At 71.3% G+C, this 114,195-nt stretch carries 103 protein-coding genes, 1 tRNA gene and 1 riboswitch (2 of these 105 cut by a window edge); of the genes, 40 read left to right on the plus strand and 64 right to left on the minus strand.

What is annotated here, in order from left to right:
* The 3 genes in view from dnaJ to dnaK are tightly spaced (at most 29 nt apart) and all read right to left on the minus strand, a layout consistent with a single transcriptional unit that may run on beyond the window.
* Positions 1-916: the 5' portion of a molecular chaperone DnaJ gene (gene dnaJ / locus BJ975_RS13530; RefSeq protein ID WP_179426787.1), read on the minus strand. It extends 191 nt beyond the left edge of the window; 916 of the gene's 1,107 nt are visible here — the first part of the coding sequence; it begins with the start codon at positions 914-916; the stop codon falls past the left edge of the window.
* 29 nt (positions 917-945) lie between these two features.
* Positions 946-1,518: a nucleotide exchange factor GrpE gene (locus tag BJ975_RS13535; protein WP_179426789.1), complete on the minus strand. Its 573-nt coding sequence runs from the start codon at positions 1,516-1,518 to the stop codon at positions 946-948.
* A complete protein-coding gene (gene dnaK / locus BJ975_RS13540; protein ID WP_179426798.1) occupies positions 1,515-3,353 on the minus strand; it encodes a molecular chaperone DnaK in 1,839 nt (612 codons plus the stop codon). The genes BJ975_RS13535 and dnaK overlap by 4 nt, the downstream gene beginning before the upstream one ends.
* A 178-nt stretch (positions 3,354-3,531) precedes the next feature.
* Here dnaK and BJ975_RS13545 point away from each other — a divergent pair, with 178 nt between their 5' ends.
* From BJ975_RS13545 to BJ975_RS13575, 7 genes are all read left to right on the plus strand, one after another.
* Entirely contained in the window at positions 3,532-4,728 is a 1,197-nt protein-coding gene (locus BJ975_RS13545) for a sensor histidine kinase (protein ID WP_179426800.1), read from the plus strand.
* Positions 4,725-5,393: a response regulator transcription factor gene (locus BJ975_RS13550; protein ID WP_317628270.1), complete on the plus strand. Its 669-nt coding sequence runs from the start codon at positions 4,725-4,727 to the stop codon at positions 5,391-5,393. The genes BJ975_RS13545 and BJ975_RS13550 overlap by 4 nt, the downstream gene beginning before the upstream one ends.
* Positions 5,394-5,486: 93 nt before the next feature.
* On the plus strand, positions 5,487-6,263 hold the full coding sequence (locus tag BJ975_RS13555) for an ABC transporter ATP-binding protein (RefSeq protein WP_179426804.1): 777 nt from the start codon (positions 5,487-5,489) through the stop codon (positions 6,261-6,263).
* Complete coding sequence (locus BJ975_RS13560) at positions 6,260-8,683, plus strand: ABC transporter permease (protein WP_179426806.1); 2,424 nt, start codon at positions 6,260-6,262, stop codon at positions 8,681-8,683. The genes BJ975_RS13555 and BJ975_RS13560 overlap by 4 nt, the downstream gene beginning before the upstream one ends.
* A 134-nt stretch (positions 8,684-8,817) precedes the next feature.
* Entirely contained in the window at positions 8,818-9,396 is a 579-nt protein-coding gene (locus BJ975_RS13565) for a TetR/AcrR family transcriptional regulator (RefSeq protein ID WP_179426808.1), read from the plus strand.
* Complete coding sequence (locus BJ975_RS13570; protein ID WP_179426810.1) at positions 9,393-10,808, plus strand: flavin-containing monooxygenase; 1,416 nt, start codon at positions 9,393-9,395, stop codon at positions 10,806-10,808. The genes BJ975_RS13565 and BJ975_RS13570 overlap by 4 nt, the downstream gene beginning before the upstream one ends.
* Before the next feature lie 51 nt (positions 10,809-10,859).
* Positions 10,860-11,306, plus strand: coding sequence for a DUF3817 domain-containing protein (locus tag BJ975_RS13575; protein ID WP_179426812.1), 447 nt, complete (start codon positions 10,860-10,862; stop codon positions 11,304-11,306).
* 77 nt (positions 11,307-11,383) lie between these two features.
* Here the strand turns inward: BJ975_RS13575 and BJ975_RS13580 are convergent, their stop codons facing one another.
* Positions 11,384-12,823 (minus strand): NCS2 family permease, encoded by a 1,440-nt coding sequence (locus BJ975_RS13580; RefSeq protein ID WP_179426814.1) that lies wholly within the window; start codon positions 12,821-12,823, stop codon positions 11,384-11,386.
* Positions 12,824-12,945: 122 nt separating this feature from the next.
* Here BJ975_RS13580 and BJ975_RS13585 point away from each other — a divergent pair, with 122 nt between their 5' ends.
* Positions 12,946-13,893 carry an FKBP-type peptidyl-prolyl cis-trans isomerase gene (locus BJ975_RS13585; protein WP_179426816.1) on the plus strand — a complete coding sequence of 316 codons (948 nt, stop codon included), beginning with the start codon at positions 12,946-12,948 and terminating at the stop codon, positions 13,891-13,893.
* Between the two features lie 3 nt (positions 13,894-13,896).
* On the opposite strand, the gene BJ975_RS13590 is transcribed toward BJ975_RS13585, so the two are convergent.
* Together BJ975_RS13590 and BJ975_RS13595 are read right to left on the minus strand one after the other, a co-directional pair.
* Positions 13,897-14,502, minus strand: a complete 606-nt coding sequence (locus BJ975_RS13590) for a DinB family protein (RefSeq protein WP_179426818.1) — start codon at positions 14,500-14,502, stop codon at positions 13,897-13,899.
* Positions 14,499-15,068: a TIGR03086 family metal-binding protein gene (locus BJ975_RS13595; RefSeq protein WP_179426820.1), complete on the minus strand. Its 570-nt coding sequence runs from the start codon at positions 15,066-15,068 to the stop codon at positions 14,499-14,501. Before BJ975_RS13595 ends, BJ975_RS13590 begins: the two co-directional genes overlap by 4 nt.
* Before the next feature lie 110 nt (positions 15,069-15,178).
* Between BJ975_RS13595 and BJ975_RS13600 the strand changes: the two genes are divergently transcribed.
* Positions 15,179-16,561, plus strand: a complete 1,383-nt coding sequence (locus BJ975_RS13600) for an amidase (RefSeq protein WP_179426822.1) — start codon at positions 15,179-15,181, stop codon at positions 16,559-16,561.
* 28 nt (positions 16,562-16,589) lie between these two features.
* Here the strand turns inward: BJ975_RS13600 and map are convergent, their stop codons facing one another.
* The 5 genes from map to BJ975_RS13625 are packed head-to-tail and all read right to left on the minus strand — an operon-like array spanning position 16,590 to position 21,783.
* Positions 16,590-17,360 (minus strand): type I methionyl aminopeptidase, encoded by a 771-nt coding sequence (gene map / locus BJ975_RS13605; RefSeq protein WP_179426824.1) that lies wholly within the window; start codon positions 17,358-17,360, stop codon positions 16,590-16,592.
* Between the two features lie 22 nt (positions 17,361-17,382).
* Positions 17,383-19,263: a hypothetical protein gene (locus tag BJ975_RS13610; protein WP_179426826.1), complete on the minus strand. Its 1,881-nt coding sequence runs from the start codon at positions 19,261-19,263 to the stop codon at positions 17,383-17,385.
* A gap of 52 nt (positions 19,264-19,315) precedes the next feature.
* A complete protein-coding gene (locus tag BJ975_RS13615; RefSeq protein ID WP_179426828.1) occupies positions 19,316-20,104 on the minus strand; it encodes an SDR family oxidoreductase in 789 nt (262 codons plus the stop codon).
* The gene (locus BJ975_RS13620; protein ID WP_179426830.1) at positions 20,101-21,321 is read right to left on the minus strand and encodes an acyl-CoA dehydrogenase family protein; all 1,221 of its coding nucleotides are present in this window, start codon (positions 21,319-21,321) and stop codon (positions 20,101-20,103) included. Before BJ975_RS13620 ends, BJ975_RS13615 begins: the two co-directional genes overlap by 4 nt.
* 3 nt (positions 21,322-21,324) lie before the next feature.
* A complete protein-coding gene (locus tag BJ975_RS13625; RefSeq protein ID WP_179426832.1) occupies positions 21,325-21,783 on the minus strand; it encodes a MaoC family dehydratase in 459 nt (152 codons plus the stop codon).
* Between the two features lie 145 nt (positions 21,784-21,928).
* Here BJ975_RS13625 and BJ975_RS13630 point away from each other — a divergent pair, with 145 nt between their 5' ends.
* Positions 21,929-22,642: a class E sortase gene (locus BJ975_RS13630; protein ID WP_179426834.1), complete on the plus strand. Its 714-nt coding sequence runs from the start codon at positions 21,929-21,931 to the stop codon at positions 22,640-22,642.
* Between the two features lie 86 nt (positions 22,643-22,728).
* On the opposite strand, the gene BJ975_RS13635 is transcribed toward BJ975_RS13630, so the two are convergent.
* From BJ975_RS13635 to BJ975_RS17310, 16 genes are all read right to left on the minus strand, one after another.
* Positions 22,729-23,226: a hypothetical protein gene (locus BJ975_RS13635; RefSeq protein WP_179426836.1), complete on the minus strand. Its 498-nt coding sequence runs from the start codon at positions 23,224-23,226 to the stop codon at positions 22,729-22,731.
* A complete protein-coding gene (locus BJ975_RS13640) occupies positions 23,223-23,756 on the minus strand; it encodes a hypothetical protein (protein ID WP_179426838.1) in 534 nt (177 codons plus the stop codon). The genes BJ975_RS13635 and BJ975_RS13640 overlap by 4 nt, the downstream gene beginning before the upstream one ends.
* Positions 23,753-25,027 carry an MCE family protein gene (locus BJ975_RS13645; RefSeq protein ID WP_179426840.1) on the minus strand — a complete coding sequence of 425 codons (1,275 nt, stop codon included), beginning with the start codon at positions 25,025-25,027 and terminating at the stop codon, positions 23,753-23,755. The genes BJ975_RS13640 and BJ975_RS13645 overlap by 4 nt, the downstream gene beginning before the upstream one ends.
* A complete protein-coding gene (locus tag BJ975_RS13650; protein ID WP_179426842.1) occupies positions 25,024-26,130 on the minus strand; it encodes an MCE family protein in 1,107 nt (368 codons plus the stop codon). The genes BJ975_RS13645 and BJ975_RS13650 overlap by 4 nt, the downstream gene beginning before the upstream one ends.
* On the minus strand, positions 26,130-27,338 hold the full coding sequence (locus BJ975_RS13655) for an MCE family protein (protein ID WP_179426844.1): 1,209 nt from the start codon (positions 27,336-27,338) through the stop codon (positions 26,130-26,132). The genes BJ975_RS13650 and BJ975_RS13655 overlap by 1 nt, the downstream gene beginning before the upstream one ends.
* Positions 27,339-27,340: 2 nt before the next feature.
* Entirely contained in the window at positions 27,341-28,330 is a 990-nt protein-coding gene (locus BJ975_RS13660; RefSeq protein WP_179426846.1) for an MCE family protein, read from the minus strand.
* Entirely contained in the window at positions 28,321-29,406 is a 1,086-nt protein-coding gene (locus BJ975_RS13665) for an MCE family protein (protein WP_179426848.1), read from the minus strand. Before BJ975_RS13665 ends, BJ975_RS13660 begins: the two co-directional genes overlap by 10 nt.
* Positions 29,406-30,716 (minus strand): MCE family protein, encoded by a 1,311-nt coding sequence (locus BJ975_RS13670; RefSeq protein ID WP_179426850.1) that lies wholly within the window; start codon positions 30,714-30,716, stop codon positions 29,406-29,408. Before BJ975_RS13670 ends, BJ975_RS13665 begins: the two co-directional genes overlap by 1 nt.
* Entirely contained in the window at positions 30,716-31,543 is an 828-nt protein-coding gene (locus BJ975_RS13675) for an MlaE family ABC transporter permease (RefSeq protein ID WP_179426852.1), read from the minus strand. Before BJ975_RS13675 ends, BJ975_RS13670 begins: the two co-directional genes overlap by 1 nt.
* A gap of 1 nt (position 31,544) precedes the next feature.
* Entirely contained in the window at positions 31,545-32,324 is a 780-nt protein-coding gene (locus BJ975_RS13680; RefSeq protein WP_179426854.1) for an MlaE family ABC transporter permease, read from the minus strand.
* The gene (locus BJ975_RS13685; protein ID WP_179426856.1) at positions 32,321-33,301 is read right to left on the minus strand and encodes an ABC transporter ATP-binding protein; all 981 of its coding nucleotides are present in this window, start codon (positions 33,299-33,301) and stop codon (positions 32,321-32,323) included. Before BJ975_RS13685 ends, BJ975_RS13680 begins: the two co-directional genes overlap by 4 nt.
* Positions 33,302-33,359: 58 nt before the next feature.
* Positions 33,360-34,349 carry a DUF6801 domain-containing protein gene (locus BJ975_RS13690; protein ID WP_179426858.1) on the minus strand — a complete coding sequence of 330 codons (990 nt, stop codon included), beginning with the start codon at positions 34,347-34,349 and terminating at the stop codon, positions 33,360-33,362.
* Positions 34,350-34,466: 117 nt separating this feature from the next.
* On the minus strand, positions 34,467-35,141 hold the full coding sequence (locus BJ975_RS13695; protein WP_179426860.1) for an energy-coupling factor transporter transmembrane component T family protein: 675 nt from the start codon (positions 35,139-35,141) through the stop codon (positions 34,467-34,469).
* Positions 35,138-36,487, minus strand: coding sequence for an ABC transporter ATP-binding protein (locus BJ975_RS17170; RefSeq protein WP_179426868.1), 1,350 nt, complete (start codon positions 36,485-36,487; stop codon positions 35,138-35,140). Before BJ975_RS17170 ends, BJ975_RS13695 begins: the two co-directional genes overlap by 4 nt.
* A gap of 3 nt (positions 36,488-36,490) precedes the next feature.
* Positions 36,491-37,090, minus strand: coding sequence for an ECF transporter S component (locus tag BJ975_RS13705; protein WP_179426870.1), 600 nt, complete (start codon positions 37,088-37,090; stop codon positions 36,491-36,493).
* A riboswitch (TPP riboswitch) is annotated at positions 37,080-37,189 on the minus strand. It overlaps the preceding gene by 11 nt.
* Positions 37,190-37,263: 74 nt before the next feature.
* Positions 37,264-39,150, minus strand: coding sequence for a DUF6801 domain-containing protein (locus tag BJ975_RS17310; protein ID WP_179426872.1), 1,887 nt, complete (start codon positions 39,148-39,150; stop codon positions 37,264-37,266).
* Between the two features lie 145 nt (positions 39,151-39,295).
* On the opposite strand from BJ975_RS17310, the gene BJ975_RS13715 reads away from it, so the two are divergent.
* The 3 genes from BJ975_RS13715 (at position 39,296) to BJ975_RS13725 (ending at position 44,364) form a co-directional block, all read left to right on the plus strand.
* Entirely contained in the window at positions 39,296-39,841 is a 546-nt protein-coding gene (locus BJ975_RS13715) for a DUF4916 domain-containing protein (protein WP_179426874.1), read from the plus strand.
* Between the two features lie 13 nt (positions 39,842-39,854).
* Complete coding sequence (locus tag BJ975_RS13720; RefSeq protein WP_218845939.1) at positions 39,855-41,021, plus strand: MFS transporter; 1,167 nt, start codon at positions 39,855-39,857, stop codon at positions 41,019-41,021.
* 94 nt (positions 41,022-41,115) lie between these two features.
* Positions 41,116-44,364 carry a heterodisulfide reductase-related iron-sulfur binding cluster gene (locus BJ975_RS13725; RefSeq protein WP_179426876.1) on the plus strand — a complete coding sequence of 1,083 codons (3,249 nt, stop codon included), beginning with the start codon at positions 41,116-41,118 and terminating at the stop codon, positions 44,362-44,364.
* A gap of 62 nt (positions 44,365-44,426) precedes the next feature.
* Here the strand turns inward: BJ975_RS13725 and BJ975_RS13730 are convergent, their stop codons facing one another.
* From BJ975_RS13730 to BJ975_RS13750, 5 genes are all read right to left on the minus strand, one after another.
* Complete coding sequence (locus tag BJ975_RS13730) at positions 44,427-44,894, minus strand: GNAT family N-acetyltransferase (protein WP_179426878.1); 468 nt, start codon at positions 44,892-44,894, stop codon at positions 44,427-44,429.
* A 20-nt stretch (positions 44,895-44,914) separates the two neighbouring features.
* Positions 44,915-45,784, minus strand: coding sequence for a carbohydrate kinase family protein (locus BJ975_RS13735; protein ID WP_179426880.1), 870 nt, complete (start codon positions 45,782-45,784; stop codon positions 44,915-44,917).
* Positions 45,781-46,686 carry a pseudouridine-5'-phosphate glycosidase gene (locus BJ975_RS13740; RefSeq protein WP_179426882.1) on the minus strand — a complete coding sequence of 302 codons (906 nt, stop codon included), beginning with the start codon at positions 46,684-46,686 and terminating at the stop codon, positions 45,781-45,783. The genes BJ975_RS13735 and BJ975_RS13740 overlap by 4 nt, the downstream gene beginning before the upstream one ends.
* A 9-nt stretch (positions 46,687-46,695) precedes the next feature.
* Positions 46,696-47,895: a dipeptidase gene (locus BJ975_RS13745; protein ID WP_317628268.1), complete on the minus strand. Its 1,200-nt coding sequence runs from the start codon at positions 47,893-47,895 to the stop codon at positions 46,696-46,698.
* A 94-nt stretch (positions 47,896-47,989) separates the two neighbouring features.
* A complete protein-coding gene (locus tag BJ975_RS13750; protein ID WP_179426884.1) occupies positions 47,990-49,828 on the minus strand; it encodes a flavin-containing monooxygenase in 1,839 nt (612 codons plus the stop codon).
* 145 nt (positions 49,829-49,973) lie between these two features.
* On the opposite strand from BJ975_RS13750, the gene BJ975_RS13755 reads away from it, so the two are divergent.
* Positions 49,974-51,161, plus strand: coding sequence for a GAF domain-containing protein (locus BJ975_RS13755; protein ID WP_179426893.1), 1,188 nt, complete (start codon positions 49,974-49,976; stop codon positions 51,159-51,161).
* Between the two features lie 91 nt (positions 51,162-51,252).
* Here the strand turns inward: BJ975_RS13755 and BJ975_RS13760 are convergent, their stop codons facing one another.
* From BJ975_RS13760 to dcd, 4 genes are all read right to left on the minus strand, one after another.
* On the minus strand, positions 51,253-51,741 hold the full coding sequence (locus tag BJ975_RS13760) for a hypothetical protein (protein WP_179426895.1): 489 nt from the start codon (positions 51,739-51,741) through the stop codon (positions 51,253-51,255).
* 13 nt (positions 51,742-51,754) lie between these two features.
* On the minus strand, positions 51,755-53,851 hold the full coding sequence (locus tag BJ975_RS13765) for an Ig-like domain repeat protein (RefSeq protein WP_179426897.1): 2,097 nt from the start codon (positions 53,849-53,851) through the stop codon (positions 51,755-51,757).
* Positions 53,852-53,988: 137 nt separating this feature from the next.
* Positions 53,989-54,798 (minus strand): HAD family hydrolase, encoded by an 810-nt coding sequence (locus tag BJ975_RS13770; protein WP_179426899.1) that lies wholly within the window; start codon positions 54,796-54,798, stop codon positions 53,989-53,991.
* Between the two features lie 4 nt (positions 54,799-54,802).
* Entirely contained in the window at positions 54,803-55,381 is a 579-nt protein-coding gene (gene dcd / locus BJ975_RS13775; protein ID WP_179426901.1) for a dCTP deaminase, read from the minus strand.
* Positions 55,382-55,486: 105 nt separating this feature from the next.
* Between dcd and BJ975_RS13780 the strand changes: the two genes are divergently transcribed.
* The gene (locus BJ975_RS13780; RefSeq protein WP_179426903.1) at positions 55,487-55,906 is read left to right on the plus strand and encodes a universal stress protein; all 420 of its coding nucleotides are present in this window, start codon (positions 55,487-55,489) and stop codon (positions 55,904-55,906) included.
* 88 nt (positions 55,907-55,994) lie between these two features.
* Here the strand turns inward: BJ975_RS13780 and BJ975_RS13785 are convergent, their stop codons facing one another.
* The 4 genes from BJ975_RS13785 to BJ975_RS13800 form a co-directional block, all read right to left on the minus strand.
* On the minus strand, positions 55,995-57,020 hold the full coding sequence (locus tag BJ975_RS13785) for a 5'-nucleotidase (RefSeq protein ID WP_223302991.1): 1,026 nt from the start codon (positions 57,018-57,020) through the stop codon (positions 55,995-55,997).
* 400 nt (positions 57,021-57,420) lie between these two features.
* Positions 57,421-58,089, minus strand: a complete 669-nt coding sequence (locus BJ975_RS13790) for a RusA family crossover junction endodeoxyribonuclease (protein WP_179426905.1) — start codon at positions 58,087-58,089, stop codon at positions 57,421-57,423.
* A 371-nt stretch (positions 58,090-58,460) separates the two neighbouring features.
* Positions 58,461-58,534 (minus strand) — tRNA-Gly (locus BJ975_RS13795).
* 78 nt (positions 58,535-58,612) lie between these two features.
* Complete coding sequence (locus tag BJ975_RS13800) at positions 58,613-59,503, minus strand: alpha/beta fold hydrolase (RefSeq protein ID WP_179426907.1); 891 nt, start codon at positions 59,501-59,503, stop codon at positions 58,613-58,615.
* Between the two features lie 23 nt (positions 59,504-59,526).
* Between BJ975_RS13800 and BJ975_RS13805 the strand changes: the two genes are divergently transcribed.
* Genes BJ975_RS13805 through BJ975_RS13815 form a run of 3 tightly spaced genes read left to right on the plus strand, consistent with a single transcriptional unit; the run spans position 59,527 to position 62,353 of the window.
* Positions 59,527-60,279: an enoyl-CoA hydratase gene (locus tag BJ975_RS13805; RefSeq protein ID WP_179426909.1), complete on the plus strand. Its 753-nt coding sequence runs from the start codon at positions 59,527-59,529 to the stop codon at positions 60,277-60,279.
* 43 nt (positions 60,280-60,322) lie between these two features.
* A complete protein-coding gene (locus BJ975_RS13810; protein WP_179426911.1) occupies positions 60,323-61,603 on the plus strand; it encodes a uracil-xanthine permease family protein in 1,281 nt (426 codons plus the stop codon).
* Positions 61,604-61,621: 18 nt separating this feature from the next.
* On the plus strand, positions 61,622-62,353 hold the full coding sequence (locus BJ975_RS13815; protein WP_179426913.1) for a sulfite exporter TauE/SafE family protein: 732 nt from the start codon (positions 61,622-61,624) through the stop codon (positions 62,351-62,353).
* 3 nt (positions 62,354-62,356) lie between these two features.
* On the opposite strand, the gene BJ975_RS13820 is transcribed toward BJ975_RS13815, so the two are convergent.
* Together BJ975_RS13820 and BJ975_RS13825 are read right to left on the minus strand one after the other, a co-directional pair.
* Complete coding sequence (locus tag BJ975_RS13820) at positions 62,357-63,373, minus strand: calcium-binding protein (RefSeq protein WP_179426915.1); 1,017 nt, start codon at positions 63,371-63,373, stop codon at positions 62,357-62,359.
* A 90-nt stretch (positions 63,374-63,463) separates the two neighbouring features.
* Positions 63,464-64,384 (minus strand): LysR family transcriptional regulator, encoded by a 921-nt coding sequence (locus BJ975_RS13825; RefSeq protein WP_179426917.1) that lies wholly within the window; start codon positions 64,382-64,384, stop codon positions 63,464-63,466.
* 363 nt (positions 64,385-64,747) lie between these two features.
* On the opposite strand from BJ975_RS13825, the gene BJ975_RS13830 reads away from it, so the two are divergent.
* The 5 genes from BJ975_RS13830 to BJ975_RS13850 all read left to right on the plus strand — a co-directional run bounded on the left by BJ975_RS13830 (position 64,748) and on the right by BJ975_RS13850 (position 69,741).
* The gene (locus BJ975_RS13830; RefSeq protein ID WP_179426919.1) at positions 64,748-66,616 is read left to right on the plus strand and encodes an acyl-CoA dehydrogenase; all 1,869 of its coding nucleotides are present in this window, start codon (positions 64,748-64,750) and stop codon (positions 66,614-66,616) included.
* Between the two features lie 147 nt (positions 66,617-66,763).
* Positions 66,764-67,273 (plus strand): hypothetical protein, encoded by a 510-nt coding sequence (locus BJ975_RS13835; protein WP_179426921.1) that lies wholly within the window; start codon positions 66,764-66,766, stop codon positions 67,271-67,273.
* Positions 67,266-68,033 (plus strand): maleylpyruvate isomerase family mycothiol-dependent enzyme, encoded by a 768-nt coding sequence (locus BJ975_RS13840; RefSeq protein ID WP_179426923.1) that lies wholly within the window; start codon positions 67,266-67,268, stop codon positions 68,031-68,033. The genes BJ975_RS13835 and BJ975_RS13840 overlap by 8 nt, the downstream gene beginning before the upstream one ends.
* Positions 68,033-68,818 carry a cysteine peptidase family C39 domain-containing protein gene (locus tag BJ975_RS13845; RefSeq protein WP_179426925.1) on the plus strand — a complete coding sequence of 262 codons (786 nt, stop codon included), beginning with the start codon at positions 68,033-68,035 and terminating at the stop codon, positions 68,816-68,818. Before BJ975_RS13840 ends, BJ975_RS13845 begins: the two co-directional genes overlap by 1 nt.
* 29 nt (positions 68,819-68,847) lie before the next feature.
* A complete protein-coding gene (locus BJ975_RS13850; RefSeq protein ID WP_179426927.1) occupies positions 68,848-69,741 on the plus strand; it encodes an oxidoreductase in 894 nt (297 codons plus the stop codon).
* Between the two features lie 88 nt (positions 69,742-69,829).
* On the opposite strand, the gene BJ975_RS13855 is transcribed toward BJ975_RS13850, so the two are convergent.
* The 5 genes from BJ975_RS13855 to hisC all read right to left on the minus strand — a co-directional run bounded on the left by BJ975_RS13855 (position 69,830) and on the right by hisC (position 75,676).
* Positions 69,830-71,101: an MFS transporter gene (locus BJ975_RS13855; RefSeq protein WP_179426929.1), complete on the minus strand. Its 1,272-nt coding sequence runs from the start codon at positions 71,099-71,101 to the stop codon at positions 69,830-69,832.
* 86 nt (positions 71,102-71,187) lie between these two features.
* Complete coding sequence (locus tag BJ975_RS13860; protein WP_179426931.1) at positions 71,188-72,414, minus strand: dihydrolipoamide acetyltransferase family protein; 1,227 nt, start codon at positions 72,412-72,414, stop codon at positions 71,188-71,190.
* Positions 72,414-73,373 (minus strand): alpha-ketoacid dehydrogenase subunit beta, encoded by a 960-nt coding sequence (locus BJ975_RS13865; RefSeq protein ID WP_179426933.1) that lies wholly within the window; start codon positions 73,371-73,373, stop codon positions 72,414-72,416. The genes BJ975_RS13860 and BJ975_RS13865 overlap by 1 nt, the downstream gene beginning before the upstream one ends.
* Positions 73,364-74,398 (minus strand): pyruvate dehydrogenase (acetyl-transferring) E1 component subunit alpha, encoded by a 1,035-nt coding sequence (gene pdhA / locus BJ975_RS13870; RefSeq protein ID WP_179426935.1) that lies wholly within the window; start codon positions 74,396-74,398, stop codon positions 73,364-73,366. The genes BJ975_RS13865 and pdhA overlap by 10 nt, the downstream gene beginning before the upstream one ends.
* A gap of 228 nt (positions 74,399-74,626) precedes the next feature.
* Positions 74,627-75,676 (minus strand): histidinol-phosphate transaminase, encoded by a 1,050-nt coding sequence (hisC, locus tag BJ975_RS13875; RefSeq protein WP_179426937.1) that lies wholly within the window; start codon positions 75,674-75,676, stop codon positions 74,627-74,629.
* A gap of 63 nt (positions 75,677-75,739) precedes the next feature.
* Between hisC and BJ975_RS13880 the strand changes: the two genes are divergently transcribed.
* From BJ975_RS13880 to BJ975_RS13915, 8 genes are all read left to right on the plus strand, one after another.
* On the plus strand, positions 75,740-76,696 hold the full coding sequence (locus BJ975_RS13880) for an EamA family transporter (RefSeq protein WP_179426939.1): 957 nt from the start codon (positions 75,740-75,742) through the stop codon (positions 76,694-76,696).
* Positions 76,697-76,706: 10 nt separating this feature from the next.
* Positions 76,707-77,084: a phage holin family protein gene (locus tag BJ975_RS13885; RefSeq protein ID WP_179426941.1), complete on the plus strand. Its 378-nt coding sequence runs from the start codon at positions 76,707-76,709 to the stop codon at positions 77,082-77,084.
* Complete coding sequence (locus BJ975_RS13890; RefSeq protein WP_179426943.1) at positions 77,084-77,563, plus strand: low molecular weight protein-tyrosine-phosphatase; 480 nt, start codon at positions 77,084-77,086, stop codon at positions 77,561-77,563. Before BJ975_RS13885 ends, BJ975_RS13890 begins: the two co-directional genes overlap by 1 nt.
* Positions 77,560-78,093, plus strand: coding sequence for a GNAT family N-acetyltransferase (locus tag BJ975_RS13895; RefSeq protein WP_317628267.1), 534 nt, complete (start codon positions 77,560-77,562; stop codon positions 78,091-78,093). The genes BJ975_RS13890 and BJ975_RS13895 overlap by 4 nt, the downstream gene beginning before the upstream one ends.
* Positions 78,094-78,137: 44 nt before the next feature.
* Complete coding sequence (locus BJ975_RS13900) at positions 78,138-79,007, plus strand: fructosamine kinase family protein (protein WP_179426945.1); 870 nt, start codon at positions 78,138-78,140, stop codon at positions 79,005-79,007.
* A gap of 4 nt (positions 79,008-79,011) precedes the next feature.
* Positions 79,012-79,704 carry a response regulator transcription factor gene (locus tag BJ975_RS13905; protein WP_179426947.1) on the plus strand — a complete coding sequence of 231 codons (693 nt, stop codon included), beginning with the start codon at positions 79,012-79,014 and terminating at the stop codon, positions 79,702-79,704.
* Positions 79,701-81,104 (plus strand): sensor histidine kinase, encoded by a 1,404-nt coding sequence (locus BJ975_RS13910; RefSeq protein WP_269304792.1) that lies wholly within the window; start codon positions 79,701-79,703, stop codon positions 81,102-81,104. The genes BJ975_RS13905 and BJ975_RS13910 overlap by 4 nt, the downstream gene beginning before the upstream one ends.
* Positions 81,105-81,281: 177 nt before the next feature.
* Complete coding sequence (locus BJ975_RS13915; protein WP_223302989.1) at positions 81,282-82,742, plus strand: S1C family serine protease; 1,461 nt, start codon at positions 81,282-81,284, stop codon at positions 82,740-82,742.
* Between the two features lie 3 nt (positions 82,743-82,745).
* On the opposite strand, the gene BJ975_RS13920 is transcribed toward BJ975_RS13915, so the two are convergent.
* The 4 genes from BJ975_RS13920 to BJ975_RS13935 form a co-directional block, all read right to left on the minus strand.
* Positions 82,746-84,617: an anthranilate synthase family protein gene (locus tag BJ975_RS13920; RefSeq protein WP_179426949.1), complete on the minus strand. Its 1,872-nt coding sequence runs from the start codon at positions 84,615-84,617 to the stop codon at positions 82,746-82,748.
* A gap of 180 nt (positions 84,618-84,797) precedes the next feature.
* On the minus strand, positions 84,798-86,312 hold the full coding sequence (locus BJ975_RS16850) for a metallophosphoesterase family protein (RefSeq protein ID WP_179426951.1): 1,515 nt from the start codon (positions 86,310-86,312) through the stop codon (positions 84,798-84,800).
* Complete coding sequence (locus BJ975_RS13930; RefSeq protein WP_179426953.1) at positions 86,309-88,396, minus strand: HelD family protein; 2,088 nt, start codon at positions 88,394-88,396, stop codon at positions 86,309-86,311. The genes BJ975_RS16850 and BJ975_RS13930 overlap by 4 nt, the downstream gene beginning before the upstream one ends.
* A gap of 225 nt (positions 88,397-88,621) precedes the next feature.
* The gene (locus BJ975_RS13935; protein WP_179426955.1) at positions 88,622-91,489 is read right to left on the minus strand and encodes a hypothetical protein; all 2,868 of its coding nucleotides are present in this window, start codon (positions 91,487-91,489) and stop codon (positions 88,622-88,624) included.
* A 190-nt stretch (positions 91,490-91,679) separates the two neighbouring features.
* Here BJ975_RS13935 and BJ975_RS13940 point away from each other — a divergent pair, with 190 nt between their 5' ends.
* Positions 91,680-92,477, plus strand: coding sequence for a hypothetical protein (locus BJ975_RS13940; protein WP_179426957.1), 798 nt, complete (start codon positions 91,680-91,682; stop codon positions 92,475-92,477).
* Positions 92,478-92,532: 55 nt separating this feature from the next.
* Here the strand turns inward: BJ975_RS13940 and BJ975_RS13945 are convergent, their stop codons facing one another.
* The 7 genes from BJ975_RS13945 to BJ975_RS13975 all read right to left on the minus strand — a co-directional run bounded on the left by BJ975_RS13945 (position 92,533) and on the right by BJ975_RS13975 (position 102,033).
* The gene (locus tag BJ975_RS13945; RefSeq protein WP_179426961.1) at positions 92,533-93,279 is read right to left on the minus strand and encodes an enoyl-CoA hydratase-related protein; all 747 of its coding nucleotides are present in this window, start codon (positions 93,277-93,279) and stop codon (positions 92,533-92,535) included.
* A gap of 31 nt (positions 93,280-93,310) precedes the next feature.
* On the minus strand, positions 93,311-94,474 hold the full coding sequence (locus BJ975_RS13950; RefSeq protein ID WP_179426963.1) for an acyl-CoA dehydrogenase family protein: 1,164 nt from the start codon (positions 94,472-94,474) through the stop codon (positions 93,311-93,313).
* Positions 94,471-96,381: an ATP-binding protein gene (locus BJ975_RS13955; RefSeq protein WP_218845941.1), complete on the minus strand. Its 1,911-nt coding sequence runs from the start codon at positions 96,379-96,381 to the stop codon at positions 94,471-94,473. The genes BJ975_RS13950 and BJ975_RS13955 overlap by 4 nt, the downstream gene beginning before the upstream one ends.
* 79 nt (positions 96,382-96,460) lie before the next feature.
* The gene (locus BJ975_RS13960) at positions 96,461-98,059 is read right to left on the minus strand and encodes an acyl-CoA carboxylase subunit beta (RefSeq protein WP_179426966.1); all 1,599 of its coding nucleotides are present in this window, start codon (positions 98,057-98,059) and stop codon (positions 96,461-96,463) included.
* Complete coding sequence (locus BJ975_RS13965; protein WP_179426968.1) at positions 98,056-99,150, minus strand: winged helix DNA-binding domain-containing protein; 1,095 nt, start codon at positions 99,148-99,150, stop codon at positions 98,056-98,058. The genes BJ975_RS13960 and BJ975_RS13965 overlap by 4 nt, the downstream gene beginning before the upstream one ends.
* Position 99,151: 1 nt before the next feature.
* Positions 99,152-100,303: an acyl-CoA dehydrogenase family protein gene (locus BJ975_RS13970; RefSeq protein WP_179426970.1), complete on the minus strand. Its 1,152-nt coding sequence runs from the start codon at positions 100,301-100,303 to the stop codon at positions 99,152-99,154.
* Positions 100,300-102,033: an acyclic terpene utilization AtuA family protein gene (locus BJ975_RS13975; RefSeq protein ID WP_317628264.1), complete on the minus strand. Its 1,734-nt coding sequence runs from the start codon at positions 102,031-102,033 to the stop codon at positions 100,300-100,302. Before BJ975_RS13975 ends, BJ975_RS13970 begins: the two co-directional genes overlap by 4 nt.
* Before the next feature lie 111 nt (positions 102,034-102,144).
* Here BJ975_RS13975 and BJ975_RS13980 point away from each other — a divergent pair, with 111 nt between their 5' ends.
* Both BJ975_RS13980 and BJ975_RS13985 read left to right on the plus strand, forming a co-directional pair.
* On the plus strand, positions 102,145-102,537 hold the full coding sequence (locus BJ975_RS13980) for a universal stress protein (RefSeq protein ID WP_179426974.1): 393 nt from the start codon (positions 102,145-102,147) through the stop codon (positions 102,535-102,537).
* 111 nt (positions 102,538-102,648) lie between these two features.
* Positions 102,649-103,029 (plus strand): hypothetical protein, encoded by a 381-nt coding sequence (locus tag BJ975_RS13985; RefSeq protein ID WP_179426976.1) that lies wholly within the window; start codon positions 102,649-102,651, stop codon positions 103,027-103,029.
* Position 103,030: 1 nt separating this feature from the next.
* Here the strand turns inward: BJ975_RS13985 and BJ975_RS13990 are convergent, their stop codons facing one another.
* From BJ975_RS13990 to BJ975_RS14015, 6 genes are read right to left on the minus strand one after another with little or no spacing between them, the layout of a single operon-like run.
* Positions 103,031-104,497, minus strand: coding sequence for an NAD-dependent succinate-semialdehyde dehydrogenase (locus tag BJ975_RS13990; RefSeq protein WP_179426978.1), 1,467 nt, complete (start codon positions 104,495-104,497; stop codon positions 103,031-103,033).
* Positions 104,498-104,499: 2 nt separating this feature from the next.
* On the minus strand, positions 104,500-105,612 hold the full coding sequence (locus BJ975_RS13995; RefSeq protein WP_179426980.1) for an alcohol dehydrogenase catalytic domain-containing protein: 1,113 nt from the start codon (positions 105,610-105,612) through the stop codon (positions 104,500-104,502).
* Positions 105,613-105,640: 28 nt separating this feature from the next.
* Entirely contained in the window at positions 105,641-106,405 is a 765-nt protein-coding gene (locus BJ975_RS14000; protein ID WP_179426982.1) for an enoyl-CoA hydratase/isomerase family protein, read from the minus strand.
* Positions 106,402-107,454, minus strand: a complete 1,053-nt coding sequence (locus tag BJ975_RS14005) for an acyl-CoA dehydrogenase family protein (RefSeq protein WP_179426983.1) — start codon at positions 107,452-107,454, stop codon at positions 106,402-106,404. The genes BJ975_RS14000 and BJ975_RS14005 overlap by 4 nt, the downstream gene beginning before the upstream one ends.
* Positions 107,451-108,581, minus strand: a complete 1,131-nt coding sequence (locus tag BJ975_RS14010) for an acyl-CoA dehydrogenase family protein (protein WP_179426986.1) — start codon at positions 108,579-108,581, stop codon at positions 107,451-107,453. Before BJ975_RS14010 ends, BJ975_RS14005 begins: the two co-directional genes overlap by 4 nt.
* Positions 108,578-109,822: a CaiB/BaiF CoA transferase family protein gene (locus tag BJ975_RS14015; protein WP_325064617.1), complete on the minus strand. Its 1,245-nt coding sequence runs from the start codon at positions 109,820-109,822 to the stop codon at positions 108,578-108,580. The genes BJ975_RS14010 and BJ975_RS14015 overlap by 4 nt, the downstream gene beginning before the upstream one ends.
* Positions 109,823-109,887: 65 nt before the next feature.
* Between BJ975_RS14015 and BJ975_RS14020 the strand changes: the two genes are divergently transcribed.
* The 6 genes from BJ975_RS14020 to BJ975_RS14045 form a co-directional block, all read left to right on the plus strand.
* On the plus strand, positions 109,888-110,271 hold the full coding sequence (locus BJ975_RS14020) for a Zn-ribbon domain-containing OB-fold protein (protein WP_179426996.1): 384 nt from the start codon (positions 109,888-109,890) through the stop codon (positions 110,269-110,271).
* A complete protein-coding gene (locus BJ975_RS14025) occupies positions 110,268-111,437 on the plus strand; it encodes an acetyl-CoA acetyltransferase (protein WP_179426998.1) in 1,170 nt (389 codons plus the stop codon). Before BJ975_RS14020 ends, BJ975_RS14025 begins: the two co-directional genes overlap by 4 nt.
* 44 nt (positions 111,438-111,481) lie before the next feature.
* Positions 111,482-112,237, plus strand: coding sequence for an SDR family NAD(P)-dependent oxidoreductase (locus BJ975_RS14030; protein WP_179427000.1), 756 nt, complete (start codon positions 111,482-111,484; stop codon positions 112,235-112,237).
* 176 nt (positions 112,238-112,413) lie between these two features.
* Entirely contained in the window at positions 112,414-112,722 is a 309-nt protein-coding gene (locus BJ975_RS14035; protein ID WP_179427002.1) for a HigA family addiction module antitoxin, read from the plus strand.
* A gap of 62 nt (positions 112,723-112,784) precedes the next feature.
* Entirely contained in the window at positions 112,785-114,011 is a 1,227-nt protein-coding gene (locus tag BJ975_RS14040) for a Fic family protein (RefSeq protein WP_179427004.1), read from the plus strand.
* Between the two features lie 133 nt (positions 114,012-114,144).
* A protein-coding gene (locus BJ975_RS14045; protein ID WP_179427006.1) for a hypothetical protein crosses the window boundary here: on the plus strand, positions 114,145-114,195 show its 5' portion. Its footprint extends 249 nt past the window's final position; the window shows 51 of its 300 coding nt (coding positions 1-51); it begins with the start codon at positions 114,145-114,147; the stop codon falls past the right edge of the window.

Here is a 114,195-nt window from a genome sequence, read left to right on the forward strand (position 1 = left end):
TGACCGGTGGACCGTCGATCGTGGGAGCGCTGACCTCGCCGCCGAGCACCGCGTCGTCGAACGACAGCGGCACCGTGACCGTGAGGTCGTCGCCCTTGCGCCCGAAGCGCTCGTCACCCTCGACGTGGACCACGAGGAAGAGGTCGCCGGCGGGTGCGCCGGTGTCGCCCTTCGCGCCCTTGCCGCGGATCTTGATTCGCTGGCCGTCCTTGACGCCCGCGGGCACCTTGACGTTGATCGTGCGGCTCGACGGCGCGCGGCCCGAGCCCGCGCACACCTCGCACGGGTGCTCCACGATGAGCCCGCGACCGCGGCACTGGCGGCACGGCTCGGTCATCGCGAACACGCCACCCGAGGCGCTGGTCTGCATGCCGCTGCCCTGGCAGTTGCCGCACACCTTCGGCACGGTTCCGGGCTTGGCCCCGGTGCCGTGGCACATCGAGCAGGGCTCGTCGCTGGTGAGCCGCAGCGGGATCGTGGCGCCCTCCACCGCCTGGCGGAAGGTGATCGTGGCCTCGGTCTCGAGGTCGTCGCCCCGGCGCGGCTGCGCCTGGCGGCGCCGTCCGCCGCGAGCCCCGCCGCCGCCGAAGATGCCGCCCAGGATGTCGCCGAGGTCGAAGTCGACGCCCCCGCCGTACGAGCCGCCCCCGGGCGGCGGGAAGCCACCCTTGAACTGCCCGAACAGCGAGCGCTGCTCGTCGTACTGCTTGCGCTTCTCGGCGTTCCCGACGACCCCGTACGCCTCCGAGATCGCCTTGAAGCGCTCCTCGGCCTGGGCGTTGCCGGGGTTGGAGTCGGGGTGGTGGTCCCGCGCCAGCTTGCGGTACGCCTTCTTGATCTCGTCGGCCGAGGCATCCTTCTTGACGCCCAGGACCGCGTAGAAGTCCTTCGACGCCCAGTCAGTCGGTGCGCTCATTCACCCCTCCTCCCTCGTCGTGCTCTCGTTCAGTCCTCGGTAGTCGGCTGCTCGGTGGCCGCCGCGGCGGCACCCGGGTCGACGACCCCCACCACGGCGGGCCGCAGGACGCGGTCGCCGACGCGGTAGCCGGTGCGCATGACCTGCGCGATGCTCTGCACCTCGACCTCGGGGTCCTCGCCCGCGTGGAAGACGGCCTCGTGCAGGTTCGGGTCGAACGGCTCGCCGACCGCCCCGAACGACTCGAGGTCGAACTTGCCCAGGGCACCACGCAGCTGGTCGGCGACGGCCCTGAAGCCGCCCGTCAGCTCGCCGTGCTCCTCGGCGCGACCGAGGTCGTCGAGCACGGTCAGCAGCTCGGCCAGGACCTTCTGCTTGCCGGTCTCGACCGCGCGGACGCGGTCGTCCTCGACGCGGCGCTTGTAGTTGATGAACTCTGCCTGCTTGCGCTGGAGGTCGTTCGTGAGCTCGGCGACCTTCGCCTCGAGGTCGGCGACGGCGTCGGGCGCGGGCTGCGTCTCGGCGGCCGGCTCCGTCTCGGCGCCGCCGACGGGCGCCTCCCCTTCAGGGGAGGTCGCCTCGTCGAACGGCTGCTCGGTCACTTCTGCTCACCCTCGTCGTCGACGATCTCGGCCTCGACGACGTCCTCGTCGTCGGCCGGCGCATCGCCCGCGGGGGCACCCTCGGCGCCCGCCTCGGCCGCCGCGGCGGCGTACATGGCCTCGCCCATCTTCGAGCTGGAGGTGCCCAGCTTCGCGACGGCGGCCTGGATGGCGTCGGTGTCGTCGCCCTCGAGGGCGGACTTCAGCGAGTCGACGTCGGCCTGGACCTCGGTCTTCACGTCGTCGCCGACCTTGTCGCCGTTCTCGGCCAGGAACTTCTCGGTCGAGTGGACCAGCGTCTCGGCCTGGTTGCGGACCTCGACCGACTCGCGGCGCTTGCGGTCCTCCTCGGCGTACTGCTCGGCGTCCTTGACCATCTTGTCGATGTCGTCCTTCGACAGCGCGGAGCCGCCGGTGATCGTCATCGACTGCTCCTTGCCGGTGCCGCGGTCCTTCGCCGAGACGTTCACGATGCCGTTGGCGTCGATGTCGAAGGTGACCTCGATCTGCGGCACGCCACGCGGCGCCGGCGGCAGGCCGGTGAGCTCGAACGTGGCCAGCAGCTGGTTGCCGGCGGCCATCTCGCGCTCGCCCTGGTAGACCTGGATCGCCACGGACGGCTGGTTGTCGTCGGCCGTGGTGAAGACCTCGGACCGCTTGGTCGGGATCGTGGTGTTGCGCTCGATGAGCTTGGTCATCACGCCGCCCTTGGTCTCGATGCCCAGCGACAGCGGGGTCACGTCGAGCAGCAGGACGTCCTTGACCTCGCCCTTGAGCACGCCGGCCTGGAGGCTGGCGCCGATCGCGACGACCTCGTCGGGGTTGACGCCCTTGTTGGGCTCCTTGCCACCGGTGAGGGTCTTCACGAGCTCGGACACGGCCGGCATGCGGGTGGAGCCACCCACGAGCACGACGTGGTCGATGTCGTTCACCGTGACGCCGGCGTCCTTGATCACGTTCTGGAACGGCTTCTTGGTGCGCTCGAGCAGGTCGGCGGTGATCTTCTCGAACTCGGCGCGGGTCAGCGTCTCGTCGAGGAAGACGGGGTTGCCGTCGACGACCGTGATGTAGGGCAGGTTGATCGACGTCGAGGACGAGCTGGAGAGCTCGATCTTCGCGCGCTCGGCGGCCTCGCGGATGCGCGGCATCGCCATCTTGTCCTTGGTCAGGTCGACGCCGGTGGACGCCTTGAACTTGTTGACGAGCCAGTCGACGACCGCGTTGTCCCAGTCGTCGCCGCCGAGGTGGTTGTCACCGCTGGTCGCCTTCACCTCGATGACGCCGTCGCCGATCTCCAGCAGGGACACGTCGAACGTGCCGCCGCCGAGGTCGAAGACGAGGATCGTCTGGTCGTCGCCCTTGTCGAGGCCGTACGCGAGCGCGGCCGCGGTGGGCTCGTTGATGATGCGGCTGACGTTGAGGCCCGCGATCTCGCCGGCCTCCTTCGTGGCCTGGCGCTGGTGGTCGTTGAAGTACGCCGGCACGGTGATGACCGCGTCGGTGACCGGCTCGCCCAGGTAGGCCTCGGCGTCGCGCTTGAGCTTCTGCAGCACGAACGCGCTGATCTGCTGGGGGTTGAACGTCTTGCCGTCGATCTCCACCGACCAGTCCGTGCCCATGTGGCGCTTGACCGAGCGGATGGTGCGGTCGACGTTCGTGACGCCCTGACGCTTGGCGACCTCGCCGGTCAGGACCTCACCGTCCTTCGCGAACGCGACGACGGACGGGGTGGTGCGAGCGCCTTCGGCGTTCGCGATGACGGTGGGCTCTCCACCTTCGAGCACGGCCACGACGGAGTTCGTCGTGCCGAGGTCGATGCCGACTGCACGGGCCATGGTTCCTCCTGGATTCGCAGATGATCTGTCTGGTGAGCTCTGCCTTGAAGACTGTGGGTCAAAAGACTTGAGTCATACGTTATCAACTTCGTTCAAGGCCCCGGCATTCCCCCCGGGGCCCGCAAGACCAGACCCTGGTCTGACGAATGGATCACACCGCGCGCCTAGGCTCTGCCTCATGGACGAGATCGCGCCCGCGCCCGGGCGACCGTGGCGCCTGGGTCCGCGCGCGACCCGCCTGTTCGACGTCGCGCTGGCCTCGGCGCTCGTCCTGGCGTCCTTCCCGATGAGCGTGCTCGCGACCGGCCAGAACGCATGGGCGCTCGGTCTGTCCCTGCTCCAGACGGTCCCGCTGTACTGGCGGCGCAGCCGTCCCGTGACCGTGTTCGTCGCGGTCGCCGGTGCGAGCGTGCTGCAGGCGGGGACCTACGACCTGCCCGTCTGGGGTCAGGTGGCCTTCCCGGTCGCGCTGTACTCGCTCGCCCGGTTCGGGTCGGCGACGGCGGGACGCATCGGCCTGCTCGTGGGGCTCTGCGGCGCCGCGGTGGCCTCGTGGGTGTGGACCTCCGCCCAGTTCGCCGCCTATCCCCCGGGCCTGGACTACATCGACTACGACATGGGTCTGCGCGACCTGTCGCCGTACTTCTTCCTCATCACCGCGATCGTGCTGGCCGCGTGGGCGCTCGGCAGCCAGGCGCGCATCCGCCGGGCGTACGAGGCCAACCTCGTGGCGCAGGGCCGCCAGCTCGCCGCGGAGGCCGAGCAGCGCGCCGTGCTGGCCGCCGCCGAGGAGCGCACGCGGATCGCCCGCGAGATGCACGACGTCGTCGCGCACGGACTCTCCGTGGTGATCGTGCAGGCCGACGGTGCGCGGTACGCGGCGCAGAAGGACCCGCAGGTGGCGGTGGAGACGCTGGCCACGGTGGCGTCGGTGGGTCGCGACGCCCTCACCGAGATGCGTCGCCTGCTCGGCCTGCTGCGCGGCACCGAGGACCCCGCGCTCGCCCCGCAGCCGCGCCTGGAGGACATCCCGTCGCTCGTCACCGCCGACGACCGGGTCGACCTCCACCTGCCCGATCCGATGCCGCAGGTGCCCGACGGCGTCGCCCTCACGGCCTACCGGCTCGTGCAGGAGTCGCTCACCAACGTCCGCAAGCACGCGGGCCCACAGGCGCGCGCCACGGTGCGGCTCGCGGCCGGCGCGGGCGGCCTCGACGTCGAGGTGGTCGACGACGGCCGCGGCGGGGCGAACGACGGCACCGGCGGTCTCGGCCTGCTCGGCATGCGCGAGCGCGTGGAGGTCCACGACGGCACCCTCGAGGTCGGGCCCGCGCCCGGTGGCGGATGGGCCGTGCGTGCGAGGATCCCCACGTGACCGCCCCGATCCGCGTCGCCCTCGTGGACGACCAGCAGATGGTGCGCGCGGGCTTCCGGATGCTGGTCGACAGCCAGGACGACCTCATGGTCGTGGGCGAGGCCGGCGACGGCGAGGAGGCGCTGCGGCTGCTGGCCGAGGTCGAGGCCGACGTCGTGCTCATGGACGTGCGCATGCCGCGGCTCGACGGCGTCGAGGCCACGCGGCGGCTCGCGCCCGGCGACGAGGGTCCGCGCGTCATCGTGCTCACCACGTTCGACCTCGACGAGTACGCATTCGCGGCGCTCCGGGCGGGCGCCTCGGCGTTCCTGCTGAAGGACGCCGCGCCACCCGACCTCCTGGCCGCGATCCGCGCCGTGCACGCCGGCGACGCCGTGGTGGCACCCTCCACCACCCGCCGCCTGCTCGACCACTTCCTCGCCGCACCCACCGCGCCTCGTGCGTCCGGTGCCGCCGCCGACCGGCGCCTGGAGTCGGTCACCGAGCGCGAGCGTGAGGTCCTCGGCCTCATCGCGCGCGGCCTCAGCAACCCCGAGATCGCGGCCGACCTCGTCGTCTCGGAGGCCACCGTGAAGACGCACGTGAGCCGGCTGCTGGCCAAGACGGGCTCGCGCGACCGCGTGCACCTCGTGCTGCTGGCCTTCGAGGCCGGCCTCGTCGACTGACCGTGCGGGGTCTCCCGTCATACCGTGGGCGGACGCCGAAGATCCGCCCCTGAGGCGACGACCGGGAGGGCCTGCGAAAAATAGCGTCGGGGCATGACTTCGACCTCCTTCTCCGGCACCGCGTCGCAGCGCGGCGTCCTGCCCGCCGCCTCCGTTCGCGGCCTCACCAAGACCTACGGCCACGGCGACACCACCGTGCACGCGCTGCGCTCGGTCGACCTCGACCTCCCGCCCGGCCGCTTCACCGCGATCATGGGCCCGTCCGGCTCGGGCAAGTCGACGCTGATGCACTGCCTCGCCGGCCTCGACCGCCCCACCGAGGGCACCGTCTCGATCGCGGGCACCGAGCTGACGACCCTCGACGACGACCGGCTCACCCACTTCCGCCGCGACCACCTCGGCTTCGTGTTCCAGGCGTTCAACCTGCTGCCGATGCTGACCGCGCGGCAGAACATCATGCTGCCGTTCGAGCTGGCCGGCCGCCGCCTCGAGCCCGGCACGGCCGAGCGCATCGATCAGGTCATCGACGTGCTCGGGCTGCGCGACCGGCTGGACCACCGTCCCGGAGAGCTCTCCGGCGGCCAGCAGCAGCGCGTCGCGATCGCCCGAGCCCTCGCCGCGGACGCCGACGTCGTGTTCGCCGACGAGCCCACCGGCAACCTCGACAGCACGGCGTCGTCCGAGGTGCTGGCCTACCTGCGCCGCAGCGTGATCGAGCTCGGCCACACGGTCGTCATGGTCACGCACGAGCTCGACGCCGCGGCGTACGCCGACGACGTGGTCGTGCTGGCCGACGGACGCGTCCGCGCCCACCTGGTCACGCCGACCCGCGACGCCATCGCGCGCGCCCTCGAGGGCGGTGCCCGATGAGGACCGTCCTGCTCGCCTCGCTGCGCACCCACACGCGCCGCTACGTCTCGGCGCTCGTGGCCGTGTCGATCGCGGTGGCGTTCGTCGTGGTCATCGACGCGATCGGCTCGGGCGCGCGCAGCGGCGTCGCCGCCAGCGTCGAGGCCGCCTACCCGGCGGCCGACCTCGTCGTCGGCGAGGAGTACGGCGTCGCCGAGGCCGACCCCGCGAAGGCGCTCGAGGTCGCGGAGCGGCGCGGCGACCGCGCGACCGTGATCGCCTCCCTCTGGACCACCGTCGCCGGGCCGGACGGCTCGCTGGGCGACGACGTCCAGGTCGGCACCGTGTCCACCGAGCCCGACCTGCGCTCGCAGGACGTCGCCCGGGGTCGCGCCCCGACCGGCGACGGCGAGGCGCTCGTCGCCGAGGACACCGCGAAGACGCACGACCTGAAGATCGGCGACCTCCTCACGGTCGGTGTCGGGAACGACGCGACCGACGTCGCCATCGTCGGCCTCACGCGGGCCTCCTCCTACCTCGACGCGGACGTCGACATCACGTGGCCCGCGATGGCGGGTCTCGGCATGGCCATCCCCGATGCGGTCGCGTACGACGTGCGCGACGGCGACGTGGCGGGCGCGACCGAGGCGCTGACCGCCGCGGTCGACTCGACCGTGCAGACCCGCGACGAGTACGTGGCCGCCCGCATCGTCATGCTCAACCAGGGCGTCGACGTGCTGTCGTACCTGCTGCTGCTCTTCGCGGCGGTCGCCGGCTTCGTCGCCGTGCTCGTCATCGCGAACACCTTCACGATCCTGTTCGCCCAGCGCAGTCGCGACTTCGCCCTGCTGCGCTGCGTCGGCGCGACCGGCCGGCAGGTGCTGCGGTCGGTGCGGGTGGAGGCCTTCGTCCTGGCCCTCGCCGGCGGTGTCGCCGGCGTGGTGACCGGTGTCGTCCTGGGCCGCGGGCTGGGCTGGGTGATCCGCGCGTGGGCCGGTGAGGCGGCGTTCGGTCCGGTCTCGCACTCCCCCGTCTGGCTGGGCGCCGCCTTCATCGGCGGCGTGCTGGCCACGGTCGTCGCCGCCTGGTGGCCCACCCGCTCGGTCGTGCGCGTCAGCCCGCTTGCGGCCCTGCGGCCCTCGGGTGAGGTCACCGCGCGCACCGCTGCGGGGCGCGTCCGGATCGCGCTGGGCCTCGTCGCCGTGGCGGCCGGCTGCGCCGCCCTGGCCCTGGCGATCGCGTCGGGCAACATGGTGCCGCTCATCCTCGGCGGCATGACCTCCTTCGTCGGCGTGCTGCTGCTCGGACCGCTGATCGTGCCCGCGCTGCTGCGCCTGCTCGGCCGGGTCGGCCGCACGGGCGGCCCGCTGCGCGTCGCGTCGGCGAACGCCGTGCGGAACCCACGACGCAGCGCCGCCACCACGGCGTCGCTGCTCGTCGGCGTCACCCTCGCGACGGCGATCCTCTCGGGCATGGCGAGCGCCCGCCAGGCGGTCACGGCCGAGATGGACGGCGAGTACCCGGTGGACATCGCGCTGAGCGGGACCCTCCCGGTCGACGCGGTGCGCTCGGTGGGCCAGGTCGACGGCGTCGACGAGGTCCGTGCCGTGGACGGGGCCGAGGTCGCCTCGAGCGCCGGCCGGCTCACGATCATCGCCCCCTCGGCCGACGACCGAGAGGTCACCCGCGACCGCGAGGCCACCCGCGTGGCCGACGACGAGATCCTCCTGCCGACCGTGGTGGCGCAGGACTTCGCCGAGGGCATCCCCGACGAGCTCACCCTGCGCACCCGCGAGGGCGAGGTCACCCTGGCGACGCAGCTCGTCGGGTCGAAGTGGGGTCGCGCCGCGATCGTGCCCCCCGCGGTCCTGGCGCAGCTGACGACGGACGCGGAGCCTCGCGTGCTGTGGGTCCTGGCGGACGACGGCGCCGACGCCGAGGAGCTCGGTGGCACCCTCGGCGCCCTCACCCGCGGAGGCGACGTGCAGGTCGACAACAACCTGGAGGACCAGCAGTGGGTCGCGCAGCAGCTCGACGTGCTGGTGTGGGCGGTGCTGGGCCTGCTCGGCGTGGGCATCCTCATCGCGCTCGTCGGCATCGCGAACACCGTGGGCCTGTCGATCCTCGAGCGCTCGCGCGAGCACGCCCTGATGCGTGCGCTCGGCCTCACCCGCCGCGGCCTGCGCCGGATGCTGGCCGCCGAGGGCATGCTGCTGTCGGTCGTGGCGGCGCTGCTGGGCACCGTGCTGGGCGTGACCTACGCGTGGTTCGGGGTCGAGACCATCGTGGTGCCGGTGTTGGGGTCGGGCGGCCTCGTCATCCCGTGGATCCAGCTCGGTGTCGTGCTGGTCGTGGCGGCGCTGGCCGGTCTGGCGGCCTCCACGCTGCCGGCCCGCCGCGGCGCCCGGGTCACCCCGGCCGAGGGCCTCACCCTCGACTGACCACGTCCGCCACTCCCGCCCTTCGGCGAGTGGCGCGGAACGGCCCGCCACTCGCCGAGTGGCGGGCGTTCCTGCGCCACTCGCGGTCACGCGGAGGGTATTGACGGGCCGTCAATAGCGTGGACACTGATCCCATGCCGACCCCCACGGCCCGCACCCGGCTCGCCCCCGACTCCCGGCGCCGATCGATCCTCGACGCCGCCGCGATCCTCTACGCCGAGCGTCCCTACGACCAGGTCTCGACCACCGAGCTGGCGCGCTCGGCCGGCGTGACCCGCGGCCTCGTGCACCACTACTTCGGCAGCAGGCGCGCCGTGTTCCTGGCCGTCATGCGCGAGTCGGTGATGATGCCGGAGGCCGCGCTGCCCGACCTCTCCGACCTGCCACTGGCCGAGCGGGTGAGCCGCACGATCGACTGGATCCTCGACGCCGCGGGCACCTACGGACAGGCGTGGGTCGCGGCATCGGGGGCGGCGAACCTGCACGGCCCCTCCGACGTCCAGGCGATCGTCGACGAGGCCGACGACCGGGCCGCCCGGCTCGTCCTCGACGCCCTCGCACTGGCCGACGACCCGGTCCTGCGCGCGCGACTGCGTCCCGTCGCCGCCTACGTCAAGGCGCTGTGCCGGGAGTGGCTCGAGCACGGCACCCTCTCCCGCGAGGACGTCCACGCCGACGTGTGCGCCGCGGTGCTGAAGGTCGTCGCTCCATGACGTCGATCGGGATCATCGGCACCGGCTTCGGCGGCATCGCGACCGCCGTCGAGCTGCTCACCCACGGCTACGACGACGTGCGGCTGTGGGAGCGAGCCGACGACCTGGGCGGCGTGTGGCGCGACAACACCTACCCCGGCTCGGGCTGCGACGTGCCCGCCCCGCTCTACTCCTTCTCCTTCGCACCGAGCGACCGCTGGACCCGCCGCTATCCCACGCAGACGGAGATCCTGGCGTACCTGCACCGGGTCGCCGGCCGCTACGGCATCACGCCGCGGTGCCGGTTCGGCGTCCGCGTCGTGGCCGCGCGGTGGCACGACGACCGATGGGAGGTCACGTTCGGCGACGGCACGACCGAGTCGGTCGACGTCCTCGTCAGCGCCGTCGGTCAGCTGTCCGAGCCGAGCGCGCCCGACGTCGCGGGCTGGGAGTCGTTCGCCGGCCCCGTGCTGCACGCGGGCTCGTGGGATGCCTCCGTCGACCTCGCAGGCCGGCGCGTCGCCGTCGTCGGCACCGGCGCCTCGGCGATCCAGCTGGTGCCCCGACTGGCCGAGGTCGCGAGCGAGCTCGTCGTGCTGCAGAGGTCCGCCCAGCACGTGCTGCCGAAGCTCGACGGCGCGTACCCGGCCTGGTACCGCGACCTCGCCGCGCGGGAGCGTCGTCCGATCGACTGGATCACCCAGCAGTTCTCGCGCGGGCTCGACCCGTCCTCGGCGGTGGCGCGGCTGATCGACCGGATCGCCTCCACCCACCGGCGCGTGCAGGTGCGCGACCCCGGGCTGCGCCGCGACCTCACGCCGCGGCACCAGGTCGGCTGCAAGCGGATCCTGTTCTCCAACGACTACTACCCGGCGCTCACGCGCGAGCACGTCCGCCTCGTCCCGCACGAGATGACCGAGGTCCGCCCCGACGCCGTCCGCACCGCCGACGGCACGTGGCACGCGGTCGACGCGATCTGCTTCGCCACCGGCTTCGACACGCAGGAGTTCCTGCGCGGCATCGAGGTCACCGGCCCGGGCGGCGACCTGCACGAGGTCTGGTCGGGCGGCGCCCGCGCCCACCTCGGCATCCACGTGCCGGGCTTCCCGAACCTCTTCCTGGCCTACGGACCGAACACGAACCTCGGCGGCGGCTCGATCATCACGATGCTCGAGGCGCAGGCCCGTCACGTCCGCGCGGTCCTCGACCGGGCGCGTGACCGCGGCGCGAGCCGGGTGGAGGCGCGACCCGAGGCCGAGCAGCGCTGGGACGACCGGGTGCAGCACGAGCTCGCCCACTCGGCGTGGGCGTCCTGCACGAGCTGGTACCGGCACCCCGAGACCGGCCGGATCACCTCGAACTGGCCCGGCGGCACGCACGCCTACGAGCGGGTCGTGGAGCACGTCCGCGACGACGACTTCGCCTGGGCGTGAGGGCCCTCACCCGGCGGCGATCTCCTTGATCCGGCCCGGGACAATGGGGCCATGTCCCCCCGCCGCCTGTTCCGCACCGTCGCCGTCGCCGAGGCCGTCACCTGGGCCCTGCTGCTGACGGGCATGTTCCTCAAGTACGTCACCGAGACGACCGAGCTGGGGGTGCGGATCGGCGGCATGGTGCACGGCGTCGTGTTCGTGGCGTACGTGGTCACCGCCGTCGTCGTCGCGATCGACGCGCAGTGGAGCCTGAAGCGCACGGCGCTGGGCCTGCTGGCCGCGATCCCGCCGTTCTTCACGATCTGGTTCGACCTCGCCAGCGAGCGTCAGGGCGCGCTGCCCGAGCGCTGGCGCCTCGCCACCTCCGAGCCCACGGGCGCGCTCGACCGCCTCGTCGCGTGGCTCGTGCGCAAGCCCCTCCAGGGCCTGGCCGTCGGCGTCGTCGCCGTGGCCGCCCTCACCGGCGCCGCCCTCCTGGTCGGCCCGCCCACCAGTTGACGTCCCCGGAAACGACGAAGGATGATGCATTCGGCCCCGCTGAGGGGCCCAAATGCATCATCCTTCGTCGTTCCGGCTCAGGTGAGCGCGCGCGTGATCGGGTCGATCGCGAAGTAGATGACGAACAGCACGGCGATGATCCACAGCAGGACGTGGACCTCGCGGATCTTGCCCATCACGACCTTCAGCACGACGTAGGCCAGGAAGCCCGCGCCGATGCCGGCGGTGATCGAGTACGTGAACGGCATGAACGCGATCGTCAGGAAGGCCGGGATCGCGATCTCGGGATCCTTCCAGTCGATCTCGGTCACCTGGGTCATCATCAGGAAGCCCACCAGCACGAGCGCGGCCACGGCGGCCTCGTTCGGGATGACCTGCACGATCGGCGTGAAGATCGTCGCGAGCAGGAAGCACAGACCGGTGATCACGCTGGCCAGGCCCGTGCGGGCGCCGTCGGCCACGCCGGCCGTGGACTCCACGTAGGACGTGTTGCTCGAGATGCCCGCGGCGCCGCCGACCGCGGCTGCGACCGAGTCGACGATGAGGATGCGCTGCGAGCCCTCGGGCGCGCCGTCCTCGTCGTTCAGGCCGGCCTCGGCGCCGACGGCCGTCATGGTGCCCATCGTGTCGAAGAAGTCGGCGAGCATGAGCGTGAACACCAGCAGCACGGCCGCGACGACGCCCACGCGCTCGAACGAGCCGAGCAGGTTGAACGAGCCGAGCAGCGACAGGTCGGGCTTCTCGACGATGTCCTTCGGGAAGGCCGGGACGTTGAGGTTCCAGCCCTTCGACGTCGGGTCGCCGTTCGAGCCCGGGGTGTCGGTGATGGCCTGCACGATGATCGCGAGCACCGTGGTGGCGGCGATGCCGATGAGGATCGCGCCGGGCACGCGGCGCGTGTGCAGGCTGATCATCAGCAGCAGGCCGATGCAGAACACCAGCACGGGCCAGCCCGAGAGCTCGCCGCCGATGCCCATGCCGATGGGCGGCGCGGCGTTGCCGGTGGCGCGCACGAAGCCCGCGTCGATGAGGCCGATCAGCGTCAGGAACAGGCCGATGCCCACCGCGATGGCGGTCTTGAGCTGGCCCGGGACGGCGTCGAACACGGCCTTGCGGAAGCCGGTGAGCACGAGGACCAGGATCACGATGCCCTCGAGCACGACCAGGCCCATGGCATCGGCCCACGTCATCTGCGACGCCACCGAGAACGCGACGAACGCGTTGAGGCCCAGTCCGGTCGCCAGCGCGATCGGGAAGTTGGCCACGACGCCCATGAGGATCGTGAGGACGCCGGCGACGAGCGCGGTGCAGGCCGCGATGGTCGCGAAGCCCGAGCCCGGCTCGGACCCGCCGCCGAGGAAGTTCCCGTCCACGTCGGCGACGCCGCTGAGGATGATGGGGTTGAGGACGATGATGTAGGCCATCGTCAAGAAGGTCACGACACCGCCGCGAACCTCCTGGCCGATCGATGAGCCACGCTGAGAGACCTTGAAGAAGCGGTCGATGGAAGTCACCACGGACCGCCATTCTGCCAAGCGTCCGTAGGGCTGGGCACGGCGGGCTCTTCGCGGGCTCTCAGGAAACGGACAGGTACGCTCGGCAGACTGGCCCGGCGAGCCTCTCCGACGAAATGAGAACCATGCGGAACCTGAAGACCCTGCCCGCCGTCCTGCTGCTGTCCGCGGTGACCCTCGCGGCCTGCGGCTCCGGCGACGACGACGAGAAGTCGAGCCAGGAGAACTGCACCGACTACTCCTCCGGCGCCACGAGCGACGCCGTGAAGGTCTCGGGCGAGTTCGGCGAGACGGGCCCGAAGGCGACGTTCACCGCCCCGCTCACCGCGAAGGCCGACGAGCTGCAGCGCACCGTGGTCGACGACGGCAAGGGCGACGACACCGCCGAGGGCGACCAGGTCGAGGCGATCATCAGCGTCTTCAACGGCCGCACCGGCAAGCAGGCCCTCAGCGAGGCCGCCACGCTGACGGTCGGCGACGAGAACACCTTCGAGGCGTTCCGTGCCGGCATCGAGTGCGTCCCCACCGGCTCGCGCGTCGTCACGTCGGTGCTGGCGTCCGACGTCTACGGCGCCGAGGGCTACGCCGACCTCGACATCAAGGCCACCGACTCGCTGATCATCGTCACCGACGTCGTCGACGTCCGCGAGGAGGTCAAGGCCAAGGCGTGGGAGAAGGACGTCCCCGAGGTCTCCCTGAAGGGCGACGAGCCCACCGTCACGCTGCCGAAGACCGATCCGCCGAAGGACGTGCTCTACAAGGTCCTCGAGAAGGGCGACGGCGACACCGTCAAGGCGGGCGACTCCATCACCGTCAACTACCAGGGCCGCACCTGGGAGGACGACGGCAAGATCTTCCAGCAGACGTTCGGCAAGGACGGCCAGCCCGCGCAGCTGTCCACCGACCAGGTCGTCCAGGGCTTCAAGGCCGGCGTCGTGGGCCGCAAGGTCGGCGACACCGTGCTGATCACCATCCCGGCCGAGTACGGCTACGGCACCGAGGCCTCCGAGGGCAACGAGCTCGGCGGCAAGACGCTGCTGTTCGTCGTCGAGATCGTCTCGATCGACTCCTGACCGTCAGAACGTGCCCTCGGGCGCGGTGACCGTGCGACCGGCGTCGCGGTGGACCTCCGCCGCGGCGCCGATCCGCTCCAGCAGGGCCGACCACCACGCCTCGTCCCGCTCGGTGCGGGCCTCGTCCCACGTGTCGCCCTGCCCGTCGATCCCCTCGCGCAGGATCTCGAGGTGGCCGGCGTGCTGTGCGGTCTCCGAGACGAGGTGCACGAGCAGCCGCTCGAAGGTCGTCGACGGCTCGGACCACCACGGCACGGTGACCGGAGCGTCGGGCGCGAGCGCGGCCGCGGCCCGCTCGGTGTGCTCGCCCACGGCCACGTAGAGGTCGATGACGTCCTGCGCCGACTCGTCCGCGGTCAGCCAGAGGTCGGAGTTGTCCTCCTCCCCCGTCGTGGTCTCCCACGGCGTGCCGAGGTCGCTGGGGAAGCCGGCGCACGACGCGACGTACTCCAGCTCGACGATCGCCAGGTGCTTGACCAGGCCCAGCAGGTTCGTGCCCGTGGGCGTCAGCGGCCGGCGGGCGTCGTACTCGTCCACCCCGTGCACGGCCCGCAGCACCGCACGGTGGCCGCGCCGCAGGTACTCGAGGCTGATCGCGTTGGCGGTCACCGGGCCGACCGCCACTGGGGATCGCGGCCGAGGAAGCCCATCAGTCGCGTCACCCCGTCGCTGTCGGGCGGCACGGGAACCGCCGGTCCGTACTGGCCCGAGTCGCGCAGGATCTGCTCGTGCAGGCTCATCCCCTGCAGCAGGTGCTCGCACTCCTGCGCGTCGAGGCCCGACGGGACGCCGGCCGACTCGGCCAGGTCCCACGTGTGCATGAGCACGTCGGTCGTGTAGAGCCGGTCGACGACGCCGCCGAGCGGCTCGGTGCCCAGGTGCGGGTGCGTGAAGTCCGCCTCCGCGGCGTCCGACGCGAGCAGCTGCTGGATCTCGGCCGCGTGCGCCCGCCAGGTGCCGGCGGGGTCGTCCCCGTCGACCGGACGGCTCAGGTCGACGCCGCCGGAGGCGAGGAAGCCCTGCGACCACGTCACGAGGTGCTCGACGACGTCGCGTGCGCGCCACTCGGGCACGGGCGTCGGCGCGTCCCAGTCGTCCACCTGCTCGACGACGGCGGTGAAGCCCTCCACGATGCGCGCATGACGCTCGGCGAGGGGCTGCGAGGGTGCGGACACGGGTCCTCCTGCGGTGGGCGGCACGGGGCTCCAGTCGACCGGCCGAACCCCGGCGGCGTCAAGGGTGGGCGCCGCTTGTCGATCGCCGGCGAACACGAGACGGTGGCACGGTGACCGCACTGCACGACCTCGACGCCCACGACCTCGCCGCGACCATCGCCTCGGGCGAGGTCTCGTGCGTCGAGGTCACCCGCCACTTCCTCGAACGGGCCCAGGACGACCACCTCGGCGCCTTCGTGACCCTCACCCCCGAGCGCGCGCTGGCCCGCGCGGCCGCGCTCGACGCCCTCGAGGAGCGCCCGCCGTTCGCGGGCGTGCCGACGGCCTTCAAGGACCTGACGGCGACCGAGGGCGTCCGCACGACGATGGGGTCGCGGCTCATGGCCGACCAGGTGCCCGACCACTCCGCCGACCTCGTCGGCCTCGTCGAGGACGCCGGCTTCGTCAGCCTGGGCAAGACGAACACCCCGGAGTTCGGCCTGAGCTCGTACACCGACAACGACGTCGTCGGTCCGACCGGCACGCCCGCGGACCCGTCGCGGAACGCGGGCGGCTCGAGCGGTGGCGCGGCCGCGGCGGTCGGTGCGCGGCTGCTCCCGCTCGCGCCCGGCAGCGACGGCGGCGGCTCGATCCGGATCCCCGCGTCGTGCTGCGGGATCCTCGGCTTCAAGCCGTCGCGCGGGCGTGTGGGCGCCGGCCCCGACTCCCCCACGTGGAACGGGCTGGCCACCGACGGCGTCCTGGCCCGCTCGGTGCGCGACGTGGCCGCCGTGCTCGACCTCCTCGCCCGGCCGATGCCCGGCTCGTCCCGGGTGTGGCCCGCACCGGCCGTGCCGTTCGCGGAAGAGGTCCGACGCGAGACCGGCCGGCTGCGCATCGCGACCTGGACCGACCCCTACCTCGACTTCGCCGAGCCCTCCCCCGGCTCGGTCGCCGCCGTCGCCGCGGCGCGCGAGGCACTCGCCTCGCTCGGGCACGAGGTCGTGGAGATCGCGAACCCCTGGCCCGCCGAGCTGGAGCCGCAGTTCAACGTGGTCTGGTCCGCCGGGATGGCGTCCGTGCCGCTGCCGCCCGAGGCGATCGGCAGCCTGCGTCCGACGACGCGGTACTGGTACGAGCGGGGCGGCCAGGCCTCAGCGCCCGCGCTGGCCGCCGCGATGGGCTTCCTCGAGCTGACGACCGCGCGGGTCAACGCCGCACTGGCCTCGTTCGACCTGTTCCTCACGCCCACGCTGGCCCTGCCGCCGCAGCCGCACGCGTGGTTCACCGAGTCGGGCGACCCGGCCGAGGACCACCGGCGCGAGCTGCTCTTCACGCCCTACACGGCGCTGATGAACATGAGCGGCCAGCCCGCCGCGAGCGTGCCCGGCTTCGCGCACGAGGGCCTCCCGGTAGGCGTGATGCTCGCCGGGCACGTCGGCGCCGACGCGCTCGTCCTCCGCGCGTCCCGAGATTTGCTCCAGAATCGACGTTTCAACCCGCTTGAAAGGTAGGAATTGGAGCAGATCTCGCGAAGGGCGGTCAGCCGCGGGCGGTCATGACGATCGGGTCGCCGTCGGTGATCGCGATGGTGTGCTCGCTGTGGGCGCCGCGGGAGCCGTCGACGCTGCGGATGGTCCAGCCGTCCTCGTCCATGCGGATCTCGTCGGTGGCCGCCAGCAGCCACGGCTCGATCGCGATGACGAGGCCCGGCTTGAGCGGGAAGCCTCGACCGGCGGTGCCGTCGTTCGAGATGTGGGGGTCGCCGTGCATCGTGCGGCCGACGCCGTGCCCGCCGAACTGGGTGTTGACCGAGTAGCCGTACTCGCGCGCGGTCTCGCCGATGGTCGCGCTGATGTCACCGATCTTGTTGCCGGGACGGGCGACCTCGATGGCACGGGCCAGGGCGACCTCGGTGGCCTCGATCAGGCGCAGGTCCTCGTCGCGCGGCGTGCCCACCACGACGCTGAGTGCCGAGTCGCACACCCAGCCGTCGACGCTCACCGCGAAGTCGAAGCTGACCAGGTCGCCGTCGCGCAGCCTGTACTTGTGCGGCAGGCCGTGCAGCACCGCGTCGTTGACGCTCGTGCACAGCACCTTGCCGAACGGGCCGCGCCCGAACGAGGGCGCGTAGTCGATGTAGCAGGACTCGGCGCCGCGGTCCTTGATCATCCGGTGCGCGAGGGCGTCGAGCTCGATCAGGTCGACGCCGACGTCGGCCGTCTCGGCCAGGGTCGTCAGGACCTCGGCGACGAAGCGGCCGGCGGGCCGCATGTCGTCGAGTTGAGTGGGGCTCAGGAGCTCGATCGCCATGCGGCCAGCCTACGGAGTCGCGTCAGCGGCGGACCTTCAAGGTGGCCGTGTACGTGCCCGAGAGGACGCCCGGGCCGACGAGGCCGCCGCGACGCTCGGACGCGCCCTTGGACTTGCCGACCTTCCAGGCCCAGCCGGCGGCGACCACACCGCGGTCGGCCGGGATCAGCGCGTCGAGCTGCGCCACGAGCTCGGAGAAGCTCGAGGGGCCATCCTCCTCGTCGTCGAAGCCGGGGCACCAGATCTCGCCGTCCTCGTCGATCTCGCAGTCGTCCATCGACGGCTGCGCGAGCGCGGAGTAGGCGATCTTGGCGCGACCCTTGGCGTTCTTGCCGATCACGAACTTCTTCGCGGGGCCGGTGCGCGTGCCCTGGGGGCGGCCGTTCACGTACTCGCGGTAGACGGGGCGCACGGTGACGCCGCGGCCGGCCTTGACGCTGCTGCCGTGCGCCTTGACCCACTTCCCGCCGACCCAGCGCTGCGCGCCGGCGAAGCGGTAGTCCACGGCCTTCGCGCTGCGCAGCGTGAGGTGCGAGGTGATGCGGGTGATCGTGACGTCGGCGAGGTCGGTGCCCAGCAGGGTCGCGACGTCGCTGCCGACGCTGCCGGCCAGCTGGTCGCCGAGCTCGCCGCGGTCGGCGTAGACCTGCACGTTGGCGACGCTGCCCGTGCGACCGCCGCGCAGGCGGTAGTCGATGCGCCACACGTGACGCGCGGTGCCGATCCCGAGGTTGTCGAGCGTGTCGACGGCGGCGTACGCGGGCGCGTAGCCGGCGGCGAAGGCCGCGAGGTCGGGGTTGACGACCGTGCCGCCGTACGTGCCGATGCGCTGGCCGGAGGGGTTGTAGACGTGGGTCGTGACCGGGAAGCCCTTGATGACGCCGAGCTCGCCGCGGATCGCCGCGTAGCCGTCGTGCGTGATCGTGCCGATCTGCTGGCCGACCCGCGAGACCTGCTTGTACGAGCCGACCAGGCCGGTCGAGGAGGGGACGATGAGCGCCGTGTCGGCGTTGTGGATCGACAGCGAGGTCTCGCCGGCGAAGTCCATCGGGTGACCGAACGCCCACACGGTGTTGCCGCAGATCGCGGTCACGGTGCCGACGCCGCCGGAGAACAGGTCGCCGGTGGAGTAGCCCACGGCGATGTTGCCGCCGGGCACGAGCGGCTCGGCGATGCGCGAGGGCGACGCGACCGAGGCGAATCCGCCGGCTCGGGCCGAGCGAGCGGCGGCCGACGAGCCCGGAACGCGCGCCAGGGTGCGGTTGGCCAGGGCGTTGGTCTTGGTGCCGCCCGCGACGACCTTGCGGGTCTTCAGCAGCGGGAGGGTCTCTCCGGCGAGGCGCTTCTCGGTGGCCCGCGAGGCGCCCGCGAGCGAGGACCGCGTGATGGACACGCGCGACGGGGCGAGGCGGTCGACGCCCGACTTCTTCATGAAGTCGGCGGGGGTGACGCCCGCGATCGGGAGGTTGTCGGCGTTGAGGCCGTACGCGACGGCGCCGATCAGGCGCCCGTCCTGCGCGTAGACGGGCGAGCCCGACATGCCCGACCAGATGCCCGCCGCGGGATTGCCGGTGTCGATGCCGGCGCCCGAGAGCTCGAACAGCAGCATGTCGACGCCCTGGCCGAGCGCGTCCTCGAGGTGACCGACGTACTCGCCGGTGAACTCGACGGGCTGCGTGCCCTTGACGACCGTGAGGCCGGTCACCGGCTCGCCCTCGGCGAACGCGGTGGCCTCGTCCTGCGTGACCATCGGCTGGCTGCCGTCGGAGCAGAAGGCCGCGGGCGCCGCGACGGCGGGCGTGGCGGGGGCGACCAGCGCGGTCGCGGCCACGCCGCTGAGCGCGGCGGCGGACAGCCAGCGCAGGATGGGACGGTTCATCGAGTACCCCCGAGAGTCGGACATGAGTCACCGGATCGTATCGGGTGAGAGCCGACTCCCGGGGGTGATACGAGAATCAGCCTCCGAGCGACGTCCGGAATCGCTGCATGCCCGACAGCCAGTGATCGGTGTCCTGCGCCTTGCGGGCGTACATCGTGCCGACCGACTCGTGCGGCAGCGCGAGGAAGCGGCCCTCGTCGATCGCCTCGAGCAGCACCCGCGCGGCCTCCTGCGGCGCGAGCGTCTCGCCGGCGGCCGCGACCGACCCGTGGGCCAGTCGCGCGTCGGGCTCGGTGGCGGTCTCGCCCGCCTCGGCCATCGGCGTCGCGACCCCCATGGGGCACAGCGCGGCCACCTGGACGCCTCGGTCGCCGTAGGTCGCGGCGAGCCACTCCGCGAAGCCCACCGCGGCGCGCTTGGACACCGAGTAGGTCGGCGAGCCCAGCTGGGTCAGCAGGCCCGCGGCGGACGCGGTGACCGCGAAGACGCCGGGCGACTCCACGCTCCACCGCGGCACGAGAGCCCGAGCGGCGCGCACGTGTGCCATGACGTTGACGTCGAGCGACAGCGACCAGTCGAACTCGTCGGCGTCGAGGCCGAAGCCTCGGAAGATGCCCGCGTTGGCGACGAAGACGTCGACCCCGCCGAGCTCGGCGTCGGCCTGCTCGATGAGGGCCGCGACGCCCGCCTCGGAGGCGACGTCACCGGCGAACCACGGCTGCCCGAGGCGCTCTCCGGCCTCGGCGACGCGCTGCTCGTCGAGGTCGGCCAGGAGCACGCGGTCGCCGCGCTCGACGAGCGCCTCCGCGATCGCCAGGCCGATGCCGCCCGCAGCACCGGTGACGACACACCTGCGCGCGCTCATCGGACACCCTGACGCTTGAGCTCGGCCTTGGCGAGCGAGTTCTTGTGGACCTCGTCCGGACCGTCGGCGAACCGCAGCGTGCGGATGCCGGCGTACATCTCGGCCAGCGGGAAGTCCTGGCTCAGACCGCCGCCACCGTGCGTCTGGATCGCCTTGTCGAGGATCCACTGCACCGTGCGGGGCGTGGCGATCTTGATCGCCTGGATCTCGGTGTGGGCGCCCTTGTTGCCCACCGTGTCCATCAGCCAGGCGGTCTTGAGCACCAGCAGGCGCAGCTGCTCGAGGCGCACGCGCGACTCGGCGATCCAGTCGCGGATGACGCCCTGGTCGGCCAGCGGCTTGCCGAACGCGGTGCGGTCCTGCGCGCGCTGGCACATGAGCTCGATCGCGCGCTCGGCGATGCCGATCGACCGCATGCAGTGGTGGATGCGGCCGGGCCCGAGGCGCGCCTGGGCGATCGCGAAGCCGTCGCCCTCGCCCGCGATGAGGTTCGTCACCGGGACGCGCACGTCGGTGAACCGCAGCTCGGCGTGGCCGCCGTGGTCGCGGTCGTGGTAGCCGAACACGTGCATCCCGCGCACGATCTCGAGGCCGGGGGTGTCCCGCGGCACGAGGATCTGCGACTGCTGGCGGTGCCGTGCCGCCGTGGGATCGGTCTTGCCCATGACGATGAAGACCTTGGCGTTCGGGTTCATCGCCCCGGTGATCCACCACTTGCGGCCGTTGATGACGTACTCGTCGCCGTCGCGCACGATCGAGGTCTCGATGTTCGTCGCGTCGCTCGAGGCCACGTCGGGCTCGGTCATCGCGAACGCCGAGCGGATCTCGCCGGCCAGCAGCGGCTCGAGCCACTGCTTCTTCTGCTCCTCGGTGCCGAACTCGTTCAGCACCTCCATGTTGCCGGTGTCCGGCGCGGCGCAGTTCGTCGCCGGCGGGGCCAGCTGGATGCTGCGGCCCTGGATCTCGGCCAGCGGGGCGTACTGCAGGTTGGTCAGGCCTGCGCCGCCCTCACCGGGCAGGAACAGGTTCCACAGGCCCCGCTTCTTCGCCTCCGTCTTGAGGTCCTCGACGACCGGCGGGATCGACCAGTCGTCGTTCCGGTAGTTGGCCTCGATCTGCTCGTGCGCGAGCGGCTCGGCCGGGTGGACGACCTCGTCCATGAAGGACTGCATCTGCGCGATGAGGTCCTGGGTCCTCTCGTCGAAGGCGAAGTGCATGGCTCAGGCCTCGGCCATCACGTAGACGACCTCGGCGATGCACGCCGGCTTCTCGACGCCCTCGATCTCGACGACGACGCTGACGATGGCCTGCGTGCCGATCTTGATGTCCTGCGTCTCCTTGAGGGTGGCCGTGGCGCGCACCTTGGAGTCGACCGGCACGGGGTGCGGGAAGCGCACCTTGTTCGCGCCGTAGTTGACGCCCATGACGACGCTCTTGACCGAGTAGATCTGCTCGGTGAACACCGGCAGCAGGCTCAGGGTGAGGTAGCCGTGGGCGATCGGCTTGCCGAACGGGCCCTTCGCGGCGGCGTCGGGATCGACGTGGATCCACTGGTGGTCGCCGGTGGCGTCGGCGAAGAGGTTGATCTTGTCCTGGGTCACGGTGACCCACTCGCTGGTGCCCAGCTCCTGGCCGGCGGCGGCCTTGAAGTCGGCGAGGGTCTCGAACTCACGGGTCATCGGGGTCTCCTGGATCACTAAGCGCTTGCTTAGTCAGCACCGTATCGTGCGTCCTCGGTCACGGGCAATGGGACCGGCGACCTCGCGCGTCCGGGTTCCGGCGACTCGATTGTCCGGTGGCCGCCCAGGTGTGACACTCAGTTGCATGAACGCCCCCGCCGGCCCGCCGCGCCGCGAGCGCCCCGAACTGCGGCCGACCCCGCAGCTGCGGCCGCTGCGACTCGTGGCGAGCGTGCTGACGGTCGTCCTCGTCGTGGGCCTGGGCTGGGCCGCCTGGACCTACATCGGCACCAACGTCGTCGCGAAGCAGCGCCAGGGCGACATGGCCGTGGCACTGGCCGACGACTGGAAGGGCAACCGCAAGGGCGACGCCACCCGCGACGAGATCCGCATGGGGCAGGTGTTCGCGGTGCTGCGCGTGCCGCGCCTGGGCGAGGACTTCGAGGTCCCCGTGGTCGCCGGCATCGACGACACCGCGCTGACCTCGGGCGTGGGCTGGTTCACCGACACGCAGCGGCCCGGCCAGCCGGGCAACTTCGCCGTGGCCGGCCACCGCGTGACGAACGGCCAGCCGTTCAAGGACTTCCCCGACCTGCGCGCCGGCGACCTGGTCGAGGTCGAGACCCGCACGCACGTCTACACCTACGAGCTGCGCAACTCCGGCACGGACACGATCGTCGACTTCACCGACATCTGGGTCGTCCAGCCCGTGCCCGAGGAGGCCAGGGAGTCGAGGACCCAGAAGTCCCGGGCCCGCCCCTCCGAGTCACTGCTGACCCTCACGACGTGCTCGGAGATCTTCCACACCGACGACCGCTCGGTGGTCTTCGGCGAGCTGGTCAGGACCGAGCACGTCTGACCCGCGCGCGTCCCGAGATGTGCTCCATTTTCCACGTCTCAGGTGGGCTGAAACGTAGAAGAAGGAGCACATCTCGGGGCAGGCGGTCAGCTGGTGGTGAGGTCGTCGACGAGCCAGTCGCCGTCGACCTTCTTCATGGAGATCACGACCGAGAGGGCCGCGGGCGAGCCGGGCTTGCCGGCGATCGTGCGGTTCTGGTCGACGAACGCGAGCAGGCGCACCTTCGAGGTCGAGCACTCCTGCCCGCACTCGAGCGCCGCGATCGTGCGGACCGTCGCGATGACGTCGATCTGGCGCTGCTGGGCGGTGGAGACCAGTTGCGGCGTCAGCTCGGAGTACTGGTCGGCGAACGACTCGGTCATCACCTCGGTGGCCTCGTCGAGGTCGTCGGCTATCGACGCGTGGCGGTAGCCGAGCATCCGCGGGATGGCGTCGGTGGCCGCGGCCGCGGCGTCGTCGCGGGCGTCCTGCTGGTCCTGCGCCGAGGCCTCGGCGCGCTGCACGACGAGGACGGACACGAGGGCGAACACCACGGCCACGACGGCGAGGGCGACCAGCACGGCGCGACGGGACGGGCGGGTCATCGGCCCTCCTCCTGCGACTCGGGCGCCTCGGTGGGCGCGGTCTCGACCGCGACGTTGGCGAAGTTGTCGACGAGCCACGTGTCGCCCTCGCGGACGAGCGAGACGCGCCAGCGCAAACGTGGCTGGCCGTACTGCACGCTCTCGGGCGCGGTGGTGACCGTGATGGCGGCCAGCGCCTCGGCGCTGTCCCCGTCGATGCTGTCGATCGCGACCTGCTCGACCTTGCCCTTCGAGACGATCTTCGTGTCGGCGAACCGCGACAGCAGGTCCTGCGTGGAGAGCTCGAACTGCTCGGCGAGGTCGTCGGTGAGCAGCGGCGTGACCTTCTCGACGTAGGGGTCGAGGTCGGCCACGTCGTAGGTGTTGATCGAGGTCGCGAACCGCTCGGTGGCGGCGCGGACGTCCTGGCGCGCGGCCGTGTCGGCCGACGCCGGGACCTGCGGACCCCGCGCCAGCAGCCAGGCACCCGCCGCCACGGCGACGAGAGCCACCACCACGAGGGCCGCCGTCACGAGGCGACCGCGACTCACCGGGCGACCGCCGGACCGAGCATCATCCACTTCCAGGACTCCTCACCGAGATCGAGGGCCTGCGGGATCGTCGCGGCCTCGTCGTTCGACGCGAGCGTCCGCGTCGCCACATCGTACGTGCCGAGCACCGTGCCGGCGCCGGATTCCGAGGAGGACGAGGACGACGTGGCGCCCCCTCCCCCGGACTTGCCGCCGCGCGGCGTGGCCTTCGAGCACGTCCACGAGCGGTTCCACTTCTCGACCGTGCGGTCGTAGGGCGTGCGCTGGCGGGCGTCGGGCTTGTAGCCCGGCAGGCAGGGCTCGTTCGCGGGCTGCAGCGACAGGCTCAGCCGGGCCGCGTACTGGCCCGTGCGCGAGTCCTTCGTGATGATCGAGTACGCGCTCTCGATGCCGTACGGCGCGATCACCAGCACGCCGCGGACTCCGTCGAGCCGGGTGGCCACGACCTTGTTCACGGTGATGGCGTCGTCGAGCAGCGCGGCGATGTCGTCGGCGTTCTCGTCGATCAGGGCGCGCAGGGACTTCGCCGCCGGTGCGCCGGAGTCGATCACGGTGCGCAGGTCGGCGTCGGAGCTGCGCACGGCCGTGGTGAGCCGGCTCAGGTTCCGCGCGAACGCCCGGATGTCGCTCTGGGAGTCCACCTGCGTGCGCAGCACGGTGTTGGAGCTGCGGATCAGCGCCGCGGTGACCTCGTACTTCTGGTCGGCCTCGGTGATGAACGAGCTGGACGTGTCGATGATCGTGCTGAGGTCCTGCGAGGAGCCCTCGAACGCCGTGCCGAGCTCGGTGATGACCGTGCTGAGGTCGTCGGCGTCCACCGAGGACAGCAGCGCGCTGACGTTCGTGAGCAGGGTGCGGGTGTCGATCGGCACCTGCGTGCGCTCGCGCGCGATCACGTCGTCGGCCTCGAGGAAGGGGCCTCGGTCGGTGCGCGGCTGGAAGTCGAGGAACTGCTCGCCGACGGCCGAGCGGTTGGCCACGACGACGTCGGAGTCAGCGGGGATCTCGGGCGCGTCGCCGTCGATCCGGACCTCGACCTTCACGCCGTCGCCGTCGAGCCACATGTCGGTGACCCGACCGACGCTCACGCCCCGATAGGTGACGTCGGCGGTCGTGAAGATGCCGCCGGACTCGGCCATCTGCACCGTGACCTTGTAGCCGCTGCCGAACAGGCGGTCGACGTGCGCGTAGTTCGCGCCGATGTAGGTCATCAGCACGAGGGTGCCGGCGAGGAAGAGCGCGAGCTGCACGCGGACCTTGCGGGTGATCACGGCGCCACCACCGACTTCGCCAGCACGCCCGACACGTCGTCCTCGCGCAGGGCTTCCTTCAGCGCCTGCCGCTCGGCGTCGGTCATCAGCCCGACCGTGGTCGAGAAGTCGGTGTTGAAGTCCAGCGACACGTTGAGGAAGTCGCCCATCTGGTACTTCTTCGCCTCCTGCGGCGTCTCACCGAGCAGCGAGTCCGGGAACGGGAAGGTGGGCAGCACCTCGAGCGAGGTGATGAGCGCGTCGCCGGCCGAGCCGAGGTTGTCCAGGATCGGCGCGAGCGCGCGCAGGTCGGCCGTGACCGCGGTCTTGCTCTTGACGATCACGTCCGTTCCCACGGCGCCGAGCTCGGACAGCGCGTCGAGCATCTTGACGAGGTTGGCCCGCTGCTGGTTGACCGTGGTGAGCGCGGCCGGCAGGTCGTCGAGTGCGGCGTCGATCGCCTGCTTCTGCTCGTTCGTGCTCTTCGCGAGCCGGTCGATCTGCTCGATCGCGGCCACGATGTCCTCGCGCGAGTCGTCGGCGACCTCGAGGAACTCGTCGAGTCGACGCACCAAGGTGCGCATGTCCGACTCGCGGCCCTTGAACGCGGTGCCCAGCTCGCGGCTGATGACCTGGGCCTTGCCGAGCGCTCCGCCGTTGAGCACGAGCGAGACCGACGCCAGCACGGCCTCGATCTCGGGCGCGTTGCCGGTGCGCGCCAGCGGGATCAGGTCGCCGTCGCCGAGGCGTCCGACCTCGCCGCCACCCTCCTCCGGGGGCGCGAGGGACACGAACTTCTCGCCGAGGATCGAGGTCTGGCGGATCGACGCGACGGCCTGGTCGGGCAGCACGACGTCTCCGTTGACCTTGACCGTGACCTTCGCCTTCCAGCCGTCGAGCTCGACCTTCGTGACGCGGCCGACGGACACGTCGTTGACCTTGACGGCGCTCTGCGGGACGAGGTCGAGCACGTCGGCGAACTCGATCGTGACCGAGTAGGGATCGTCGCCGAGGTCGGCTCCACCCGGGAGCGGCAGGTCGCCGACGCTGGAGACGCAGCCCGAGACGAGGGCCAGCGACCCCACGACGCCCACGAGGGCGACCCGGGTCCGGATCGTGCGCATCACGCCACCCCCATCAGGTAGGAGAGGGACTCCTCGGTGGAGGAGCCGGCCGGCGGGGCCTGGGCCGCGGGGGCGGCGTCGGCATCGCTGCCGGTCGCCTTCGCCTGGTCGGCGAGGAAGCCGACGAGCTGGCCCACGGCGTCGCAGGCCTCCTTGTACTTGGCGTCCTCCTGCGTGCTCAGGGAGCAGTAGGCCGACACGTAGAAGCTCTCGGTGAGGACGGTCATCCCGCGCGAGGTGGAGCCCTTGATCGAGCCGCGGGCGTCGAGGGTGCCCGTGGTGGGGTTGTAGGCCATCGCGAGGTTCGACAGCGCCTTCGGGCCCTGGTCGAGGATCTTCGCCAGGTCCTTGCGCTGCTCGGCGAGGTTCTTCGTGACGTCGCTGAGCCCGGAGACGTTGCGGCGCAGGACGCTGCGGTTCTCCTCCACGTAGCCCTGGACCTGCTGCAGGGCCCCGGCCAGCTCGCGCACGGCGAGCTGGAGGTCGTCGCCCTCGGCGGCCAGGATGCCCGAGACGTCCTCGAGGCTGGAGTTGAAGCGGCGCACGCTGGAGTCGTTGGCCTCGAGCGCGGAGACGAACCGCTCGATCTGCTCGATCGAGGTGAAGAACTCGTCCTTCGTGCCGTCGACCGTGGTGCCCAGCTTCGCCAGCGCCTCGATGCTCTCGCGGATCTCGGCACCCTTGCCGTCGAGACTGTCGGCCGTGCTGGAGACGAGCTCGCTGACGGCGCCGTCCTCGTTCAGCCCGTCGGGGCCGAGCGTGGTGGCGACGTCGTCCAGCGCGGCGAACGTCTCGTCGAGCTCGGTGGGCGTGCCCGTGCGCGACTGGTCGAGGTGCGAGCCGTCGCGCAGCGTGGGGCCGCCGGTGTAGGCCGGCGCCAGCTGGACGAAGCGGTCGCCGACCACCGACGGCGACACGATGAGCGCCTTCGCGTCGGCGGGGACGTCGTACGCGGCGTCCCACGAGATCAGCGCCCGCACGGTCTGGCCGCGCGGCGTGATCTTCTCGACCGTGCCCACGTCGACGCCCAGGATGCGCACCTTCGAGCCTTCGTAGAGCGACACCGTGCGGTCGAAGTCGACCGTGACCGTGTTCGTGCCCGATCGCGTCACCGCGGCGACGGCGGCCGCGCCGACCAGGACCAGGCACAGCAGGGCCGCGCCGATGGCGACGGCGGGGCGGGAGAGACTCCGGAGACGCTCGCTCATGCTCACAGCCCTCCCGGCACGCCGAGGATGCTCAGCAGGTTGTAGATGTACGAGTCCAGCCACGGGCCGCTCGAGCCGTTGTTGGCGACCATCGCGTAGTAGGCCGGCAGCTGGTCGATCGCGGCGTCGATGTTCTTCTCGTTCTTCCTCAGGACGTCGACCACCCCGGCCAGGCGCGTGAGCGCGGGCTTGAGATCCCCGCGGGTGTCGGTGACGAGCGTCTCGATCTCGTTGGACATGCGCGTCACGTTGACCAGCACGGCGTGGATCGCGTCGCGGCGGCTGCTCAGGGCGTCGAACAGCACCGAGCCGTCCTCGAAGAGCTTGACGAACTCCGTGTTCCGGTCGGCCAGCACCGCCGAGATGCCGTCGACGTTCTTCAGCAGCGTCTCGAGCTCCTCGTCGCGCTTGGCCAGCGTGTTCGACAGGGCCGTGACGCCGGTGACGGCGCTGCGGAACTCCTCGGGCGTCTTGGACGCGACGTCGTTGATGGTCTCGAGCGCCTGCGCCAGCTGCTCCTGGTCGACCTCCTGCGTGGTCTCGGTGAGGCCCGAGAACGCCTGGACGATGTCGTAGGGAGCCTTCGTGCGCGAGGCCGGGATGACGGCGCCCTTCGCGAGGGTGCCGGAGCCGTCGGGCTCGAGGCTGACGTACATCGTGCCGAGCAGCGACTTGATGCGGATCGAGGCGCCGGTCTGCGTGCCGAGCCGGTCGCGGTCGGACTTCACCCGGAAGACGACGCACACCTTGTCGCCGTGCAGCTGCAGGTCGGAGACCTCGCCGACGCGCACGCCGGCGAGGCGGACGTCGTCGCCCTTCTTGAGGCCGCCGACCTCGGTGAACTCCGCGGCGTACTTCGCGCCGCCGCCGACGATGGGCAGGCTCGCGGCCTGGCTGGCGCCGAACAGCATCGCGGCGATGATGGCCAGCGAGATCGCGCCCACGACCACGGGGTTGCGCTCGCGGATCGGCTTCATGTCCTTCAGCGGCATCGACTCACCCCTGCTCCGGTCACGGTGACGCGCTTCGTGGTCTTGAACGGACGCGCCTGCTCCCATCCCGGCACACCGTTCAACGACGGCACCTTCCCGTTGACCCCGATGTCGCAGACGAAGAAGTTGAAGAACGAGCCGTACTGGCCCGTGCGGCCGATCCGGTCGATCTTGATCGGCAGGATCTGCAGCGTGCGGTCGAGATCGCGCCGCGCCTGCTTCGTGCCGATCTTCGAGGTGAGCTGGCGCAGCTCCTTGATGTCGGCGGTGATCGCGGGGCCCGTGTCCTCGAGCAGGCCGGCCGTCTCGCCGGTGAGCACCGAGATGTCGTCGAGCGAGCCGGTGAGCACGTCGCGGTCGTCCTTCAGGCCGGTGATGAGCTGCTGGAGGGTGGAGATCGCCGAGGACAGCTCGGTGTCGCGCTCGTTGAACGAAGTCAGCACGACCGTGAGGTTCTCGATGACCGAGCCGATGAGCTCGTCGCGGTCGGCGAGGGTCTGGGTCAGCGAGGCGGTGTGCGACAGCAGCGACTCGACGGTGCCGCTCTCGCCCTGGAACACCTGGATCAGCTCGTAGGCGAGCTGGTTGGTGTCCTCCGGCGACAGCGCCTCGAACAGGGGCTTGAAGCCGCCGAACAGGTCGGTCAGGTCGAGCGCCGGCGTGGTGCGGTCGAGCCCGATCGTCTCGCCCTCCTTCAGTCGTCCGGGCGCCCCGTCGGCGCCCTCGCTGAGGGAGATGTAGCGCTGACCGATCATGTTGCGGTAGCGCAGCGTGGCTTGGGTGGACTGCGTCAGGTCGATGTCGGAGTCGACGCTGAAGGTGACCTCGGCGCTGGTGCCGGAGTGCACCTTCACCTCCGAGACGTTGCCGACGCGCACGCCCGCGATGCGCACGTCGTCGCCCTTCACGAGGCTCGTCACGTCGCTGAACACCGCCTTGTAGGTGACCGTGCGCTCGAACGACGTGTTGCCGATGACGGCGACGAGCAGCGCGGTCATCAGGCCGGTGATGACCAGGAAGGCCATGAGCTTCGCGAACGCGGAGGCCGTCTGGCGGTCCATGCCGGTGCGGGCCATCAGAGCGTCACCTCCGCTCCACGCAGGACGGGACCGAACAGCGGCCGGGCCACGTCGGGAACGTCAGTGGGGTCGACGCCGAGGGCCGTGGCGACGATCGCGTCGATCTGCTCGGCCTCGGCGTCGGTGCCGGCCGGGCTGGCCACCGAGGGCGCGACGAGCGGCGAGCGCTTGCCGAGGTCGCCGCCGATGCCGAACTGCTGCAGCAGGGTGTCGCTCATGCCGGGCGCGGGGCGCTTCGCCGTGTAGGCGGTGCGCGGCAGCGTGGCGCAGCTGGGCGCGAGCGCTCCGGACTTCCCGGCCGTGGGCAGCTCGTAGGCGTCGTCGGCGTCGTAGTCACGCGAGGAGCGCGGGGCGAACTCGATCGACGCGTGCGCCCGGTGGTTGCGGAACGCCCCGTCGATCGCGGGCTTGAGACGGTCGATGCCCTTGAGGACGCACTCGAGCGTGGGCGAGTACTGCGCCAGCAGCTCGAGCGTGGGCCGGGAGTCGCGCGAGAGCGTGATGAAGTCGTCGCCCGAGCGCTGGGCCAGCTTCTCGGCCGAGGTCGCGAACGCGGCGGTCTCGACGAAGAGGGTCTGGAGCTGGGCCCGACGTGCGGTGAGCGTGTTGCCGGTGACCACCGCGTTGCGCAGCGTGGTGCCGATCTCGGGCATGACGTCGGCGTAGGTCTTCGCGGTGTCGCCGAGCAGCGTGACGTCCTCGACGAACTTCGGCGCCAGCGGCGTGATCTTCTGCAGGTAGCCCGACAGCGTCTCGAGGGTCTGGCCGACCTTCTCGCCCTGGCCCGACAGCGCGTCGGACAGCGCCGTGAGGACGTAGGAGAGGTCCTCGGGGTTGAGCGCCGTCAGCAGCGGGTCGAGGTCGGCCAGCAGGGTCTCGACCTCGGACGGCAGCGCGGCCTGGGTGATCTCGTCGCCGGCCTGGATCGGGGTGCCGGCCGACTGCGCCACGGGCTGGAGGTCGATGAACTTCTCGCCGAACAGGGTCTTGGGCACGACGAACGCCTGGACGTCGGACGGGATGACCTGCTGCTGGTCGGCGTCGAGGCGCAGGTGGATGACGGCCTGGCCCTCCTCGGAGGTGATCTCGTCGACGCGGCCGACGATCACGCCGCGCAGCTTCACGTCGGCGTTCGGGTTGAGCTGCAGGCCGACGCCGTTGCTGCGGATCAGGACGGGGATGTCGGAGGAGAACGCCTTCGTGAACACCGCGTACGTCAGCAGCACCGAACCGACGATGAGCGCGACCATGGCGACGCCCAGGCTGCGGACGACGGCGGGGCGGTCGAGGGTGGACACGCGCGCCATCAGCCGGCCAGCCTGACGGTCGTGGTGGTGCCCCAGATGGCCATCGACATCATGAGGTCGGCGACGTTGATGACGACGATCGACGTGCGCACCGCGCGACCCACGGCCACGCCGACGCCCACCGGGCCGCCGCTGGCGTAGTAGCCGTAGTAGCAGTGGATGAGGATCACCAGCACGGCGAACACGAGCACCTTGAAGAACGACCAGAGGACGTCCTCGGGTGGCAGGAACAGGTCGAAGTAGTGGTCGTACGTGCCACTGCTCTGCCCGTAGATCGCCGTGATCGTCAGCCGCGTGGCGAGGTAGGACGACATCAGGCCCACCATGTAGAGCGGGATGATCGCGATCATGCCGGCCAGCACGCGCGTGGTGACCAGGTACGGCAATGACGGGATCGCCATGACCTCGAGTGCGTCGACCTCCTCGGAGATCCGCATCGCGCCGAGCTGGGCCGTGAACCCGCAGCCGACCGTGGCGGCCAGCGCGATGCCGGCCACGAGCGGCGCGATCTCGCGGGTGTTGAAGTAGGCCGAGAAGAAGCCCGCGAACGCGCTGGTGCCCAGCTGCTCGAGAGCGCTGTGGCCCTGCATGCCGACCTCGACGCCGGTGAAGAACGACATCGTGAAGATGACGCCGACGGTGCCGCCGATGACGGCGAGCGAGCCGCGCCCGAACGTGACCTCGGACAGCAGCCGCAGGATCTCGCGCGGGTACCGCGTGATGACGCGCGGCATCCACGCGATCGTGCGCAGGTAGAACGCGAGCTGCAGGCCGAGGTCGTCGAGGATCCCCAGGGGGCGGCGCACGGCGGTCGTCAGGCTGGCCACGTCACAACGCCTTCGCCGGGACGAGCTGGAAGTACAGGGCGCTCATCACGAAGTTCGCCAGGAAGAGCAGCAGGAAGGTGATGACGACCGACTCCATGACCGCTTGGCCGACACCCTGCGGGCCGCCGTCGGCGTGCATGCCCATGTAGGTGGAGACGATCGCGGCGATGAGGCCGAAGACGAGCGCCTTCGCCATGCCCTGGTAGAGGTCGGGCGTCTGCGCGAGCGCGGTGAACGACGCGAGGTAGGCGCCGGGGGTGCCGCCCTGCATCATCACGTTGAAGATGTAGCCGCCCAGCACGCCGACCACGCTGACCAGCCCGTTGAGGAAGACCGCGACGAGCATGCAGGCCAGCACGCGCGGCACGACGAGACGCTGGATCGGGTCGATGCCCAGCACCATCATCGCGTCGAGCTCCTCGCGGATCTTGCGCGCGCCGAGGTCGGCCGCGATGGCCGAGCCGCCGGCGCCGGCCACGAGCAGCGCGGTCGCGATCGGCGCGGCCTCGCGCAGCACCGCGAGCACCGCGGCCGAGCCGACGAACGACTGCGCGCCGAACTGCTGGACGAGGCTGCCGGTCTGCAGCGCCACGACGGCGCCGAACGGGATCGCCACGAGCGCGATCGGGATGATCGTGACCGACGCGATGAACCACGCCTGCTGGATGAACTCGCGCAGCTGGAACGGACGCTGGAAGACGGCGAGCAGCACGTCGGCGCCGAACGCGAAGAGCCGGCCCGCGGTGGCCAACGGCGCGGTGACGCGCTCGCCGAGGCTCATCGGGCACCGCCGATCGACTGGGGCGACGGCGCCGAGAAGCCCGAGCCGTCGTTCAGGAAGGAGCCCGGCGGGGGCACGACGCCGTGGGCCGCGCACCATGCGCCCGGCTCGGCCTGGGTGGCGCGGGGGCGGCCGTCGGACGGGAACAGCTGCAGCGGGATCGGCGGCAGCGGCGGCAGGGTGCTGTGGTCCTCGGCCGCGAGCTCGTCGGCGTCCTTCTCCTCGCTCATGCCGATCGGGCCGACCGTCTGGGCGTTGAGGAACTGGCGCACGGCCGGCTCCTCGCTGGAGAGCAGCATCTCGCGCGGGCCGAACATCGACAGGTGCCGGTGGTAGAGCAGGCCGATGTTGTCGGGCACGGTGCGCGCGGTGTTGATGTCGTGCGTGACGATGAGGAAGGTGGCCTCGGTCTGGGCGTTCAGGTCGACCATCAGCTGGTTGATGAAGGCGGTGCGGACCGGGTCGAGGCCCGAGTCGGGCTCGTCGAACAGGATGATCTCGGGCTCGAGCACGAGCGCGCGGGCGAGACCGGCGCGCTTGCGCATGCCGCCGGAGATCTCGCCGGGCAGCTTCGTCTCGGCACCGACCAGGCCGACCATCGACATCTTCTCCATGACGATGTCGCGGATCTCGGTCTCGTTCTTGCGGGTGTGCTCGCGCAGCGGGAAGGCCACGTTGTCGAACAGGGTCATCGAGCCGAACATCGCGCCGTCCTGGAACAGCACGCCGAACAGCTTGCGGATCTCGTAGAGGTCGCGCTCGCTGCACGTGGCGAGGTCGGTGCCCTCGATGAGGATGTGGCCCTCGTCGGGCTTGATGAGGCCGATCAGGGCCTTGAGGAAGACGGACTTGCCCGTGCCCGAGGGGCCCAGCATCACGCTGATCTGCCCGGCGGGCAGCGTCAGCGAGACGTCGCGCCAGATCGTCTGGCTGCCGAAGGCCTTGGTCAGCCCTTCGACGCGAACTTCGACACCCATCTGGGCTCCTTCACAGGGGGACGGAACCCGCGGGGCGGGTACCTGGAGGAACTGGTGGTCAGCGGCCGGTGCGCCGCAGCCTCACAGCGAGGCCGATCCGCAGCGCCACCAGTACGGCGAGCGCGGCGCCCAGGAGCGGACCGAACGAGGAGCCGGTGGCCGGCAGCGCCTTGGTCTCGGCCGAGGCGGAGGCGACCGCGGCATCGTCGCCGGACCCGTTCTCGTCGAATGCGTAGTCGTCGTCGACGGCGGTCTCCTCGTCGGGGGTGACGGGCTCGATGACCTCGGGGTCCTCGCCGTCGCCGGTTCCACCACCGCCGCCGCCACCGCCACCGCCGTCATCCTCGGCGGGCGGGAGCGGGCACTCGACCGCGGTGCAGCCGGCGCCGATCGGGATCGTGCCGATCACCCGGGCCGCGGCGTTGTCGCTCTGGCGGACGCACTTGAGCTCGGCCTCCGAGACCGAGCCGAGCACCGGCGGGTCCATGACCGAGTCGAGGAAGAAGGTCTTGGGCATCTGGACGTAGATGAGGCCGTTCTCGGCCGTCGACGGCACGTCGATCGCGGCGACCGTGCCCGCGGCCGGGATCGTGAGCTCGGCGCCCGTCCGGATCTGCACCCAGTCGGCCTGGAGTCCGCTGACGGGCTCGTTGCGGGTCTCGAGGACCTCGCCGCCCGGGGCCACGGCCTGCAGGACGACGTCGGAGCGCGAGGTGCCGCGCACCCGGCGGACCTCCATCTTCGTGTAGAGGTGGTCGACCAGGTCACGCGAGAGGATCAGGCTCAGCGTGGTGTCGGTGGCGGGCACCGTCGCCCCCGCCTGGACGCTGTCCGGAAGGTCGGTCTCGGCGGTCACGTAGAACTGGTAGTGACCCTCGAGCGTGGAGTTGATGATCGGGTTGGTGGCCTGGCACTCGTAGCCCACGCGCTCGACGCCGGCGGGAGCCGCGCTGGCCGCCGGGGCGAGCTGGGTGACGCCTGCGCCCACGAGCGCCGTCGCGATCGCGAACCGAAGTCCTCGACGTGCAGCTGCGGCGCTCTGGCGCATGGGCTCTCCTCGCTTCAGGTCCACGGTCGTGGGTGTAAACGCCCGTTATGCGGGCAGTGCCGACGACTGTAACCTGAAGTTGCACTGTGACGCAAGACACCTTTCAACGGTGGTGCGTCAGAGGCCCATGAGACGCATCCCCGCCGGCACGAGAGCTAGGATCACGGCTCCGACGAGGACGCCGACATCGGCACGGGACCACGTGGCGGCCTCGGCCCACGTGCGACGGTGCGCGGTCGCGAAGCCGCGCGCGTCCATCGCGATCGACGTGCGCGTCGCCTCGCGGATCGTGTGCACGAGCAGCGCGAACGCCATCGACCACGGCCGCACCTTGAGCCCCCGGGCCCGGCGCGTCCGCTCCAGGTCGTGCCACGTGCGCCACGAGCCGCTGACCCGCTGGAGCGCCGCCGACAGGGCGGCGGCGAAGCGCCCCGGCACCTTGAGGCTCTGGGCCAGGTAGTCCCCCAGCCGCGCGACGTCGACGTAGCCCACCGCCACCGCTCCGGGCCACGCCAGCACGAACGTGCGCAGGCCGGCGACGAGGGCGACCTCGGCGTCGCGACCGCCCAGCAGCCACGTGGACCAAGCGACGCTCGCCATCGGGATCAGCACGAGCAGCAGGCAGACTGCCGGGTACTTCCACGACGGCACCGTGAGGACCGCGGCGAGCACCCAGAGCGACACCGCGACGACCGCGATCGGCAGCGTGCGGATCGCGGGCGAGCCGAGGGCAGCCGCGACGCCGATCCCGATCAGGACCAGCGGGTTGAGGCGCGTGAGCAGGCCGGTCACGCCACCACCTCCCCGGCGCGCAGCAGGACCTCGCGGTCGCGCGGCAGGTCGGGGTCGTGGGTGGCGACCGCGACCGTCACGCCGTGGCGCGCGGCCGAGCCGAGCCAGCCGGCCACGAGCGCCCAGGCGTCGCGGTCCTGGCCCACCGTGGGCTCGTCGGCGAGCAGCAGTCCGGGACGGTGCGCCGCGGAGGCGGCCAGTGCCAGCCTGCGCTGCTCGCCGCCTGAGAGCCGGTAGGGGTGGTCGTCGCCGCGCCCGGCGAGGCCGACGGCCTCCAGCAGCGCCTCGACGTCGACCGCGCGGCCGAGCGCGCGCGGCGTGGCCTCCAGCTCGTCGCGGACCGTGGTGGCGACGAAGCCGAGCTCGGGGTCCTGGGGACACCAGCCCAGCCCGCGCGGCGCGTCGACGACCCCCGAGACCGGCTCGATGAGACCGCCCAGGACCAGCAGAGCCGTGGACTTCCCGGCGCCGCTCGGCCCGACGAGCGCGGTGAGGGTAGCCGGCTCGAGCGCGAGCGTCAGCCCCGAGACCGCGCGCGTACGCTCCGAGCCACGCAGGCCCCGGGTCACCTGGTCGACGACGAGGTCGGTGACGCGCACGTGCGCAGGCTCCACCGGAGCCAGCAGCTCGCCGGGGACCTCCAGGGGAACGGGGGCGGGGCGCCCGGGCATCCACAGCGCGTCCGGCACGGCCGCGGTGCGGAACTGCGCGACCGAGCCGTCGAAGACCAGGCGACCGGCGTCCAGCACGACCACGCGGTCGACGTGGTCGAGCCACGGCTCGAAGCGGTGCTCGACCACCACGAGCGAGCGGTCGCCGACGACCGCCAGGACGGCGTCGCGGACGACCTCGACCAGCGCGGGGTCGAGCATCGAGGTCGGCTCGTCGAGGAGCAGCAGGTCGGGCTCGGTGGCCAGTGCGCCGGCAAGCGCGAGCCGGTGCCGCTCACCGCCGGACAGCGCACTGGTGAAGCGGTCGCGGTCGTACGGCAGCCCCACGGCGTCGAGCGCCGCGTCGACCCGCCGCCAGATCTCGTCGCGCGGCAGGCCGAGGTTCTCGGGACCGAACGCGACGTCGCGCCCGACGCGGTCGGCGACGATCGAGGCCGACGGGTTCTGCGTGACCATGCCGATCCGCCCGTCGACCTCGACCGACCCGGACGCGTCCCCCACGAGCGTCGATCCCAGCGCACCGGCGACGGCGTGGAGCGCCGTGGACTTTCCGCTGCCGCTGGGGCCGACGAGCAGCACCCGCTCGCCCCGCTCGATCCTCAGGTCGAGCCGGTCGAGGGCGGGCCGCCGCCCGTGGAGGGGCGTCCAGGTGAAGTCGCGGAACGCGATCGTCACGCGCTACGGCCGCCCGGAGGGAAAGGAGTCCAGGGCGCCCGCCTTCGCCAGCGACCGCACGAGCAGCCAGCCGCCGAAGCCGGCGATGACGACGCCGGAGGTGGCGAGGAAGCCCAGGTGCAGCAGGCGCCACTGCAGGTCCCAGTCGGGGAAGTAGTACTTCCACTCGTAGAACGCCTCGAGCACGCCCGACAGGGCGCCGCCCAGGACCGCGGTCAGCAGGTCGAAGCGGCGGTAGAGGAACAGCGCGAAGATCAGCTCGGCGCCGAGCCCCTGCACGACGCCCGAGATCAGGACGGTGCTCCCCCAGGACGTGCCGCCCAGGACCAGCATCGACACGAGCGCGGCGATGAACTCGGTGGCGAACGCGGCGCCGGGCTTGCGGACGATGAGGCCGCCGACGACGCCGGCGATGAGCCACATGCCGCCCAGGAGGGCGGCCGCGGGCTTGAAGCCGACCGCGGCACCGAGGTCGATGACGTCGTAGAACTTCCCCCAGCCCCAGAAGACGACGCCGAAGGCGACGCCGAGCATCGCGATCGTGACGAGGTCGATCGTGCGGTAGCGGGTGGGACGAGTCGTGGAGGTGACGGCAGAATTCATGATGACTCCCTTCGCCGGTGCTAACCGGAGCAGGTTCAAGGGTCTGCGGCTGTTCCGCACTCTCAGCGCCCTCTGCATGGCGCTCCCCTGTCGTGGTGCTGCCAGCCTAGCCCGCACGGGCCGGGCACGGCAGCGGGGGCGGACCCGAGGATCCGCCCCCGCTCACTCCTGCGTCAGCTGCGACGCGTGCGGCGGCGCAGCACCAGGGCCGCTCCTCCGGCGAGCACCAGGACGCCGCCGAGCAGCGCGGCGCTCACGGCCGGACCGCCGGTCGCGGCGAGGTAGCCGTCGCTGACCCAGTCGTCGTCGGTCGTGTCGGCCGCGGCGTCGGCGGGCAGGATCTCGACCGGGACCGAGGCGATCACCTCGCCGCGGCTAAGCACCACGACGTCGTGCGAGCCGGCGGGCGCGTTGGTCGGGATGCGCACCGACACCTCGCCCGAGGTGGGCACCACCTTCGTGCCCATCGGGATCGGGTCGGAGCGCAGCTCGAACTCGAGCTCCTTGCCGATCCAGTTCGACCCGAAGGCGAAGGTGATGGTGTCGCCGGGCGACAGCACGTCGTCGCTCAGCAGCTCCACCGCGTCGGGGTCCTCGTCGTCGCCCGGGCCGGTCGTCGGAGCCGTGGTGGGCTCACCCGTGGGCTCGGTCGTCGGCTGCGTGGTCGGCGCGGTCGTCGGCTGGCTGGTGGGACCCGTGGTGGGCTCCGGCTCGGCGTCGCCGACCGGGATCGAGCCCAGGCCGAGCTCGTCCGGGCCCGCGCAGGTCAGGTTCGACGGGACGGTCGAACCGTCGGCCTTGTGGATCGTGGCCTGGATCGTGAACGCCTCGGGCATGCCCAGGCGGACCGAGGTCTCGGCGTACTCCGGGACCGTGATCTCGGGGACCGTGCCGGTGGCGGGGATCAGCCAGGGCTCGTCGGCGACCTGCGGGATCGGCGTGCGCGCCGACTTCAGGTCCTGGATCGCGACGGTCTGGGTCTGGCCGCCCGTGGTCAGGGTGATCGACGAGTCCGTCGAGCCGCCCTCGGCCTCACGGCCCTGGAGCAGCATCGCGGTGGACTGCCGCAGCAGCTCGGGCAGGGTCAGGGTGATGTCGACGCCGCGCGAGGAGATGACGTCGCCGACCTGGACCCGCGACGGGATCGTGGTCTCGGCCAGGACGCCGATCGCGTGCGAGCCGAGGTCGAGTCCGCCGGCCGTGACGCGGCACGTGTAGTCGAAGCGCTTCGACAGGTCGACGTCGTCCGCCGGCGGATCGGTCGGGGTCGTGGTGGGAGTAGTCGTCGGCTCGCTCGTCGGCTCCGTCGTCGGCTCGCTCGTCGGCTCCGTCGTCGGCTCGCTCGTCGGCTCCGTCGTCGGCTCGCTCGTCGGCTCCGTCGTCGGCTCGGAGGTCGGGCCGGTGGTCGGCTCGCTGCCCGCGGTGACCGCGATCGTGCCGAGCGACAGGTCGCCGGGGCCCGCGCAGGTCAGGGTCGACGGGACGGTCGAGTCGTCGGCCTTGTAGATGGTGGCGGCGATCGAGAAGGTGCTCGGCATGCCCAGGACGACCGAGCCGGTCGCCGTGGCCGGGGTCGTGATCTCGGGGACCGTGCCCGACGCCGGGATCGTCCACGGCTCGTTCGCCGTCTGCGGGATGGGCGTGCGCGGCGACCCGAGGTTCGGGATCGGGACGCTCGTGGTCTCGCCGCCCGTCGTCAGGGTGACGGCCGAGTCGGTGGACTCGCCGTCGGCCTCGCGGCCCTGCAGCAGCATGGCCGTGGACTGACGCAGCAGCTCGGGCATCGTGAGCGTGATGTTCACCGTGCGCGGCGCGATCACCTCGCCCGGGGAGACCGACTCGGGCGCCGTGGTCGACGCGAGGACGCCGATCACGTGCTCGCCGAGGTTCAGCCCGCCGGCCGTCACCTGGCACGTGTAGTCGAAGGACTTCTCCAGCTCCACGTCGGCGGCCGAGGCGGGCGAGACGAGCCCGACTCCGACCACGGCCGCGGCGGCCAGGGCGGCCGCCGACGAGCCTGCGGCGACGAGGCGCTGGGATGTTCGGGACGTGCGGATCACGGGCGAGCCTTCCTCCGGCAGACCCGTCCCCTGAGACGGACGGGCCTTGTGATGTGGCTCACCCTAAGTGCTGTAACTCCCAGTGACAACCCGTGTTCACGTCCGCGTCCGCTGCCGACAGCCAGGGATCCACCACAATGGGCGCATGCCCTCCGTGCGCACCCCCGACCCGAACCCCGGCTGGCTCTCCGACTTCCAGCTCGAGGAGACCCGGTCCCGCGTCCCGATCCTCTACGTCGAGGCGATCCCGGTCCGACTGGACAGCCTCGGCCAGGTCGAGCAGGTCGGCCTGCTGCTGCGCGGCTCCCCCACCACCGGCACGATGGCGCGCTCGTTCGTCTCCGGTCGCGTGCTGCACGGCGAGCCGATCCGCTCCGCCCTGATGCGCAACCTCGAGAAGGACCTCGGCCCCACGGCGTTCCCGCAGCTGCCGGCCGACATCGTGCCCTTCACGGTCGCCGAGTACTTCCCGATCCCCGGCGTCACGCCGCTGTACGACGCGCGCCAGCACGCCGTCGCGCTGGCCTACGTCGTGGCGGTCACCGGCGAGTGCGACCCGCGCCAGGACGCGCTCGAGCTCTCGTGGCTGACTCCGCAGGAGGCGTTCAGCCCCGCGATCCTCGACGAGCTCGAGGGTGGCCGCGGCGTGCTGCTGCAGCAGGCGCTGGCGCACGTGGGCGCTCTCGGATGACCCGCGCGCGGAGGTGACGCGCCGCCCGAGCCCCTGGCTCATGCTGGTCGCGGCGATGATCGCGCAGGTCACCGCGACCGCCGTGGTCAGCACGCCGCTGCTGCTGATCCCGCACCTGCACCTCGACGAGGGCGTCCCCCTCGTCGCCACCGGCGCGCTCGCCGCCGCCCCGACCGTCGGCACCCTGCTCACCCTCGTGGCGTGGGGCGCGATCGTCGATCGCGTGGGCGAGCGGATCGCGCTGACGTCCGGCCTCGCCCTGCTCGTCGTGGGCAGCGCGGTGGCCTGGTCCGGCGCCCGCGCCGACGACGTGGTCGTGCTCGCGCTCGGCTTCGGCCTGTGCGGCGTGGCCGCGGGCAGCTCCAACTCCGCCAGCGGCCGGCTCGTCGTCGGCTGGTTCCCCGCGCATCGCCGCGGTCTCGCGATGGGCATCCGCCAGACGGGTCTTCCCCTCGGCGTCGGCGTGGCCGCCCTCGTCGTCCCCGCCGGCGTGCAGTCGTGGGGCGTCGCGCCGATCGTGCTGGGCTGCCTCGTCGTCTCGGCGGTCGCCACCGTGTTCATCGCGCTCACCGTCGTGGACCCGCCGGCGCTCGCGACGGAGGGCACGGACCCCCGCGCCAACCCCTACCGCGGCGACCGGCGCCTCGTGCGGATCCACGGAGCCTCGGCGCTGCTCGTCATCCCGCAGTACGCGGTGTGGACCTTCATGCTGCTGTGGCTCATCGACCAGCACGGCTGGAGCCCGGCCGCGGCCGGGGCGCTCTACGCGGTCTCGCAGGTGCTCGGCGCGGGCGGTCGCATCGCCGCGGGCTGGTGGTCCGACCGCGTCGGCGATCGCCTCGGCCCCATGCGGCAGGTGGCGGTGGCGGCCACCGTCTCCATGCTGGCGCTGGCCGTGCTCGAGGGATCGCCCGTCGCGATCACCCTGATGGTCGCCGCCATGGTGATCACGGTCGTCGACAACGGCCTGGCGTTCACCGCCGTGGCCGAGATCGCCGGACCGCGGTGGTCGGGGCGCGCGTTCGGCATCCAGAACACGGGCCAGTACCTGACCGCGGCGGCGGTGCCGCCCGTCGTCGGCGCGATCGTCGAGCTCGCGGGCTACGGCTGGGCCTTCGCGGCGGTCGCGGTCTTCCCGCTGGCGGCCATCGCCTGCGTACCCGTTGCTACTCGCAGGTAACATCATCGTACGCCTTTGGCTGGCCTAACTGAGCAGCGCTCTCCGCCGCAGATTAGGGTCAGCACCAACTGCTTGAACCGCGAGAGGAATCGGCATGGAACCGATCAACATCATCGCCGGAGTGATCACGCTGGTCTCGACGGCGTTGGCGGTGTACTACCTGGCGCCCGGGATCAAGCGGATGCTCGGGGTCATCCGCGCCGGAACGCCGGCCTACGGTCGCACCGACAACCCGGCGAGCCGCACGAAGAACATGCTGGTCGAGACCCTCGGCCACACGCGCATGCTCCAGTGGCACTGGGTCGGCCTCCTGCACTGGGCCGTCTTCTTCAGCTTCCTCATCCTCAGCACCGCGGTCGCCACCGCCTACCTGCAGGTCTGGAACCCGCACCTGGTGCTGCCGATCATCGGCCACTTCTTCCTCTTCGAATGGGTCAGCGAGGCCATCGCCTGGCTGGGCCTCATCGGCATCGCGGCGCTCGTCGTCATCCGCCAGCGCAACCACCCGCGCACCCAGGGCCGCCAGAGCCGCTTCTTCGGCTCGCGCTTCGGCCAGGCCTACTTCGTCGAGGCGATGGTCGCGCTCGAGTGCGCCGCCGGCATCCTCATCCGCGGCGCCGAGTACCGTCTGATGAGCCTCGAGGGCGACAGCCACGGCACGTACTTCCACTTCCCGCTGACCGGCTGGATCGGCGACACCCTCTGGTCGGGCCTGTCGGTCACCGGCCTCGAGGTCACGATCACGCTGCTCGCGGTCGTCAAGGTCGTCTCGGCCACCGTCTGGCTGATGGTCATCGGCAAGAACCTCACGATGGGCGTCGCCTGGCACCGCTTCCTGGCCTGGTTCAACATCTACTTCAAGCGCGAGGCCGACGGCGGCACCGCGCTGGGCGCCCTCGTCCCGCTCTACGTCGCGGGCAAGCCGCTCGACCTCGAGACCATGGAGGACATGGAGGAGGAGGAGTTCGAGAAGCTCGGCGTCGGCAAGGTCGAGGACTTCAGCTGGAAGTCCATCCTCGACTTCTCCACCTGCACCGAGTGCGGCCGCTGCCAGAGCCAGTGCCCCGCCTGGAACACCGAGAAGCCCCTCTCCCCCAAGCTCCTCATGATGGGCCTGCGCGAGCACGCGTACGCCAAGGTGCCGCTGCTCGGCGCCGACCCCGAGACCCTCACCGAGGACCAGCAGCGCGAGCTCGAGCGTCCGCTCATCGGTACCGAGGACCTGTTCGGCGTCATCGACCCCGACGTCCTGTGGTCGTGCACGAACTGCGGCGCCTGCGTGCAGCAGTGCCCCGTCGACATCGAGCACGTCGACCACATCGACAACATGCGCCGCTACCAGGTGCTCGTCGAGTCCAACTTCCCCGCCGAGCTCAACAACATCTTCAAGGGCCTCGAGCGCAAGGGGAACCCGTGGGGCATGAACCCGCGCGACCGCATGAAGTGGGCCGAGGACCTCGACTTCGAGGTCAAGCAGGTCGGCGTCGACGTCGAGTCGCTCGACGAGGTCGAATGGCTGTTCTGGGTCGGCTGCGCCGGCGCCTTCGAGGACCGCGCCAAGAAGACCACGCAGGCCGTGGCCGAGCTCCTCGACATCGCGGGCGTCACCTTCGCCGTCCTCGGTGACGGCGAGACCTGCTCGGGCGACTCCGCCCGTCGCGCCGGCAACGAGATCGTCTTCAAGCAGCTCGCGATGGAGAACGTCGCGGTCTTCGAGGAGACCAAGGTCAAGAAGGTCGTCTCGACCTGCGCCCACTGCTTCAACACGCTCAAGAACGAGTACAAGGAGTTCGGCATCGAGCTGGAGGTCGTGCACCACACCCAGCTGCTGAACCGCCTCGTCCGCGAGAAGAAGCTCAAGCCGGTCGCGCCCGCCGCCCCGGCCGCCAAGGTCACCTACCACGACCCGTGCTTCCTGGGCCGCCACAACCAGGTCTACTCGCCCCCGCGCGAGCTGATCGGCGCCACGGGTGCGGACTACGTGGAGATGGACCGCTCCAAGGAGCGCTCCTTCTGCTGCGGCGCCGGCGGCGCCCGCATGTGGATGGAGGAGAAGATCGGCTCGCGCATCAACATCAACCGCACCGAGGAGGCCATCGGCACCGGGGCGGAGCAGATCGCCGTGGGCTGCCCCTTCTGCCGCGTCATGCTGGCCGACGGCCTCACCGCGAAGCAGGCCGAGGACGAGTCGCTGCTCAACGTCGAGGTCCTCGACGTCGCGCAGCTGCTGCTGCAGGCCGTGAAGCGCTCCGAGGAGGACGTCGTGACCGAGGCCGAGGCCCTGGTCGCCGCGGCCGCCGACGAGTCGCACGCCGCGGGTGACGAGCCCGAGGACGCCGAGCCCGGTCCGGAGGCCCAGGCCGATCCCGGCACGCTGACCGACACCGAGTCCGTCGGTGCCGCCGCCGACGCGCACGAGTCGGCCGATGCTCCGACCGGCGCAGGCGACGACCTCGACGACCCGGAGGGCGAGAGCCGCGCCGCGGACGCCGAGATGGCGGCGAAGCACAACATCGCGGTCGACGAGAAGGGCACCGCCGGAGGCATCTTCGAGTCGGGCGACGCGACCCCCGAGGGCGCGCTGGACGCGGAGGGCACCAAGCCCGTCTCCGTGGCCACCGAGCCCGAGGACGAGCCCGCCCAGTCCGATCCGGAGCCCGAGGCGCTGGACGACGCGGTCTCCAAGCCCGAGTTCGACTCGGAGTCCGACGACAGCCCGGCGCTGCACGAGCAGCAGCCCGGACTCGGCCAGCCCGACGCCGACACGGCTGACGCTGCCGAGGTCCCGGCCGAGCCAGAGACCGCCGAGGTCGAGGCTGCCGAGGAGGCGCCGGCCGAGCCGGAGGCCGCCGAGGTCGAGACCGCCGAGGAGGCGCCGCCCGAGCCCGAGACCGAGGCCACGGACGAGGTCGCTGATGAGACTCCCGCTGCCGAGGAGGCTCCCGCCGAGGGCGGTGCCACCGAGGCGTCCGCGGGCGGTCACGAGCAGCCGTCGCTGCTCGATGCTCTCGAGGACGAGCCGAAGGGCCACACGGCCTCGGAGGACGAGCCCAAGCCCGAGCCGCACCCGGAGAGCGGCGACACGACCAACCCCGACGCCGAGTCGGTCGTGTACGACGACTCCGAGCCCGAGCTGCCGGCCGAGAAGCACGCCGAGCCCACCTCCGAGCAGGAGGAGCTGGCGGCGATCACGCCGGTCGAGGACGCTCCGGCGCCCGACCCGGTCTCCGAGGACGCCGCGCCGCTCAGCGACGCGAACCCCTCGGGCGAGGACCTCACCGGCTCCGCCACCGAGGCGGCGGCCGACGAGTCCACGGCCGAGGACGACGACACGAAGGCCTGACAGCCGTCACCGCGCGAACGCGCCAGCACCTCCGGGTGCTGGCGCGTTCGTCGTTCGGGGACTCAGAGGCGCTTGCGCATCTTCACGCTGGTGACCTCGTACCCGAGCGACTCGTACAGGCCGCGCGCCGCCTCGTTGAAGCCGAACACGCTGAGTCCCAGGGTCTGGGCGCCCTCGTCCCGCGCGTACTCCTCCGCGAGCCGCATCGCCGCGCGGCCCACGCCCCGACCGCGCTGCTCCGGCTCGACGAACACGTCCCAGACCCACCACGACCGGCTGTCGCCCGACGTGTCGTGGCCGAGCCAGAGATACCCGGCGACGGTGCCCTCGTCGGTGAGCAGGTCGAACACCGCATGACCGGGCGTCGGCACGTCGTCGGGGAACGCATGGTCCGTCGAGGCTCGGGCCTGGCGCCGGGCCTCCTCAGGCGTCTCGCCCGTGGCGACGAGGTCGGCCTCGTACTCCGCGCGGGTTCGCCGGAGCCAGGCCGGGAACCGCTCGGCAGTGACGGGCGAGAGCGTGACGGTCATGCGGTCATCCTGACGCCTCGCTAGGGGCGGGCGCCGCGTTGCTGGACGCAGCGGCTGGCGGCACCGATGCCGCCGGTGAGCGCGGCGCGCGGGTCCTTCTGCTCCAGCCACGAGGCCAGGAAGCCGGCGGTGAAGGCGTCGCCCGCGCCGGTGGTGTCGACGACCTGGATGCGCGGGGCGGCCACCTGCTCGCGGTCGCCGCCGGCGACGTAGGCGGCGCCCATCGAGCCGAGCGTGACGACGACCTGCGGGTACATCCGCGTCAGCGCGTCGAAGTCGACGAACGGGCCGGTCGCGCCGACCATGAGGCGCGCCTCGTCGAGGTTCGGCACGAGCAGGTCGACGCCGCGGGTCCACTCGGCGAACGCCTCGGGCGTGACCTCGCGCAGAAACGCGGTGGTGCTGGGGTCGACGCTGACGCCCGCACCGCGCCGCTTCGCCTCGGCGATGAGGTCGATGGCGACGTCGCGGGTCTGCGGGTCGAAGAAGGTGTAGCCGGTGAGGTGCAGCCAGTCGACGCCGTCCCAGAGGTCGTCGGGGAGGTCGGCCTGCGTGAGCGTGCCGTTGGCGGCGCGGTCGACGTACATCGTGCGGTCGGCGTCGTCGTCGAGGGTCAGCACGATCGTGGCCGTGGGCAGCAGCGGGTCGGCGACCAGCCGCGGCTCGACCTGGTGCTCGCGCAGGGCGTCACCGTGGCGCTCGACGCCGTCGTTGCCGACCTTGCCGAGGAAGCGCGTCTGCGCGCCGAGGAAGCCCAGCCACGCAGCCGTGTTCGCTGCCGACCCGCCCGGCGTCATCCGGATCTGCGCGCGGGTGTCGCTGCGCGGGGCGACGGGCTCGAGAGGCAGGACGCCGATGTCGTCGACGACGTCGCCCACGACGAGGATCACGGGTACTCCGCCGCGGCGGTCGCGATGCGGGCGGCGACCTCGATGTTGTTGCGGGCGATGTCGAGGTTGACGGCGAGGCTGTCGCCGCCGGTGAGCTCGACGATGCGCTGCAGCAGGAACGGCGTGACCTCCTTGCCGGAGAGGCCCTTCGCCTCGGCCTCGGCGAGCGCGCGCTCGAGCGCCTCGTCGTGGACCTGCGGGTCGAGCTGCTTCTCCTCCGGCAGCGGGTTCGCCACGACGATGCCCGACCTCAGTCCGAGCTGGTCGCGGCTGTGCATCACCGCGGCGACGGCGAACGCGTCCTCCGCGCGCCAGTCGAGCTGGTGGCCCGACGAGGTGAGCCAGAAGCTCGGGAAGTCCTTCGTGCGGAAGCCCAGCACGATGACGCCGAGGGTCTCGAGGCGCTCCAAGGTCGCAGGGATGTCGAGGATCGACTTCACGCCGGCCGAGACCACCGTGATCGGCACCTGGCCGAGGACGGTGAGGTCGGCGGACTCGTCGAACGTCTCGGACGCGCCGCGGTGCACGCCGCCGAGGCCTCCGGTGGCGAACACGCGGATGCCCGCGCGGTCGGCGATCCACGACGTGGCGGCCACCGTGGTGGCGCCGCTGCCGGCCATGCCGAGCACGACGGGGAGGTCGCGGACCGTGAGCTTCGGGACGTCCTCGTTGGCGATCCGCGACACCTCGTCGGCGGTGAGACCCGCCTTCAGCTCACCGTCGAGGACCGCGACCGTCGCGGGCGTGACGCCCTGCGACCGCAGGATCTCCTCGAACTCCTGCGCGGCCGCGAGGTTGTCGGGACGGGGCAGGCCGTGGCTGATGATCGTGGACTCGAGGGCGACGACGGGGCGCCCCTGCTCCAGTGCTGCGGCGACTTCGGGGGACGGCTGGACTCTCACCCCGCGACTCTAACCGTCGCTTCCGACGGGCAGGACGGCACGCAGGACGCGCAGCGTGTTGCCGCCCATGATCGCGGCGATGTCCTCGTCGGAGTGCCCACGGTCGCGCAGCTCCTGGGTGACGACGGCGATGTCGCTGGTGTCCCAGGCGACCTTCGTGGCTCCGTCGTAGTCGCTGCCCAGCGCCGCCGTCTCGAGGCCGCCGACCTCGATGACGTGCTCGATCGCGTCGACGACGGCGGCGGGCGTCAGCTCGCAGACCGCGGCGTCCCAGTAGCCGATGCCGACGACACCGCCCGTGGCGGCGACGCCGCGGATCTCGTCGTCGGTGAGGTTGCGGTTGACGTCGCAGGTCGCCTGGACACCGCCGTGGCTGGCCACCACGGGCTTCGTGGCGAGCTCGAGCATCTCGGCGATCGCCGGATGACTGGCATGGGCGATGTCGACGACCATCCCACGGCGCTCCATCTCGGCGAACGCCTCGCGGCCGAGGTCGGTCAGGCCGCCCTTGCCCTCGCCGTGCATCGACCCGGAGACCTCGTTGTCGAAGAAGTGGGTGAAGCCGGCCATGCGCGCGCCGGCACCGAACAGTCGACCGAGGTTGTCGAGGTCGCCCTCGAGGCTCTGCAGGCCCTCGAGCGAGAACAGCGCCCCGGTCACGTTCTTGCCGGCCTCGCGGTCGGCCACGAGGCGGTCGAGGTCGTCGCGCGACCGGATGAAGCGCAGCTCGCCCTCGGAGTCGGCGACCGCGTCCTGCAGCTTCTCGGCGTGGTAGAGCGACCGCTCCACCAGCGAGGTCCACGTGCGCGGCGGCTGCAGCTGCAGGATCGCCAACAGGGTGATGTTGTCGGTGTCCGCCGGGTTCGAGTCGTAGTTCTGGTTCTTGGGCGTCTTCGACACCGACGAGAACACCTGCAGGCCGACGTTGCCGTCCTGCAGCCGCGGCAGGTCCATGTGACCGCGGTCGGAGCGGTCGAGCAGGTCCCGGTTCCACATCAGCGTGTCGGAGTGCAGGTCGGCGATGAACAGGGAGTCGTGGAGCGCGACCGTCTCGCGGTCCGGCTCGGCCAGGTCGGTGTCGGCCATCCGGTTCATGCTGTTCTCGACGATGCCCGGGCCGAGCGCGAAGAACCCGACCACGCCGAGCAGCAGGAGCACGAGAACGGCGAGCAGGGTGCGCCGCAGCCAGGTCCGAGTCTTCTTCGCCACGCGCGCACGCTACCGACCGGTGTGACGTGGGTCATGCCCGGGGCCCCCGGCACGCCGAGGACTCCGGCCGTCGCCGGAGCCCTCGGGCGCATGCTCAGGAGAGGTGGTGCACCTCCTGCAGCCCGCGGACGGGCGTGGGGATCCCGACGTGGCGCGCCTTGAGCTGGAGCGCCAGGTAGAGCGAGTAGTGCCTCGACTGGTGCAGGTTGCCCCCGTGGAACCACAGATGCGGCTGCTGCGTCGGCTTCCACATGTTGCGCTGCTCGCCCTCCCACGGTCCCGGGTCCTTGGTCGTGTCCGAGCCGAGTCCCCAGACCTTGCCCACCCGGTCGGCGACCTCCTGGCTGATCAGGTCCGCGGCCCAGCCGTTCATCGAGCCGTACCCGGTCGCGTAGACCACGAGGTCGGCCGGCAGCTCGGTGCCGTCCGCCAGCACCACGGAGTCCTCGGTGAGGTGGGAGACCTGGCCCTTCGCCAGCTTGACCTCCCCGTCCGCGACCAGCTCGGCCGCCCCGACGTCGATGTAGTAGCCCGACCCCCGGCGCAGGTACTTCATGAACAGGCCCGAGCCGTCGTCGCCCCAGTCGAGGTCGAAGCCGGCAGCCTCCATGCGTGCGTAGAAGTCGGCGTCCCGCTCCTTCATCTGCTCGTACAGCGGGATCTGGAACTCGTGCATGATCCGGTAGGGCAGCGACGCGAAGACGAGGTCGGCCTTCTCGGTGGTCATGCCGGCCGCGAGCGCCCGCTCGGAGTAGAGGTCGCCCAGGCCGATGTCCATGAGCGATTCGGACTTCACGATGTGGGTCGACGACCGCTGGACCATCGTGACGTCGGCATCGTGCTCCCACAAGGCGCCGCAGATGTCGAACGCCGAGTTGTTCGAGCCGATCACCACGACCCTCTTGCCTCGGTAGCCGTCGGGGCCGGGGTGCTGGCTCGAGTGCTGCTGCTCGCCGCGGAACACGTCCTGTCCGGGAAGCACGGGAACGTTCGGCTTCCCGGACATGCCGGTCGCCAGCACGAGGTGCGTCGGGGTCAGCGTCAGCGCCTCGCCCTCGCGCTCGATCTCGACGGTCCACCGTCCGGTCTCCTCGGAGAAGGACGCCGAGGTCGCGACGGTCGAGGACCAGTACGGCACCTCCATGACCTTCGTGTAGGACTCCAGCCAGTCACCGACCTTGTCCTTCGGCGCGAACACGGGCCAGTTGTCGGGGAACTTCAGGTAGGGCAGGTGGTCGTACCAGACCGGGTCGTGGAGGCACAGCGACTTGTAGCGGCTGCGCCACTGGTCGCCCGGCCGGGGGTACTTGTCGATGACCAGGCTCGGGACGCCGAGCTGGCGGAGCCGAGCACCGAGGGCGATGCCGCCCTGGCCGCCGCCGACCACGAGGACGTAGGGCTGCTCGGTGCGCCCGAGTGACGCGTCCTCCGCCTCCCGGCGCTCCGTCCAGGTCGTTCGATCCTTCGTCGCACCGTGCTCGGCGCCCATCGGCCGCCGGGAGCCGCGCGGCTCCTCGTGCCCCTTCAGCTCGTAGAGCGTCGTGAGGAACGTCCAGGCCCTCCAACGGCCTTCCTCCTCACGCAGGCGAACGAGACCACGACCGCGGCCGACCGCCGTCTCGAACACGAACCAGGCGGTGATGACGCCGCCCTCCTCGGTGGCCTGCTCCTCGAGGACGAACCGGCTCGGGTCGGTGCGCTCGAGCGTGTCGGTCAGCAGGCCCTCGACGCCGGATCGATCCTCGACCGTCGTGATGTTCCAGCTGAAGGCGACCAGGTCGCGCCAGAAGCTCTGGGTGGCGAACTGCGCGGCGGCGCGGTGGACGTCGCGCTCGCGCAGGGCCGCCTCGAAGTCGGCGAACCATCCTTCGGCTGCGACGGTGGGATCGGGGTTCGCCGCCGTGTCGACGGGTGGTTCCAGAATCTGGGTCATGATCGCTCCTCGAATCGCTGAGGCCGGTGGGGGACGGACCTCAGGACACCGCCGGGGCAGGTCGGCAGGGTAGCGTTGCACGACGTTGCACGTGACGGGCGTCACACTGGCTGCCTATGCTGGCGACGACCCAGGAGGTGGCGAGGTGAACAGCTTCAGCGCCGTCGCGCCGGGCACGGACCTGCCGCGTCACGCCCGGGACCTGCGCCGGATGCACGACCTGCTGCTCTCCGGCGGGCGCGCACCCGCTCTGCCACGGCCCGTGGTCGCGCGGTCGTGGCAGCGGATGCTGGCGCTCGGCCTCAATCCCACGGGCGCGGGCGCGCGCGACCCACTCGGCCGCGACGAGGTCGAGCGGCGGCGCCGCGCCACGCCGCTGCGCTGGGTGATCGACGACCTCCGGCTCGCCCTCACGAGCGTCGCCGACGCGTCCCGCTTCCTGCTCGTGGTGACCGACGCCGACGGGATCATCCTGTGGCGCGAGGGGGCGAGCACCGTGCGACTGCAGGCCGACCGCCTCGGCTTCGGCGAGGGCGCTCTGTGGACCGAGGGCCAGGTCGGGACGAACGCCATCGGCACCGCGATCGCGGAGCAGGCGCCGGTCCAGCTCTTCTCCGCCGAGCACTTCGAGGAGCAGCAGCACCCGTGGTACTGCACCGCCGCGCCGCTGCACGACCCGCGCACGGGCGAGCTGCTCGGCGTCGTCGACGTGAGCGGACCTGCACTGACCCTGCATCCGGCCATCACCGCCCTCGTCGAGACCGCCGTGCGGCTGGCGGAGGCGCGGCTGTCGCAGGTGCACACCCATCAGCTGGAACGGCTCCGTCGCTCGGTCGAGCACGTGGTCGCGTCCTCGAACGGACCGCTCCTGGTGGTCGATCCCGACGGCTGGGTCGCCGTGCGCTCCGGCATCGCGGTGCGTGACCGGATCGCCGCTCCACGGCCGGACACGTCACTGGCCGTCCCGGGGATGGGTCTGTGCCTGCCCGAGCCCATCGACGGCGGCTGGCTCGTGCGTCCTGCGACCGCCGACCGGCGCGTGCGGGGTCGACTCGACCTCACGGGCGGCGAGCCGGTGCTCGAGGTGACGTCCGCCGACTCGACCCTGCGCCGACCCCTGAGCGCCCGCCATGCCGAGCTCCTGGTCCGGCTCGCGGACGCCGGACCCGCCGGGACGTCCGCCGCCGCCCTCAGCCGGGCGCTGTTCGGCGACAGTGGGCACGAGGTGACCGTGCGCGCCGAGATCTCGCGGCTGCGACGGCAGGTCGGGGCGCTGCTGACGACCTCGCCCTACCGCATCGCCGACGAGGTCGACCTCGTCGTCGTGCGGTGAGGAGGGTCCGACCGGTCAGAGGCCGAGGACCGACCGGACGGTGGTGATGACGCCGCGGGTCATACCGGGGGGCCGCGTGAGGCGACGCCCCTCAGAACTCGTAGCCGCAGTTGCTGCCGATCTCGCGGAACGACCCCTTCATCGGGAAGATCTGGACCTCGTCGACCTTCTTGTCCCGCGGTCCCGGGCGGTTCTTGATGAGCTTCACGGTCACCTTCGCACGCCAGTGGCTGTAGTAGAGCCCCTGCCAGGCCACGCGGTCGGCCGGCGTGGTGACCCAGTCGTAGTTCAGGTTCGTCACCTTCACCCAGTCCGACTCGCGGTAGTAGCGGTCGGCCTCGCGCCACTTGCCGCCCTTGTAGTACTCCCACTCGATCCAGCGCTTCACCATGTACTTGCCGGTGCCGTAGTACCGGGCGGGGTCGGTGAACGTCACCCGGACACCTATCGCCGCCTTGAAGTTGTCGCAATTGCGCCACTTCGTGGTGGTCTTCCAGCTGCCGGCCTGGGCCGCCGGCGCGAACGCCAGCACGAGGGCCGCGAGCAGCGCCGCGACCACTGTCATCCGTGTCGTCCTCATGTTCGTCCCTTCCTCATCGGTAGACCGTGATCGTGACGACGCCCGTCCGGGCGTCCATGGCGTTCGGGGACCCGGAGAAGACCACCTGGAGACGGTGGCGGCCCGGCCGAAGGGGTCGGCTGACCAGCGTGAGCGTGTTGCGATGACGCGCGGCGAGCGTCGCCGTCACGCGGACACCGCCGTCGACGTGCAGCTGCATCCGCCCGGTCGCGTTGATCGCGGGAGTCGTCCTGAGCGTGGCGGTCACGCGGATGCTGTCCCGTGCCGTGAACGTCAGGTCGTTGACGCGGCCGGTGAGTCTCGTCGCGGCCTTGACCGTCACGACGAGCGGCGCCGAGACGGACGACGAGAACGCGGCGCTGCCGTCGTAGGTCGCGGTGAGCGTGTGACGTCCTAGCGCCAGACTCCTCGGCAGGGCGAACGTGGCGCGTCCACCGGAGAGCGTCGCGGTGCCCAGCACCGTCGCACCGTCGCGGATCGTCACCGTGCCCGCGGGCGGACCGCCCGTGCCGGAGACCGTGATCGTGAGGCTTCCGCCGACTCCGTACGCCACGGCTGCCGGCCCCCGAAGCACCGTCGTGGTCGCCTTCGCGTCGATGACGCGGTTCGGGTCGAACACCCACAGCTCGTTGCCGACGTTGCGGTCGTCATCGGGGCTGTTGAGGAAGTACAGCAGGCCCGCCGCCCCGTAGAGGACCATCGGGCCGTCCACGATCGCACCCGACTCGTTCGGCAGGTCCATGACACGTTCGGTCCCTGCGGCCGTGCCGTCCGTCCGATAGAGGTCGCGTCCGCTGCCCGCGGTCGCGCCGAAGTACGCGTGACCTCCCCAGGTCGCGAATGGGAAGGCGCTCGAGCCCGGTGCGCCGGCACGTAGGTCAGCCAGTCGGGTCGCGGAGCTCCCGTCGGAGAACCACGGCTCGCGTCCGGCGGCATCGCCCGCGATCGCGAAGACCACGCCGCCGTTCAGTGCGACGGGATCGGTGGCATCGCCGGGCGGGCTCACCCGTTGGCCCACGCCCGACCCGCTCGTCGCCCAGACTCCGTCCCACGCGGCATCCCACGCGCGGTAGAAGACACGCCCGCCCGACGCCACCGGTTGGAAGTCCCAGTGGTCCTCGACGTACGCGAGCGGCGGGGCGCCGACCCGCACGGTCGTGGCGTCGGTGCCGCTCGTGCGCCAGAGCTCCGGTCGCGAGTCGTCGTCGTCCGTGTGGTCGGTGAGGAAGTACAGGGTGTCGCCCACCACCGCGGTGCCGGTCCGCGGCGAGAACGCCGTGCCCTGGGTCGGATCGGGGTCACCCCACGGGTCGGTCTGCGTGATGTCCTTGACGAGCTGCGGAGGGCCGGTGGGGCCGACCCTCCACAGCTCTTCCCCCGGCCCGGACGTGGCGACGTAGTGATCTCCCCACTCGTCCACGCCCTCCGTCCTGATGGTCCGGTCCGCCGCGAACACCAACGCGTCCCCGACCATCCCCAGCGCCCCCGGGTTCGAGTCGGTCCAGTCAGTCCTCCACTCGGGCTGGAGCTCCTCGTCATCGGTCGTCCGCGAGGTCGTGTTGACGTCCAGCAGCTGCGGGGCCGCCCCCGGGCCCGTCCACCGGTACGGCTCGCGCCCGTGGACGCCGTCGTCGGCGGCCAGGTACACCGCGCCCGGTCCTGCGTCGAGCAGCCACGTGGACGCGCCGGGCTCCGGGGTGAGGTCGGCGACCTTCGCGGTGCCGCCCGTCGTCCCGTCGGAGAACCAGAGCTCGGAGCCGTGCGTGCCGTCGTCGGCCGTGAAGACGAGACCGTTCCCGAACGCGTGCAGGTGGTCCACCCGAGCAGAGCCGCCCGGGTTCGGATCGACCAGCTCGCGTGTTCCGGCCTCAGTGCCGTCGGAGGTCCACAGCTCGCTGTCGGTCGAGCTCGTGCCGCTGTTGCCGTATGACACCCAGAAGATGCGGTCGCCGAGCGCCACGTGAGCGGCGCTGACCGCGCCCTCGAGGTCGGTCGCGACGCGGTACGGCTCGGGCGGTACGGCCCCGGCCGGTGCCACGAGGAGGGCGGCCCCCACCGCCGTCACCGCGCCGATCACCACTCCACGGACCCACCACGCCGACCGAGCCATCGCACACCTCCGCGAACGACCCCCAAGATCCTCAGGGTCACATCGACAGCGAGGGCGGCGCGGCGAAAACGTTCGCTTACCAGGAGATTCGTGACACCGGTGACGTCATGCGTCGCATGGTGCCCCTGGGGCTTTCCTCAGAGGCCAAGGACCGACCGGACGGTGGTGATGACGCCGTTCTCGTGGTTCGGCGGAGCCGTGTAGTTCGCGACGTCGAGGATGTCGGGGTGGGCGTTGCTCATCGCGAACGACCAGTCGGCGGCCTGGAGCATCTCGTAGTCGTTGAGGTAGTCGCCGAACGCCATCGTCTGCGTGGCGTCGATGCCCATCTCGGCCTGCAGCTCGCGGACGGCGAGGCCCTTGTTGACCCCCTCGGCCATGACGTCGACCCAATGAGCCCCGGAGATCGCGACGGGGTTCTGCTCGGCGTGCTCCTTGAGGAACGGCGCGGTGACCGCCTCGAGGTCGCCGAAGTCGTGCACGGCGAGCTTGATGATCGTGTCGTCGACCGAGGTCAGGTCCTCGGTGACCTTCAGGCGGCGGTAGTACGGCTCGACCTGGTCGAGGAACGGCTGGTCGGTGCGGTCGATCCACGCGGACTCGATGCCGCACACGACGATGCCGACGTCGACGCCACGGTCGGCCAGGCCCTGCGTCTTGCGCACGGCGCCCGACACCCAGGCGGGATCCAGCGGGTGGGCGGCGACCTCGACGCCGGCGTGGGTCACGTAGGCGCCGTTCTCGGCGATGATGACGAGCTCGTCGGCGACCTCGTGGAACATCGACTCGATGGTCGCCCACTGGCGTCCGCTGGCGGGGGCGAAGGCGACGCCGGCGGCCTGCAGGTCGCGGATGAGGGCGAAGGTCTCGGCGGGCATCTGCTTGCGCTCGTCGAGGAGGGTGCCGTCGAGGTCGGCCACGACGAGCTTGATGTCGGGCGCGGTCATGCCCTCAGTCGATCACACTCCGGTGGAAGTTCGCGTGGGACCGCGATGCCGTGGGACCGCGCTGGCCCTGATAACGGGACCCGTACTTCGCCGAGCCGTACGGGTTCTCCGCGGCCGAGGTGAGGCGGAAGAAGCACAGCTGGCCGATCTTCATGCCCGGGTAGAGCTTGATCGGCAGCGTGGCCACGTTCGCCAGCTCGAGGGTGATGTGGCCCTGGAACCCGGGATCGATGAAGCCGGCGGTGGAGTGCGTCATGAGGCCGAGACGGCCGAGGGACGACTTGCCCTCGAGGCGCGCGGCGACGTCGTCGGGCAGCGTCACGTACTCGTACGTGGAGCCCAGCACGAACTCACCCGGGTGCAGGATGAACGCGTCCTCGCCGGCGACCTCGACGTCGCGCGTCAGGTCCGACTGGTCCTGTGCGGGGTCGATGTGGGGGTACTTGTGGTTGTCGAAGACGCGGAAGAACTTGTCGAGGCGCACGTCGATGCTCGACGGCTGGATCATCGAGGCGTCATAGGGGTCGAGCGCGACCCGCCCGGCGTCGATCTCGGCGAGGATGTCGCGGTCCGAAAGCAGCACAAGGAGAACCTAACGCATCGTCTCTTCGCCCTGCGGTTCCCGACCTCGAGCGCTTGGCCCCTTCGTGTGCCAAGGTGCAGAGAAGGCAACTGTGAGGAGCACCACGTGTACAAGACCATCCTCGTCGGCGTCGACGGCAGCGACACCGCGTCCCGCGCGGCCGAGGTCGCGGCGGAGCTCGCCTCGGCCACCGGCGCCGCCCTCCACATCGTCACCGCGGTCGACGAGAAGGCCACCGCGGCCACCGACCTCCCGCCGGGCATGCACCCGCTGAGCCCCGGCGAGCGGGCCGAGGCGATCGCCCGCCAGGTCGCCGATGGTCTCTCCTACCAGGGAACGGTCGAGTCCAGTCCGGCTCCCGGCAAGCCCGCCGACGCGCTCGTGCACGTGGCCAAGGAGATCGGCGCCGACCTCATCGTCGTGGGCAACCGCCGCGTGCAGGGCATCAGCCGACTGCTCGGCAGCGTCGCCACCGACGTCGCCCACCACGCGCCCTGCGACGTCTACATCGTCAAGACGGTCTGAGGTCCGCGGGAGGCGGGGTTCAGTGGTGGTTTGTCGGGAAACTACAAGAGCGTTGCGAGCACGGTGCGCACCAAATCGCACCTCCGCGCTAAGTCTTAGGAACTTCCGGCGACGCCTCGGCTCCGGTTGCCTTGTTCGTGACACCAAACGGAATGTGCACGCTCGGAACGACTGACTTCGTCTTGTCCACGTGGTCTGTCTGATCGTCGAAGAAGATGTGCGGCCCATAGATCTTCAGCGTGTCCGCCTTCGGCCACCCCCCAAGGAAGAAGATGTCATTGACTCGGAGGCCCCAGTGCTTCAGGGTCGTGATCGGCCGAACGTGCGCGGGAGCGTTCCGAGCAGTCACGATTCCGATGTGGAGGCGCCGGTTGTAGGACTCGTTCTCCCGTTTGAGATCATCTTCGATCTCCTGGATCTTGTTCAGCGCCGCGAGGAACGGCTGCAATGGACCAGCCGAGAGCGGCTCGGCACCATGCTCGTCCTCGTGTGCCTTGTACACGTCCAAGTCCTTCGACTCTTGATAGACCGTCTCTGCTTGGTCGTCAGCCAACACGCCATCGAAGTCGAACGCGATCCGAAGGGAATTGCCGTCGTCTCCGTCCTCCAACGAGAGAGACCCGGGTTCCCCAACTACCTGTCCAGCAAAAAAGTCGCGCGCGATCGCTGCCCGCACGTCATCCTCGTCTGCGGAAAGGAACAGAGTCATATTGAACGCGTCCATGAACTTGTACGGCGCTCGACCCTGCATGAACACTGACCTAGTAATCGGAAGCCCGTGATGCCTTACGGATTCCATCACCCGCGCTCCCGTCTCCGGATCGTTCCTCGAAAGGATCACAACCTCGATTAGCGGGCTCCGGTCTTTCGCCAGATCGTTGAGGGACAGCAGACGTCGGACGAAGTCGAACGCCACGCCTGGCGCTAATGGGTCGTTGAGCCTTTCCTCTTGAAACTCGCGGTAGGCGTCCTCCTTCTGTTCACGGAAGACCTTGTCAGATTCGTGGAGGTCGAAGAGCGCGCTGGAAGCGATACCGATGACGACCTCGATCTCATGAGGGCTCGGCATATCACTCCTCGAAGATTCCGCGATCGGACCCAACAAGCTGCTCATGCTTTCCGAAGATCAACCTCGACTCGGCGTTCAAGGCGCTGGACTCCACGTTCGGGTCTCTCCATAAACCGGTTCACACCATCGGCACTCAAGTGCGTTTCGTTTCCACTGGGGTGCCCTGTGGGCCCACTCGATTTGAAAGTTCTCGGCGCGCATCCCTCGACCTTACGAGATTTCTACTCTAGTACCGCGGATTCATCGTCCGCAGGGCGAATTCTCGCGCTCTCCCGCTGCTCCGGCTCGGACGATCCACGGGGCACGAGCAGTTCTCCCTGTAGACGTACGTCTTGCCAACACGGTGCCGCCGATAGGAATGCCGTGCTTCTTAAGCCTTGCGGAGTTCGAGGCGAACGGCCTTGTCGCCCAGCTCACTCAGTGTGCTTCTCGAGTAGCGACGCCATCATGGTCCGTCCTCGGAGAATTCTGACTCGTGTCTCACCATAAAGCGGCCGAGCCGCGCACGGGGGAAGGGTCGGACCAATGGCAGGACCGATTGAGCGCTTCCGTGGTCGACTCCGGCTTCCAGCAGGCTTTGGTACCTCGCTAGGGCGATCCGCCAGGAATTCACAAAGGAAGCCTCGTGGCCGGGAACGCTAAGCCCAGGGAGTGGATAGCACCGATTGGCGGAGAACTCTACGAATGTCAGACCCTCACGCTCTATGAAGTCGTCCCGCATCAACGCTTCGAAGGTGAGGTCGAAGCCGGTGCCACGGGCGCCGGGGGTCATCCAACAGGCTTTGACGGATTGGATCTGGTTGTCGTCGATGAGGATCCCGTCAGGGCCGGTCACGGCATCCAAGATCGGTTTCATCACGTTGTCCAGATCCGCTACGAGATGCGTTTGATAGCGGCGGCTCTCGCTGATGTACCACGTGAGGGTGACTTCGACGTCATGGGTGAAGATCCCGCGAGAAGCTTGCTGCACAGCCGCGCCGAGTTCTCTCCGGAACTCGGCCTTCCTCCCAGCGCTGGCCTGCAACGAGATCGGGTCGACTGAGCTTCGAATCTCGACCCGCGCCTGGTCGTAGATTTCGACCACGTCGAACCAGGTGATGGATTCGGCGGGCATGGTGCCAGTCTGCATGGTTGCCGGGGCCCCAGGAGGGAGCGCACATGTGCCCGCAGGTTATGCCGGGGTCCTTCGTCCTGTCCGTTCGCCGGATATGGTCCGGGCATGTCCGGAATTCCGCCGTCGGCAGTGCCTACGGGCAACTGCGACCCGACCACATACAAAGACCACTCTTGATGCGTGGAACCAGATCACACCCGTTGACGTATTGGCAACCAGCCAGGCGTACGGGCAGGGGTGGCATTTATGGAGAAGCGGGAAGGACGGCTTCAATCGCACGCTCCGGCACGAACGCCAGAGCGCACCGCATGGAGTTCCGCCCTGCCGGGGTACCAAACCCGGCTTAGCGTGCGGTGATGCTGGTGGATGAGTGGAGCCGGTGACGGGAATCGAACCCGCGTATCTTGCTTGGGAAGCAAGCGCTCTGCCATTGAGCTACACCGGCGGTGTGCCCCGATCGTAACGACTCAGGCCACGATGATGCATTCGGGTACCGGAGCGGGGCTCAATGCCTCATCGTTCGTCAGAACTGGCGCAGGAAGTCGCGGACGTGGCCGACGAGCTCGGCGGGGCGCTCCTCGGGGATCCAGTGGCCCGTGCCCGAGATCTCGGTGACGGTCACGTTCGGCGGGCCCTCGGCGCGGCGCACGAGCGCGGGCGCGAGGACGAGGTCGCCGGTGCCCGGGAGGAAGAGGAGCGGCACGTCGTCGACCCGGCGGGCGTAGCCGCGGCCCAGCTGCGGGATCTCCTTGAGCAGGAAGGCCCGGTACATCGACTGCCCGGCCCGGGCCCGCGCCGGGTCACGGAACCGCGCCAGGTACTCCTCGCGCACCGAGCGCTCCCAGCGGAAGCGCGGCGAGGCGCCCGCCCGGAAGATCGTCTTGAGCAGGGTCTGGCGGCCGTGACGATGCCAGAACGCGCCGCCGGGACCGCCCGCGATCGGCTGGTAGGCGAAGCGCCACATCTGGTACCAGGGCACGTCCTCCCACGGCGCCACGATCGCAGCCGCGACGACACCGCGCACGAGACCCTCGTGACGACTCGCCACCAGCAGCGAGGTCCACGCACCCCAGTCGTGCCCGACCAGCACCGGCCGGTCGAGCCCCAGCACCTCGATCGCTCGGGCGACCTCGTCGGCGATGACGCGCTTGTCGTAGGCCTCGGTGCCCTCGGGGACGTCGCTCCACCCGGCACCGCGCAGGTCGAGCGCGATCACGTGGTGCGTCTCGGCCAGCGCCGGCATCACGTGTCGCCAGCAGAACCAGTGCTGCGGCCACCCGTGCAGCAGCACGAGGGTGGGGCGGTCGGCCGAGCGGTGCGCCTCCCCTGCCTCGGCCACGTGCAGGCTCACGCCGTCGACGTCGATCCACCGGTGCTCGACTCCGGGCACCACCGGCAGGGTCCGTTCGGTCATGGGCTGATCGTAGGGTGATCCGCATGACACTCGTCGAGCTCACGCGCGAAGACTCCGTCCGCACGATCACGCTGAACGCCCCCGAGCGCCTCAACGCCCTCGACTGGCCGCTGCTGGAGGAGCTGCGCGCCGCCGTCGAGTCGGTCGCCGCCGACGAGGAGGCCCGTGCACTGGTCGTCACCGGCGCTGGCAAGGCCTTCTGCTCGGGCGCGAACCTCGAGAGCCTCTTCGGCGACACCAGTCGTCCCGCCGACGTGCTGCGCGAGCACCTGATGAACGTCTACGCCTCGTTCCTGGGCATCCGGAACCTCACGATCCCCACCGTCGCGGCCGTCCAGGGCGCTGCCGTGGGCGCCGGACTCAACATCGCACTCGCCTGCGACGTCATCATCGCCGGGCCCGAGGGCGGCTTCGGCCCCACCTTCAGCAAGATCGGCCTGCACCCCGGCGGCGGCTGCACGTGGATGCTCACCCAGCGCATCGGCTCGGCGAACACCGCGGCCGCCCTCTTCAACGGCGACATCATCAAGGCCGACACCGCGCTGCGCCTGGGCATCGCCCAGGAGATCGCCGACGATCCGAAGGCCCGCGCCGCCGAGCTGGCCGCCACGTGGGCGAAGCGCAACCCCAAGCTGATGGCCGACATCAAGAAGTCGGTGGGCGTCGCCGCACGGTCCGACCTGCACGAGTCGCTCAACTTCGAGTCCTGGGCGCAGGCCGAGTCGCTCAGCAGCGAGGAGTTCGCCGCGTTCGCGGCCAAGTTCGCCTCCCGCTGACCCGCGCGACGGCCGTCACCGGCCCGTGAGAAGGTCAGGTTCCATGTGGACCCTGCACGGTGACGGCCAGAACGTGAAGCCCGACGCGATCGTCATGCCCGAGGAGCGGCTCTCGTGGCCGCGCACGCTGGGCTTCGGCGCGCAGCACGTGGTCGCGATGTTCGGCGCGACCTTCCTCGTCCCGATCCTCACGGGCATGCCGCCCACGACCACGCTGTTCTTCTCGGGCTTCGGCACCCTGCTGTTCCTGGCGATCACCCGCGGCAGGCTGCCCAGCTACCTCGGCTCCTCGTTCGCCTTCATCGCCCCGGTCCAGGCGCTCGTCGCCGACGGTGACATGGGCGCCGCACTGTTCGGCATCATGTGCACCGGCGTCCTGCTGGCGATCATCGGCTTCGTCGTCCAGGCCACCGGCTCCAGGTGGCTCGATGCGCTCATGCCCCCGGTCGTCACCGGCGCGATCGTCGCCCTGATCGGCTTCGCCCTGGCGGGCGCGGCCACCACCAACTACGCGGTCGCCCCGTGGCTGGCCACGCTGACGCTCGCCGTGATCTGCCTGTCGGCCGTGGTGCTGCGCGGGTTCGCCGCCCGCCTGTCGATCCTGTTCGGCATGGTCGTCGGATACGCGGCCGCGGCCATCAGCGGTCAGCTCGACTTCGGCAACGTCGAGAAGGCGGCCTGGTTCGGCCTCCCCGACTTCCACACCCCGACCGCCGACTGGTCGGTGCTGCCGATGTTCCTGCCGATCGTGCTCGCGCTCGTCGCCGAGAACGTCGGCCACGTGCGCAGCGTCGCCCACCTCACCGGCCGGCCCGCCATCAACGACGAGTCGGGCCGCGCGCTCATCGCCGACGGCCTCGCCACCACGCTGGCGGGCGGCTTCGGCGGCTCGGCCACCACCACGTACGGCGAGAACATCGGCGTCATGACCGCGACGCGCGTCTTCTCCACCGCGGCCTACGTGGTCGCTGGCGTCGTCGCGATGCTGCTGAGCCTCTCCCCGAAGTTCGGTGCCCTGCTCATGACGATCCCCGAGGGGGTCATCGGCGGCGTCACCGTCGCGCTCTACGGCCTCATCGGCCTGATCGGCGTGCGGATCTGGATGGACAACCGGGTCGACTTCGCCAACCCCGTGAACATGTACACGGCCGCGGCCGCCCTGATCATCGGCATCGGCAACCTCACGCTCACCAGCGGAGACGTCTCCGTCGCCGGCATCACGCTGGGCTCGGTCGCCGCGATCGTGATCTACCACGTCATGCGGGTGCTCCAGCGCGATCCCGACGCCGAGCTGTCCAAGGAGACGTTCGACCCCGGCGCCTGACCCTGTAGACATGGGCGGGTGGACCCCGCTCTGGTGCTGCTCGTCGCGGCGTGCGCGTTCGCGACGTCGGCGCTCACCGCGGTCCTGGGCTTCGGTGGCGGCATCGTCCTGCTCGCGGTGCTCGTCGCGTTCCTCGACCCGCTCGTCGCGATCCCGCTGCACGCGGCGATCCAGGTGGTCTCGAACGGCACCCGCACGATCGTCCGCCGGCGCGACGTCGACTGGCGCATCGTCTGGCGCACCTCGCTGCTGCTCCTGCCCGCCGGACTGCTGACCCTCAGCCTGGCCCGCCAGGCGCCCGACGCGGTGCTGCAGATCGCGATCGCCGTCACCGTCCTGGCCGCGACCTGGCTGCCCGTGTGGCTCTCGAGGCCGCTGCCCGCCCCCAGCTCGGGCGGCTGGATCGCGATGGGCGGCGTCCTCGGCGCGCTCAACCCCGTGGTCGGCGCCACCGGTCCGCTCGCCGCGCCGTTCTTCCGCGCGGGAACCCGTGACCGCCTCGGCTTCGTCGGCACGTTCGCCGCGTCCCAGGTGGCCGGGCACCTGGCGAAGCTCGTGCTGTTCGGGGCGATCGGGCTGCTGCCCGCCGCCCAGGCGCCGGCGGCCGCGGCCGGCATCGTCGGCGTGATCGCCGGCACCTGGGTGGGCAGTCGCGTGCTCGACCGCATGCCCGAGCGCCGCTTCGACCGGATCTACCTCGTGGCGATCACGGCCGTCGCGGCCTGGCTGCTGCTCGACGCGCTGGCCTGAGCCTCAGCTGTCGCCGGGGCCGGGAGGCCAGGGGTACGACGTGTCGCCCTTGAGCGCCTTCCAGGTGACCTTCTCGCAGGACGCGTCGACGGTGGCCGTGCCCACGAGCCCCTTGTAGGTCATGAACGTCACGACGTCGTACCCGTCGCCGCAGTCCACCCGGGCGCCGCGCGCCACCTGGCTGATCGTGAACGTGTCATCACCCGGGCCGCCGTAGGCCTGGTCGGAGTCGCTGACCCCGATCCCGTCGTTGCCCTCGTCGCCGCGGATCGTGTCCACGCCGACGTCGCCGGACAGGGTGTCGTTCCCCGGTCCACCGTCGACGATGTCGTCGCCCGAGCCGCCCTTCAGCAGGTCGTGTCCAACCCCGCCGTAGAGCCAGTCGGCACCCTCGTCACCGTCGAGCCAGTCGTCGCCGTCGCCGCCGTCGAGTCGATCATTCTCGGTGCCGCCCGTGAGCGTGTCGTTCCCGAGGGCTCCGTAGAGCTCGTCGGCACCCGCCTCGCCGTGCAGGCTGTCGTCACCGTCCCATCCCTGGAGGATGTCCTGGCCGTCCCCGCCGCTGAGGCTGTCGTTGCCGGCGTCGCCGCGCATCCAGTCGTCGCCCGCCCCGCCGAGGAGCTGGTCGTTGCCGTGCTCGCCCCCGAGGCTGTCGTTCCCACCCTCGCCGAAGAGCCGGTCGTCCCCGCCGCTGCCGAGCAGGGCGTCATTCCCGTCGCCGCCGTAGAGCCGGTCGACGCCCCCGATCACGGCGTTGCTGTCGGCGTCGCCGATGAGCGTGTCGCTGCCCGATCCCCCGTAGACGATGTCGTCGCCGCCGAGCGCGGCCGTGTGGTCGTCGCCGCCGAGCAGCTGGATCGTGTCGGCCTCGTTCGTGCCGTCGAACCAGTCCGGTCCCTCGGTGCCGGTGAGCGAGGCCGCGAAGGCCGGCGCACCCGCGGCGAGCACCACGGCGGCAGCGAGGCCGGCCGGCCAGAGTCGACGACGCCGGCGGCTGGCGGCGTGCATGGCTGAGCTCATCTGATCCCCCGATCGAATGACGCGACCGACTCGCTGCCGGCGCGTGTAGTGGGCTCAGCGTATGGCCTCGTCGAGGGGACGCAAGCGGAATCAGGGCGCGCCGTGGCGATCGGCCACCGCGCGAGCCTCCTCGCGCAGCGCCTGCACGCAGAACCGCACGCTCGGCCGCTCGAAGCGGTCGGGCCGCAGGACGGCCGTGATCTCGCGCCGGGCGCGGATCCCGACGAGGGGCCGAGTCACGAGTCCGTTGTCGCGCGTCCGGGTGGTGAAGCGCGGCAGGATCGCGATGCCGTGACCCGCAGCGACGACCGCCTCGACCACGCCGTTGTCGTCGAAGCGCTGCGCGATGCGCACGGACTCGCCCGTGACCGCGACGAGCTGCTGCAGCACGCGGTCGTAGGGGTAGCCGTGCGGCGCGCCGATCCACGTCTCGCCCACCACGTCCTTGGGCGAGAGGCTCGCCTTGGAGGCCAAGCGGTGGTGCTCGGGCAGCGCCACGTCGAGGGGCTCGCGCATGAGCGAGACCAGCTGGAGGCCGCGCTCGTGCCACTCCTCGGTGGCGGCCGGCGAGTCGGCCACGACGACGTCGAACTGGGCCACCATGTCGAGCACGTCGAACCGCAGCGTGGGGTCGCGGTCGGTGCAGATGAGGTTCACCGCGGGCTCGGCCGTGACGCGCGACAGCAGTCCCGGCAGCAGCATCTCGCCGCCGGTGGGGAAGACCGTGAGCGTGACGTCGCCCGCCGGCCCTCCGAGGTACTCGCGCCACCTGGCCTCGGCGCGCTCCAGGGCGACCGCCACCTCGGTCGCGGTCTCGGCCAGCGCGCGTCCCGCCGCGGTCAGCCGGACTCCGCGCCCGGCGGGCTCGAGGAGCGGCACGCCCGCCTCGGCCTCGAGCAGCTTGAGCTGCTGCGACACCGCCGAGGGTGTGACGTTCATCTCGTCCGCGACGGCGCCGACGGTGCCCCGTTCGGCCAGTTCCCGCAGCATTCCAAGGCGTCGAGGATCCATGTAGACAAACTACACATTAGGCATAGTTTCGTTGGATTGTGCTTGACAATTGAAGAGTCCACGATGGAGGAAACGAAAGGAGCTGCACCATGACCTTCCTCGCCCTCTCCGGCGCCTTGGCCCTCGTCGCCGGCACGGTCCACACCGCGTACCTCGTGGCCACCGACGGCCTGCAGCGCGTCCCCGCGCGTCGCGCCTGACGCACCCTTCCGAAACCGACCCGACTCCCCCGCGGAGACGGGTCGTTTCTCTTTTCACCGAACACCTTTTGCCTGCGCGTGACAGCGGGCTACTATGTAGTTACTGACCAGTAGAACCGGCCAGTAACACTGGCAGTCCCCTTTCCCGGAGGTCCCACGGCCCATGAGCCACTACAAGAGCAACCTGCGCGACGTCGAGTTCAACCTCTTCGAGCTGTTCGATCGTCAGTCGATCCTCGGCACCGGCCCCTTCGACGAGGTCGACGTCGACACGGCGAAGAGCATCCTCTCCGAGGTCGAGCGCCTCGCGCGTGAGGACCTCGCCGCGTCCTTCGTCGATGCCGACCGCAACCCGCCGGTCTTCGATCCCGCCACGCACACCATGACGCAGAACCCGGCGTTCAAGGAGAGCTACCAGAAGTGGATCGACGCCGAGTGGTGGCGCCTCCAGCTGCCCACCGAGCTCGGCGGCCAGCCCGCCCCCTCGTCCCTCGTGTGGGCGATGGGCGAGTTCGTGCTCGGCTCCAACCCCGCCATCTGGATGTACGGCGCCGGCCCGGCCTTCAGCCGCGTCGTGTGGGAGAACGGCACCGAGCGCGACCAGAAGATCGCGCAGATCATGATCGACCGCAAGTGGCTGACCACGATGGTCCTCACCGAGCCCGACGCCGGCTCCGACGTCGGCGCCGGCCGCACCAAGGCCTTCCCCAACGAGGACGGCTCGTGGCGCATCGAGGGCGTCAAGCGCTTCATCACCTCCGCCGTGAGCGACCTCGGCGAGAACACGATGCACCTCGTGCTCGCGCGCCCCGTCGGCGTCGAGGGCGTCGGCGGCCCGGGCACCAAGGGCCTGTCGCTCTTCCTCGTGCCCGAGCACCACTTCGACCACGAGACCGGCGAGCTGACGGGCGAGCGCAACGGCGTCTACGTCACCAACGTCGAGAAGAAGATGGGCATCAAGGTCTCGGCCACGTGCGAGGTCACCTTCGGCGACCCGCAGCTCGGCGGCCAGGCCACCGGCTGGCTGCTCGGCGAGGTGCACGACGGCATCAACCAGATGTTCCGCGTCATCGAGAACGCCCGCATGATGGTCGGCTCGAAGGCGATCGCGACGCTGTCGACCGGCTACCTCAACGCGCTCGAGTACGCCAAGGAGCGTGTCCAGGGTGCCGACCTGACGAACCCCGCCAAGGACGCCCCGCGCGTCACGATCACGCACCACCCCGACGTCCGCCGCTCACTGCTCACGCAGAAGGCGTTCGCCGAGGGCCTGCGCTCGCTCATGCTCTACACGGCCACGTTCCAGGACGAGGTCCAGATCAAGAAGGAGTCGGGCGAGGACGCGAGCCTAGCCGCCTCGGTCAACGACCTGCTGCTGCCGATCGTCAAGGGCTACGGCTCCGAGCGGTCGTGGGTCCTGCTGGGCACCGAGTCGCTGCAGACGTTCGGCGGCTCGGGCTTCCTGCAGGAATACCCGCTCGAGCAGTACGTCCGCGACGCCAAGATCGACACCCTCTACGAGGGCACGACGGCGATCCAGGGCCAGGACCTGTTCTTCCGCAAGATCGTGAAGGATCAGGGCCGCGCGCTGGGCTACCTGTCCGAGCAGATCAAGTCCTTCATCGACAACGAGGCCGGCAACGGTCGCCTCAAGGTCGAGCGCGACCTGCTCGCCCAGGGCCTCGACGACACCACCACGGTCATCACCGCGATGTTCACCGACCTCATGGCCTCGAACCCGGCCGACGAGAACGGCGACATCCGCAACGTCTACAAGGTCGCGCTGAACACCACGCGCCTCGTGTACGTGCTCGGCGACCTGGTCGTGTCGTGGCTGCTGCTGCGCGGCGCCGAGGTGGCGCAGGCCAAGCTCGACGCCGGCGCCTCGGGCGCGGACAAGTCGTTCTACGAGGGCAAGGTCGCCGCGGCGTCCTTCTTCGCCAAGACGGTCCTGCCCCGCCTCGCGGCCGAGCGTGCGATGGCCGAGACCGTCGACCTCGACGTCATGGAGCTCGACGAAGCGGCCTTCTGAGCCAGCCTCCTCCGCCACCCCTTCCCTACTTTTGGAACGCGATGCACGCTTTCCGGCGCGCGAACGGTGCAACTCGTTCCAAAAGTGGAGAGGGGGAGGGCGCGCGGGGTGACCGGCGCCGCGCGTGAGTCCCTCTAGGCTGGGCGGGTGGAGCTGACCCGACGACGCTGGTACCTCGTGGCGGGCCTGCTCGCCGCGCTGGCGTGGATCGCCGGCACGGCCTTCGCCGCGTCCGCGTGGGACCCGCTGCGCGAGGCGGAGGTCGTCCCCGTGGGCCAGCCCATCCAGGCGAACGGGTCCGACGACCTCGCCGTCCTCACCGACCTGCCGCAGCCCGAGCGCGCGATCTCGTGCGTGGCCCGCAACGGCAAGGAGCGCACCCCGGTTCCGCCGGCCACGGTGGACATCGTGGTCGACAGCGACGGCAGCCGCTGGCACCTCATCGGCGTCCTGTCCGACGCCCCCGACGAGACGCGCATCGTGTGCCGTCCCGACGACAAGCAGACCGACACCGCTCGCTACGGGACCGCCCTGGTGGACCTCGAGAGCCGCGTCGGGACGGGCCGGGCGATCGCCTGGACCGGGCTCATCGCGGGACTGGGGCTGGCCGGTGCCACCCTGACCGCACGCACCCGCAGGATCCTCGCCCATGACTGACCTCAGCCTCTACGTCGCCGCCTGGCGGCAGTCCGCCGCCGCCGTGCTCGCGCTCGAGCCGGCCGACTGGGACGTCCCCACCGACCTGCCCGGCTGGACCGCGAAGGACGTGCTCGCGCACCTGGTCCACCTCGAGCGCGTGATGGTCGAGGGCGAGACCGACGTGATCGGCGGCGGCAGCGTGCCGGCCGACTACACGAACGCCGGCGTCGCCGCCCTGCGCGACGTGCCGGTGGAGCAGCTGCGCGCCGACCTGGCCGACCTCGTCGCCCGGCGCGCGAAGACCCTCGAGGAGCTGCCCGACCCGCAGGCCGCCGCCGTGAACACCCCGGCCGGTGTCGAGTGGACGTGGGACGTCGCGCTGCGCAACCGGGTGATCGACCTGTGGTCGCACGAGCAGGACATCCGTCGCGCCGTGGGACTGCCCGGAGGCCTCGACGCGCTCGGCGCGCAGGTGACCGTGGGCACGTTCGCCGCCGCGCTGCCGTACGTCCTGGGCCGCAAGGCCGGGGCGCCCGTGGGCAGCGTGGTGCGCTGGGTCGTCACCGGTCCGGTCCCGCTGGACTCCACGGTCGGCGTGGGCGACGACGGTCGTGCCCGCCGCACCGATGCCGAGCCCACCGCCACCGTGCGGATGGACACCGAGGCGTTCGCGATCCTCGCGGCAGGTCGCCGCGGCCCCGACGGGGTCGAGGTCGAGATCGACGGCGACCGGGAGCTGGCCGAGCGCGTCCTGGGCGCCATGGCCGTCACCACCTGATGCGTCCCGGGCCGGCAGTCCCCGTCGCGCGGCTGGTCCGCCTGGCGCGACGCGGCCTCGCCCGGCTCCAGCGCAGTCCTCGCACACCGCGGAGGTTCGCGGCGGCCCCCGTCCTCGCCCCCGAGGTCGCGCAGCGACTTCGCGAGCGCATCGAGCAGCTGACCCCCGCCGATCGCCGCGCCCTGGATCCCACGAGCCATCCGCGCGACTTCCGCCAGCCCAACGACACGTCGTGCGGCGCGGCGTCGCTCGTCGTGTCGCGGATGCTGCACGACGAGGCCTACGCACTGTGGGTGACCACGGGCCACGACGTCCGCAGCGGCGCCACCGACGCCGCGCCATTCGCCGAGCGCTGGCCCGCGGAGGTCGTGCGGATGCACCGCCGCGTCTCCGGCCTGCGCGACCACGACGGCGACCTCCAGTGGCCGTGGCTGCGCGTCGTCGGCACCTCGCCGTGGGGCGCCGCCCGCCAGATGACCGGCGAGGGAGGCTCGGGACTCCCCTGCCACTCCTACGAGGCGCGCACGCTCGACCCCGACGACCTGGCCTCCGCCTTCGACCTCGTCCTGACGGCCGTCGAGGCCGGTCACACCGTGCCGCTCTACGTGGGCGACGAGGTCCGCCCGGCGCACGTCGTGCTGGCCATGTCCGCCCGTGACGGCGCGGTGCGCGTCTTCGAGCCGAGCGCGGGCCGCCTCGTGCGCGTCGACCGCGACGCGTTCGCCACCGCAACCCTCCGGCTCGGCGGCTGGTCCGTGCCGTGGTTCGCGGTGCTGCCGCGCTGACTGGGGCACCTTCGGGCACACTCGGGGCCATGACCTGGAGCACCGAGGACATCGGCGACCTGACCGGAAGGCGCGCGCTCGTCACGGGCGCCACGAGCGGCATCGGGACCGAGACCGCACGCGAGCTGCTGCGCCACGGCGCCGACGTCACGATCACGGCGCGGGACGACCGGAAGGCGGCCGCCACCGTGGCCGACCTCGGCGGCGACGTCGAGGTGGTGACGCTCGACCTGGCCGACCTGCCGGGCACGATCGCCGCGGCGCAGGGGCTGGTCGACGCCGGCGAGCGCTTCGACGTGCTGGTGAACAACGCCGGCGTCATGGTGCCGCCGTACACGCAGACGATGGACGGCTTCGAGCTGCAGATCGCCACCAACCACCTCGGGCACTTCGCGTGGACCGCCACGCTGTGGCCGCTGCTGCGCGAGGGCGCCACGCGGGTGGTGACCGTGTCGTCGCTGGCGCACGCCTCCACGAAGGGCATCGACCTGCGGTCGCTGGAGCCGAACGGCGACCCGCGCCGCTACAGCCGCTGGCGGTCCTACGCCGAGTCGAAGCTGGCCAACCTGCTGTTCATGAAGGAGCTCGACCGGCGAGTGAAGGCCGTCGGCCTCGGTCTGGTCTCGGTCGGCGCGCACCCGGGTCTGACGTCGACGAACCTGACGAAGACCACCGGGTCGGCGATGCACCACCTCGCCGGTGCCTTCAGCCAGTCGTCGCGAGCCGGGGCGTGGCCGTCGCTGCGCGCCGCGACCGATCCGACCTTCACCGGCGGCGAGTACGTCGGCCCCGCGCGCCTGCGTCAGACCCGCGGACGACCGAAGACCGTGGGGATGACCTCCGCGGCACGCGACCCCCGCCTCGCCGCCGAGGTGTGGTCGGCCAGCGAGTCCGCCACCGGCGTCGTCTTCGAGGTCGCCTAGCCGTCCGCCCCTCCGAGATGTGCTCCGATTTCGACCTTTCAACCGTCTTGAAAGGTCGAAATCGAAGCACATCTCGGCAAGGGGCAGGTCAGCCGAGGCCGGCGTGGCGGGCCCAGCGCTCGGGGTCGTCGCGGACCAGGCGGGCGCGGGTCTTCACCCGGTAGCGCCACACCTGCACGAGCCCGAGTCCCCACAGGACGTACTGGAAGCTCATGGCGGCCTTGTAGTTCTGGTCGGTGTGGTCGAGGATCACGCCCACCGCGACCACGGTGACCAGGCTGGCCAGGAATCCCGCCTGGTTGACGATCCCGGTCGCGGCGGAGAGCCGGTCCACCGGGTTCGAGGTGCGCACGAGGTCGAAGCCGATCATGGCGGCGGGTCCACCGACGCCCACCGCGATCACCAGCACGACGAGCATCCAGCGGGGCGCGTCGCCGGGCCACGCGAGGACCGCCGTCCACGCGGCCATGATCGCCAGGACGATGCCCATGACGAGGGTGGAGCGGTGCCACGGATGGCTCGCGATGAAGCGGCCGAGCACGGGTCCGGCGAACATGACGGCGACGACCATCACGGTCAGCAGCGTGCCCGCGAAGTTCTCCGAGGTGTGCTCGCCCTCGACGAAGAACGGGTAGCCCCACAGCAGACCGAGCACGGTCGAGCTGAACTGCGTGACGAAGTGCATCCAGAACCCGAGCCGGGTGCCGGGGTGCTCCCACGAGTCGGCCAGCGACCGCCGGATGTTCGTCCACGACAACGCCGGCCCGCGCACCGAGCGCGAGTGCGGCTCGTCGCGCACGCGCAGCAGCACCGCGAGCGTGATGATCAGGCCGAACGAGGCGGCCAGGAGGTACGCCCGCGTCCAGCCGAACGTGCTGAGGGCCCAGGTCATCGGCACCGCGGCGATGATCGCGCCCAGCTGCCCGATCGGGCCGGTCATCAGCGTGATCTGCGGGATCTGGCGTGGCGAGAACCACGAGGTCACGAGGCGCAGCAGGCACACGAAGGTCATCGCGTCGCCCATGCCGACGAAGAACCGGGCCACGAGCGCGGTCGGGTAGGACTCGGCGAACGCGAACGCCGTCTGCGACAGCGTGAGGAGCACCGCGCCGGCCAGCATGACGGCACGCGGGCCGAACCGGTCGACCGCGAGCCCCACCGGAATCTGCATGCCGGCGTAGACCAGCAGCTGCAGCATCACGAACGCCGAGAGCTGCGCGGCGCCGATGTCGAAGCGCTCGGAGGCGACGAGGCCGGCGACGGCCAGCGAGGAGCGGTGGAAGACCGCGAGCAGGTAGGCGGCCAGCCCGATCAGCCAGACGGTGTAGGCGCCCGGATGGTGTCGGTCCTGGACGCTCACCGATCCAGTGTGCGCCTGCAGCGCTGGGCGTGACGTTTCGGGGGTCGATTCGCGCCTTTCACCCCGCGAACGTCACGCCCAGTGCTTCAGAAGGCCAGCGCCAGGCCCGGGTCCTCGAGGATCGCGGCGACGTCGGCGAGGAAGCGCGAGGCCTGCTCGCCGTCGGCGACGCGGTGGTCGAACGTGACCGCGAGCGTCGTGACCCAGCGCGGGACGACCTCGTCGCCCACGACCCACGGCCGCTTCGCGACCTGGCCGAGCGCGAGGATCCCCGACTGTCCCGGCGGCAGGATCGGCGTGCCGCCGTCGATCCCGAAGACGCCGATGTTCGTCAGTGTGAACGTGCCGCCGGCCATCTGGTCGGGCTGGATCCGCCCGGCGCGCGCGGTGGCGACGAGCTCGTCGATCGCGCGACCGAGGTCGGGCAGCGCCAGGCCGTCGGCCTCGCGCACGACCGGCACCACGAGCCCCCGCTCGGTGGCCGCCGCGATGCCGAGCCCCACCGAGGCGGGGTGCTCGATCGTGGACTCGTTCCACCGGGCGTGGAGGTCGGGTGTGCGACGCAGGGCGAGGCAGACCGCGCGGGCCGTCAGCAGTGTCGTGGTGACCCGGACGCCCTCGAACCGCCGGTCGCGCTTGAGCCGCTCGACGAGGTCGACCGAGGCCGACACGTCGACCGTGACCCACTCGGTGGCCTGGGGGACGGCGACCGAGGCGATCATCGCCTCGGCCGTCGCCCGCCGCACCCCCGAGACCGGAGCCGCGGTGACGGCGTCGGCGCCGTGGCCGCGGGCGAACGCCTCGACCTCCGCACGCGTGACGACCGCACCGCTGGACGGCACCTGGGTCAGGTCGACGCCGAGGTCCTTCGCGAGCTTGCGCACCGGCGGCTTGGCCAGCACGCGCACCGAGGCGCGCGGGGCGCTCTCGGCCGCAGGCGTGGCGCGGTTCCGCCGGCGGCGGCGACCCGTGCTCGGACCGTAGCCGACGAGGACCTCGAGCCTCTTCTCCTCCGGTGCGGGCGCCTCGACGGGCTCCTCCGCGACGGGCGTGGCGGTGGCCTCACCCGACCCGATCCGCACGATCGGCGTGCCGACCGAGACGGTCTGGCCCTCGGAGACCAGCAGCTCCTCGACCCGGCCCGCGAACGGACTGGGCAGCTCGACGATCGACTTCGCCGTCTCGATGTCGACGAGCGGCGCGTTGACCGCGACCTCGTCGCCGACCTTGACGTGCCACGTGACGATCTCGGCCTCGGTGAGGCCCTCGCCGACGTCGGGCAGGCGGAACTCTCCGGACGTGAGCGTGCTCATCAGAACTCCCCCGTGACGTCGACGGCGTCGAGGATCCGCTCGACGCTGGGCAGGTGGTCGTGCTCGACCCGGCAGGGCGGGTAGGGCATGTCGTAGCCCGTGACGCGCTGCACCGGGGCCTCCAGCGAGTAGAAGCACTCCTGCGTGATCCGCGTGGCCAGCTCGGCACCGAGGCCGAGCGTGCGCGCGGCCTCGTGCACCACGACGACGCGACCCGTGCGCTTCACCGAGTCCATCACCGGACCGAGGTCCAGCGGCGACAGCGAGCGCAGGTCGATGACCTCGAGCGACGCCTCGGCCTCGTCGGCCGCGGCCAGGCACGTCTTCACGACCGGGCCGTAGCCCACGACCGTGACGTCGGAGCCCTCGCGGGCGACGCGGCTCTGGTGCAGGCCGATGCCGGCCTCGTCGCCGACCTCGCCGGTGTCCCAGTAGCGCTGCTTCGGCTCCAGGAAGATCACCGGGTCGTCCGACGCGATCGCCTGGCGCATCATCCAGAAGGCGTCGTGCGCGTTCGACGGCGTCACCACCGTGAGCCCCGGCGTCATGACGAACTGCGCCTCGGGGCTCTCGGAGTGGTGCTCGACCGCGCCGATCCCACCGCCGTAGGGGATCCGGATGACGAGCGGCACCTTCACGGCGCCCTCGCTGCGGAACCGGAGCCGCGCCACCTGGTTCACGATCTGGTCGTAGGCCGGGTAGACGAACCCGTCGAACTGGATCTCCACGACCGGGCGGAAGCCGCGGTAGGCCATGCCGACCGCGGCGCCGACGATGGCGGACTCGGCCAGCGGCGTGTCCATCACCCGCTGGTCGCCGAAGTCCTTCTGCAGGCCGTCGGTGACGCGGAAGACGCCGCCGAGCCGGCCGATGTCCTCGCCCATCAGGACGACCTTCGCGTCGTCGTCCATCGCTGCTCGCAGGCCCGCGTTGAGGGCCTTGCCGATGCTCAGCTCCATGACCGCACCTCCTCGCGCTGGGCCACCAGCTCCGGTGGCAGGTCGGCGTACACGTGCTCGAAGAGCTCCGCGAGATCGGGATCGGGCAGGTTGCGGCAGACGTCGCGCAGGTGGGCGCCGAGCTCGTCGGCCTCGGCCTGGACTCGAGCGTCGAACTCGGCGAAGCCGGGGTCGGTGCGCTCGAGCAGGGTCCGGAGTCGCAGCAGCGGGTCGCGCTCGGCCCACGCGTCGGCCTCGTGCGGGTCGCGGTAGCGGCTGGGGTCATCCGACGTGGTGTGCGCGCCCATCCGGTAGGTGACCGCCTCGATGAGGGTGGGCCCGCCGCCCGAGCGCGCCTTCGCCAGCGCCTCGGAGGTGACCTGGTGCACCGCGAGCACGTCGTTGCCGTCCACCCGGACGCCCTCGAAGCCGAAGCCCGCGGCCCGCTGCGCGATCGGCACGCGGGTCTGGCGCTCCAGCGGGATGCTGATCGCGTAGTGGTTGTTCTGGCAGAAGAAGACGACCGGCGCGTGGTACGACGCGGCCCAGGCGAAGGCCTCGTTCGTGTCGCCCTGACTGGTGGCGCCGTCGCCGAAGTACGTGACGACCGCGTCCTCCTTGCCCTCGAGCGTGAGGCCGATGCCGTAGCCGACGGCGTGCAGCGTCTGGGCGCCGATGATGATCGCCGGCAGCGCGTAGCCGTACTGGGCGGGGTCCCAGCCGCCCAGGCTCGTGCCGCGGAAGAGGCCGAGCAGCAGCGCCGGGTCGAGTCCGCGGCACCACGCGACGGCGTGCTCGCGGTAGGACGGGAAGACGAAGTCGTTCGGCGCGAGGGCGCGGCCGCTGCCGATCTGGGCGGCCTCCTGGCCGAGCATCGGGGCCCACAGCCCCAGCTCGCCGTGCCGCTGCAGGGCGAACGCCTCGGAGTCGATGCGCCGGGCGAGCACGAGGTCTCGGTGAAACCCGCGCAGGTCCTCGGGGGTGAAGTCGTGCGCCGCGACGAGCTCTCCGTCTGGCGCCAGGGTCTGGGAGATGGGTAGGCCCATGACTGCCTCCTTGCCGGGGGCGGGATCACCGCCCTCATGACACGGCCAGCGCTCGATGGTGGTGAGCGCGCGACCGTCGATGTGACAGGCATCACATCTGATCCGAGGCTAGCAGGTGCGGCGGTGCCCCCGGCGGGCGACCGAACGAGGTTTCCTGTCACTTCGCGAGGTTCGCGAACCTCGCGAAGTGACAGTTTCCCCGGTTAACCGGGGAAACCGGCGGGGTCGTCAGCGCCGGAACGCGGCGGCGCGCGCGAGGAAGGCGTCGTTGATCTCGGGCGTGCCGATGGTGACGCGGACGCCCCCGGGGAAGGGGCGCACCGAGATCGGGTGGGCGTGCTCGGCGAACTCGGCCGAGCGCTCGCCGAGCGGCAGCCACACGAAGTTGGCGTGGCTCGACGGCACGTCCCAGCCCTGCTCGCGCAGCGCGTCGAACACGCGAGTGCGCTCGGCGACGACCGCCTCGACGCGCTCCTCCAGCTCGGCCTGCGCCTCGAGGGAGGCCAGCGCCGCCGCCTGCGCGATGTCGGTGACGCCGAACGGCGGCAGCGCCTTGCGGATCGCCTCGGTGATCGCGGGGTGGGCCATCGAGTAGCCGATCCGCAGGCCCGCGAGTCCGTACGCCTTCGAGAACGTCCGCAGCACGACGACGTTCGCGTGGCGCGCCAGCGCGGCGGCGCCCGCGAGCGCGTCGGGGTCGCGCACGAACTCCACGTACGCCTCGTCGACGACCACCAGCACGGTGGTCGGCACGCGCGCCATGAACTCCTCGAACTCGGCCTCGGTGACGACCGGGCCCGTCGGGTTGTTCGGGGTGCAGACCAGCACGACCTTCGTGCGCTCGGTGATCGCGTCGGCCATCGCCGGCAGGTCGTGGCGGTGGTCGGCGGTCAGCGGCACCCGCACCGAGGTGGCGCCGGGCAGGTCCACCGCGATCGGGTAGGCCTCGAACGAGCGCCACGGGTAGACGACCTCGTCGCCCGGCCCGCACCACGCGTCGAGCAGGCCGAACAGCACCGAGACCGACCCGGTGCCGAACGCGAAGTGGTCGGTCGACAGCCCGTGGCGCTCGGCGAGCGCCTCGCCCAGCGCGGTCACGCCGGGATCGGGGTAGCGGTTCATCCGCGCGAGCCCCGCGGCGGCGCGCTCGACGACACCGGGCAGCGGGGGGAACGGGTTCTCGTTGCTCGAGAGCTTGTGGCTCTCGTCGAGGGCCGGACGGCCCGGGCGGTAGGCCGGGATGGCGGCCAGGACCTGGCGGGGTCGGGGGTCGGTCATGGCATGACCTTACGACCGCCGGGTCACCCCCACCGACCGCCCGGCCGGTGCGAGAATCGTCCGGTGTCCCAGCCCCACGTGCGCCTCGGGTTCGCGCTCGTCGTCACCGCGGCGGTGTTCTTCGGCATCAACGCCGGCGTCACCCGCATCCCGATGGAGGCGGGCCTGCCGACCTCGACGTACACGACGATCCGCGTCACCTTCGCGTTCCTGACGTTCCTCGTGCTCGCGGTGGCGTTCGACCGCTCGGCCCTGCGTCCGCCGCGTGGCCGCGACCTGCTGCTGATCGTCGCGCTCGGCGTCGTGGGCGTCGCGTTCGTGCAGTGGACCTACAACGTCGCGATCATGCGACTGCCGATCGGCGTGGCGCTGCTGCTGGAGTACCTCGCACCCGTGCTGGTGGTGCTCTGGGTGAGGTTCGTCCGCCGCGAGCCCGTGCACCCGCGCGTGTGGCCGGCCATCGGGCTGGCCCTCGTGGGACTCGCGCTCGTCGGCCGTGTCTGGGACGGGCTGAGCCTCGACGGGATCGGCGTGCTGGTGGCGCTCGCGGCCGCCGTCTGCTTCGCCGCCTACTTCCTCATCGGCGAGGAGCTGACCGCCACCTCGGCCGAGCCGCTGACCGCGCTGCGCACCGTGGTCTGGTCGTTCGGCGTCGGCGCGATCGTCATGAACCTGCTGGGCGGCTGGGAGGGCTCGAGCGCCCTCGCTCACGACGCCTCGATGCTCGGCCGCCTCTCCGAGTTCACGATTCCCGCATGGGCCGCGATGGTCTTCGTCGTCGTGTGCGGCACCGTGCTGCCGTTCTTCCTCTACCTCGCGTCGCTGCGCCACCTCTCGAGCTCGAAGGCGTCGGTGACGGCCATGCTCGAGCCCGTCGTCGCGGTGATCGTCGGGTGGCTCTGGTTCTCCGAGACGCTCGACCTGCTGCAGACGATCGGGGTCCTCGCGGTGGTGTCCGGCATCGTGCTCGCGCAGACGGCGCGCCATGTCCCGGCGGAGGAACTGCCTCCACCCCTCTAGGGTGAGACGCATGGAACGCTTCCTGTCCTCCTGGTTCGTCAGCAGCGTCGCGCTCGCCCTCGCAGCCCTTCTGCTCGGCAGCCACATGACGATCGGCGACGCCGACGAGACCACCGTCAACCGCGTCCTGGCGCTCGTGATCGTGGGCCTGGTGTTCACGCTCGTGCACCTGTTCGTCGGCCAGATCGTCAAGCTGCTCACGCTGCCGTTCATCGTGCTGACGCTCGGCCTGCTGCTCGTCGTCATCAACGCGCTGCTCCTGCTGCTGACCGAGTGGATCACCTCGGCGTTCGGCGTGGAGTTCGCCGTCGACGGCTTCTGGTGGGCGTTCCTGGCCGCCATCGTCATCTCGGTCTGCCAGTCGATCCTGTCGGCGATCGTCGACTGATGCCGCGCCGCGTCGCCCTGGTCTGCCTGGGCAACATCTGCCGTTCCCCCATGGCCGACGTCGTGCTGGAGCACCAGCTCGCCGAGGCCGGCGTCGACGACGTCGAGGTGTCCTCCTCGGGCACCGGCGACTGGCACGTGGGACAGCCGATGGACGAGCGCGCCGCCGCCACCCTGACCGCGGCCGGCTACGACGCCTCGCGCCACCGCGCCCGCACGTTCACCGCCGACTGGTTCGACGAGCAGGACCTCATCCTCGTGATGGACTCCTCGAACCAGGCCGACGTGCTGGCCCTCGCGGCCTCGGACGACCACCGCACGAAGGTGCGGATGTACCGATCCTTCGACCCCGAGGCCGACTCGCCCGACGCCGAGGTGCCCGATCCCTGGTACGGCGGACCCGAGGGCTTCGACGAGGTCCTCGCGATGGTCGAGCGCACCACGCGCGAGATCGTCCGTCACCTCGCCGACACCGCGTGACCACGCCCTGCCTGCGGCTCGTCACGCCGGACGACGCCGACGAGCTCGCCGCGGTCTACGTGGAGAACCGGGAGTTCCTCGCGCCTTGGGAGCCCGTCCGCGAGGACGAGTTCTTCGAGTCCGACAGCCAGCGCGCCGCGATCGAGCGCATGCTCGACGAGCACGCGGCCGACCGGATGGTCCCGTTCGTGATCCTGGGACCCGCCGGCGAGATCGCGGGACGGCTCACGCTCAACAACGTCGTCCGCGGGGCCTTCCAGTCGGCGTCGGTGGGCTACTGGGTGCGCGAGGACCTGAACGGCCGCGGCCTGGCCACCCGCGCCGCTCGTGAAGCGGTCGACCACGCCTTCACGGCGCTGGGTCTGCACCGGCTGGAGGCCGGGACCCTCCTGCACAACGTGGCCTCCCAGACGGTCCTGCGACGGGCCGGGTTCGCCCCGTTCGCCGTCGCGCCCGAGTACCTGAGGATCGCCGGACGCTGGCAGGACCACCTGCTGTTCCACGCGTTCGCGCCATCCCCGCGTCCCTGACCGCTGAGGGCTCCGCACTGGTCACCGGGCGGTAAGTTCAGGGCATGGCACGAATGGCGGGAACCGCGGCGTTGGCCGAGCAGCTGCTGGAGGTCGCCGTGGTGTCGACGACCTCGGTGGCCGGCGGCGACATCTGCACCACGACGCGACTGCGACTCACCGACGGGCGCAGCGCCGTCATCAAGACCCGCCCCCAGGCCCCCGCGGGCTTCTTCACCACCGAGGCCGAGGGTCTGCGCCGGCTGCGCACCGCCGGTGGCGCCCCCGTGCCCGAGGTCCTCGCGGCCGACGACGAGTGCATCATCCTGGCCTGGATCGAGCCCACGAAGCCCTCGGTCGACCTCGCCGAGTCGCTCGGGCGCAACCTGGCCGCGACGCACTCCTCCGGCGTGGGCGGCTTCGGCGCCGACCACGACGGCTGGATCGGTCTGGCCCCGCTGCCCAACCGCCCCTCCCCGACGTGGGAGGAGTTCTACGCCGGCCGCCGCGTCATGCCCTACGTGAAGGCCGCCGCCGACCGTGGCTCGCTGTCGCTCGAGCAGGCCGCCGTGATCGAGAAGGCGATGAAGCGGCTGCCGTCGCTCACCGCCGATCCCGAGCCCCCGGCGCTGCTGCACGGCGACCTCTGGTCGGGCAACCTCGTGTGGTCGTCCGACGGCGTCCACCTGGTCGACCCGGCCGTCCACGGCGGCCACCGCGAGACCGACCTCGCGATGCTCTCGCTGTTCGGCGCGCCCCACCTGCAGCGGATCCTCGACGCGTACCACGAGGCCGCTCCCCTGCAGGACGGCTGGATGGACCGTGTCCCGCTGCACCAGCTGCACCCCCTGCTCGTGCACGCCGTGATGTTCGGCGGCGCCTACGGGGCGCGAGCCGCGGCTGCCGCCCAGAGCCTGCTCGACGGCCGGGCGTGACGGCATGAGGATCCTCGTCGTCGACGACGACCGCGCGGTGCGCGACTCGCTGCGTCGGTCCCTGGAGTTCAACGGCTACACGGTCGAGGTCGCCGGCGACGGCGCCGAGGCCCTCGCGAAGGTCGCCCAGTCGGGCCCCGACGCGATCGTGATGGACGTGATGATGCCGCGCCTGGGCGGGCTCGACGCCACCAAGGCGCTGCGCGCCGCCGGCAACGACGTGCCGATCCTCGTCCTCACGGCGCGCGACGCCGTGAGCGACCGCGTGGACGGCCTCGACGCGGGCGCCGACGACTACCTGACCAAGCCGTTCGCGCTCGAGGAGCTGCTCGCCCGCGTGCGCGCCCTGCTGCGGCGCGGCGGCCGCGCGCGCGACGACCTCGACGACGAGCCGGCGCTCACCTTCGCCGACCTCACGCTCGACCCGAACACCCGCGAGGTGCGCCGCGGCGAGCGCTCGATCTCGCTCACCCGCACCGAGTTCGCGCTGCTGGAGCTGTTCATGCAGCGGCCCAAGCGCGTGCTCGAGCGCTCGTTCATCCTCGAGGAGGTGTGGGGCTTCGACTTCCCCACCACCGCCAACTCGCTGGAGGTCTACGTCGGCTACGTCCGGCGCAAGCTCGAGGCCGAGGGCGAGTCGCGGCTGCTGCACACCGTCCGCGGCGTCGGGTACGTGCTGCGGGAGACGCCCCCGTGACCATCCTCGACCGGGTCCATGCACGCGCCCACACGCTGCTGGAGCCGATCACGAAGCGACTCTCGCTCGCCGGCCGCGTCGCCCTGCTGACCACCGCGGCCGTCGCCACGGTCCTGACGATCATCAGCATCAGCATCTTCGTCCTCGTGCGCCAGGAGGTCGTCGGCGCGCTCGACGACTCGATGATCAAGCGCGCCAACCAGGCCGTGAAGGCCGGCTACACGCCGCAGAACCTCACGGTCGACGAGGCGAACATCCTGGCCATCGCCGGCATCCAGCTGCTGACGATCAAGAGCGGCGGCGGCGAGTTCCTCGTGCACTCCGAGGACGCGTTCCCCTACGACAACCGCGAGCGCGAGGTGGCGCTCGGCATCGCCGAGACCTCGGCCCGCACGGCGCACGTCGACGGCGTCACGTACCGCGTCGTCGCGGTCCAGGCCGGTCCCGGGCAGGCGTTCATGCTGGCGCAGTCGATGGAGTCCACGCGGCGCGCGCTCGAGCGGCTCACGGTCGTGCTGGTGCTGTCCACGCTGTCCGGCATGATCCTGGCCGGCGTCGCGGGCTGGGCCGTCGCCAGCAACGGCCTGCGGCCCGTGCGCCGCCTGACCAGCGCCATCGAGCGCGTCGCCGAGACGCAGGAGCTCACCCCGATCGACGTCCCCGGCAAGGAGGACGAGCTGGCCCGGCTGACCCGCTCGTTCAACGCCATGCTGCTGGCCCTCGACGCCACGCAACGCCGCGAGCGCCAGCTCATCGCCGACGCGGGCCACGAGCTGCGCACGCCGCTGACCAGCCTGCGCACCAACATCGATCTGCTCCGCCAGGCCAGCAGCCAGCCCGAGCGCCGGCTCGACGCCACCGCCTACCGCGAGCTCATCGACGACGTGGGCGCCCAGCTCGACGAGCTCTCCACGCTCGTCAGCGACCTCACCGAGCTGGCCCGCGACGAGCCCCTGCACCGCGACCCCGAGCCGCTCGACCTGGCCGACGTGGTGCGACGGGCGATCGACCGTGTCGAGCTGCGCGCCGCGAGCGCCACGTTCGACGTGCTGCTCGAGCCCACGTGGGTCGTCGGCGACAGCCAGCTGCTCGAGCGCGCGGTCACGAACCTGCTCGACAACGCCGTGAAGTGGAGCCCGCCGGACGGCACCGTGCGGGTGCGGCTGAGCCACGGCACCGTCACCGTGGCCGACGAGGGCCCGGGCATCGCGCCGGAGGACCAGCCGCGCGTGTTCGACCGCTTCTACCGCTCCACCGAGGCGCGCACGCTGCCCGGCTCGGGCCTCGGCCTGGCCATCGTGCGACGCGCGGCCGACCGCCACGGCGGCACCGTGAGCGTCACCTCCGTCCCCGGCGAGGGCGCCACGTTCACGTTCCGGATCCCTCCGGACGAGGCGTGACCCCGGGAGCGGTGAGTCCTCAACCGATAGGGACCTCGATACGGTTGACGACGCACCGCCAGCGCGCGGGAAGGGTTGACAGCTCACCGCTCAGCCAGGGTGTCGGAGCCCGGAGTCTGAAGGTGGCGCCCAGCACGTTCACAAGCAACTCTCAGGTCCTCGCGGGAAGGTTGAACCATGACAGACCAGCGTGATCCGTACGCCGACCGCCCCTACGTGCCCCCGACGGCGCCGCAGGAGCCGCAGCAGCCCGCGCAGCGGGCCGAGACCGGTTGGCCCTTCTCCGAGCCCCGTGCCGATGAGCACCGTGCCGAGGAGACCCGCGTTGAGGAGCCTCGCGCCGACGAGCGCCCCGTCGATCCGTGGGCGACCACGGACGACCACGAGCCGACCGTGTCGGTGAACGAGCCCACCCGCACCTTCGCCGGCGCGCCCGCCGACCCGAACGGCCCCACCGGCCCGGGCGGACCCGGCGGCTCCGCCGCCTTCGGCTACCCCATGGCCTCCCCCGAGCCCCAGCCGCGCAAGAAGCGCCGCGCCGGCCGCCTCGTGGCCGCCGCCACCGGCGTCATCCTGCTGGCCGGTGCGTCCGCCGCCGGGGGCGCCGCGCTCTATGACGCGATGCAGGACGACTCCAGCACCTCGACGAGCGTCACGGGCACGTCCTTGGACCGCCCGGCCTCCTCGACCGGCGCGCAGAGCGACGTCTCGGCGGTCGCCGACGCCGTCCTGCCCGCCACGGTGAAGATCAACGTCACGGGTGGCGGCGAGTCCGGCACCGGCACCGGCGTGGTCATCAGCAAGGACGGCAGCATCCTGACGAACAACCACGTCGTCGAGGCCGCCGCGGACGGCGGTTCGATCACCGTCGCCTTCAACGACGGCCGCATCGCGAAGGCCGAGATCGTCGGCCGCGACGTGGCCACCGACGTCGCGGTCATCAAGGCCGAGGGCGTCAGCGACCTGCCCGCCGCCACGCTGGGCGACTCCAAGCAGGTCAAGGTCGGCCAGACCGTCGTGGCGATCGGCTCCCCGTTCGGCCTCGAGTCCACGGTCACCACCGGCATCGTCTCGGCCCTCAACCGTCCGGTCTCCCCCGGCGACCAGAGCGCTGACGGCCCCAGCACGACGTTCCCCGCGATCCAGACCGACGCCGCGATCAACCCGGGCAACTCGGGTGGCCCGCTGGTCAACCTCGAGGGCCAGGTCATCGGCATCAACTCGGCCATCAACACCGGCGGCCAGGGCAACGGCTCGGTCGGCCTGGGCTTCGCGATCCCGATCAACCTGGTCAACAACGTGGCCACGCAGATCCTCGACGGCGACACCGTGGAGCACGCCCAGATCGGCGTCCAGGTGCGCAGCGCCACCGGCGACGACCAGGTCACGACGATCGGCGCGGAGATCGGCGAGGTCAGCTCGGGCGGCGCCGGCGACAAGGCGGGCCTGAAGGCCGGCGACATCGTCACCAAGGTCGACGGCAACCCGGTCTCCGACAACCAGGCGCTGGTCGCCACGGTGCGCGGCTACAAGCCCGGCGACACGATCGAGCTGACCGTGCTGCGGGGCGACAAGACCCAAGAGATCGAGGTCGAGCTGGGCAGCGACGGCGGAGCCGCCGCCCGCGCCCAGGAGTGACGCTCAGCCCAGCAGCGCAGCGGTGAGGTCGCGCAGGATGGCGTAGCCGTTCTGCGTGAGCACCGACTCGGCGTGGAACTGGATCCCGCGGTAGTGAGGCCCGGCCACCAGGTGGATGTCACCGGTGGCCGGGTCCGTCTGCGCCGTGACCCCCTCGGGCAGGCCCGACTCCGGGACGCGGCCGACGAACGTGTTGTAGAAGCCCACGGTCTCGGTGCGGTCCAGCACCGGCAGCGCGCTCTGCGTGCCCTGGAAGACGATGTCCTTGTAGTCCAGGTCGAGCCCGAGCTCGTGGCACAGCGTCTGGTGGCCCAGGCAGATCGACAGGAACGGCTGCTCCCGCTCGAGCAGGCGGCGGGTGGCACGGCGCAGCACGGCGATCTTCGCGTCGTCGCCGTCGCGCGGGTCGCCCGGACCGGGACCGATCACGACGAGGTCGTGCCCGTCGAGCGCCTCCTCGGTCCACTCGTCGTGGCGGACCACGTCGGTGGTCATGCCCATCACGCCGAAGACGTGCGACAGCATGTTGACGAAGTCGTCCTCGCCGTCGAGCACCACGACCCGCTTGCCCTCGAGCGCGGGTGTGGGCGCCGTGCCCGACTGGTCGCTGAGCCAGAACTGGCTGAGCCGCTGGTTGCGCGAGCCGAGCGCGATGAGCACGTCGTCCTCGCGGGTGAACGCGTCGAAGCCCTCCACGGGCTCGGGCGCGGCCTCGACCAGGCCGAACGCGCTCAGCACGCCCGAGGCCTTGGCCCACGTCTCGTTCGTCTCGTAGTCCGCGTCGGAGTCGCGCACGAGCGTGGCGCCCGCCGTGACCGTGAGGTGGCCGTCGAGGTCGACGTCGGCCGTGCGGATGAGGATGGGGGCGTCGAGCCGGGCCGTGCCGTTCTCGTCCCGACCGACGAGCGCGGCCACGCTGGCGTAGTAGCCGCGACCCTGCGGCTCGTACTGCTTGATGAGGCGGCAGGCGTTCTCCACGGGGCTGCCCGTGACGGTGGCGGCGAACATCGAGTCGCGCAGGATGTCGCGCGGGTCGCGGTCGGTGCGGCCGGCCAGCAGGTACTCGGTGTGCACGAGGTGGCTCATCGGCTTGAGGTACGGACCCAGCACGAGGCCACCCTCGTGGCACAGGTCGCACATCATCTTGAGCTCCTCGTCGACGACCATGAAGAGCTCGTAGATCTCCTTCTCGTCGGACAGGAACTTCAGCAGCTCGCGCTTGCGGTCGGCGTGGGTCTCCAGGCCCCGCATGCGGAACGTGCCGCTGATCGGGTTCATCCGGAGCTGGCCGTCGTCGAGGCTGACGTGCCGCTCGGGGCTCGCGCCGATCAGGTAGCGGTCCCCGGTGAAGATGCAGAAGGTCCAGAAGGCGCCGCGCTCGCGCTCGAGCAGGCGGCGGAAGACGGTGAGCGCCTTGGCGTGGTCCCAGTCGGACACGGTGGCGCGGTAGCGGCGGCCGATGACGAGGTTCGCGCCCTCGCCCTGGCCGATCTCGTCGTCGATGATGCGGCGCACCATCGCGGCGTAGTCCTCGTCGGAGGTCTCGAAGCCGCCGCGGTCGGCGAGGTCGATCGCGCCGTTCGGCAGCACCTCGAGCAGGTCGGCGAGGGCGACGTCGTGGTTCGAGCGCGCCTCGATCACCGACAGGGGCGTGCCGTCCTGGTGGGCCTCGAAGCCGCGCTCGGCGACCTGGGCGAACGGGACGACGACGAGGTGGTCCCAGGCGGGGCCGGGGCCCTCGGCGAGCGGGATGTCGGCCAGCCGCTCGATGTCGGTGCGCGGGCCGCCCAGGAGCGTGACGCGATCGGCCTCGCGCCCGCGGATCAGCGCGAACGCCGGCTGAGCCAGCACGTCGTCGAGGAGCTCTTTCGTCATCGTGGTCTTCTTCCCGCGGTCGGACGAACGACGCCCAGACCGCCATGTGGGGGTCTGGGCGTGGGTACGTCGACAGTCCTCCTCAGCGGAGGGGCCACCAGGTGCTGGTCGTCGACATGCGCACAGCGTAGCGGGCCCCGGGCGTGCCCCGGCGATCGAGTGGCCGGGGCAACACCGGAGTCAGTCGGCGACGGGGACCGGGAGGGTCGTGTAGTCGCCGACGTCGATGACGGCGCCGGGCTTGAAGGTGACGATCTGCAGGCCGACGACGCGGCCGGCCTCGAAGGTCAGCACGGCCACCTGCGCGTCGCGGCGCAGCTTGGTGCCGAGCGCGAACGCGTAGACCGCGCCGCCCGTGGAGCCGATCGACACCTCGGTGGAGGTGCCCTGCGGGCCCTCGGTGCTGGTGGGGCCGACCTGGCGGTGCAGGTGCCCGCTGATGGCGAGGTCGACGCAGCCCTCCTGCACGGTGCGCTTGGCCGACGCGGCGCTGTGCGTGACCATGAGCGACACCTCGCCGTCCTCGCACGCGGCCTCGGCCAGCTTCTCGCTCTGCTCGGTGATCGCGGCGATGTTGTCGCCCTCGTTGCCGTTGTAGCCGGCGGTCAGGCCCGAGCTGCGTGGGTCGCTCTCACCGATCATGCGGATGCCCTCGACATCGGTGGGCTCGCCGTCGAACACGAGGAAGTCGTTGCGCTCCATCTCGCGCAGGATGTACTTGCCGGTGTCGTGGTTGCCCGCGACGGCGAGGATCGGCAGGTCCTCGAAGGTCTGGCGCAGCGACTTGATGCTGAACGCCTCCCACGAGGCGCCGTTCGACGTGTCGTCGCCCATGTCGATGACGAACGACGCGTCGGCGGCGCGGGCCACCTCGCGGGCGACGGGGTCCATGCCGATGTTGTCGTGACGGTCGGTGACGACGAGTGCGGTGGTCTGGCCCGGCTCGGGCGCGCGGACGGGAACGTCCTTGGCCTTCTCGGCGAGCGAGGAGTAGAACGCCAGCGACTCCTCGTAGGTGTCGAGCGCACCCTGGACGATGGCCTTGCTGGTGGCGGTGGCGGCGCCGCGCGAGATCTCCACGTGGGCGAGCCGCGCCTCGTCGGGCAGCTCGGGGAACTCCTGCCGGATCGGCACCCACGCGACCTCGCGCTTCGTGCTGGGGTCGGGCGCGTAGGCCATGACGGCGCCGAGCACCACGATCGCGAGCACGCCGCCGACGAGGGCGGTGCGCGGCTCGGGTGGCCACTGGTCGCGCAGCTCGCGGCGGCGGCGCGGCCCGACTGCCACCCAGCCGACGCCCACGACGACCATCGCGATGACGCCGGCGGCCAGGCCGCGCTGGAGCGCCGCCAGGCCCATCTCGGTGATCTCCGAGGTCATCGCCGCGATCTCGCCCTCGGGCTGGCTGGCGATCGCCGCGTCCTGCGCCAGGACGCGCTCGAGGTCGGTGTCGGGGCTGTCGCGCAGGACCACCTGGGCGCCGATGCCCAGCAGCGCGTCGGACGGCATCCGCAGCTCGGGCAGCAGGGGCCCGGCGACGATCGTGACGTGCCCGTCGAACGTGGGACGCGCGGTGGCGTTGTGGGCGCCGATCGTGACGGTGCGCTCGGTGTCGACGAACGTGGCGGCCGTGACCGGCACCGCCACCGCGAGGCCGACGCCCAGCAGGGCCAGACCCGCGACGATCCGGTTCACTCGGCCACCCGATCGAGCCACGTGCGGCTGGTGCCGACCGTGACGAGGCGCTGGGTGGCGCGCGTGAGCACGACGTAGAGGGTGCGCCAGCCGGCGGCGGCCTCGGTGACCACGCCGTCGGCGTCGACCAGCACGACGCCGTCGAACTCGAGGCCCTTCGTGTCGAGCGGGTCGAGCACGCGCAGGCGCTCGTCCTGCGGCATCACGGCGCGCAGCCGGTCGAGGCGGCCCGAGGGCGCGACGACCGCGACCGTGCCGTCGACCTGGCCCAGCATCGCGGTGGTCTCGGCGACCGCGCGGTCGAGCAGCTCGTCCGGGGCGACGACCTCGTGACGGGGGTCGAGGCCCGTGCGGCGGACCGCGTCGGCGAGGTCGGGGTGGGCGATCGCGTGGCGGGCGACCTGCGCGGCGAACTCGTAGATCTCGGCGGAGTTGCGGTAGTTCGTCGACAGCCGGAAGCGGTGGACGGCGAGCGTGCCGAGGGCCTCGTCGCGGGCGGCCGCGGACTCGGCGGGGACGGGCCACGAGGACTGCGCCTCGTCGCCGACGATCGTCCAGCTGGCGGTGCGGCCGCGGCGGCCGAGCATCCGCCACTGCATGGGCGACAGGTCCTGCGCCTCGTCGACCAGCACGTGGGCGAAGCCCTCGTCGTCGATGCTGCCGGTGGCCTGGATGCGGTCCTCGCGCTCGCGCTGCTCGAAGCTCATCAGCTGCTTCGGCGACGCCCAGTCGTCCTCGGTGCGCACAGGCGCCTCGCCCAGCAGGTGGCGCAGCTCGTCGATGAGCGGGATGTCCTCGATCGTGGGCTCGTCGGCCCACTCGCGGCGCAGCACCTGCTGCTCGAACGAGGTGAACAGGTCGGAGGCGACCTCGCCCAGACGCGAGGGCACGGTGCGCCACACGTCGACCGGGTCGAGCTCGGGCCACCACGACTCGACGAAGTCCTCGAAGGCCTCGTCACCGTCGAGGTGGTCGCCGAACGCCTCCTCGCCGCGGTCGAGCGCACGGTCGCCGGTGACCTTGTCCCACAGCGCCTTCACGAGCTCCTCGCGCGCGGAGGACAGGGTGGTGTTGGGCAGGCCGTTCGAGAGGACGCGCTTGCGGATGCGCGCGAGGTCGGAGGCCTCCAGCACGAGCCGGTCGTCGCGGTAGAACAGGTCGAGCCGCTGGGGCGAGCCGGGCTGCGGGGCCTTGGCGATGCGTGCGAGCGCGGTGGCCATCTGGCTCGCGCCGAGCAGCGCGGCGGCCTCGGGCGAGGCGTGCTCGGTGGCGCGGATGCCGTCGACGACCTCGCCGATCGAGCGCAGCACCACGCTGGTCTCGCCGAGGCTGGGCAGCACGCGCTCGATGTAGTTCATGAAGACGCCGGACGGGCCGACGACGAGCACGCCGCCGGACTCGAACCGGCGCCGGTCGGTGTAGAGCAGGTAGGCCGCGCGGTGCAGCGCCACGACCGTCTTGCCGGTGCCGGGGCCGCCGCCGATGATCACGGCGCCGCGGGAGGGCGCGCGGATCGCCTCGTCCTGCTCCTTCTGGATCGTGGCGACGACCGAGTGCATCGAGCTGTCGCGGGCGCGGCTGAGGCTGGCCAGCAGCGCGCCCTCGCCGATCACGACCATGTCGTCGGGCGCGGCGTCGGCGTCGAGCAGCTCGTCCTCGATGCCGATCACGCGGTCGCCGCGGCAGCGCAGCACGCGCCGGCGGACGACGCCGGCCGGATCCTGCGCCGTGGCCTGGTAGAACACCGAGGCCGCCGGGGCGCGCCAGTCGACGAGGATGATCTCGCGGTCGGCGTCGCGCACGCCGATGCGGCCGATGTAGCGGGCCTCACCGCCGTCGAGGTCGAGGCGGCCGAACACCAGGCCGTCGTGGGCCGCGTGCAGGGCACTCAGCCGGCGCGAGGCCTGGTAGACCATCGCGTCGCGCTCGACCAGGCCGCCCTCGTGGCCGATGTGGCCGCGCGCCATCCCCTCGGCGACGAGCGACCGGGCCACCTTGGTGGACTCCTCCAGGCGCTCGTAGACGGTGTCGACGTACGCCTGCTCGTGCGCGAGCTCGCGTTCATCGGGAGAGGGGTTGCTCATCGACGTCCTTCGGTGGCGTGGGGGAACTCTCCATTCTAGGCACCGCGGACCAGCCGTGTGGACGCACCGCCGCGCCGCGGACGCCGTCAGGTTCTCGGGGACCGACGTATCAGCGCGCCGGTGACGGGCTCATGGGAGGCGTCGGCCACTCGGGACCGACGCAAGCGCCGCGCGGACGCCGACCGCCAAACGGGGGTCGGCCGGCGTCCGCGGGCGCGTCACGCGTCATCGCACGCGGTGCGTCACCCGGATCTTCTTCAGGTACGTGACCTTCGCGCCGTCGAAGCCGCGCACCACGATCGTGCGCTTCGCCGACTTCAGGCCCCTGCCGTAACGGACCTTCCGGACGACGCGACCGTGCGAGTCGGCCTTGCCGGTCACCATCTGGTGGCGCAGCGAGATCCGGTAGCGCTGACCCGGGGCCAGGCCCTGGGCGCGGACCGTGAACACCTCGCGGTCACGGACGACCGTGCGCGACGTGGAGGCCTTCGCGATCTCCGTGACCCGGCCGGTCCGCAGGGTCGTCGACCACTCCACGTAGCCCGGCGCCGTCACCGTGACCCGCACGCAGACCTCGCGCCCGGCCATCGCCGAGGTCACGCGGTAGGAGCCGGCCTTCGTGACGGGACGGCAGTCCTTGCCGGCCTGCGCGAGGCCCCACGTCGTGGTGGTGCTCGCACCCTCCGGCAGGACACCGGCCATCACCGGCGCCGTGAGCGTCGTGCCGACCTTCGGGGTCCTCGTGCTGAGGATCGCCCGCATCGCCGGCAGCGTGCCCCGGACCACGGCGTGCTCCGGGACGAAGACCCCGGTGAGAGGCTCGTAGCCCTCGGCCGTGACGCCGGCCTCGACGCACAGGGTCTTGCCGACGAGGTCGGCCGTGGGCGTGAACGAGGCTGACGTCGCACCCGAGATGGCGACACAGTCCTCGTCCGCGGCCACGCCCCACTGCCAGTGCGCAGCGGCCTCCTCCGGAGCCTCCGAGAGGTCGATCGGCAGCGAGATCGGCTCGCCCACGCGGGGGCGGTCGCTGCTGGGCTGCGGGCTCGGGACGCGCAGTGTGCCCACGCCCACCTCCACCGCGTCGGAGGTCGTCACGTCGTCCACGAAGCCGCGCGCGGAGGACGTCACGGTCACCGACAGCTCATGACCGCGGTGCGCGCCCTTCGGCGTGAAGGCGGCCTGCGTCGCGCCGTCGATCGGCTCGCCGTCGAGGTTCCACTGGTACGCCCGCTCGGCGTCCGCCGGATCGCCGCCCGTGACGGTGGCCGTGGTCTCGACGCCGGCCTCGACCCAGCCCGGGATCGAGACGGCGGGCGACTCCGCGAAGTCGCCGGCGCCGACCTCGCCGACCGCGTGGGTGGTCGTGGCATCGGCGTGGTGCGGTGCGCTCACCGTGACGGTCACGCACAGCGACTTCTCGAGCTCGGCGACCTCCGGGGTGAAGGCGGCCTCGTCCGCGCCCTCGATCACGGCGCAGTCCTCGCCGTCGACCAGGCCCCACTGCCAGGCGGTGACCTCGGCGCCCTCGGGCGCGTCGTCGAGGTCCACCGTGGCGGTGACGGTCTCGCCGACCCGAGGCTCCTGGACGTCGGTCATCGGCGTCGGGGCGGTGAAGGCGCCCACCGCAAGGTCGGACGCCGCGGCGCCCACCACGAGCGTGTCGTAGCCGGTGGCGAGGTACATCAGGCTGACGCAGATCGTCCGTCCCGCGTCGGCGTTGCTCACGTCGTACGTGACCGAGCCGTCGAAGTCGTCGCGCGTCACGCACTCCTGCTCGTCGTCCAGGTGGCCCCACCGGGTCTGGACCCGTCGGCCGCCCTCGGGGATCCTCGACTCGTCGGGCACGACCGTGAGCACGTCACCGGACGTGGGCGGCGTGGTCGGGGTCGAGTCCGTGAGGGTCGCGCCGGCCGTCATGAGGGCCGGCAGGACCTGCTGCTGCGCCACGCCGGAGCGGTCGGCGGGCTCGCCGTCCACTCCCTTCGCCGTGACGGTCACCGTGACGAACTCGCCGACATCGGCCAGGGTCGGGGTGAACGTCGCCGCCGTCGAGCGCACCTCGTCGCTGCCGCCGACCGTCCACGCGTACGTCCACGAAGCGGGCTCGGGAGTGGTCGCCGCGGTCACGCTCAGCTCGTCCCCGGCGCGGCCCGAGCCTTGGATCGTCGGAGTGAACGCCTTGAAGGTCGGCTCCAGCTCGAACTGCTGGATGTTGCGCTGGAAGTCGGCGACGTACACGCGACCGGTGTCGTCGAGCGAGATCCCCGTGGGCTGCTGGAACTGGCCGGCGCCGGTCCCGCGCGAGCCCCACGCGACGAGGGTCCGACCCTGCGGGTCGAGGACCGCGGCACCGGGGCCGTAGAGCTCGGCGACGGCGATCCGGCCCGCCGAGTCGACGGAGACTCCGTAGGGGCCCGCCATCGCCCGGCCGGAGACCTGGGTGAAGTCGGCGACGTGCGTGCCGTTCGTGTCGTACTTGCGAATCGCCCCACCATGGAGGTCGGCGACGTAGACGTAGCCGTCGCGCGCCGCGATGCCGAAGGCGCTGGCGCGCTGGCCGGGTCCGCCGACGTTCTCCCACGTGCTGACCTGCTCGCCCTGGGGCGTCAGCTTGAGGACGCGGCCCGTGTCGACGTCGGTGACGAACAGGTGACCTCCTGACGCGGCGATCTGGAACGGGATCGACGCGTCGACGCGGAAGCTCGAGATCAGGGTCCCGTTCGGGTCGAACGTGCTGATCCGGCCGCCCGACTCCGTGACGTGGACGTTGCCGGCGGCGTCCACCGCCGCACCGTAGGCCGAGCTGAGGTGGCCCTGTCCGATCGTCCGCAGGAACTCTCCCTCGGCGCTGTAGAGCTTGACCACGCCAGCCGAGAGCTCAGCGGTGTAGATCCGACCGTCGGCGTCCTGGGCCAGGGCGTAGGACGAGCCCGTCGCCCCCTCGCCCGATCCGGCTGCGGCGAACGTCCGGACGTACGTGGCCTCGTCCGCGGCCTGCGCCGGTGCGGCGACCGACACGAGGCCGGCCAGCGCGATGACGAGGGCGAGCACGGCGGCGAGCGGACGTCCGGCGCGGCGCGCGGGAGACATGGGACGCGTGGGGCGGGAAATCACTTCTGCAACGTATGTCCCATTTCGGACGGAGGAGACGGGAACGATCGCATGTCATCCCATGTGACTACGCCTAGGGCCCGTGAGTTCTCCCATTTCCCCTCAGCCACACGCGTCACGGCCCTACGCTGTCGTCGCTGCATCTCTCCACGACGTAAGGAAGAACCGCATGCGCATGCGCGCCATCGCCCTCGCCGCGACGACCGGACTGGTCCTCGCTCTCGCCCCCACCGCGGCCCAGGCCGCCCCCAAGCCCACCTACAAGGTCGCCATCGCGATCAACACGACCGCCCCGACCGTCGGCACCACCATCAAGGTCACCGGCAAGGTCGCCGGCCCGAAGGCCGCCCGGAAGAAGCTGCTCGTGCAGCGCAAGGTCGGCACCGGCGCCTGGAAGACCGTCGCCAAGGTCCGCACCAGCACGAAGCGCACCTACTCCGCCCGCGTCCGGGTGCTGACCGCCGGACAGCAGTACGTGCGCGTCGTCGCGCCCAAGTCCACGAAGGCCAGGGCGGGCTCCAGCTCGCGCCGCGGCTACGTCGGCTACCGCTGGTTGGACCTGACCACGCAGCCGAGCGAGAAGGCGGGCCCCGTCGAGAACGGCCCCGTCACCATCGCCGGCAAGACCTACCCGAAGGCGCTCACGTTCTCGGGCTCGGGCATCTACTTCAACACCGCCGGGAAGTGCACGACGCTCCGTGGCTCGGTCGGCGCCCCCGACGCGGAGGCCGGCGAGCTGCTCGTGATCTCGATCCCGACCAGCGACAGCGAGGAGGCCCAGGAGTTCCGCACCGCCGCGCCCGCCGGTGCCGCCCCGAAGGCCGCGAGCTACGCCATCACGAAGCGCCCGATGATCGCGTTCGGTCACGGTGACGCCGCGGGGCGCGTCTCGTTCGTCGCGCCTCAGGTCCGCTGCTCGGTGAACGCGCTGTCCGCCGTGCCGGAGGATTCGCCCATGGCTCCGTGAGTCACCCACGACGAACGCCCCCTCCCGGCCGGGAGGGGGCGTTCGTCGTTCCGGGTCAGCGCTTGCGGGACAGGAACGCGAGCATCGCCTCGCGCGCCTCGTCGCTGCCGAAGAGGCGCGCCGACTGCTCGGCCAGCCGGTCGCCGAGGCGGTCGATCCGCTCGACGAGGTCATGGTTGAGCAGCGCCTTCGTCTCGCGGAAGCCCTGCGGGTAGCCCTGGCCGAGGTCGTCCAGGACCGCCTGCAGACCGGCGTCGAGTGCGTCGTCCTCGACGACCCGCGTGACGAGGCCGATCTCGGCCGCCTCGGCGGCGTCGAAGGTGCGGCCGGTGAGGAAGAGGTCGGAGGCGGCCCGCGGGCTCAGCCGCGGCAGCAGCGACAGGCTGATCACCGCGGGGGCGAGCGCGAGTCGGACCTCGGTCAGCGCGAACGTCACCGACCGCGTGGCCAGCACGATGTCGGCGGCCCCGACGAGTCCGAGGCCGCCCGCGCGCACCGGGCCGCCCAGCACGACGACCACGGGCTTGGCGCTCGTGGCGATGCGGCGCTGGAGGCCGATCAGGGTGCTCGCCCCCTCCTGCATCGAGCCCTCGGCGGCCTCGGACAGGTCGGCTCCCGAGCAGAAGACGCGATGCGCCGAGCGCAGCACGATCACCTTCGCGTCGGCGTCGGACTCCGCGCTGTCGAGGTGCGCCCCCAGCTCGGTGACCAACTGGCGGCTCAGGGCGTTGCGGTTGTGCTCGCTGTCGAGTGTGATCGTCGCGACGCCGTCCGCGACGTCGAGGTGGACGAGTTCGGTCATGGTGCTCCGTTCGTGGAGGTGGGGCGAGCAGTCAGTAGGACTTCGGCAGGCCCAGCGAGAACTGGGCGACGAAGTTGAGGGCCATCTGCTTGCTGACCGGCGCGATGTTGGACAGCCGCGAGGACGCGAGCGCCTGGACGAGACCGTACTCGTTGGCCAGGCCGTTGCCGCCGTGCGTCTGGATCGCGGTGTCGACCGCCTTGGCCGCGGCGTCGCCGGCGGCGACCTTGGCCATGTTGGCGGCCTCGCCGGCGCCCATCAGATCCCCGGCAGCGTAGAGCGCGGCGGCCTTCTGGGTGAGCAGGCGGGTCATCTCGATGTCGATGTGCAGCTGCGCCAGCGGGTGCGCGATCGCCTGGTGCGCGCCGATCGGACGCCCCCACACGTCGCGGTCCTTGGCGTAGGCGACGGCCTTGTTCAGCGCCCAGCGCGCCGTGCCGGTGCCCATCGACGCCGCCATGATCCGCTCGGGGTTCAGCCCGGCGAACAGCTGCTCGAGGCCGGCGTCCTCGCTGCCGACGAGCGCGTCCGCGGGCAGCCGGATGTCGTCGAAGAACAGCGTGAACTGCTTCTCGGGGCTGGTCAGGCCCATGTCGATCTCCTGGGCGTTGAAGCCGTCGGAGTCGGTCGGGACCATGAACAGCGCCGGCTTGAGCTTGCCGCTCTTGGCGTCGGCGGTGCGGCCGACGACCAGCACGTGACTGGCCTCGTCGACGCCCGAGATGTACGTCTTGCCGCCCTTGAGGACCCAGCCGCCGTCCTCGGTCTTCGTCGCCGTCGTGACGAGGTTGTGCGAGTTCGACCCGGCATCCGGCTCGGTGATGCTGAAGGCGTAGGTCTCGGTGCCGTCGGCCAGGCCCGGCAGCCAGCGCTGCTTCTGCTCCTGCGTGCCGTACTGGGCGATGACCGTGCCGACGATCGCGGGCGAGACCACCATGAGCAGCAGCGGGCAGCCGGCGATCGCCAGCTCCTCGCAGACCGCGGCGAGGTCGCCGATGTCACCACCGCCGCCGCCGAACTCCTCGGGGATCGAGACGCCGAGGTAGCCGAGCTTGCCGGCCTCCGACCACAGCTCGGTGGTCTTGCGGCCCTCCTTCGCGGCCTCGTAGAAGTAGTGCTCGCCGTACTTGGCGCCCAGGGCCGCGACGGCCTTGCGCAGCTCGCGCCGCTCCTCGGACTCCGTGAAGTTGCTCATTCGCTCTCCTCCTCGATGACGGCGAGGACCGCTCCGGCCTCGACCTGCTGACCGACGCTCACGGCCAGGCCGCTGACGACGCCGTCGGAGGGCGCCGAGATGGTGTGCTGCATCTTCATCGCCTCGAGGACGACCACGGGGTCGCCCTTCGCGACGCGATCGCCGTCGGCGACCTTGACCGCGGTGACCGCCGCCGGCATCGGCGCCAGCAGCGAGCCCTCGGCCACCACGTCGGCCGGGTCGACGAAGCGCGGCACCGGCGTGAGGCTCGTCGAGCCCTCCGGGCCATCGACGTCCACGTGGCCGTCGGTCACCGCCACGAGGTAGCGGCGGGTCACGCCGTCGACCTCCAGCAGCACCTCGGCGCTCGCGTCACCGGTCTCGATCGAGACGACCGTGGCCCCGTCGACCGCGAGTCGTCCCTGCCGGCTGCCGTAGGCGACGGCCGGGTGGCCCTCGTACTCCCGCGTGAGCGGCTGGCTCGGCACGTTGCGGAAGCCCGCGGGGATGCGGCTGAGCACCCGTGCCGAGGTCGCCGCGAGGCTCGCCTCGGCCAGCGCGGCCGCCACGGGGACCAGCGGGTCGCCGGCCTCGTCGCCGAACCACTCGTCGGCGTTCTCCTCCAGCATCGAGGTCCACAAGTCGGCCTCGCGCACCTGCTTCGCCTCGAGGATCTGGCGCAGCGCCGCCGCGTTCGTGGTCACGCCGTGGACGCGCGAGCGGCGCAGCGCGTCGACGAGGGTGCGCAGCGCCGTACCGCGGTCGGGACCGTGCGCGATGACCTTCGCGATCATCGCGTCGTAGTGGATGCCCACGACGCTGCCGACCTCGACGGCCGAGTCCACGCGGACCGAGTCGGGGAGCTCGAACGCGCGGATCGTGCCGGTCTGCGGCGACCAGTCGTCGGCGGGGTCCTCGGCGTAGAGGCGAACCTCGATCGCGTGGCCCCGCGGTGCGGAGACCTCGCCCGTGAGCGGCTGGCCCTCGGCGATCGCGATCTGCGCGGCGACGAGGTCGATGCCGTGCACCTCCTCGGTGACGGGGTGCTCCACCTGCAGGCGGGTGTTCATCTCGAGGAAGAACACGCGGTCGCCGTCGACGAGGAACTCCACCGTGCCGGCGCCGCGGTAGGCCACGGCCTCGGCGGCCTGGCGGGCGGCGGCGTGCAGCGTGGTGCGCGCCGTCTCCGAGAGGTTCGGCGCGGGCGCCTCCTCCACGACCTTCTGGTGGCGGCGCTGGATCGAGCAGTCGCGGTCGCCCACGGCCCAGACGGTGCCGTGCGTGTCGGCCAGGACCTGGACCTCCACGTGGCGGGCTCGCGGCAGGTAGGGCTCGACGAACACGGTGCCGTCGCCGAACGCCGACGCGGCCTCGGCCCTGGCCTTCTCGAGCTCGCCGGGGAGTTCCTCGAGCCGCTCGACGACGCGCATGCCGCGGCCGCCGCCGCCGGCGCTGGCCTTGACCAGCAGCGGCAGGTCGGACTCGGACACCGCGTCGACGTCGACCGAGAGGATCGGGACGTCCGCGGCGGCCATGATCTCCTTCGCGCGGATCTTGCTGCCCATCTGGTCGATGGACTCCGGGCTCGGGCCGATCCAGGTCAGGCCGGCGGCCTCGACGTCGCGGGCGAATTCAGCGTTCTCTGACAGGAAGCCGTAGCCGGGGTGGATCGCGTCGGCACCGCTGCGGCGCGCGGCCTCGATGACGAGGTCGCCGCGCAGGTACGTGTCCGACGGTGCGCTGCCCGGCAGCCGCACCGCGACGTCGGCCTCGGCCACGAACGGCATGCCGGCGTCGGCGTCCGAGAAGACCGCGACGGTCTCGATCCCGAGCTCACGACACGTGCGGAACACCCGCCGCGCGATCTCGCCACGGTTGGCGACCAGGACCTTGCGAATCGTGCTCAACGGGGGCCTCCTGACGGGGACGGAACGAACGATGATGCATTCGGGTACTGGATCGGGGCCAAGGGCCTCATCGTTCGTCTCACAGGCGGAACACCCCGTAGCCCCGCGCGCCCTCGACGGGCGCGTTGGCGATCGCGGACAGGCAGATGCCGAGGATCGTGCGGGTGTCGCGCGGGTCGATGACGCCGTCGTCGTAGCCCAGGCCGCTCGTGAAGTACGCGAGCGACTGCTCCTCGATCTGCGCCTCGACGAGGTCCTTGATGCCCTGGAACCCCTCGGCGTCGAACACCTGGCCCTTCGACTCGGCCGACTGCCGCGCGACGATCTCCATCACGCCGGCCAGCTGCGCCGGGCCCATCACGGCCGACTTCGCGCCGGTCCAGCTGAACATGAACCGCGGGTCGTACGCGCGTCCGCTCATGCCGTAGTGGCCGGCGCCGTACGACGCGCCCATCACGATCGAGATGTGCGGGACCTTGCTGTTCGAGACCGCGTTGATCATCTGCGCGCCGTGCTTGATGATGCCGCCCTGCTCGTACTCCGCGCCGACCATGTAGCCCGTGGTGTTGTGCAGGAACAGCAGCGGCGTGTCGGTCTGGTTGGCCAGCTGGATGAACTGCGCGGCCTTCTGCGCCTCCTGGCTGAACAGCACGCCCTGGGCGTTGGCCAGGATGCCGATCGGGTAGCCGTGCAGCTGCGCGAAGCCGGTGACCAGGCTCTGGCCGTAGAGCGGCTTGAACTCGTCGAACTCGCTGCCGTCGACGAGGCGCGCGATGACCTCGCGGGGGTCGAACGGCACCTTGAGGTCGGTGGGCACGATGCCCAGCAGCTCCTCGGGGTCGAGCACGGGCTCGGCGTAGACCGAGGCCGGCACCGGGCCGGCCTTGCGCCAGTTGATGCGGCGGATGATCTGGCGACCGAGGCGGATCGCGTCGCGCTCGTCCACGGCGAGGTAGTCGGCCAGGCCGGACTGCTTCGCGTGCATCTGCGCGCCACCGAGCGACTCGTCGTCGGACTCCTCGCCGGTGGCCATCTTCACCAGCGGCGGGCCGCCGAGGAACACCTTCGCGCCGCCGTCGACCATGACGACGTAGTCGCTCATGCCGGGCACGTAGGCGCCGCCGGCGGTGGAGTTGCCGAACACGAGGGCCACCGTGGGGCGCCGGTCCTCGCTGGCGTTCGTGATGTTGCGGAAGCTGGCGCCGCCGGGGATGAAGATGTCCTTCTGCGTGGGCAGGTCGGCGCCACCGGACTCGACGAGGTTGATCGTCGGCAGCCGGTTCTCCGCGGCGATCTGCGCGGCGCGGAAGCCCTTCTTGACCGTGACGGGGTTCGACGAGCCGCCCTTCACGGTGGGGTCGTTCGCGATGATCATGCACTCGACGCCCTCGACGACGCCGATGCCGGTGATGATCGAGCCGCCCACGGTGAAGTCGGTGCCCCAGCCGGCCAGCGCGCCGAGCTCGAGGAACGGGGAGTCCTGGTCGACGAGCAGCTCGATCCGCTCGCGCGCGGTGAGCTTGCCCCGCTGGTGGTGTCGCGCGACGTATTTCTCGCCGCCACCGGCCAGCGCCTTGGCGTGCTGCTCCCCGAGGTCGGCCACGCGCTCGAGGGCGGCCTCCCGGTTCTCCCGGTAGGCGGCCGTCGTCGGGTCGACGGCGGTCCTGACACTGCTCATGCGGGGTCCTTCCACTGCAGGTCGACAGGGATGTCGAGGTGGTCGATGAAGGCGAGCGCATCGGCGTCGATGCGGTCGCGGTCGGCGCGGGTCAGGGCCCGCACGGGGGTGATCTCGAAGAGGCCGTTGCCGTCCTTGCGCTTCGGCTTGAGGCTGCGCCACGTCGCGGCGACCACGCCGTCGAGCAGGACGAGGTTGCCGCCCCACACGTCGATCGTGCCGCCGCCCGCGATCGGGACCTGGTAGTGCGAGCGGTCCTGGTAGGCGATCACGAGCTCGTCGAAGAGGCTGAGGATGAACGCCGTGCCGTCGGAGGTCGTCGGGGCGACCTCGTCGACCTCGACCTGCTCGAACGCGCGCTTCGCGTCGGTGAGGGTGAGGCCCGCCCACCACGCGAAGTCGCGGGCAGTGGCGGGCGCGTGGCCGGCGAGGTACATCGTCGCGAGTCGGACCAGCGCCTCCTCGCGGTCGAGCTCGACCGTCGGGATGCGCGAGGCGAAGGGGACGAACGTGTCCCAGCTGCCGCGGCGGGGGCCCGTGGTGACGACCTTGTCGAGCTCGGCGCTGACGGTGATGTGTCCGAGCGCCTGGCCCTTGAGCTCGACGCCACGCTCGGCGAGGGCCGCGCCGATCTCCTTGCGGGTCAGTGGCGCCTCCGCCGACTCGACGATCTCGCCGACGAGGCCGACCAGCCGGTCGCGGTCGTCGAGCACACCGGTGGCGCGCATCTGCGGCCGCGACTGCGCGCGGATGCGGTCGGCGGTCAGGTCGAGCATCCAGCCGAGGTCCTCGATCCGGACGACGTGCCAGGTCGGGCGCAGCACGTGGTGGCGGACGAGACGGCCCTCGGCGATCTCGGCCGCGATCGCGTCGCGCGCAGGGCGGTCGTGGGTGCGACGCGCGAGCGACCACAGCGAGTCCTCGAACTCCTGGAACTGCACCGCGCCGAGCGTGCCGACGCACGACACGAGGTCGGGGAACGGCTCCCCGATCAGTCGCTGCCGCGCCATCCGCTCCCCGCGGACCTCGGCCGGGCTCACGTCGCCCACCCCTCTCCACTTGTGGAACGGCAGCGGGCGCTCGACGGACACGTCAGTACCCCAGCAGCTTCGCGGCGAGGTCCTTCATGACCTCGGTGGCGCCGCCACCGATGCCCAGGATCCGCGCGTCGCGGTAGTGGCGGTCGATCTCGGACTCGCGCATGTAGCCCATGCCGCCGAAGATCTGGACGGCCTCGTGCACCACGAACTCGACGCACGCGACGGCCTCGTTCTTGGCCACGACGGCGTCGAGGATCAGGGTCGGGTCGGACTTCGAGATGTCGACCGCCCGCTCGACGACCCCACGCGTCAGCGCGCGGGCGGCCGCGGTGCGCGAGTGCATCTCGACCAGCTTGTGGCGGATCACCTGCCGCGCGATGAGCGGCTTGCCGAAGGTCTCGCGCTCCTTCGCGTAGGCGACGGCGAGGTCGAGCGCGCGCTGCGCGGTGGCGTAGGCCTGCGTGGCGAGGTTGATCCGCTCACCCACGAACTGCTGCGCGATGTAGTAGAAGCCGGCGTTCTCGTCGCCGACGAGGTTCTCCGCCGGCACGCGGACGTCCTCGAAGGAGAGCTCGGCGGTGTCGGAGCAGTGCCAGCCCATCTTGCGCAGGCTGCGGCCCACGGTGAACCCGGGCGTGCCCTTCTCGATGACGAGCAGGCTGATGCCGCCGTGTCCCTCACCGCCGGTGCGGACGGCGGTGGTGACGAAGTCGGCGCGGACGCCGCTCGTGATGAACGTCTTGGCGCCGTTGACGACGAAGTGGTCGCCGTCGCGCACGGCCCTCGTGCGGATGCCCGCGACGTCGGAGCCGCCGCCGGGCTCGGTGACGCCGAGCGAGCCGATCATCTCGCCGGCGAGCGTGGGCCGGGCGTACCGGTCGATGAGGTCGGTGTTGCCCGAGTCGATGATGTGGGGCGTCGCGATCGAGTGCGTGAAGAGACTCGCCTGCAGGCCGGTGGAGCCGCCCGCGGACATGATCGCCTCGGTGGCGATGCAGGAGTCGATCATGTCGCCGCCGTCGCCGCCGACCTCCTCGGGGAAGCCGATCGCGAGGAAGCCGGCCTTCGCGGTGGTGCGGTGGAGGTCGCGCGGGAGCTCGCCGTCGTCCTCCCACTGCGCGAGGTGCGGCACGATCTCGGCGCGCGTGAAGTCCTCCACGGCGGTGCGGAGCGCGTCGCGCTCGGGGGTGTTCCAGGCGTTCATGCGAGCAGCTCCTCCGGGATGGTGACGACGCGGGCGCGCAGCCACTCGCCGAGCGCCTTGGCCTGCGGGTCGAAGCGAGTCGACGAGGCGACGCCCTCGCCGAGCAGGCCGTGCAGGACGACGTTCAGGCCGGCCAGGTTCGGCAGTGGGTGGACCTCGATCTCCAGGTCAGCTGTTTCCGGGAGGAGCTCGCGGAGGCGGTCCTCGGTGAGGAAGCCCGCGAGCCAGGCGTAGGCCTCGTCGCGGCGCGGGTGCGTCGACGGGATCCACACGCCGACGTTCGCGTTGCCGCCCTTGTCGCCCGACCGGGCGTGCACGAGGCGGCCGAGTGGCGCCCGCGCCCCCTTTCCACTGTTGGAGCGCGTTGCACCGCTCTCGCGCCCAGAAGCGTTCAGATCGTTCCACAAGTAGTCGTCGAGCGCGGCGGTGACGGAGGGCGGCGCGACATCGGTGCGGGAGCCGTCGGCGTGGACGACGACGTGCGGGACCTCGGCCTGCGGCACGTAGGCAGCGCGGTAGATCCCGTAGGGCGCGCCGCGTCCGGGCGGCGCGGTCATCGTGAAGCCCGGGTACGAGGCCAGCGCGACCTCGACCGCGGCGCCGCTGAACGCGCGGCCGACCTTGTCCTGGTCGGCGTCCTTCACGTGGCAGCGCAGCATCGCGGCGGCCTCGGGCTGGGACGCGGGATCGGTCTTGTCGGTGCGGGCGAGGTCCCAGACCAGCTCGGCCGGCGGGTCGGTGAGCGCGGCCTCGATCTGCGCCTTCACCCAAGCGGCCTTGTCCTCGATGTCGAGTCCGGTCAGCACGAACTCGACGCTGTTGCGGAAGCCGCCGAACGCGTTGAGGCAGACCTTCGTGGTCACCGGGGGCGCACCGCCGCGGACACCCGAGATCCGCACGCGGTCGTCGCCGTCGGGAGCGAGCTCGATGCTGGTCAGGTCGACGACGACGTCGGGGTTCAGGTAGTGCTGGTCCTGGATCTCGTAGACGAGCTGCGCCGTGACGGTGTCGACCGTGACCGCTCCCCCGGTGTTCGCGTGCTTCGTGATGACGACGCCGCCGTCCTCGCCGATCTCGGCGATCGGGAAGCCGAGCGGCCGGCTGGTGTCGATGTCGCGGAAGCCGCTGAAGTTGCCGCCCGTGGCCTGCGCGCCGCACTCGATGACGTGCCCGGCGACGACGGCACCGGCGAGGCGGTCGAAGTCCTCGCGGCCCCAGCCGAGCTCGGCGATCGCCGGCCCGACCACCACGGAGGCGTCGGTGACGCGCCCCGTGACGACGATGTCGGCTCCGGCCTTCAGGGCCTCGGCGATGCCGAACGCGCCGAGGTAGGCGTTGGCGGTGAGCGCGTCGCCGAAGCCGAGCTCGGCCGACCGTGCGAGGAGGTCGTCGCCCTCGACGTGGGCCACCGCGACGTCGATGCCCTGCGCGGCGGCGACCTCGCGGATCGCGGCGGCGAGGCCGGCGGGGTTGAGGCCGCCCGCATTCGCGACGATCCTCACGCCCTGCTCCTTCGCGAGGGCGAGGTTCTCGGTGAGCTGCTTGAGGAAGGTCTTCGCGTAGCCGAGGTCGGCGCTCTTCATCCGGTCGCGGCCGAGGATCAGCATCGTCAGCTCGGCCAGGTAGTCGCCGGTCAGGTAGTCGAGCTCGCCGCCCTCGAGCATCTCGCGCATCGCCGAGAAGCGATCGCCGTAGAAGCCGGAGCAGTTGCCGACACGAAGGGTGCGCACCCGACCAGTGTCGTGCCTCACATAGAAACAGTCAAGCCTGATTGTAAGTGCCTTTGCCCGTGACCCAGCGCGATGCATACACTTGGGTATACGTATCGCGAAAGGTGCCCCATGACCGTCCTCCTCTCCTACACCCCGACCCCGCAGGGTGAGGCAGCCGTTCCCGTGGCGATCCGCCAGGCAGAGCTGCGACAGGTGCCGCTCGTCGTGCTGAACGTCGTCCGCGGCGGTGCCCTCGTCGAGTCGACGGCCACTCCCTCGGAGGACCTGGAGAAGATCGTCGCCCGCGCCCGCGAGGCCGGCGTCGACGCGACGGCCGCTCAGGTCCAGGAGGACGACGTCGTCACCGGCGTGCTGCAGTCGGTCGACGCCCACGACGCCGAGCTCCTCGTCCTCGGCCTCCGCCGCCGCTCCCCCGTGGGCAAGCTGCTCATGGGCAGCATCGCGCAGCGCCTCCTGCTCGAGGCGCCCTGCGAGGTCCTCACCGTCAAGCCCTCCGCCTGACCAACCTCGCGACTTCACGAGGTTTCCTGTCACTTCACGAGGGTTGCGAACCTCGTGAAGTGACAGTTTCCCCGGTTAACCGGGGAAACTGTCACCCTCTAGGCTCGCGCCATGGTGACGACCGCCGCGGCAGCGGCCTGCGTGGTCCTGGCGGCGCTCGCGGTGTTCCAGGTGGCTCTTGCTCTCGGCGCACCGATCGGTCGGTTCGCGTGGGGCGGACAGCACGAGGTCCTGCCGACGCGCCTGCGGATCGGCAGCGCGGTGTCCGTCGCGCTCTATGCCGCGATCGGCGCGATCCTGCTGGCGCGCGCGGGCATGATCACTCTCGGCCTGTCCGACCGCGCGGTCGAGATCGCCGCGTGGGTCGTCACGGCCTACTTCGCGCTCGGCATCCTCATCAACGCGATCTCGCGCAGCAGGCCGGAGCGCCTCGTGATGACGCCGACCTGCGCCGTGCTGGCCGCACTCTCGGCCGTGGTCGCCGCCCCCTGACTCAGCGCGCGATGCCGACGTACTGGTACTCGAGGTACTCGTCGATGCCCTCGCGGCCACCCTCGCGGCCGAGGCCCGAGTGCTTCACGCCGCCGAACGGCGCAGCCGGGTCGGACACGACACCGGCGTTCACGCCGAGCATGCCGAACTGGAGCCGCGGCGCGACGCGCATGACGCGGTCGAGGTCAGGCGTGTAGACGTAGCCGACCAGCCCATACTCGGTCGAGTTCGCCAGCGCGACGGCCTCGTCCTCGTCGGAGAACACCTGCACCGGCGCGACCGGGCCGAAGATCTCCTCGGTGACGACCCGCGCCTCGGCGGAGACGCCCGCCAGCACCGTGGCCGGGTAGAAGTGGCCGGGACCGTCGGGCAGGTCGCCGCCCACCACGACCCGCGCGCCGCGCTCGACGGCGTCGGTCACGAGGCCGTGCACGCGCACGCGGCTGCGGTCGTCGATCAGCGGGCCGAGGTCGGTCGACGGCTCGTCGCCGGCGCCCACCCTCAACGCACCCATGCGCGCGGCGAACCTCTCGACGAACTCGTCGTGCACGTCGCGGTGGACGAGGAAGCGGTTGGCCGCCGTGCAGGCCTCGCCGATGTTGCGGGTCTTGGCCGCGATCGCGCCCTCGACGGCCGCGTCCAGGTCGGCGTCCTCGAACACGATGAACGGCGCGCTGCCGCCGAGCTCCATCGAGCAGCGCAGCACGCCCTCGGCGGCCTGCGCCAGCAGCGCCTTGCCCACCGGCGTGGAGCCCGTGAACGAGAGCTTGCGCAGGCGCAGGTCGGACAGCAGCGGACCGGTGGTGGCCGCGGGATCGGTGGTGGTCAGCACGTTGATGACGCCGGCCGGGACGCCGACCTCCTCGAAGACCTTCGCCACGGCGAGGGTGGTCAGGGGCGTCAGCTCGGCGGGCTTCACGATCGTGGTGCAGCCGGCCGCGAGGGCGGGACCGAGCTTGCGCGTGGCCATCGCGAGCGGGAAGTTCCACGGCGTGATGAGCAGCGAGGGGCCCACCGGACGGCGGTCGACCATCATCTGCAGCTTGCCCGACGGCAGCGTGCCGTAGCGGCCGTCGATGCGCACGGCCTCCTCGGAGAACCAGCGCAGGAACTCGGCACCGTACGCGACCTCGCCGCGCGCCTCGGCCAGCGACTTGCCCATCTCGGCCGTGATCAGCCGGGCGAAGTCGTCGGCGTGAGCGGTGATGAGGTCGAACGCGCCGCGCAGGATGTCGGCACGCTCGCGCGGAGTGGTGGCGCCCCACGCGGCCTGGGCGGCATCGGCGGCGGCGAGGGCGGCCTGGCCGTCGGCGGCAGTGCCCTCGGCGACCTCGGTGATGACCTTGCCCGTGGCGGGGTCCTCCACCGCGAACGTGGCGCCACCGGACGCGGGGGTCCAGCGGCCGTCGAGGTAGAGGTCGGCCGTGCGGCCGGCGAGCAGGGAGTCGATGAACTCGGCGACGCTCACGGTCACTCCTGGGTGAAGTCGATGATCTGGCGCAGCTCGGACCCGTCGGCGAGGTCGTCCATGGCGCGGTTGATGTCGTCGAGCGCGATCGTCGAGCTGACGAGGTGCTCCAGCGGCAGCTGGCCGGCGCGCCACATGTCGACGAAGACGGGGATGTCGCGCTTCGGCACGGCCGAGCCGAGGTAGCTGCCGACGAGCGTCTTGCCCTCGGCGACGAGCGCCAGCGGCGACAGCTCGATCGTGTCGTCGGGCGCGGGCAGGCCCACGGTGATCGTCTTGCCGCCCGGGGCGGTGAGCGCGATTGCCGAGGCGAACACGCGGCCGCTGCCGACGGCCTCGATGACGGCGTCGGCCTTGAAGCCCTTCTCAGCGGCCTCGTCGGGGGTCAGCGCCTCGTGGACGCCGGCCTGCAGCGCGGCCGCGCGCTTGTGGCCGAGCGGGTCGATGCCGACGACGCGCACGCCCTCGTAGGACAGCGCGGTCAGAGCGGCCGCGAGGCCGACGCCGCCGAGGCCCACGACCGCCACGGTCTGGCCCGACCTCGGCTTCGCGACGTTGATGACGGCGCCGCCGCCGGTGAGCACCGCGCAGCCGAGGACGGCCGCCACGTTCGGCGGGACGTCGTCCTCGACGGGGACGAGCGAGCGGTGGTCGACCACGGCGTGCGTGGCGAAGCCCGAGACGCCGAGGTGGTGCGTGACGGGCGAGCCGTCGCGGCTCAGCCGGCTGCCACCGGCGAGCAGCTCACCGCCGCCGTTGGCCACCGAGCCGGGCACGCACGGTGCCATGCCGTCGGTGGCGCAGCCGGCGCACTCGCCGCAGCGCGGGAGGAAGGTCATGATGACGCGCTGGCCGACCGCGAGGTCCGTGACCTCGGCGCCCACCTGCTCGATCCGACCGGCGGCCTCGTGGCCGAGCAGCATCGGGACGGGACGCGGTCGCTTGCCGTCGACGACGGAGAGGTCGGAGTGGCACACCCCGGCGGCCTCGACCCGCACCAGCACCTCGGTGGGCCCGGGCTCGGCGAGGTCGAGCTCGGCCACCTGCAGCGGGCGGGACTGGTCGAACGGGCTGGGAGCCCCGATGGACTCCAGGACGGCGCCACGAATCTTCACTTCTGCTCCTCGTCGTTCGGGGGGACGATCAACGGCCGGTGAACACGGCGTCGCGACGCTCGAGGTTCGCACTGATGCCTTCGGCGCAGTCCTCGGTCCGCCACAGCCACGTCTGCTCGCTGATCTCGTGGTCCAGGACCTGGGCCACGTCGTCGGCGAGCGACCCACGCAGGGTCTTGCGCATGGACGCTACCGCGAGCGGCGCACGGCTGGCGATGGTGTCCGCCAGCGCGATCGCGGCGTCGCGGATCTGGTCCGGCTCGACGAGCTCGTCGACGAGGCCGATCTCGAACGCCTCGGTGCCGGTCAGGCGGGCCGAGGTCAGCAGCAGCCGCGAGGCCTGCTGCTCGCCGACGATGCGCGGCAGCGACACGCTCAGGCCGAAGCCCTGGTGGAAGCCGAGGGCGGAGAAGTTCGCGTGGAAGCGGCTCGAGTCGGCGGCCACGCGGAAGTCGGCCGCGCACGCCAGCCCGAGGCCGCCGCCGACGGCGGACCCCTGCACGGCGGCGACCACGGGGATCGGGATGGTGAACATGCGGGCGGCGGCGGCGTAGATGCGTCGCGAGGACTCCACGCGCGCCTCGGCCATGTCGCCCTCGGCGAAGTTGGCACCGGCGCAGAAGTGCTTGCCCGCGGAGGCCAGCACGATCGCGCGCACGCCCTCCTCGGCCAGCGCGATGCCGGTGTCGGCGAGGAAGGTCAGCACCTCGACGTCGAAGTAGTTCGTTGGCGGTCGGTTCACCTCCAGGATCGCGATGTGGCCCTGGCGGATGACGTTCACGGCGTCGGTCATGCGACGACTCCTTCTTCACGGTGGCGGGCGATCAGCCCGGAGAGGGACGGGGCCTCGAGCGCCCAGCCGGCGACGGCGTCCTCGACGTCGGACTGGGACTGCCAGCGCTGGCGCCACGTCTGGACACGGCGGGTGAGGAACTGCAGGGCGTACTCACGCGTCATGCCGATCGCGCCGTGCGCCTGGTGCGCCGAGCGGGCGCCCTGCACGGCGTTCTGCGCGGTGACGGCGGCGGTCGCCAGCACCTCGAACTCGCCACCGCCGATGGACAGCGCGCCGGCGGCGCGGTCGACGCAGACCTGCGACATCTCGGCGGCCTGCGCCAACGTGACGACGTGCAGCTGCACCGACTGGAACGAGCCGACGGGCTTGCCGAACTGGTGGCGCTCGGCGGTGTAGGACTGCGTGAGCTCGAACATCGCCCGGGTGAGTCCGGCGAGCACGGCGCTGCGCAGCAGGAGGGCGCGGCGGCGCACATCTTCGGCGGTCACCGAGAGCGGCGCGACCACGACGGGCGCGTCCGAGGCGACGACGGTCGGGACCGGCGTGCCGTCGATGTCGGCGTGGGGCTCGAGGGTGGCGCCGGCGGGGCGCAGCACGGCCACCACGTCGGCACCCTCGGACTTCGCGAGGACCACGACGGCGGAGGCGTCGCCGGCGAACGCGACCTCGGGGAGGGTCGCGGTCAGCCGATCGCCCGAGACCTCGACCGTCTCGGTCAGACCGGACACGGTCAGCGGACCCTCGATGCGATCGAGGCCGGCCTGCGCCACGAGCCACGCGGCGAGGTGGTGCTCGACGAACGGCGCGGGGGTGGCCCGGCGTGCAGCCTCGGCGACGAGCGTCACGAGGTCGGCCAGCGAACCGCCGGCGCCTCCGCACTCCTCGTCGATGCCGATCCACGGCAGGTCGAGCGACTCGGCCTTCTTCCACACGTCGGCGGCGTACGTCCCGGCGCGCTCGGCCTCCTCGACGACCACGGGGGTCACCTCGGTGGCGAAGAAGTCCTCCAGCATGTCCCGCAGATCGGGGTCGACTTCGTGCGTCATGCGTTCTTCCTCAATCCCTTGGAGATGACCGAGCGGAGGATCTCGTTCGTGCCGCCGCGGATGGTCCAGGCCGGCGCGACCTGGACGGCCGTCGCGAGCAGACGCTCGTACGGATCGTCCGAGTCGGGGCGCGGCGTGCGGCCCCATCGGCGCACCATCAGGTCGGTGCAGTCCTGCTCGAAGCGCGTCGCCATCTCCTTGATGAGCGCGGCCTCGGTGACGGGGTACTGCCCGGCGTCGACCATGCGCGCGACGGCGAGCGACATGCCGCGGAACGCCCAGGCGCGGGCGGTCAGCGCGCCGAGCTCGGCCGCGTGGCCGCCCGGACGCTGCGCCTCCTGGCGCACCCAGCGGTCGAGCAGCGCCATGACACTCATCCAGCGGTCGACGCCGCCGCGCTCGAGCGCGAGCTCGCCGGTGTTCTGCGACCAGCCCGCGCCGACCTCGCCGAGGCGGCGGTCGTCGGGGACGAAGACGTCGACGAACGAGAGCTCGCAGAAGTCCTTGGTGCCGTCGATGAACTCGATCGGCGAGACGGTCAGGCCGGGCGTGTGGCGGTCGATGATGAACTGCGTCATGCCGCGGTGGCGGTCCTCCGACGTGCGCAGCAGCGCCACGATGTGCGTGGCCGTGTACGCGCCGGTGGTCCAGATCTTCGTGCCGTTGATGCGCCAGCCGCCGTCGACCTGCTCGGCACGCGTGCGCACCGACGCGAGGTCGGAGCCGGAGTCGGGCTCGCTCATGCCGATGGAGAACGAGTACTCGCCCGAGGCGATGCCCGGCAGGAACGTCTCCTTCTGCCACTCGGTGCCGTTCGCCGCGATGCCCGGACCGAACTGGCGGTCGGCGATCCAGTGGTAGCCCACCGGGGCGCCGCGAGCCAGCAGCTCCTCGACCACGACGAGGCGGTCCACCGCGGTGCGGCCGTGGCCGCCGTACTCACTCGGCAGCGACATGCCGATCCAGCCCTGCGCGCCGAGGTCGCGCGAGAACTCGGGGTCGACGGCGCCGCCCATGCCCAGGCCCAGCGGGTACGAGCCCTCGGGCAGGCGCTCGTCCAGCCACTCGCGCACCTCCTGCTTGAGCGCGCGCTCGGCGGGTGACAGCTCGGTCGCGGTCAGTCTCATGCCAGCCCCTTGACCGTGTCGGACTCCCCCGCACCGGACGGCCGGCCGGCGACGGAGTGGACGAGCTCGTCCAGGACTTCGGTGGTGTGCTCGCCGATGAGCGGCGCGGGACGCCGCACGCTGGCGGGCGTCTTCGAGAAGTTCGCGAGCTGCGGGATCACGCGCCAGCCGCCCGCGACGGGGTGCTGCGCGATCTCGAGGTCGTCGACGAGGTCCTGCAGGCTCGCCACGCGGGTGGCGGGGATGCCGACCTCGCGGCAGAACTCCAGCCACTCCTCGGTGGTGCGCTGCGGCGCCACCTTGCGGACGTCGCGGTAGAGCGAGTCGGAGTGGGTCAGCGTGGCGCGCTGGTCGACGTAGCGGGGATCGGACTCGGCTCCCGCGACGCCGGCCTCGGCGAACAGCTGCGCGTAGTGGCGCGGCAGGTAGGGGAAGAGGTGCACCATCCCGTCCTTGGTCGGGTGCGGGCGACGCTCGGGCGAGAGCACGCGCGGGTAGCCCGAGGCCGGGCGGCCCTCGTCGTTCACGGGCGGCTCGGCGATCGCGCCGCTGCCGTGCTCGGCGAGCATGAACGCCGCGGTGGCCTGCTGCATCGGCACCTCGATGTGCTGGCCCTCGCCGGTGCGCTCGCGGTGGAAGAGGGCGGCGCTGATGGCCTGCGCCATGACGAGGCCGCACACCTTGTCGGCGAAGATCGTGGGCAGCAGCGAGGGGGTGCCGGTGACGCGCTCGACCATGTCGGCGACGCCGCTGGCGGCCTGGATGATGTCGTCGTACGCGGGCTCCTCGGAGCGGTCGCTGGCCAGCGGGAAGCCCTGGGCCTGGCAGTAGACGAGGTCGGGGCGCAGCTGCTGGAGCGAGTCGTAGTCGAGGCCGAGGCGCGTCAGCACCTGCGGGCGCATCGTGGCGACGACGACGTCGCACTGCGGGACGAGCTCGGCGATGATGCGCTTGCCCTCGTCGGACTTGAGGTCGATGTCGATCGAGCGCTTGTTGCGCAGCAGGTTGAGCGCGATGCCCGAGAGCTCTTTGTGGGGACCGGGGCCCATCACGCGATTGGTGTCGCCACCGGGCGCCTCGACGAGGATCACGTCGGCGCCCTGGTCGGCCAGCACCTGGGTGGCCAGGGGGCCCATGACGACACGCGTCAGGTCCAGGACACGGACGCCTGAGAAGGGTCCTGAGGGAGGGGTGTCCTCAGCGGCCATCGTGTTCGCCTTTCGTGGGGTACCGAAGTTCATGCATGAATGTATACTATTGTGAATGCTACCCTCGGAACGTCCGAGAGATCAAGGCGGGAGGCCCGATGACCATCGAGGAATCACGATCCCTGGACGCGACCTTCCGGTCGCGGCTCGAGGCCGGAGCGCTGGCGTTCCAGCGGTGTTCGGAGTCGCACGCGGTGTTCCCGCCACGGCCCGTGTGCCCCTCGTGCGGATCGACCGAGCTGGCCTGGGGCGACAGCGAGGGTCGCGGCACCATCTACTCCGCGACCACCATTTCCCCGCGCGGCGTGGATCCGTACACGGTGGTCGTGGTCGACCTGGACGAGGGATTCCGCATGATGTCGCGCCTCGACGGTGACGACGCGCTGGCCGCCCGGATCGGCGACCGCGTCGAGACCGAGATCCGCCCGCTGGTCGCCGACGGCGAGCTGCTCCCCTTCGTCCGCCTGGAGGCCACCGCATGAGCACCACCGAGAAGGAGCTGCGCGGCAGCACGTCCATCGTCGGTGTGGCCGAGGCCGGTCTGGGCGAGGTCGGCCCGGGCGTCTCGGCCCTGCAGATCGCCGGCGAGGCCTCGCTGGCCGCCCTCGCCGACGCCGGCCTCAAGCCCTCGGACGTCGACGCCGTCTTCTGCCACTCCGCCTTCTTCACGTTTCCCGCGACGACGCTGAGCGAGTACCTCGGCCTCACGCCGCGGTACGTCGACACCACCGCCACGGGCGGCAGCTCGTTCATCGCGCACCTGCGCCACGCGACCGCCGCGATCAACTCGGGCATGGCCGAGGTCGCGCTCATCGCCTACGGCAGCAACCAGCGCTCGCACTCGGGTGGGCTCGCGACGTCCGGCGCGAACCTCGTGCCCTCCTACGAGAACCCGTTCGGCCCGCGGATGCCCGTGTCGGGCTACGCGCTGGCGGCCGCGCGCCACTTCCACGAGTACGGCACGACGCGCGAGCACCTCGCCGAGATCGCCGTGGCCGCCCGCAAGTGGGCGCAGCTGAACCCGGCCGCGTTCATGCGCGACGAGCTCACCCTCGACGAGGTGCTCAGCGCCCGCATGGTCTCCACTCCCCTGTCGGTGCGCGACTGCTGCCTCGTCACCGATGGCGCGGGCGCCGTGATCGTGACCTCCACCGAGCGGGCACGCGACCTCGGCAAGCCGCTCGTGCCGGTGCTGTCGGTGGCCGAGGCGTCGCGCCACATGAACATCTCGACGACGCCCGACCTGACGACCACGGCGGCCAAGGAGTCGGGCGCTCGCGCGTTCGAGCTGGCCGGGCTGACACCGGCGGATGTCGACGTCGTCGAGGTCTACGACGCGTTCACGATCAACACGCTGCTGTTCCTCGAGGACCTGGGCTTCTGCGCCAAGGGCGAGGGCGGCGAGTTCGTGTCGGGCGGCGCGATCGCGCCCGGCGGCCGGCTGCCGGTGAACACGAACGGCGGCGGACTCTCCTACACGCACCCGGGCATGTACGGGATCTTCCTCATCATCGAGGCGGTCCGGCAGCTGCGCGGCGAGGCGGGCGACCGCCAGGTGGCCGACGCGCACGTCGGCCTTGTCCACGGCAACGGCGGCGTGCTGTCGAGCCAGGTGACGGCCCTGCTGGGCGACGCCACCACCCTCTGACCTCTTCCCACTCTGCACTTTTCACACGACGTAGGAGCACATTCATGACTGGAGTTCTGCAGGACCGTGTCGCGGTCATCACCGGCGCGGGCCAGGGCATCGGCCGCGCGATCGCCGAGCGCTACGCCGCCGAGGGCGCGAAGGTCGCCGTCACGGACATTGACGGCGCCCGCGCGCAGGAGGTCGCCGACGCGATCAACGCGAACGGCGGCACCGCGATCGGCGTGGCCAACGACGTGGCAAGCCGCGAGTCGGTCAACGCGGCCGCGGCCGAGATCGCCGAGAGGCTCGGCACCATCACGATCCTGGTGAGCAACGCCGGCGTCACCCGCCCGGCGATGCTGTGGAAGATGACCGACGAGCAGTGGGACATCGTGCAGCAGACGCACGTCAACGGCTCGTTCTACTGGCTGCAGGCCGTGGTGCCGGGCATGCGCGAGCTGAAGCAGGGCCACATCATCCTCACCAGCTCGGCCGCCGGCATCAACGGCACGATCGGCCAGATCAACTACGCCACCGCCAAGGCCGCCCTCCTGGGCATGGCCCGCTCGGCCTCGAAGGAGCTCGCCCCGGCGAACATCATCGTGAACGCGATCGCCCCCGCCGCGTCCACGCCGATGACCGAGACCATCCGCACCGACGAGCGCTTCAAGGACAAGTACCTCGAGTCCATCCCCATGGGCCGCTGGGCCGAGCCCGAGGAGATCGCCGGCGTCTACGTCTTCCTGGCCTCCCCGGACTGCAACTACATGACCGGCCAAACCTTCTCCGTCGACGGCGGCCGCGTCCCCGTCCGCTGAAGTTGTACGTATCGGAGGGCCTGCGCGTCAGCTCGGGCCCTCCGTGCATCCGCCACCGGCGGTCGAGTGCCGGCGAGCGAAGCGAGCCGGTGTATCGAGACCACAAGGACTCGCTACGCCGCTAGCCACGGCAAAGCGCGACTCGTTATCGTCGACTCTCACGACGAGGGGCGACCATGACAACGCTGGCACCGATCCACCCGGGTGAAGTCCTTCTGGAGGAGTTCCTCCAGCCGATGGAGATGTCGCGGCACCTCTTGGCAGTCTCGATCGGCGTCCCACCGCGCCGCATAGACGAGATTGTCCGCGGCAAGCGCCACATCACCACAGCCACAGCCCAGCGACTGGCACGCTTCTTCGGCACGAACGACCGGTTCTGGCTCAACCTCCAGACGCGGTTTGAATTGGAAAGCGCGAAGGACGGCTCGGGCGACGCCCTCAATGCGAGCGAGCCGCTGCACACCTCGCAGGAAGTCAGCGGATAGGTCCTCTTGCATAAGGATATGGCAATATCCTTATGCAACACGTATCTCAGACAAGGATCGCCATGGCTCCGCTGGACGCACTCACCTTGGGGTGGGAGCAACTTGCGTGGCAGCCGTCAGTGCCCGTCGAGCCGACCGACCGTCGACGAGCAGCAGTCGTTGGCCGGCCCTACCGCGCTGCAGTTCCACCCCCCATCGCGGATCTCGAGTTCGACCTCGACGCCGGAGTCGCTGCCCGATCAGAGGACGCCAGAGCAGCGATCACACGATTCGACGCAGATCTCTCCGCGCTATTTGACGGCGAGTTCGCACCGCTCTCGGCGGTTCTCCTGCGAACGGAGTCCGCTTCGTCCTCGCAGATCGAGAACATCACGGTTGGCGCCAAGGCGTTGTCGTTGGCCGACGTGGGCCTGGCTAAGTTTGGCTCGAACGCCAAGCTTGTCCAGGCGAATGTTGAGGCAATGAACCGTGCACTCGAATTCACGGGTGCCCTGACACCGGAACTCGTACTTTCCATCCACGAAGCGCTCATGCACGACCAGGACCAAGCTGATCCGGGACGGTTTCGCGAGCAGCAGGTCTGGATCGGTGGCACCGACTACTCGCCGCATGAAGCCGAGTTCGTTCCTCCGCGACACTCGCGGATTCAAGATTCGATCCAAGACCTCTGCGCGTTCTCCGAGCGGACCACTCTTCCGCTCTTGGCGCACGCCGCCATCGCGCATGCTCAGTTCGAGACCATCCACCCGTTCAACGACGGCAACGGGCGCGTCGGGCGGGCGCTCGTCCATGTGATGCTTCGCAACGGTGGCGCGACGACTCGCACCACCGTGCCGGTCTCTGCCGGGTTGTTGGCCGATACTGACGCGTACTACGCCGCACTCACCGCCTATCGCAACGGTGACCCCAATCCGATCGTCGCGGAGTTCAGCCGCGCCGCTTTCGCCGCAGTCAGCAACGGCCAGGAACTCGCAGCCGACCTGAAGGCTCTGCACGACCGCTGGAGAGACAATCTTCAGGCCCGCAAGGACGCGGTCGCCTGGCGGGTCCTGCCCTATCTGCTCCGCCAGCCTTCGGTGACTTCCAAGCTCATTCAGACGACGATGCAAGTCACGCAACCGGCAGCCGACAACGCGTTGCGTCAACTGCAGGAGGCCGGAGCGCTGTCTAAGCCCAAGAACGTCCACGGCGAAGGCGCGACGAGGAATGTCGTTTGGCAGGCAACCGAGGTCCTCGCGGCTCTCGACCGGTTCGGCGACCGCGCACGTCGGAACCCCAGATCTGCGTAGCTCAGGTCAGCCGGTCGGCAGCAGTCGACTGGACGACACCTTCGCGGCGAAGTGGGGCACCTCCAAAAGGTCGGATCGCGGCAGACGTACGCGACGGCACCAGCGCCAGCCGCGGTGGCTTACGCTCGGCCGCATGGCAGATGCGATCGTTCGCGCCACGGCAATCCGCTGGGTCACAGACGAC

Origin of the sequence: Aeromicrobium tamlense (assembly GCF_013408555.1) — a bacterium.
Taxonomy (GTDB): domain Bacteria; phylum Actinomycetota; class Actinomycetes; order Propionibacteriales; family Nocardioidaceae; genus Aeromicrobium; species Aeromicrobium tamlense.

What these genes read in the sequence shown, in the direction of transcription:
- dnaK (WP_179426798.1), bottom strand. Translation starts at nt 3,353, where the DNA reads ATGGCCCGTGCAGTCGGCATCGACCTCGGCACGACGAACTCCGTCGTG.
- BJ975_RS13545 (WP_179426800.1), top strand. Translation starts at nt 3,532, where the DNA reads ATGGACGAGATCGCGCCCGCGCCCGGGCGACCGTGGCGCCTGGGTCCG.
- BJ975_RS13555 (WP_179426804.1), top strand. Translation starts at nt 5,487, where the DNA reads ATGACTTCGACCTCCTTCTCCGGCACCGCGTCGCAGCGCGGCGTCCTG.
- BJ975_RS13560 (WP_179426806.1), top strand. Translation starts at nt 6,260, where the DNA reads ATGAGGACCGTCCTGCTCGCCTCGCTGCGCACCCACACGCGCCGCTAC.
- BJ975_RS13565 (WP_179426808.1), top strand. Translation starts at nt 8,818, where the DNA reads ATGCCGACCCCCACGGCCCGCACCCGGCTCGCCCCCGACTCCCGGCGC.
- BJ975_RS13570 (WP_179426810.1), top strand. Translation starts at nt 9,393, where the DNA reads ATGACGTCGATCGGGATCATCGGCACCGGCTTCGGCGGCATCGCGACC.
- BJ975_RS13575 (WP_179426812.1), top strand. Translation starts at nt 10,860, where the DNA reads ATGTCCCCCCGCCGCCTGTTCCGCACCGTCGCCGTCGCCGAGGCCGTC.
- BJ975_RS13585 (WP_179426816.1), top strand. Translation starts at nt 12,946, where the DNA reads ATGCGGAACCTGAAGACCCTGCCCGCCGTCCTGCTGCTGTCCGCGGTG.
- map (WP_179426824.1), bottom strand. Translation starts at nt 17,360, where the DNA reads ATGGCGATCGAGCTCCTGAGCCCCACTCAACTCGACGACATGCGGCCC.
- BJ975_RS13610 (WP_179426826.1), bottom strand. Translation starts at nt 19,263, where the DNA reads ATGTCCGACTCTCGGGGGTACTCGATGAACCGTCCCATCCTGCGCTGG.
- BJ975_RS13615 (WP_179426828.1), bottom strand. Translation starts at nt 20,104, where the DNA reads ATGAGCGCGCGCAGGTGTGTCGTCACCGGTGCTGCGGGCGGCATCGGC.
- BJ975_RS13620 (WP_179426830.1), bottom strand. Translation starts at nt 21,321, where the DNA reads ATGCACTTCGCCTTCGACGAGAGGACCCAGGACCTCATCGCGCAGATG.
- BJ975_RS13625 (WP_179426832.1), bottom strand. Translation starts at nt 21,783, where the DNA reads ATGACCCGTGAGTTCGAGACCCTCGCCGACTTCAAGGCCGCCGCCGGC.
- BJ975_RS13630 (WP_179426834.1), top strand. Translation starts at nt 21,929, where the DNA reads ATGAACGCCCCCGCCGGCCCGCCGCGCCGCGAGCGCCCCGAACTGCGG.
- BJ975_RS13635 (WP_179426836.1), bottom strand. Translation starts at nt 23,226, where the DNA reads ATGACCCGCCCGTCCCGTCGCGCCGTGCTGGTCGCCCTCGCCGTCGTG.
- BJ975_RS13650 (WP_179426842.1), bottom strand. Translation starts at nt 26,130, where the DNA reads ATGCGCACGATCCGGACCCGGGTCGCCCTCGTGGGCGTCGTGGGGTCG.
- BJ975_RS13655 (WP_179426844.1), bottom strand. Translation starts at nt 27,338, where the DNA reads ATGAGCGAGCGTCTCCGGAGTCTCTCCCGCCCCGCCGTCGCCATCGGC.
- BJ975_RS13660 (WP_179426846.1), bottom strand. Translation starts at nt 28,330, where the DNA reads ATGCCGCTGAAGGACATGAAGCCGATCCGCGAGCGCAACCCCGTGGTC.
- BJ975_RS13665 (WP_179426848.1), bottom strand. Translation starts at nt 29,406, where the DNA reads ATGGCCCGCACCGGCATGGACCGCCAGACGGCCTCCGCGTTCGCGAAG.
- BJ975_RS13670 (WP_179426850.1), bottom strand. Translation starts at nt 30,716, where the DNA reads ATGGCGCGCGTGTCCACCCTCGACCGCCCCGCCGTCGTCCGCAGCCTG.
- BJ975_RS13680 (WP_179426854.1), bottom strand. Translation starts at nt 32,324, where the DNA reads ATGAGCCTCGGCGAGCGCGTCACCGCGCCGTTGGCCACCGCGGGCCGG.
- BJ975_RS13685 (WP_179426856.1), bottom strand. Translation starts at nt 33,301, where the DNA reads ATGGGTGTCGAAGTTCGCGTCGAAGGGCTGACCAAGGCCTTCGGCAGC.
- BJ975_RS13690 (WP_179426858.1), bottom strand. Translation starts at nt 34,349, where the DNA reads ATGCGCCAGAGCGCCGCAGCTGCACGTCGAGGACTTCGGTTCGCGATC.
- BJ975_RS13705 (WP_179426870.1), bottom strand. Translation starts at nt 37,090, where the DNA reads ATGAATTCTGCCGTCACCTCCACGACTCGTCCCACCCGCTACCGCACG.
- BJ975_RS13715 (WP_179426874.1), top strand. Translation starts at nt 39,296, where the DNA reads ATGCCCTCCGTGCGCACCCCCGACCCGAACCCCGGCTGGCTCTCCGAC.
- BJ975_RS13725 (WP_179426876.1), top strand. Translation starts at nt 41,116, where the DNA reads ATGGAACCGATCAACATCATCGCCGGAGTGATCACGCTGGTCTCGACG.
- BJ975_RS13730 (WP_179426878.1), bottom strand. Translation starts at nt 44,894, where the DNA reads ATGACCGTCACGCTCTCGCCCGTCACTGCCGAGCGGTTCCCGGCCTGG.
- BJ975_RS13750 (WP_179426884.1), bottom strand. Translation starts at nt 49,828, where the DNA reads ATGACCCAGATTCTGGAACCACCCGTCGACACGGCGGCGAACCCCGAT.
- BJ975_RS13760 (WP_179426895.1), bottom strand. Translation starts at nt 51,741, where the DNA reads ATGAGGACGACACGGATGACAGTGGTCGCGGCGCTGCTCGCGGCCCTC.
- BJ975_RS13765 (WP_179426897.1), bottom strand. Translation starts at nt 53,851, where the DNA reads ATGGCTCGGTCGGCGTGGTGGGTCCGTGGAGTGGTGATCGGCGCGGTG.
- BJ975_RS13770 (WP_179426899.1), bottom strand. Translation starts at nt 54,798, where the DNA reads ATGACCGCGCCCGACATCAAGCTCGTCGTGGCCGACCTCGACGGCACC.
- BJ975_RS13785 (WP_223302991.1), bottom strand. Translation starts at nt 57,020, where the DNA reads ATGAGCAGCTTGTTGGGTCCGATCGCGGAATCTTCGAGGAGTGATATG.
- BJ975_RS13790 (WP_179426905.1), bottom strand. Translation starts at nt 58,089, where the DNA reads ATGCCCGCCGAATCCATCACCTGGTTCGACGTGGTCGAAATCTACGAC.
- BJ975_RS13800 (WP_179426907.1), bottom strand. Translation starts at nt 59,503, where the DNA reads ATGACCGAACGGACCCTGCCGGTGGTGCCCGGAGTCGAGCACCGGTGG.
- BJ975_RS13805 (WP_179426909.1), top strand. Translation starts at nt 59,527, where the DNA reads ATGACACTCGTCGAGCTCACGCGCGAAGACTCCGTCCGCACGATCACG.
- BJ975_RS13810 (WP_179426911.1), top strand. Translation starts at nt 60,323, where the DNA reads ATGTGGACCCTGCACGGTGACGGCCAGAACGTGAAGCCCGACGCGATC.
- BJ975_RS13820 (WP_179426915.1), bottom strand. Translation starts at nt 63,373, where the DNA reads ATGAGCTCAGCCATGCACGCCGCCAGCCGCCGGCGTCGTCGACTCTGG.
- BJ975_RS13825 (WP_179426917.1), bottom strand. Translation starts at nt 64,384, where the DNA reads ATGGATCCTCGACGCCTTGGAATGCTGCGGGAACTGGCCGAACGGGGC.
- BJ975_RS13830 (WP_179426919.1), top strand. Translation starts at nt 64,748, where the DNA reads ATGAGCCACTACAAGAGCAACCTGCGCGACGTCGAGTTCAACCTCTTC.
- BJ975_RS13840 (WP_179426923.1), top strand. Translation starts at nt 67,266, where the DNA reads ATGACTGACCTCAGCCTCTACGTCGCCGCCTGGCGGCAGTCCGCCGCC.
- BJ975_RS13845 (WP_179426925.1), top strand. Translation starts at nt 68,033, where the DNA reads ATGCGTCCCGGGCCGGCAGTCCCCGTCGCGCGGCTGGTCCGCCTGGCG.
- BJ975_RS13850 (WP_179426927.1), top strand. Translation starts at nt 68,848, where the DNA reads ATGACCTGGAGCACCGAGGACATCGGCGACCTGACCGGAAGGCGCGCG.
- BJ975_RS13860 (WP_179426931.1), bottom strand. Translation starts at nt 72,414, where the DNA reads ATGAGCACGCTCACGTCCGGAGAGTTCCGCCTGCCCGACGTCGGCGAG.
- BJ975_RS13865 (WP_179426933.1), bottom strand. Translation starts at nt 73,373, where the DNA reads ATGGAGCTGAGCATCGGCAAGGCCCTCAACGCGGGCCTGCGAGCAGCG.
- pdhA (WP_179426935.1), bottom strand. Translation starts at nt 74,398, where the DNA reads ATGGGCCTACCCATCTCCCAGACCCTGGCGCCAGACGGAGAGCTCGTC.
- hisC (WP_179426937.1), bottom strand. Translation starts at nt 75,676, where the DNA reads ATGACCGACCCCCGACCCCGCCAGGTCCTGGCCGCCATCCCGGCCTAC.
- BJ975_RS13885 (WP_179426941.1), top strand. Translation starts at nt 76,707, where the DNA reads ATGGAACGCTTCCTGTCCTCCTGGTTCGTCAGCAGCGTCGCGCTCGCC.
- BJ975_RS13890 (WP_179426943.1), top strand. Translation starts at nt 77,084, where the DNA reads ATGCCGCGCCGCGTCGCCCTGGTCTGCCTGGGCAACATCTGCCGTTCC.
- BJ975_RS13900 (WP_179426945.1), top strand. Translation starts at nt 78,138, where the DNA reads ATGGCACGAATGGCGGGAACCGCGGCGTTGGCCGAGCAGCTGCTGGAG.
- BJ975_RS13905 (WP_179426947.1), top strand. Translation starts at nt 79,012, where the DNA reads ATGAGGATCCTCGTCGTCGACGACGACCGCGCGGTGCGCGACTCGCTG.
- BJ975_RS13915 (WP_223302989.1), top strand. Translation starts at nt 81,282, where the DNA reads ATGACAGACCAGCGTGATCCGTACGCCGACCGCCCCTACGTGCCCCCG.
- BJ975_RS13920 (WP_179426949.1), bottom strand. Translation starts at nt 84,617, where the DNA reads ATGACGAAAGAGCTCCTCGACGACGTGCTGGCTCAGCCGGCGTTCGCG.
- BJ975_RS13930 (WP_179426953.1), bottom strand. Translation starts at nt 88,396, where the DNA reads ATGAGCAACCCCTCTCCCGATGAACGCGAGCTCGCGCACGAGCAGGCG.
- BJ975_RS13935 (WP_179426955.1), bottom strand. Translation starts at nt 91,489, where the DNA reads ATGTCTCCCGCGCGCCGCGCCGGACGTCCGCTCGCCGCCGTGCTCGCC.
- BJ975_RS13940 (WP_179426957.1), top strand. Translation starts at nt 91,680, where the DNA reads ATGCGCATGCGCGCCATCGCCCTCGCCGCGACGACCGGACTGGTCCTC.
- BJ975_RS13945 (WP_179426961.1), bottom strand. Translation starts at nt 93,279, where the DNA reads ATGACCGAACTCGTCCACCTCGACGTCGCGGACGGCGTCGCGACGATC.
- BJ975_RS13950 (WP_179426963.1), bottom strand. Translation starts at nt 94,474, where the DNA reads ATGAGCAACTTCACGGAGTCCGAGGAGCGGCGCGAGCTGCGCAAGGCC.
- BJ975_RS13960 (WP_179426966.1), bottom strand. Translation starts at nt 98,059, where the DNA reads ATGAGCAGTGTCAGGACCGCCGTCGACCCGACGACGGCCGCCTACCGG.
- BJ975_RS13970 (WP_179426970.1), bottom strand. Translation starts at nt 100,303, where the DNA reads ATGAACGCCTGGAACACCCCCGAGCGCGACGCGCTCCGCACCGCCGTG.
- BJ975_RS13980 (WP_179426974.1), top strand. Translation starts at nt 102,145, where the DNA reads ATGACCGTCCTCCTCTCCTACACCCCGACCCCGCAGGGTGAGGCAGCC.
- BJ975_RS13985 (WP_179426976.1), top strand. Translation starts at nt 102,649, where the DNA reads ATGGTGACGACCGCCGCGGCAGCGGCCTGCGTGGTCCTGGCGGCGCTC.
- BJ975_RS14000 (WP_179426982.1), bottom strand. Translation starts at nt 106,405, where the DNA reads ATGACCGACGCCGTGAACGTCATCCGCCAGGGCCACATCGCGATCCTG.
- BJ975_RS14005 (WP_179426983.1), bottom strand. Translation starts at nt 107,454, where the DNA reads ATGACGCACGAAGTCGACCCCGATCTGCGGGACATGCTGGAGGACTTC.
- BJ975_RS14010 (WP_179426986.1), bottom strand. Translation starts at nt 108,581, where the DNA reads ATGAGACTGACCGCGACCGAGCTGTCACCCGCCGAGCGCGCGCTCAAG.
- BJ975_RS14015 (WP_325064617.1), bottom strand. Translation starts at nt 109,822, where the DNA reads ATGAACTTCGGTACCCCACGAAAGGCGAACACGATGGCCGCTGAGGAC.
- BJ975_RS14020 (WP_179426996.1), top strand. Translation starts at nt 109,888, where the DNA reads ATGACCATCGAGGAATCACGATCCCTGGACGCGACCTTCCGGTCGCGG.
- BJ975_RS14025 (WP_179426998.1), top strand. Translation starts at nt 110,268, where the DNA reads ATGAGCACCACCGAGAAGGAGCTGCGCGGCAGCACGTCCATCGTCGGT.
- BJ975_RS14030 (WP_179427000.1), top strand. Translation starts at nt 111,482, where the DNA reads ATGACTGGAGTTCTGCAGGACCGTGTCGCGGTCATCACCGGCGCGGGC.
- BJ975_RS14035 (WP_179427002.1), top strand. Translation starts at nt 112,414, where the DNA reads ATGACAACGCTGGCACCGATCCACCCGGGTGAAGTCCTTCTGGAGGAG.
- BJ975_RS14040 (WP_179427004.1), top strand. Translation starts at nt 112,785, where the DNA reads ATGGCTCCGCTGGACGCACTCACCTTGGGGTGGGAGCAACTTGCGTGG.